We start from the raw sequence: 115,343 nt of genomic DNA on the forward strand, positions 1-115,343 counted from the left end.
TCAAGAACTTTTTTCTGACCCGCTCCTGAAGAAGTTTTCAACTCCCTCAGCAGCGTTTATTATCTTACTAAACCTTCCTGCTCTTGTCAAGCTCTTTTGCTTAGTTTCTTTCGCCGCCTTGCTCTCAAGCCTTTCGCTCTCTTGCCCGACGACAGTTATTAATACTACCAACTTGTCTCCTCTTTTGCAAGCTTTTTTGACTACTTTTTTCAAAAATAATATCAACCCTTGATATACCAACGTTTTTCATCCAAAAAACTTTTGCTTAAATCAGGATTCCTGCACAATGATCCACCTCATGTTGGATAGTTTCCGCGATAAAATCGGTAAAACTTTGCTTCTGTATCTCAAAATTTAAATTCTGATACTCAACCGTTATTGCCCGATAGCGCTCTGTCTTGCGCAAGCCAAATAAGGAAAGACAGCCTTCTTCTGTCGAATACTGACCACTTTGGGCAATTATCTGCGGATTAATCATCACAATCGGTAAATCTCCCATATAAAAGGCAATAATTTTTTTATTAACGCCAATCATATTAGCTGCAAGTCCAGCAGCTGATTCACGTTCAGCAATTAATGTATCCCGCAAATCAATTGCGGTTTGGTAATCTTCTTTAGTTGCTTCTTGAGCTTTTTGCTTTAAAAATAAGGTATCACGGATAATTTTCTTTGCTGTCATTTTATTTTTCTTCCATATATAACTAAAATTAATTCCTATAACGTAAATTGGTTGTCAATTCTATCAAAAGCAATATTGTTAAACAATTTTAATAGTTTTGCACACGTTTATTAACACAATCGTTCTATAATACAACTATATCTTCGAGAGGAGCAAATTTAAATTTTGAAGCATAAAATTATTACATTAGCGGCAGCTCTAACTTTGGGCTTAACCGCACCATTAGCTACTAGTGCTGTGCAAACTGAAGCAGCTTCTAGTACCAGCAATCAAAATGATATGTACACTTTTGTGAGAAACACGCTGCAGCAGCATCACATGCGCGGTAGTGTTGCCGTCATCAAAAACGGTCAGGTACAACCAATTAGCTACGGTTATGCTTGGTATGGCAAGCGAATTGGTAATGGCGACGATAGTGTTGTTTATCCAACCGCATCCTTGCAAAAAGTAATCACAGGCGCAATGATCATTCAGTTAATCAACGAAAATTTACATACTGACAAAGCTTTTTCACAATATACCAAAATTTCTCGCTGGTACCCTAATCTTAAAAACGCCGATCAAATTTCTGTTGGCAACCTGTTAACTCATACTTCCGGAATTACCGTCACCAATACCGAAATTAATCGTGGTTATAATTATTCCGAAAACAACGCAGTCAATTGGATAGTTAATAAGGTTAATAATTCCGCTTCGGCCCCAGTTGGAACTTACAAGTACAACAACAGCAACTATATCTTGCTGGTCGGCATTATCCGCCAACTAACCGGTCAATCTTACGAAACAAACTTCCAGAATCGAATTGTTAACAAGTTAGGTCTTAAACATACTTACTTGTACCAAAATATTCCCCATGGCATGACAGATCCAATTTCGTATTATTCCAATGGTGGGAAAAATTACCAAAATTCTTCCTATGTTAAACGTTCCCTCGCTTCTCAAATTCCCGGCGCCGGCAATTTATTCTCAACTCCAGAAGAATATTATAAAATTCAAGTTGGCTTAACCAACGGTACGATCCTTAACAAGGACGACTTCAATTACCTTACTCACTTAAATAGTAAGATAACTGATTATTCTGGCGGCATGTACCTCAAAAATAATGATTCACTAAAATTAGCTTACGGCAGTCTTAGCGGCAACCACTTTGGCACCTGGGTACAACTAACAACCGATAATCAAAACGGAATTGTTATGTTTCTCAACCAAACTGACGATAATGAAAATGATGAAAAAGACGTTGGTTACGCCATTTTGCAGCATCTTAAATCAAACACATTTGTTTCCAGATAAATTAACTAAACTAAAAAAGCTTCCATATACATGGAAGCTTTTTTTATTCCGCAAATAATAATTCATACATTCTGGCGGCAAGCGGATGCTTTAATAGTAGATTCATCCCCACTGCTGCCTTCTTTTTCGGCCCCAGCAATTCCTCTTTCACTGTTTCCTTTTGAATATCGGCTTCACCCAAATAGAAAAACTGCTTACCAATTGCATCGCTCTTTTTGACAAACAAGTGCAATTTCATCTGTGGGGAATTAAGTAATCGCTGCACTTCATCTGAATCAAGGTGGCGCGGTGAACGAGTGTACCAACGCAAGCTCTGACCATCTTCTAGCGTATTATCATAAACCGCGTTACGCTTGTCGTCTGAATCTTTTTGGTAAGTGATAAAAATGGGCGTTTCTTTCTCATCGACTCGATAACCATACATTGGCGCTGACACATCTTTAGGCCAGTTAAGCAGACGACAAACATCCTTGCGATCATACTGCTGATAAAGCGTAAATTGCTGTTGGTTATCATATTGTTTGTTAAGGGCTAAGCCAGTCTTAACCACATCAACGAACAATTTTTTAAACAGCACATTTGCTTCTAGTGCCTGCTGCAACTGCGGCGACAAGCAATAATCCAGCAAATTGGGGTGCATAATTAACGCTTGGTCACCATATTGCGCTTTTTTGGTGGTTTTACCTTGTTTAATATCAAAAAAGGACAGCGACAAAATTGCCTCAACTGAAGTTAACACCGCACTATCGACATAAACATGATTTTGGCGCAATTCCTGCTCATATTCTTCCTGACTAACCTGTCCTTTTGCCAGCAGTAATTGTAATAAATAGAGTTCATGCGGTCTTTTGCCGTTTAACAATTCCTTAGTCACAAATGATAAGACTGCATTTTCATACTTATTAAGTTCGACTGGCTCGCCCATTTTACTTAAAAATTGCCCGTAGTGCTGCAAACTATGATTATTCGCAAAGACCAGTGGTGAAGTTGAACCATACTGATAAAAATCAAACAATAACGGCGGCCGGCCAATTTTTTCTTGTAAATCATTGTAGGACTGTCGTAATTCTTTTAGTCCATCAAGTTTAACTTGGTCAAGTGATGCCAAAATCTTAGCTGACGCAATCCGGCTAAAGTTAATCGTTGACACATCAATTAGTCCCGGCAATGTACTCTCTTCTCGTGCCTTATCTTGACTGCGGCTAGCATCTTGATTCAGCGCAATTGGAATCAGATAATTATTTTTATAATTACCAATAAAATCAATCACTGTAACGTAATCTTTTCCCGGATACTGCCGCAGTCCTCGTCCAAGCTGCTGAATAAAGACAATGCTCGATTGGGTGTTACGTAGCATCACAATCTGGTTAAGTGACGGAATATCAATTCCCTCGTTAAACAAGTCAACAGTTACAATATATTCGATTTGACCACTTTCAAGCTGATCGACCACTTGCGCCCGCCTAAATTCGCTGTCCTCATTAGTCAACGCCACTGCTGAATGACCGCGAGCAGTAAACAATCGGGCTAATTCCCGCGCTTCTTCTTGACGGCTGCAAAAGACTAAGCCGCGTGCTTTTTCCCCACAATAGCCATAATAATTAAGCTGCTCTAACACATAGTCAACCCGTTTAGGTGCTACCAAATTACGCAAATTAGTCGTTTCGTCAATGCTTTCACCATCAACTTCATAGTCTTCAACCCCAACATAATGAAAGGGTGCCAGCATTTTTTCTTCTAAAGCATCCCGCAACCTAATCTCATAGGCTAAATTATAATCAAACAGTTGATAAACATCCTGATCGTCCATTCGCTCAGGCGTTGCCGTCATCCCTAACCAAAATCGCGGCGTGAAATAATCAAGTACGTGCTGATAACTAGGCGCGGCAGCTCGGTGAGCTTCATCAATTAAAATATAATCAAATTCATCCTTAGATAGCCTAGCCAGCATATCCGGCTGGCTCAAGGTTTGCACCGTCGCGAAAACATACTGGCAATTAAGCTGATGCTTGTGCCCAGTTAATAAGCCATAATTACTGCGCTTGCCGCCAATTACTTGGTAAAAACTTTCTAAGGCCTTTTTAACAATCTGCTCGCGATGCACAACATATAAAAACTTGTGCGGTGCAAAATCCTTCACGGCAAAGGCACCAAGATAGGTTTTCCCGGTTCCTGTTGCCGAAACAACCAGCCCGCGCTTTTGCCCAGCATCAACTAACGCCTTTAGTTCTTTTAAGGCTGCAGTCTGCATTTGGTTAGGGGTAATTGGGGATGCCGCCTTTAGTTGTGGTACTGCGCGACTTACAGGTTTAACCCAATTCGCCTCATATTCTTGAAGCCATTCTGCAGTTAACGGCACACTCGTTTCTTCTAGTTGCTGAATTTGTACTGCCAATTGCTTGGTTAAGGCGGCATTTTCACGTGAACTAACTTTTAAAGCCCACTCATAATTACTAAGTAAGGCTGCTCTAGTAAAGTTAGCACTGCCAATTACCAATGTCTGCCATTCATCATGTTCAAACAGGTAGCCCTTGGCATGAAAGCCATTATTTGCAGCAACTTTAACTGTTAAATTGGGAATTTTCATTAATTCATGGAATACTTGCGGATTATTAAATGCTAAATAGTCACCCGTAATAATTGTCCCGCTAACTCCTTTAACAGCTAAGTCAGCCATCACGACCTTAAACGGCACCAGCATATCTTGAGTAACAAAAGCGACAGCCCAGGTAAAATTACGGCACGTCAACAATTCTTGGCGTAAAGTCAGCCAAATTTTATCGGTTTTTGTATTTCTCAACAATTTTGGACTAAGTAATTCATGACCCGGATAATTTGAATCATATAAGCCATTTAAAATTGCATTTTGCAGTGGTTTGTTCATTCATATCGCCTCAAGTTAATTTTACACAAAAGAAAAGTTGAAACCTACCTTTTAAATCTGGTATTAGCTAATGCCAACAAAAAACAACCAACTGCTTGTAGTTGGTTGTTTTTAACATAGTATATAATTACGTGTTCTATATATCTACATCAATTATGATTGGGCAATGGTCTGCTCGCGCACCTGTGTCCAGCATTTCTGATTGTTGTACCTTGTCAGCAATTCGGTTGCTTGCAAGCCAATAGTCAATGCGCCAGCCAGAATTATTAGCCTTGGCTGTGCGCACACGTTGAGCCCACCATGAATATACGCCTTTAACATCACCGTTGACTTTTCTAAAAGTATCAGTGAAGCCAGCATCAAGTAATTTAGTAAAATCAGTCCGTTCTTCATCAGTGAAGCCGGCAGAATGATGATTATTGTCGGGATGCTTCAAGTCGATTTCTGTATGGGCAACATTATAGTCACCACTTGCCAAAACCGGCTTCTTCTTATCTAATTCTTGTAAGTAAGCAACGTATTTTTCATCCCAAATTTGTCGCTCCCCTAGACGCTTCAAGCCACTACCAGAATTAGGTGTATACACCTGCGTAACAAAGACTTCCGGAAACTCCAAGGTAATAATTCGACCTTCATGATCCATTGGCTCAGGCGCGCCAATTTCTGGATAAGTCACCTTAGGCGTTAAATCCTTTTTGTATAAATACATTGTACCAGCATAACCTTTACGCGCAGGTTCTTCAGATGAGCGCCACACATACTCATATTCAGGAAATTGTGCCGCCAAAACTTCCTGATGCTTTTTGGTGGGACCAGTTGCCCGCAATTTAGTTTCTTGAATTGCAATCACATCTGGCTTTTCGTCATGAATTTTAGCCAAAACTTTCCGCGTTTCTTCAGCTCGCGCGGAAGTTCCTGTCAGAGCTGCATTTAGTGAGTCAATATTCCACGAAATTAAGATCATTTTATTCTCCTTATTTTATCTGTCTCATTCATTATAATGTTTTTTAAAAATGACTCAATATTTCATCAACTGCCCTGCCATAACTTTCACCAAATAAGCAAAGATGCATGCATAAATAATAGAAACGATACCAATTTAGCCGCTGTGCAAGTTCTCCATCAAACAGATATTCTTCATAATAAGCACGGTAAAACTGATTGCTAAAACCGCCAAAGACGGTCGTCATTGCTAGGTCAAACTCACGATCGCCATAGATCACATCTGGATCAATTAAGTACGGCATGCCGCGCGCAAACAAGACATTGCCAAACCATAAATCGCCATGACACAAACTCGGCGTTACTTTATGGCAATCATAATAAGCCGTAAATTGCGCCACCATCCGCCGATAATGTTCTTCACGCTCATCATTCCAGTAACCCAATTTTCGCGCACTTGCCACTTCTGGCTCCAGCCGCTGCCTAATATAAAACTCTGCCCAGCTCTGATTCCACTGATTGTTCTTAATCATTACGCGATTTTGCGTTTGATCGCCGAAGCCAAACTTTGCACTATGAAAGTGATGAAGTTTGGCAACTTGCCTGCCTAAATCGGCTTGACTGCCGACATCAGTCTCAAGCCAATTCAAAATCAAATAGGCAGTACCATTTATTTGTCCCTGAAAAAGTGGCGTTAACGTATTAACTCCTGCTTTTGCGATTTCCTTTAATCCAGAAACTTCATGATCAAAATAAGCAACTGAACTATTCGGCTGAACCTTCATAAAATAAGCTTTAGTTGCTGTCTTAATTTGGTAAGCCTTGTTTGTATCACCTCCGTGAATAGTTTTACAATATTTGATATTTTTAACTGGTAATTGGCTAAGCCACTCTTTTGTCATCATCATTTTATTTGCTCCATTATGCTTTATATTTCAACGATTATTAATAAAATTAATTTTTTCACAAGTTTATTATTCCATTGTTCTGATACAAGTGTATAATAACACAAGAGACAATAATATTAATTTTATGGAGGTTAGGATTTATGACTAAGATTTTTGCTTATGCGATTCGAAAAGATGAAGAACCATACGTTACCGAATGGAAAAACGCACACAAGGATGTTGACGTTGATTTTACCGATCAATTATTGACTCCTGAAACTGCCAAATTGGCCAAAGGTGCCGATGGTGTCGTTACTTATCAACAATTAGACTATAAAGCAGACACAATTGAAGCCTTAGATGAATTAGGTATTCATAACTGGTCACTGCGTAATGTCGGAATTGATAACATTGACTTGCCAAAGGCTAAATCATTAGGCTTTAAATTAACGAATGTTCCTGTTTACTCCCCAGATGCAATCGCTGAACACGCTGCTGTTCAAGCCGCAAGAATTTTGCGTCAAGATAAGCGCATGGACGACAAGATTGCTCGCCATGATTTCCGTTGGGCACCAACAATTGGACGTGAAGTTCGTGACCAAACTGTCGGTGTTATCGGTACTGGTCATATTGGTCAAGTATTTATGAAGATTATGGAAGGCTTTGGCGCTAAAGTCATCGCTTACGATATTTACAGGAACCCTGAACTGGAAAAGCAAGGCTACTATGTTGATTCCCTTGACGACATCTATGCTCAAGCAGATGTTATTTCGTTGCACGTTCCCGATACTCCAGAGAATGTCCACATGATTAATGATGACTCAATCAAAAAGATGAAAGATGACGTTGTGATTATTAACGTCTCCCGTGGTCCGCTAGTTGATACCGACGCTGTTATTCGCGGCTTAGATTCAGGTAAAATCTTCGGCTTCGTCATGGATACTTATGAAAGTGAAGTTGGTATTTTTAATAATGACTTCAGCGACAAAGAATTGCCTGACAAACGTTTGGCAGATCTGATTGCACGGCCAAATGTTTTGGTAACCCCACATACTGCTTTCTACACGACTCATGCAGTTCGCAACATGGTTGTTAAAGCATTCGACAACAACTTGAAATTAATTAAAGGCGAGACTCCTGACACTCCTGTTGATTTGGACAAAGAATTTTAATTAATCTCAATTCCTTTCTTACATGTAACTAAAAATAGACATTGGGTAGAATCACTCAATGTCTATTTTGTTTTCCCATCAAAAAAAGCGAAATGTTTCATATGAAACATTTCGTCTTTTTAATTAGTTAGCTGATGCGTTGATCGCTTGAATTAAAGCATTTCTAAAACTAGTTTCTTCCAATTTAACAACGCCCTTAATAGTCGTACCACCTGGAGTTGTTACCTCGTCTTTTAATTCTTCAGGTAACTTTTTAGTAGTCAATGCTAACTTAGCCGTTCCCAAAATCATCTTTTCAATGATTGGATAAGATTCAGCACGTTTAACACCATTTTGAACAGCAGCATCACTCAATGCTTCAATCATTAGGTCAACATAAGCAGGTGCACAGCCAGCAACCGTCCCGTATATTCCTAAAAGATTTTCGGGAACAACATAAACATCACCAAGCTTGCCCAAAATCTCTTGAACTGTCTTAATAACTGCTTGGTCTTCATTAGTAACAAAGCTGACAACTGTAATGCCCTCGCCAATTTGAACAGGAGTATTAGGCACAACTTTGGCAAACGATGTGTCAGAAGCTGCTTCTTGATTAACTTTTACTAAATCGCCGCCACCAGTTGACAGCATAATACCGTGATAAACTTGACCCAAGTTCGACAAAATTGTATTAATCACTGGTCCGCCAACTGCAACAATTACCGCGGTACAGTCATTAAATTCCGCATAATTATTAATTAAGTGTAGACCTTTTTCAGCGGCAATTTTTTGGGCAGACTTGTGTCCCCCATCAAAGACATAAATATCTGCTCCCGCAATATCTGCTTGTAATAAGCCTAAAATAATTGATGAACCAATTTTACCAGTACCAATAAAGCCAATCTTCATTCGATATTACTCTTTTCTTATATAATTAAAAGTCTGTCTTATCTGGATCCTTAGCAACTTGCGCAGCACCATGTAATCCATCTAATTGCGACATGTCTTGGTCGCTAATTGCAAAATCAAAAATTTGCGTATTAGCAGCGATATACTTTGGATGAACCGACTTAGGCAGTGGCAAGAAGTTATGCTGGATTGACCAACGCAACAATAATTGGGCTGGACTTTTACCATAATGATTAGCAATTTCAGAAACTAGCCCATTAGTAAGTAAACCACCTGTACCCAATGGACTATAAGCTTCATTTAAGATCCCTAATTCATTGTTATATGCTATCACGTCTTCTTGCATATCACTTGGATTTAAATAAATCTGGTTAACAGCTGGTCGAAAGTCCGCGGTCTTTAACAGCTCATCAAGATGGTGCTTTCTAAAATTAGAAACCCCGATTGCGCGAATTTTGCCAGCTTTCAGGGCATCTTCCATTGCCCGCCAGCTTTCAGCGTTTAATTCAGCCCAATGATCACGTACAGCAACCGGATTAGGCCAATGTATTAAGTACAAATCAAGATAGTCTAAACCTAATTTTTCTAGACTAGTATCAATTGCGGCTGCAGTCCGCTGATAGCCATGATCGGTATTCCACAATTTAGTCGCAACAAATACATCATAACGACTAATGCCGCTCTTGCTAATACCCTTACCCACACTTTCTTCATTACCATACGCTGCCGCGGTATCAATCAACCGATAACCAGAATTAATTGCGGTCATCACAGAATTTTGCGCAACTTCACCATCAGGAGTCTGCCACGTGCCAAAGCCAACAGCAGGAATCTTGACGCCATTATTCAATTCATAGGTATCGGTTAGTGAATTCATGTCATTCATAAGCTTGTCCTCTCTTTCACTTTTATTATACCGAAACCTAAGCTCTTAGTTTGTTAAAAATGTATTAAAGTTATTTTGCAATAATTTAGCAAATTTTTGGTAACTATCGACTTCCAAAAGCGAGTAAAAATTAAGGTTATTTGAGCGATGACGATGATTATACCAAATACTATCAAAGCCATATTTATCAGCGCCTAAGATGTCCGACTGCAAACCATCACCAAAGAAAATTGTCTTCTCAGGAGGAATCTTTGTCCGAGCAAAAAAGTAATCAAAAATTCGTTTATCTGGCTTAGAAAATCCAGCTTCTTGTGAAGTAACAATCAAGCTAAAATAATCTTTAATCCCAGCAAGTTCCAAGCGCTGATTTTGAATTAGTTGTTCGCCATTACTCAAAATAGTTAACTGATAGCCAAGGTTACTAGCAAGCTTGAGCGTATTTTCAACTCCCGGCAAAAGCTGGTGTGCCTTACTAAAATATGACCGATACTCCGTCATGATTTTTAAGCCATCAACTTCTAAGCCCAAATTATCCTTAAGAAAATTCTGAAAAGTAATCCTACTCAATTTTTCATAAGTAATTTCACCTAATTCAAGTTGGCGCCACAACTCTTAATTATAACGATGATAATTTTGCTGCAAAGCTGGCGTCAATTGCCAATGATGCGCAGCAAAAAGCTGGTGAAGTGAGAAGTTTTCCGTAGCAGCTGAATCAATTAATGTGTCATCTACATCAAAAATTATTTGTTGATATTTCAAATGCCACAATCCTTTCATATTATTTCCTGGGGAATAACAATTAAGCCAAAATGTCTAAAAGAATATTATAACAATCTTCAAGTCAAAAAGTAGTTAGTTAACTATTTTTAAAGTTAATCCTTTTTCTGCACTCTTTTATGCAAACCAGCTATAATAATTCTTAATTTAATTGGAGGAATTACTGATGCTGACACTTTTACTAATTTGTTTAATAACCTGGCTTTTACTAAAACTTGGTGCTGGAGTATTTAAAGTTTGTTTCTTCCTGTTAGCCTGTGGAATTATCTTTGTTTTCTTCATTCATTTGTTACTGCCATTAGTTATTTTAGCGGCAGTTATCAGTCTTGTTTTGGCAATTATCTAAAAAAAGCAGCTTACTATAAGCTGCTTTTTTATTTATCCCAACTGATTATCAAGTAATAATCGCAATCGTGAAACTACTTCACGTGGTCCCGCCATAATTAAGTGATCACCAAGCTGCAATCGCAGATCATCACGTGGATCAACGAATTTTCCATGACGAACAATTTTACTAATTACGACTTCATTAATTTCAGGTAAATCTGATATTAGACCACCATTAAAACGACTATTAGTCATTGTTACTTCAAATAAACTTGACGTTGACGAAGTAATAAAGCGTAAAACTTCCGGTGATTCAATCGCGGTGCGAAAGACACCAACACCAGTATCAAAGGTATTAAAGTATTCAATCTTTAAATTACTTAATTCCTTCTCCATCGAATCAGCTTCATCAGGATTAGGATCATCCATTCTAACTAAAACGCGCTCAACACCATACTTTTTAGCAGCTAACGCCAAATCATAATTAATTTTGGAATGGATATCCGTAATCACCAAAATATCGGTATCAAAAATCCCCTGTTTAATTAAGTCTGCTGGTTCCAATGTACCAAGCAGCGTCACTGGTGCTGAATTTTTATAAGTTTCATAACTTTCTTGATGTTGCGTATATAAACTCGTGTCATACCAATCATGTGGTAATTGGTGGCAGGTGGCAACAGAAGTAACAGTGGTACCAATAATATGAACCGTCGTTTTAGGCAGCTGCTCGTCTTTGGGCTGGTACAACTTTTTAAAGAGCATTGGTCCGATTAAGCAAGTTAATACAGCTGCCAAAGTTAAGGCACCACCTTGCTGGCTATTTAGCGCATGAATATTTTGCGCAATCGCTACACCAGAAATAACCAAGGTCATTGTTGTTTCAACTAAAAAAGTACCTGCTAGTGCGTTTTGCTTAGAAAATAATCTCTTAAAGCTATAATAAGCTGGCATTTTAGCTAATAAGAATGCCAATAATAGCAAAGGAATTAATGTTAAAGTTGCCCTTGAGCTAAGCAGCGTAATCAAATTCAACTTCACACCCGTTAAGATAAAGAAAAATGGAATTAAGAAACCATAACCAATCGCGTTCAACTTTTCTTCAGTTGCTTCTTCAGGTTCCAGCAGCTTGATGACAATCCCTGCTAAAAATGCTCCCAAAATATTTTCGGCACCGACCGATGTTGCTAGAACAACCAAAATAACAATTACCAAAAAGGCAAACCGCATATCGAGTTGCGTAGTTGACTTAGTTAATCTGCCAAACACATTAAAGAAATTACGAAACCGTGCTAATAAGTAAGCCGCAGCCAAAAAGACAAGCGAAATTAGCCATAAAGTGCCGCCATTACCACTTTTAATTGCGGAATAAATAGTTAAGCCGAGCAGCGGAATAATTTCACCTAACACCCCAAATAGCAGCAGAGTTTGCCCGTATGATTGCCCCAGCAAATTATTTTCTTTTAAAATGCTAATCATGACGCCAAGTGAAACCGTCGCAAACAGGATTACTGACAAAAACACGTCTGAAAATAGTCCACAAACTTTAAATAATATTCCCAAAACAACGGATACGACAATTGTTAGTGAATAAGCGATAATCGCAATCTTTAACGGTGTTTCTTTGGTTTTATTTTGTGCTTTTTTAGTAGCCAATTCCGTCGTTGGCTTGCTCTTTTTAAATAGTGAAAAGTCGATTTCCATCCCACTTAAAAACAGCAACATAATCGTACCCAGCGTACTCAAAGTATTCAAAACCGAATTAATATGAATGATGTTAAAGCAGCTTTTACCTAAAATTACACCGACAATAATTTCCGCAACAGTTGTTGGTATCAGCGATACTTTAAACCGCGCTAACAGTGTCGGCGTCAAAAAAGCAGCCACCGACACAATAACAAGCGATAAATCCATTAATTTACTCCTCTAATAAAATTTGTTTAACTTATTTATTTTACCAAAATAAGTACTGCATAACGCAAAAAAATATATACATTTATGAAAAGCTGTATAAAAAAAGAACTCAACTTGAGTTCTTTAGTACCTTAATCTAAATCAAGCGGTATCTTGTGCGTAGGCCGCGGATATTGTTCATCAATTGCTGCTAAGTCAGCACTTGTTAATTCCAAATTAGCAGCCGCGATGTTATCTCTCATGTGGTCTGCATTAGCCGTTTGCGGAATTGCAATCGTTATTCCATCACGAATTGTCCAGCTAAGTAATACTTGATAAACTGAAGCGTTATGCTCATGAGCAATTTGTTCAATTACTGGATTAGTAAGCATATCGGTATGTAAATTATTATTTAAACCGCCAACTGGACTATAAGCAAGCAGCGGTATGTCACGTTCTTTTTGCCACGGAATCAAATCAAAATCCAAGCCGCGAGCATTCAAATTATAAAGGTCTTCGTTTGCCGCCAAATTTTGACCAGCAGGAAGGGTCTCGACTTCTTCTAAATCTGCCACGTCAAAATTAGAAACGCCCCAAGACTTAATCTTGCCCTTTTCACGCATCCGATCCAATTCGGCAATTGACTCTTCTAATGGCACCTGATCGCGCCAATGAAGCAAATACATATCTAAATAATCTGTCTTAAGACGATCTAAACTAGCATCTAAGTGTTGTTCCAAGTCCTTCTTCGTCGCATTCTCCGGCCAAACTTTTGAAACGACGAACAGTTCTTCCCGTTTATACGGCTTAATTGCTTGACCAACTAAGGTTTCAGATGCACCCTTACCGTAAATCTCCGCAGTGTCAATTAACTTGGCCCCTGCTGCAATTCCAGCTTGAATTGCAGCCGTTTCTACTTGCTGTTTAGCCGAATCACTACCCATGTGCCAAGTACCAATGCCAATTGCCGGCACCATGCGGCCATTAATTTTTACTTGCTTCATCGAATTCTCCTAGTTTACTCCCACCATAGTTTAATTAGTCCTTGCGTGCCTAAATCACCCAAGTCTTTTTCATCAACCAAGATTTCATACAATTCCTTAGCTTTCTCCGTTGCCGGCAGCTCAACGTCCATCTCTTGAGCGGTATCTAACGCAATCCGCAAATCTTTTAAGAAATGCTTGCTAAAAAATCCGGGAGTATAATCGCCTTTTAAAACTCGGGGTGCATAATTACTTAAGCTCCAATTAGCAGCACTGCCGCCGCCAACAGTTTTAACTACTGCCGGCAAGTCTAGTCCCGCCTTTTGCGCGTAAACCAGCATTTCGGTCATCCCCGTCATTGTCCCGGCAATCATGATTTGGTTAGCCATCTTAGTATTCTGACCAGCACCCGCTGGACCAAAATATTGCACCATACTGCTGATAGCTTCAAAAACCGGCTTTAAGGTCGTAAAAGCTGCCTTATCGCCACCAACCATGACAGTCAAAGTACCATTTTTAGCACCTAAATCGCCACCGGAAACTGGTGCGTCCAAAACTTGCGCGCCTTTTTCTTCACCTGCAGCGTAAATCTTTTCTGCTAACTTAGGCTTAGAAGTTGTCATATCAACGATTATCTTGCCCTTAACATCAGTCGTTAAAATACCGTCAGCGCCAAAATAAATTTGCTCAACATCACGTGGAAAACCAACCATCGTGAAAATCACATCGGTCGCATCCGTAACCGCCTTAGGATTAGCACACCAAGTAGCACCTTCAGCCACCAAATTATCTGTCTTGGACTTAGTGCGATTATAGACCCACAATTTATAACCCGCTTTTAACAAATTAAGACAAATCGCGTTGCCCATCACGCCTGTTCCGATAAAGCCAATTTTCATGATAATTCCTTCCTTAAAAGCATCAAAATAATCAATAGTTTCACTCTATAATAGCACTTTATATTTGATTTTTGACTATACGAATTAATATAAAATTTATTTTGTTTAATAATTATCTATTATGAATCAGAACTAAAAAAGGTACTTCCCTTGAAGAAGTACCCATCAATCTTATTTAATAATTACTTTGTACAAAAATGCGGCTAGGCAATATAGCAAGGCAATATGTGCCGGATAGAAAATATAAAAGAAGTATTTCATGCCCGGACCCTTTTGACCGTTATAAAACCAAATCGGAATAATTGCAAAAATCATCATCCACTGAGTTGAACCAGTTAAACCATAAAGTAACGCGGTTACTGCAATCAGCAGACATTGGATTTTTTTGTTATTTCTAAATAGATATAATAGCGGAATTAACAAAACCATAATATTATTTTCAGCTAAGAGAATTGCTGGAAAAATGCCCAGAGCAATTTGCTTAATTATTAACGGCAAGCCAGCTGCACCAACAAGAAATGTCGTAATCCCTGAAAAAATAAACGGTAAGGCAAACCATAAAATTCCTAAACTAATATGTTTTGCCTTGTTGCCATCTTTAGCAGCCGCAAATTGATCAATACCAGTCATAAACATTGTCCCGATAAACAAATCACGGAAAATGTTGTTGATTAACACTACTTGCTCAAAGTGGACCGTTTTTTCCAAAATTGCTGTAAACAGCGCCATCAAAACCATTGAAATATACAGCCGTTCCATATATTTCTTCTTATCGTGCGTGTGGCTAAAGCCAACTACACTAGTAAAAAAGAAAATAGTGGCTACTGGTCGACCGAACCAGTCCAGCCAACTCGGTGCGCCCAGCGGATAAAACATCTGGTGAAAATGGTCGACTACCATTAAAATAATTCCGATTATTTTTAAGTCAAAAGTAGTTAAACCTCGTACTTTTTTAGCAATCTGCATATTGTTCTCCTTTTTCCTAATACATAGCTGCTAAAGTTTACCACAGAGAGCAATATGACCCAAATATCAGGCTTGGAATGTGAATTAATAAAAAAACTATTAATAATTGATTATCATGGGCGCTATTTCTTTAATTCTAGGTTTGCTGATTATTGAAATTACCAACCTAGTTAATGCTTGGTACTGAGCTAAAGGTGGCATGGTAGCCTTGATTTTCTACTCTTAAATATATTTCTTAACCAAAAAGCAACTTAGAAAATCCAAGCTGCTTTATACTGATAATACTTGATATTTTAAATACTAGAACAGGTAATTTTATTTAATAATTTATCTGATATAATTGATTAGAACTCTCAGTAAACAAAGTTTTGGCAAGCCCTCAGTCGCAACCTCAGTCAAAATTGTACTATGATCGTCGTACAAAATGATAACAATACTTACGCTACTCTAAATTTCACCGGTTCCAAAATACCACTTCTATGGTTAACATAGCCTAATATCATAATTTAATTATTTGGATATTAACGCCAAACCAAAAATACAAATAATTAGCAGTATATCGGAAATATGGACTTTTTCTTTTAATGCAAAGCTCCCAAAAATCACGCTATACAAATTAGTCATATTGAGAAATATCCAGGCAATTCCCGAATTAGGTGATGATGTTGCTAATGTATATGTCGCTTGTGCCAATATTGTCAAAACCGCACGGGCACCATAAATCCAAAAGATTTGTTTATTGATTTTTACGCCCTTAATGCGCAAACTATGATGCTTAACCCAAAAAGTAATAATTGTGATGATACAACGAATATAAATTGTAGCAATCGTGAAGTATACTAGATCAACTAGTCTAATAACTCCTTTAGTTAATAATGGTGACAGGGCTGCTTGTATAATCAACAGCGGACCAATAACCATAAATATTCTTAACAAAGTTGCCACGTTCATCTGACTGTGTCTCTGCTTAAAAATAATGTAACAAACTACAATAACTGTAGATACAATTGAGATTAAGTATGACGACTTGTTAAAATAGCCCATGGTTAAAAAGATAGCTAAGGGAATAAACAAATCAGTCATTTTGCTTAAAACAATTGATTGCATGATCGTTACTCTTTTAAAAACATAGCTGTAACCATACGCAACTAGCTGCGCTAATAAACCGTAAATAATAATTCTGTTAACGTAACTTCCCGTTATTTTGGGTGCGGGAAACTTATTCAACAAGCCAATTAAAAATACAGTTACTAACGCTGTACTGCAAAGATTATTCAAAAAATTCACGTTAATTGAACTTTGATGGCGGTATCCCATCTGATAGCGGTCAATTACTGAGATTATCCCTCTGGATAAGGACGAGATTATTGCAAATGCAATTAATAAAAAATTGCTGATTACCATATTATTAATCTACCAACTTTTCGCTTGAAAATGATTGCTTCAACTTATTTCTACCTGTTCCCTCAGCCTTAGTAAGGTCTAGAAATTTGAAAAAAGATGTGCTTAACATGCTAATAGTATCAATCAAAAGCACAAATAATATTAAAGCTTGCTAATTTTACCTCTTTATTTTCATCGTGTAAAGCGCTAACACAAAATCAAAAAGGCAGCTTATAACGCGCGGTGGCGATCCCAATAAATCGCTTTTTTATCGGAGCCAAAAAAGCGGGCTTAAAGCCCGCTATATCAACATATATCCTAACCCAAAAAACTATTCTTGGAACCAAGTTAATCACTTGGTTCCATTTTTGGTTCCAAAATAACTTTTATTAATAAAAAATAACCTCAACTTACCTGCGCTAAACGTTGATAAATCAAGGTTAATTCTAAAAAAACTGCATTAAAAAATGCTGACTAGAGGATTCGAACCTCCGACCTCATCATTACTAATGACGTGCTCTGCCAACTGAGCTAAGTCAGCATTGTCTTACTTGACAACGATATTAATTAAACCATATTTAGAGCAATTACGCAAGTAATTTTCAACTTTTTTTCGATTTTTATTATAACTATTCTTTAATCGATATTTTCACAATATTAAGCGGAAAGAGTATAATTAGAAATTATAGTTTAAGAACGGAGTGATATGATGGCTAACCTAACACCGATTAATTCGCAATTACCATGGCTAATGCGGGTCATTGTGGCATCATTATGCGGAGCTTTAATCGGTTACGAACGAGCAATTCAACGAAAGAGTGCTGGGGTCAGAACCCACATTGTCGTCGCTTTTTCGTCGGCATTATTTATGATTATTTCCAAATATGGATTTTACGATTTACTAAGACTTAATGATGTGGCAGTCGACCCATCACGGGTCGCAGCGCAAATTGTTTCTGGGATTTCCTTTATTGGTGCCGGAACAATTTTAATTAAAAAACAGCAGGTTTCTGGTCTGACAACCGCTGCTGGAATATGGGCAACTGCCGCAATCGGAATGGCGATTGGTTCAGGGTTATACTTCTTAGGCATCACCCTGACGGCATTTCTATTCATCATTCAAATGCTATTCCATGATGACAGCCTAATTGACAAAATCATCATGCATATTCGCTTCAATATTCAGATTGAAGCCGTCAACAAACACAACATTTTGAAAACCATTGAAGCTGAATTAAAGGCCAGCCACGTTGAAAATGTTTCTGTTAAAATCCTGTCTGTCAACGATGAGCGAATTGTCTTTTTCGTTGACGGCATTATCAATAACAACATTGATGAGAATGATATCATCATGGCCTTGCGCAAATATCCTGATATCAAGCAGATCAGTTACTCGAGTATGGGTAAATAAAAGTTATAAGCAATAGTTAAGCTATTGCCTTTTTTATGCCGTTATTTTGCTATTAATGGTCTAAATTCATTACAATGGTAATTACTACTTATTAGAAAGGAAGAATTTTATGGCTGGATCACTCGATTATTTACGTTGGCGTGGTGATCTTTTATTCAAAGAAAAACCATTTAACAGTGTTGATGCATCACTGCTTTCATCAATTGTGTATCTTCCCGCTGACGCGTCGGCTGTGGGACATACCTTGGGAGAAGTTGCGGAAAAGCTGCATCACTTACCATCGTTTCAGCACCAGATGCACTCTGAAACTGGTGCCGAAGTGCTATTATTGCCGGAAAGTCCACGCATTGGCAATATGAAAATCCTTGATTGGACCAATCGTTTGGAAAAAGAACCCCACCCCTTACAGTTTACCGCTGCTACTTTTGCCATTGACGACCAGACAATGGTGATTGCCTATCGCGGTACTGATGGGTCAATGATTGGCTGGAACGAAGACATGCGGATGAATTATCTGCCAGAAATTTACGGTCAGAACGTGGCAGCGGAATATCTTGAACAGATTGCTCAAAAATTTCCTGAGCGCCACATCTATCTTGTTGGTCATTCTAAAGGCGGTAACTTTGCCCAATACGCTTTAAGTGCGGTTGAACCGGCTATCCAAGACCGAATTATTAAAGCTATCAGTTTCGACGGGCTGGGATTCTTCCGCGAGGTCTACACCAGTCCCGGCTTTGTTCGTGCAATGCCGAAGATGAAAACTTATCTCCCACAGGCATCAATCTTCGGTGCCATGCTGGATCATCCCGAGCATACATTAGTCGTTAAAAGCGAGGTCGCCATGCGCAACCAACACGATCCGAGGCGTTGGTCAGTTGGTCGGGACAGTTTCACTCTTGCCGATGGGTTAACTCCCGGCAGTCGTGTCATTCGCCATGCTCTAATCACTTTTAACCATTCAATCCCTAAAGACAAGCGTGATGATTCGTTTTCTGCATTGTTTGAAGCTTTTGAAAATGCCGACATTAATGAATTACACCAATTAACCAACAACAAGTTGGTCGGGACCTATCGTTTAGGACGAATTTTAATGTCACTTGAACCCGAGGAGCGTAAGTTGATTACCAAGATTTTTAGCAATATTTGGGATTCTTACAAAAACAACATGACTTTACCATTAATGGCCAATAATTACGAGCTTTACCCAAAAAGTAATGACTCAAACAAGGGACCAATCTTTTACGAATTTTATGATTCGAAGCATCCCGACTTAAAATTACCGCCTAATATCGAACAAAAATTACGGTGAGTTTCACTGTTTCATGTGTAACAAAAAAATAGCTCAGGAACAATTAAGTTCCTGAGCTATTTTACTAGTAATTATTATTTTTTGATTTTATCCTTGACGTCATCGAACTTATCTTTGGCATCATCTGCAACCTTAGCAGCCTTATCCTTAACATCACCAGCTGCTTGTTGAGCTTTACCTTCAACTTCTTTTGCTTTGCCGACAATCTTGTCTTTAAAATCTTTTTTAGCCATAATCTTAAGTCCTTTCTAAAATTATTAACCTGTATCTTTATACCTTCATGGTACATTGATAACTAAATAATGTCATTTAAAAAGTCTTATTTTTATAATTAAAGTTAATAAATCAACAAAAGTCATGAAATTAACTATCTAAATTCCATGACTTATAGTATTTCTTATTCATTCGGTTGATCGTGACTATAATCGAGATTAGAAAAACGATTATATGGTTTAGAAAACATTAACTTAATCGTTCCCCGGCTGCCTGAACGGTTCTTTTCAATAATAACCTCAACCTCACCATTATCATCTTCAGCCTCAACTTCGCCTTGATTATCATCGTCATCCTGTTCATCTCGATAATAATCATCCCGATATAGAAACGAAACAATATCAGCATCCTGCTCAATTGACCCAGATTCCCGAATATCAGAAAGCACTGGTCGTTTATCCTGACGCTGCTCAACAGAACGTGATAATTGCGATAGGGCAATTACCGGCACATGCAGTTCCTTAGCCAGTTTCTTCAACTGTCGCGAAATTGCCGAAACTTCTTGCTGGCGAGATTCACTGCGGGGACCTTCGATTAACTGCAAGTAATCAATTACAATTAACCCCAAATTGCCCTTTTCCTTGGCTAAACGTCGCGCTTGCGCGCGAATTTCGCTCATCTTAATCCCTGGCGTATCATCAATATAGACATTGGCTGTGGCAAGCGACCCCGAGGCTACAATTAATTTGCGCCATTCTTCCTCGTCCAGCTGCCCTGTCCGTAAATGCTGGGAATTAATCAGCCCTTCAGACGCTAACATTCTTTGAACCAGCTGCTCGCCGCTCATTTCTAGCGAGAACATTGCAACAGATTTATCCGTGTGCAAGCCGACATGCTGGGCAACATTTAGAGCAAACGACGTTTTTCCGACACCGGGACGGGCTGCGACAATAATCAATTCATCATCATGAAATCCGGTTGTCATCTTATCCAGCTCCGCAAACCCAGTCGGCAGTCCCGTGACCATGTTGCCGTCTTCAGGAATATTGTTAATCTCCTCAATTGTTGAGTTAACAATCTCTTTGATTCCGCGAAAGCCACTTGCGCTATTTTCCGAGGAGACATTCATAATCTCGCTCTCGGCATTATCCAGAATATCAGTCACATCATCGGAATCTTGGATTGCATTAGTGATGATTTTTTGACTAGCAGAAATCAGCCGCCGCAATAACGCCTTACGGTGAACAATCTTCGCATAATAAGTAACGTGGGCTGCTGTTGGTGTTGCCAAAGCCAGTTCCGAAACATAGGCGATGCCGCCAATATCATCCAGTTGCTTCTTTTTGGTTAGTTCATCCTGCAGCGTTAACGGATCAATCGCATCCTCGCGATCCGCCAAGTCAAGCATTGCTTGAAAAACTAGCTGATTAGCCCGCTTATAAAAATCATCAGGCTGCAATACAGCACTCGCATCCGCAATTGCCTCTGGATCAATAAAGATTGCTCCTAAAACTGCTTGTTCCGCCTCATCATCATGCGGTATTTGTTGCGAAACAATATTATCCATTAATTATGACCACTTTTTTATTAAAATCTAAACCGGACACTAATCTTGCTCGGTGATGTGGACGCGAATTTTCGCTTCTACGCCCTTAAATAACTTAACAGGTACATTTGTGTAGCCTAAAGATTTAATCGGTTCAGGCAGGTTTAATTTGCGCTTGTCGATTTTAATGCCAAATTGCTTTTCCAAGCCTTCAACAATTTTCTTACCCGAAATGGAGCCAAATAAACGAGCATCAGTTCCAGCTTTTGACTTAAAATTAACAACTGTTTCATCTTTTTCTAGCTCTGCCTTGACTTTTTCTGCTTCGGCTTTGTCAGCTTCATAAGCAGCTTGTTCATTGGCTTCAACCCGTTCTAGCGTGTGCATGTTAGCCTTAGTAGCAGCCTTAGCCAAACCACGCTTAATTAAAAAGTTTTGTGCGTAGCCATCAGGAACATTCTTAACTTCGCCACGTTTACCGCGGCCTCTTACATCTTGAGTAAAAATAACCTTCATTTGAAATCTCCTTTATTCGTTTTCTTTCTCATAAGTATCAACCGCATCCGTCAATTTTGCAAGAGCTTCTTCAACGGTCACACCCTTAATTTGTGTTGCTGCATTGGACAAATGACCGCCGCCGCCCAGCTTTTCCATAATTACTTGAACGTTAATACTGCCCATTGAGCGTGCGGAAATCCCAACGATATCCTTAGCACGTCTTGTAATCGCAAAACTAGCTTCAATATTTTCCAGATCAAGTGCAGTATCAGCTGCCTGTGCCGTTACAATTGGGTCAATAATTTTTTTATCTGGACCGCACATAACGGCCATATTAGAATTAATAATCTTTAAGCTGGCAACTAAACTTGTCCGCTCCAAAAAGCTGCCAATATCTTCTTTAAGTAGTTCGCTAACTCCAGTTGAACTTGCGCCAATCGAGCGCAAATAACTTGCCGCATCAAAAGTTCTGGTCCCCGTTCTAAGTGAAAATTCCTTAGAATCAACTGTAATCCCCGCAAGCATTGCTGTTGCTTCAAGGTCAGTCAAAACCCGCTTACCAGAACTTGGCTGTTGGTACTCAATCATTTCTGTTACCAATTCACAAGCAGACGAAGCATACGGTTCAACGTACGTTAACATTGGATTCTCAGGGAATTCTTCACCACGCCGGTGGTGGTCAATTACAATAATGCGGTTCTTCAACCGGTCATACAATTCCTTAGAATAAGTAATCGAATACTTAGAATGATCCACCATGACCAGCATTGACTTATCCGTTACTTTTTCCAAAGCATCCTTAGGCGCAATAAACAGGTCCGCATCTTCATTTGCCTGCTGCATGTTGACAACTAACCGGCCAACATCATAATTGGTCTTGTTAACATCCAGAACAAAATTAGCCTTGACGTTATGCAATTGGGCAATCTTAACAACACCAATTCCGCTACCAACTGAGTCCATATCAGGATTGGCATGGCCAACAACAAACACCCGGTCAGCCTCCTTAAACAATTCACTAATTGCCTGTGAAACCATCCGTGCTCGAACTCGGGTCCGCTTTTCCATAGGATTGGACTTGCCGCCATAGAAGCGAACATCCTTGCCCGGCTGACACAAGACGACTTGATCGCCGCCGCGCCCTAAAGCCAGGTCAAGATTGGACTGCGCTTGGTCGGCTAATTCCGTAATTGAACTACTGCCAAAGGAAATCCCAATCGACAGTGTTAACGGTGTATTATTTCGGCTAGTCTCCTGCCGGATCTTATCCAAGACGGAAAACTTATCTTCTTCCATTTTAGCTAAGTCCTGCATGTGCACTAATAGTAAAAAATGATCCTCATCAATTCGCTTAAGATAGGCATTAAAGTTCTTAGCATAATCACTCAAGGTATTCTGCACATATGAACTCATGCTGGTCAATTCTTGATCATGCATTGCTTCGCTGAGCTCATCGTAATTATCAATAAAAATTTGTCCAATTGCTAATAATTCATTATTGTACTTGTCTTCAATCTGCGCATAACGCGTAATATCAAGCAAATAGATTACGCCTAAATTATCTTGAACAACCATCTCAAACTGATGGTTATCCCAATTTACCGTTTGATTCTCGGCAGTTTTGGCCGCCAGTGACTCATCAATTAACTTATTTAAATCTGGATCAACTGCCTTAATGGTCCGCCCAATTAAGTCATCGTCTTTTAGATAAAGCTGCAAGTACGGATTAACCCACTGAATTTGCCTGTCTTCGTCATAGAGCAAAATTCCCAGCGGCATCTTAATCATTGCTTCTTGTTCGCTGCGCTTAATGCGATACGACAAGCTCACCACAAAGCTATTAGCATTACCAGCTAACACGTAGATACCATAAACGGTAAAGGCAACAGTTAAAATAAAAATCAAAACCATTGCCAAACCAAATAACGGATTCATAATCATGGCAACGATACTGCCTAAAAGTGACAACGCCAAAATAATAATTACCGAAGCTGTCAATCGTGAATCCTTAATAAAAGCAGGAAATCCATTACGCAAAAAATCTTTCATGCAAGATCCTTCCTAAATTAATGTAAAATACATTACTGTTATTATACCTTGGATTCAACTGATAAGAAACTCCCTAATATCCAGCTTAAAATAGCGTACAAAAAATGCGGAAATAACTTTCCGCATTTTTATTTTTATTCAACTGATTAGTCTTCAGTAACGAATGGCAACAAGCCCATAATGCGAGCTCTTTCGATTGCCTTAGCTACCTTACGTTGATTCTTAGCGCTGGTGCCAGTGACACGACGTGGTAAGATTTTACCTCTTTCTGAGATAAAACGTTTCAACAGATCAACGTCCTTGTAGTCAACGTAATCAATATGGTTGGCTGCGATAAAGTCAACCTTACGACGACGATGGCCGCCTCTTCTTTGTTGAGCCATATCCTAGGTCCTTTCTATAAGTTTAGAATGGAAGATCATCATCAGAAATATCAATGGTATCGCCTGATCCAGCAAATGGATCTGTCGGCATACTTGATTGATTATTATTTTGGTTATTCTGATTAGAAGGTCCCATATTTTGAGAATTATTGACATTCGGATTACCGAAGTTGCCATTAAAATTCCCATTATTGTTTGGTGTGTAACCACCATTTTGACTACGGGATTCACGGTCTTTGCGTGATTCAAGTAATGCAAAGTTGTCAACAACAACTTCTGTTACATATACTCTTTGCCCGTCTTTATTATCGTAAGTTCTGGTTTGAATCCGGCCGTCAATACCAACCAATGATCCTTTAGACGTAAAATTACAGAAGTTTTCTGCTGATTTGCGCCAAATGACACAGCTAATAAAATCCGCACCTCTCTCGCCTTGAGCGTTAGTATACTGACGGTCAACAGCAAGAGTAAACGTAGCAACCGAGATTCCACTCCCAGTAGTACGTAATTCAGGATCACGTGTTAAACGGCCAACAAGTACAACTCGATTAATCATACTCCAAGGTCCTTCCTTTCCTAAATCACGATAAACGATAACGTAAAATTATTTGTCTAACTTAACAGTCATTGAACGTAAAACTGCGTTGTCAATCTTTGACAAACGGTCAAATTCGTTAACTGCATCTGCGTTATCAGCAGTGAAAGTCATGATGTGGTAAGTACCTTCACGATACTTCTCGATTTCATATGCAAAATGACGCTTTTCCCAGTCTTTAGATTCAACCATTGTACCACCGTTGTCTGCGATAACCTTATCGTAGTTTTCAACGAGTGCCTTCTTTGATTCTTCATCAATATCAGGTTTAATAATGTAAGTTATTTCGTACTTAGTAGTTGTCATTCTAGTGCACCTCCTTTTGGTCTAAATGGTTCTTGCTAAAATCAAGAACAAGGAGTAATCAATTTTATTACTCGCAATCTCTAATTCTAGCACACAAACAAAAAAATTACCAAACTATATTCACGTGATCTAAAGAGAATTTTATTTCTCTAACTAATAGATACGCCTAAAAGTCTGATAATTTTTTAACTTAAATTAATTTTGTTCTCCCTCAGTCTCAGATTCAACAGCTACTTCCTGATCTTCCTCAGCAGGAACAACTGTTAAACTGGCAACCTTATTGTGCTCGCCCACTTTAATCAAGCGAACACCCATTGTGCTTCGGCTGGTCTGGGAAACATCTGTAATCTTGAAGCGAATCATGATCCCGTCATTGGTAATGACCATAATATCTTGGGTGCCGTCAACTACCGTCACACCAGATAGCGGTCCATTCTTCTGCGTGATATTAGCGGTCTTAATTCCTTTACCGCCACGACCCTTAACTGGATACTCAGTAGCTGAAGTCCGCTTGCCGTAACCTTTTTCAGAAATTACTAGAACTTCATCATGATCACTAATCACGCCTGAACCAACAACATAATCGCCATCGCGCAAGTTAATCCCGCGAACACCAGCAGCTGTTCGACCCATTGCCCGAACGGTCTGCTCATTGAAGCGAACAGCATAGCCGAGATGGGTGCCAATCAGAATATCTTTACTGCCGTCAGTAGTTAAGACGTTGATTAACTCATCGCCATCGCGCAAAGTTAATGCAATCAAGCCACTGTTTCTAATATTGGCAAATTCACTAACGAGCGTTCTCTTAACAGTTCCCATCTTCGTGATAAAGAACAGGTACTGATCATCAGCATTTTCAGGGATATTGATAATTGTCTGAATCTTCTCACCTTTTTCCAGCTGCAAGAGGTTAACAATTGGTAACCCGCGAGCAGTCCGGCTAAATTCAGGAATCTCATAAGCCTTCTTAGAATAGATTTTGCCCTTATTGGTAAAGAATAATAACAAGTCATGCGTACTTGAGTAGATCAACTTCTCAATGAAATCGCCTGACTTCACACCCATGCCTTTAATTCCTTTACCACCACGGTTTTGCGTCTTAAATTCACTAATCAGCATCCGTTTAATATAGCCACTGTGAGTTAAAGTCAATAAAGTATCCTGCTTTTCAATTAAATCTTCGTCTTCAATTGAAACAACTTCACTGGCGCCAATTTCAGTCCGGCGCTTATCACCAAACCGCTTTTGAATATCAAGCAACTCGTTATAAATAATTTCGTTGATTCGTTCAGGTTTTGCCAAAATATCTTTATAATCGGCAATTTTTTCTTGCAAATCCTTATATTCAGCTTCGACCTTATCACGTTCCAAACCTGTCAGCCGAACAAGGCGCATGTCCAAAATGGCCTGTGATTGCTTATCATCTAGCCCAAAGCGACTAATTAAGGCAGCTTTGGCAATATCACTAGAATTACTTTGACGAATAATTTTAACAATTTCGTCAATATGATCCAAAGCAATCTTCAAACCTTCAAGAATATGAGCTCTCGCTTCAGCCTTGGCTAACTCAAATTTTGTTCTACGTGTAACAACGTCTTCTTGATGCTCCAAGTAGTACGACAGCATCTGCTTAATGCTTAAAAAATGCGGTGCACCGTCAACAATGGCCACCATGTTCATCCCAAAGTTAGCCTGCATTTGCGTTAATTTGAATAAATTATTCAAAACCACGCTGGCACTTGAATCACGGCGAATATCAATCGTCATCCGCATCCCAGTCTGGTCGGATTCGTCACGAACACCGGTAATGCCGTCAATTGTTTTGGACCGTGCTAAATCCGCGATTTTTTTAACTAATTCAGCCTTGTTAACCAGGTATGGTAATTCCGTGACAACAATTCGCTCACGACCATTTTTCTCAGTTTCAATATTTGTCTTAGCCCGCACAACGATATTGCCGCGGCCACTTTCGTATGCCCGATAAATACCGCCGCGGCCCATAATAATTCCACCAGTCGGGAAGTCCGGACCAGGAATTGCCTTCATCAAGTCTTTAGTCGTAACGTCTGGATTACTCATCAGCATATGCAAACCACTGATAACTTCAGACAAATTATGCGGCGGAATATTAGTCGTCATCCCGACTGCAATCCCACTGGTTCCGTTAACAAGCAGGTTAGGAATCCGTGCTGGTAACACTACTGGTTCATTTTCAGAATCATCGTAGTTACGCTGCCAGTCAACCGTATTTTTATTAATATCCCGCAACATTTCAACGGCGATTTTACTCATCCGCGCCTCGGTATACCGCATTGCGGCTGGCTCATCACCATCAACAGACCCAAAGTTACCATGGCCGTCAACGAGCATATAACGATAGCTAAAGTCCTGCGCCATGTGTGCCATTGCCAAATAAATTGACGAATCACCGTGGGGGTGGAATTTACCCATAACTTCCCCAACAATTCTGGCAGACTTTTTATATGGCTTATCAGGAGTAACCCCTAATTCACTCATTCCGTAAAGAATTCGTCTTTGGACCGGCTTTAAACCATCACGCACATCAGGTAAAGCCCGCGCAACAATAACTGACATTGCATAGTCCAAAAATGAACTATTCATTACGCTAGTTAGATCGACATTTCTAATTCTGTGATCTTGACCTTGATTGTCGTTATCCATTTAAAACCTCCTAAGCATCCAAATTTTCAACGTATTTAGCATTAGTCTCAATGAATTTTCGCCGCGGCGCAACTTCATTACCCATTAATAACTCAAAGACCTCATCGGCATCCTTGGCATATTCCGGACTAACGCGATCAAGTCGGCGGTTTTCTGGATTCATTGTTGTTTCCCACAATTGCTCTGGATCCATCTCACCTAGTCCCTTATAGCGCTGAACAAGCGGCTTAGGGCTAGGCTGCAGCGCACCCAAATAATCATGTAATTCCTCATCGGTATCAAGGTACTTAACAACTTTACCTTGACGAACCTGATATAGAGGCGGACGTGCGATATACACATATCCTTTTTCAATCATTGGTCGCATGTAGTTGTAAAAGAGGGTAAGCAGTAGTGTTCGAATATGAGCACCATCGACATCGGCATCCGTCATAATAATTAATTTATGATAACGCGCTTTAGAAACATCAAAGTCAGCACCAAAACCTGTTCCTAGAGCCGTAAATAGTGATCTGATTTCTTGATTAGCCAATATTCTGTCCATCGAAGCTTTTTCAACGTTCAAAATTTTCCCACGAATCGGCAAAATTGCCTGCGTTAAACGTGATCGCCCTTGCTTAGCTGAACCACCAGCTGAGTTACCTTCAACGATAAATAGCTCTGAAATACTTGGATCATTACTAGTATTATCAGCTAATTTACCTGGCAAATTAGCAATCTCAAGTCCCGACTTTTTCCGCGTTACTTCACGCGCGCGTTTGGCAGCAGTCCGCGCCCGTTCAGCTAACTGTGCTTTTTCAACGATTTTACGTCCAACTTGCGGATTTTCCATCAAAAAATTGGTAAAAGTTTCCGAAAATGCCCTATCTACTGCTGTTCTGGCATCGGAATTACCCAACTTGGTCTTCGTCTGACCTTCAAATTGCGGATTCGGGTGCTTAACTGAAACAACGGCCGTCATACCTTCACGGATATCTTCACCAGAAAGGTTATCATCCTTATCCTTTAAGATCTTAGCCTTGTGGGCATAGTCATTGACAACCCGCGTTAAAGCAGTCTTAAAGCCAGCTTCATGCATCCCACCTTCATAAGTGTGAATGTTATTAGCGAAGGTCATTAACGTTGTCTTATAACCATTTGTATATTGCAAAGATACTTCAACATTAATTTCGTTGTAGTCCCCTTCAACATAAATCGGTTCATCAAACAAAACTTCCGTACCATGATTTAAAAAGGCAACGTATTCCTTAATTCCACCTTCATAATGATAAACATCAGTCTCGGCTGTTTCTTTTCGCTTATCGGTAAAGGTTAACTTCAAGCCCTTATTTAAGAAAGCTAATTCTCGAATTCGGTTTTTCAAAACCTTATCATCAAAGGTAGTAGTTTCAGTAAAAATATCTGGATCGGGATAAAAGTGAACAATCGTTCCGTGTTCAGTCAATGGCACCGTACCGGTCATTTTCATTTCTGTCTTAACCCGGCCACGATTGAAGTCAATGTAGTACTTCTTGCCGTCACGCATCGTAGTAACATCAAGTTCAGTTGATAAAGCGTTAACTACTGATGCCCCAACACCATGAAGTCCACCAGAAACTTTATAGCCGCCACCGCCAAATTTACCACCGGCGTGTAAAACAGTAAATACAGTTTCTAAAGCTGGACGCCCAGTCTTCTTTTGAATATCAACAGGAATGCCCCGACCATCATCTTGAATAGTTACACTGCCATCGGCATTAACCGTAATTTCAATTTTGGTCGCAAACCCAGCTAGGCTTTCATCGATACTGTTATCAATTACTTCCCAAACTAGATGGTGTAAACCTTGAGAGCTAGTCGAACCAATATACATTCCCGGTCGTTTACGGACAGCTTCAAGTCCACCCAGAACCTGAATTTGACTGGCATTATACTTATCAGCTTCTTTTTCGTATTGCTTGATTTGATCAAGCTCTTCTTCATTATGATCAGCCATTCAATTCTCCTTTTTCCAAATAAATTTTTCCAGATTTAATCCGATAAATCTGAGGCCTTTTAATTATTTCCCAGGAAATACCAGTTAGATCTGTTGTTGTAATAAACGTTTGTGTTTTGCCATGAATATAATTAAGCAGGGCGCTCTGGCGACTATGGTCAAGTTCACTCATTACATCATCAAGTAATAATAAGGGATACTCATTAGTCAACTGGTGCACCAACTGAATCTCTGCTAATTTAACGCTTAGTGCAATAGTGCGTTGCTGACCCTGTGAGCCATAAAGATGAGCATCCTTACCATCCAGAGCAAACTCAATATCATCACGATGCGGACCAGCTAAGGTTGTCCCTTTGCGCATTTCTGCAGCCTTATTTTTATTAAAGTTTGCCAGCAGCTTTTGATAGATTACCTCTGCACTGTCCTTAGCCATAATTTCAGGAACTGACGGCCTATAAGTTAGCGTCAATTCCTCGCCACCAGTACTGATATGGGCATACGCATCGCGCGCATACGTCCGCAAATAATTGAGAAACTTAAACCGCCGCACAATTACTTCAGCCGCAATTCCAGCCAGTTGATCGGCTAATACATCAAGAAACAGTTGGTCATGTGCTTGACCCTTAGATAGTTGCTTCAAGTAATTATTCTTCTGCTGTAAGACCTGCCGATACTTGCTGGCAAAATACAAGTATTCCGGATTAATTTGACCAAATTCTTGATCCATAAACCGCCGTCTTAAAGCTGGCGCACCCTTGATCAAGTCTAAATCCTCAGGTGAAAACAAAATTGCATTTAATTGACCGACATATTTAGACAATTTTGCCTGCTCAACACGATTAACCCAAACCTTTTTGCCCTTTTTGGTGATTAAAACACGCAAAGATAAATCAAGCTGACTTTTGTAAATATGACCAGATATATTGGCATATTCTTGGTTAAAAGCAATCAATTCCTTGTCACTACTAGTTCGATGTGAACGTGTCAATGCCAAAAAATAGATTGCTTCCAGCAGATTGGTTTTCCCCTGCGCATTTTGCCCAATAAAAATGTTGACGTTAGGATCAAACTCAACGTCTAATTGCTGCAGATTACGGTAATTTTGTGCCACAAAATGCTTCAAATACATTAAAGATTACCGAAAAAGATATACTTCATGACCAATTTCAACTCGATCACCTGAACGCAACTTTTTACCGCGCCGATCTTCCTTACTCCCATTTAATAAAACAGGATTATCCTGCAAATACCATTTTGCTTGACCGCCAGAAGAAATGATACTTTCTTCTTTTAAAAATTGACTTAAGGTAATGTACTCACCTTTTACTGTAAATTCTTTGATAATACTCACCTTCATCGCGCTAGTTTCCTATGTTTAAGTATATTCGTTTTGAGGCTAAAAGACAACTTAAAAAGCTAATATAACGCCATATAAACGGTTTTTTATAAAATAAACATTTTATAGCAAATGGGTCTTTAAACTAAATAACGTGCTTATTTTGTCTATTAACAAAAAGCGGAAACAAAAAAGCCCATCGGATTGATGGACCTTTAACTCATAATTTAATTTTGCCTTAAAAAGTTCTAACTGGCGTTATCAATTGAACAAAGTCAATATCGGTTTGCTCAGGATTAACTGTAAATGGTCGTAGTGGCTGGGTGAATTCCATGACAACTGAGTCGGTTACGGAAGCTTTTAAAGCATCACGTAAGTAGTCTGGATTAAACGAAATTTTTAAATTTTTGCCAGTTAAATTTTTAAAACTGACATCTTCTTCAACGTTACCAATTTCAGCGGACTCACCAGATAATTTGGCTGTTTGATTTTCAACATCAAGTGTTAAGTCAACGACATTATTTCTGCCAGCATGGGTCAAAAGACTGGCCCGATCGAGTGCACTTGATAATTCTGTTAGATCAAATTCAACACTGGTTGTACTTTCAGTTGGAATCAAGCGTTCAGTGTCGGGATAACTACCCTCAAGCAGCCGTGAATAAAATAAAATATCGCCAATTTCGAACAAGACTTGACTATCTCCAGGACAAACCCGCACTTTTGGATTGGTTTCACCAATAATACGTGCAAGTTCAAGTAAACTTTTCCCAGGAATGATTAAATCAGTTTCAGTTTGGGGACCATTTTCTAAAGTTAATGCCCGACTGGACAAACGATGTGAATCAGTAGCAACAGCGTGAATTTGATCAGGACTAAAGGTGAAATGTACTCCTGTCAAAACAAGTCGACTTTCTTGGGTCGCAACAGCAAATTGTGTTTCCGTAATAATTTCTCTAAAAGTTTTCCCCGAAATAACAAAAGCGGACTCGTCAGAAATTTCCGGTAATCTTGGATAGTTATTGGCATCCAAGCCGTTAATGGTAAATTCACTGTTCTCTGAAATAATTTGTGTTTGAAAACTTTCTTTTACTTCTAAAGAAAATTCTTTTCCTGGTAAACGACGGATAATTTCACTAAAGAAACGAGCTGGTAAAACAATTGCTCCAGTTGATGCCACAGTTAAATCTTCACTAACCGGAATTTTTAATTCAATGGAGATATCCGTATCGCTTCCTGTTAAGATTAATTCGTTGTCCGTTAAGTTAAGCTTGATACCACTTAAGATGGGAATGGTTGCTCTTGAGGAAATGGCATGCATCACGTTATTTAAATTATCGACAAAAAGATTTCTGTTAATTGTAAATTTCATAAGTGTCTCCTATATAAGGTTTAGTTATTTAGTTAATTATATAATTTAGTTAGTAGTATTAGTAGGTCTTGTGATTTCTGTTAAGAAGTATAACCAGGCCTAAAATAACGTAATTAGTTCGGTTTACAAATTGTGGATATTATTAAAAGTTGTCCACAATTTGTAAACTTTTAGCGGTCAAGCATTTGTTTGAGATCAAAGACAGCAGTTTTAATATCTGAGTCTGTTTTAATTGCCTTACTAATTTTTTCGTAAGCGTGCATGACGGTTGTGTGGTCTTTGCCACCAAACTCCTGACCAATTTTAGGTAGGCTTGAATCGGTTAGTTCACGTGAAAGATACATGGCAATTTGCCGAGGTACAACAATCTGGCGGACCCGCTTTTTACCCTTTAACTCATAGGTTGAAGTCTGAAAGTAGTTTGCGACAACTTCCTGAATTTTAGAAATTTGCAAGCCGCGATTTTTCTGTACTAATTTTAGGTCAGCAAGAGCCTCACGGGCAAGATTGACGTTAATATCTTCGCGCTCAATTGTTGCGTGTGCCTGAACCTTGACTAGCGCACCTTCCAGTTCTCTGATGTTGGTATCAACTTGTGAAGCAATATAGTCCAAAGTGTCATCATCAATTGTTAGGTCTTCTGCTTCAGCTTTTTTACGTAAAATAGCAATTCGGGTTTCAAGATCTGGTGGGGTAATTTCAACTTGCAGACCCCAAGTGAATCGCGAAACTAAGCGTTCAGATAAATCCGGAATTTCGGTTGGCAACCGATCACTGGTCATTACGATTTGTTTTTGGTCATTATAGAGAGTTTCAAAAGTATGGAAGAACTCTTCTTGAATGCCCTCTTTTTTCGCAAAAAACTGGATATCATCAACTAATAATAAGTCACAGGTGCGGTATTTTTCGCGGAATTGATCCTGAGTCTTATTTTTAATTGAATTAATAAAGTCATTAACGAATGTTTCACTTTGAATGTAAACGACTTTCGCATTTGGACGTTCAGCCAGCATTTGGTGACCGATAGCCTGCATTAAGTGCGTTTTACCAAGACCAACACCACCAAAAATAAATAGCGGATTGTAAAAACTCCCGGGACTGTCAGCAACGGCAAGAGCAGCACCAGCAGCTAATTTATTGCCTTCACCCTGAACAAAGTTATCAAAGGTGTATTTTTCATTTAACTTGAGATTGCGGACAAAGGCATTGTGTGTGTGCTTGACTTGCTGCTGCTGTGAAATTTGTGTTTGCGGTTTGGGCGTTACAATTCGTTCAGTACTGCGGTCACCTTCAATTTGAAAAACCGGCGTAATTTCAATATTGGCATAACCATATGCCGATTGAATTAATTGCGCCGCTAAATTTTTTTCCCAATATCCTTTGGTTACCGGATTTTGCACGGCAATTTTTAATTCATGTGTCTCCTTATTGTAGGAAAGTGGTTTAGTATTTTTGAACCAAGCGTTATAGGCAACTTCATTAAAATGCTCACGCATTTCATTATTAAAATGTTGCCAAAATTTATTAATATCAAACAAAGTATCTCCTCCAATAATTTTTAACCCAAGTTATTTTACCATCTAAGCTAAATGTTTTCCACAAGCGAATAAAAGAAATTAAGAATTAACAAGATGTGGAAAAAATTACTTAGATAAATGACAGGTTTGTCGATAATTTAACTGTGGAGAAACTAAATTGTATCTTACTTGTGGATAAAATTTGCTGGCTGATCAATAAATTTTGGCACTTGTGGAAATATATCTACATGATGTGGATATATTTATCAACAGGATGTAGATTGTGGATAAACTTTGAAAATTAGTTGTGCATTATTAAATTGTGGAAAAATAATTTAGTAAAAATTACACAGATAGAAGAGTAGCGGCTAAAAAATTTATCTGACTAATCCAAAATTAATTAGCATTTTTACTTGGTTTTTTACTTTAATCATGCTATTCTAGATATTAAATTGTGCAGTTAGCATATAAAAATGGAGGTGTAGTTTAATGACAACTAAGAGAACTTACCAACCTAAAAAGCGTCACCGTTCACGAGTTCATGGCTTTATGAAACGGATGAGTACATCTAATGGCCGCAAGGTTTTAGCTAGACGCCGTGCAAAGGGTAGAAAAGTCTTATCTGCTTAAACCACTGAATCCCAGTGGTTTTTTTAGTATACAAGAGTGGAATGAAACGTTTTGAGAAAGTCTTATCGAGTTAAAACTGAAAGTGATTTTCAGCGAGTTTTTAAATCTGGTAATTCAGTGGCAAACCGTGCTTTTGTCATCTATAAAATAGAAAAAACAGAAAATAGACACTTCCGGGTGGGAATTTCTGTTGGCAAAAAGGTGGGGCATACCGCGGTTGTTCGCAATCGGCTCAAACGTTACATTCGTGCAGTTCTAACTGAATACAAGCCTGCAATTGAAGCGCAAATTGATTTTTTAGTGATTGCTAGACCGTATACGCGCAATTTTGATATGGCTGAAGTCAAGAAGAACTTGCTGCATGCACTCTTTTTGGCCAATATTATTGAAGAAATACCTGATGAAGTTGAGGAAGATTAGAGTGAAAGACATTTTAACTAAGAGAAATGTCAAACGTCTACTTGCACTGCTGGCAGTTGTTGCACTCGCCGTTGTTTTAACGGGGTGTGCCGCGCAAACTAATGCTAAAGTGGCACCAGTTTCGCATACTAGTGGTAGTTGGTGGAATCGCTGGATCATTTATTATATGTCAGCCTTTATTTTATGGTTGGCTAAAATTATGAGCAATAGTTATGGTTGGGCAATCATTGTCTTTACTGTCATTGTGCGTTTAATTTTGTATCCACTTAGTGCGATTTCTATTAAAAGTACGACAAAGATGCAGGCGATTCAACCGGAATTAAATGAGTTACGCAAGAAATATCCGGGTAATGATACGGAATCGCGGACATTATTGTCTCAAGAAACTAATAAGCTTTATAAAGAAGCTGGGATTAACCCGTATGCAGGCTGTTTACCGCTGATTATTCAGTTGCCGGTAATGTATGCCTTATATGGTGCGATCTGGCAGACACCACAACTTCAGACAGGTCATTTTTTATGGATGGATTTAGGTAAACCAGATCCTTACTTCATTATGCCGATTTTGTCGATGATTTTGACGTTCTTGTCAACTTACATTAGTCAGTTATCAACACCAAAGGAATCACAGACAGGATCAACTAAGTTAATGTCTTATGGAATGGCAATTATGGTCGGCGTAATGGGAATCTATTTCCAGTCTGCGATTGTTTTGTACTGGGTAGTTTCTAACCTCTTCCAGGTTGGTCAAACCTTCATTTTGCAAAATCCGATCAAATATCGCAAGGAGCAAGAAGCTAAGGCTGAAGCTGAGCGTGAACGTAAACGTCAACTTAGAAGAACCTACAAACGTTTAAAGCGTAAAAAGTAAATATTTAGTCTAAAGTGATTTTTAGATAAAGTAGTCAAAGTGCTTTATACATCACGAATTTTTCGTGGTGCTATAATGCGCTTTTTTTATTGAAATTTATTTGAAAAGGAGAAATTATGGCACAAACGTTAACTGAATTTGATACAATTGCAGCTATTTCAACGCCAATTGGTGAAGGTGGAATTTCGATTGTCCGCATGTCAGGCGAAGATGCCGTCAAGATTGCTAATCGGGTTTTTAGAGGTGCTAATTTAGCTAAGGTACCTAGTCATACAATTCATTATGGTCACGTAATTGAGCCGGAAACTAAGCAGGTAATTGATGAAGCGATGGTTTCTGTCATGCTGGCACCGAAGACGTTTACCCGCGAGGATATTGTTGAAATCAACTGTCATGGCGGGATTGTCGTCACTAACCGAATTTTGCAATTACTCTTAAAAGAGGGCGCACGGATGGCAGAGGCTGGTGAATTTACTAAAAGAGCCTTTGTTAACGGTCGAATTGACTTAACTCAAGCCGAAAGCGTCATGGATATCGTGCGTGCCAAGACTGATAAGGCGCGTCAAGTTGCCGAAAAACAGCTTGAGGGTGGCTTACTTGAAAAAATTCGGGCAATGCGCCAGGAAATCTTAGATACTTTGGCAAATGTTGAAGTTAACATTGATTATCCCGAATATGATGCCGATACCATTACTGCTAACCAGATGGCAACCGTTTCTCGCTCAGTTAGTGAGCAAATCACGCAGCTGCTCGATACTGCCGCTGAAGGAACGGCTTTGCGTAATGGGTTAGCGACAGCGATTATTGGTCAGCCTAATGTTGGTAAGTCATCGCTGCTTAATTATTTAACTAAAAGCGATAAAGCAATTGTTACTGATATTGCGGGAACAACTCGCGATACGCTGGAGGAATACGTTTCAATTAAAGGCGTGCCGTTAAAGTTAATTGATACAGCTGGGATTCGGGATACTGATAATAAGGTTGAAAAAATCGGTGTTGAACGGTCGAAAAAAGCCTTGGCGCAAGCAGATTTAGTTTTACTCTTGCTCGATTCAAGTCAAGATTTGTCTTCAGAGGATAGGGAACTAATTACCGCAACTGATGCTAAGAAGCGGATTGTGATTTTAAATAAGACCGACCTGGGTCAAAAACTAACGGTTGCGGAAATTAAAAAATTAACTGGCAGTGAAGTAATTGCCACGTCGATTTTACAAGAAAAGAACCTTACAGAATTAGAGGAAGCAATCAGAAAATTGTTCTTTAGCGGGATTGAAAATTCTAATGATCAGGTAATGGTTACTAATCAGCGCCAAGTGGGACTTTTAGAAAAGGCCAAAAAACAGCTGCAAGACGTTATTCAAGCAGTTAACGATGAAGTGCCAGTAGACATTGCCCAGATTGATTTTAACGGTGCCTGGGATACTTTAGGTGAGATTACAGGTGAAAGTAGTCCGGATGAGCTGGTTAACGAATTATTCAGTCAATTTTGTTTAGGAAAATAGGAGTAGAAGTAGAAATGATTAAGAGTTACGACTCAAATGATTATGATGTCATAGTTGTTGGTGCTGGTCATGCCGGCAGTGAAGCCGCCTTGGCTAGTGCCAGAATGGGCCAGAAAACTTTATTATTGACAATTAGCCTTGATATGGTTGCCTTTATGCCATGTAATCCGTCAGTTGGTGGTCCAGCTAAGGGGACAGTTGTACGTGAAATTGATGCTTTGGGCGGCCAAATGGGTAAAAATATTGATGCTACCTATATTCAGATGAGGATGCTAAATACGGGTAAGGGTCCAGCTGTGCGCGCTTTGCGGGCTCAAGCTGACAAGTGGCAATATCATGATCAAATGAAGGATGTCATTGAAAATACCCCTAACTTGACTTTGCGGCAGGCAACAGTTGATGAATTAATTGTTGAAGATGGGGTATGTACGGGGGTAATTACGAATACTGGTGCGCGCTACCATGCTAAGAGTGTTGTGTTGACAACAGGAACAGCTGCTCGTGGCCGGATTTTTATTGGTGAGTTGAATTATTCTTCGGGTCCTAATAATACGGTACCGGCAATTAAATTGTCCGAAAATTTGGAAAAATTAGGCTTTAAATTGCGCCGCTTTAAGACGGGAACTCCACCCCGCGTCAACGGCAATACCATTGACTATTCTAAGACTGAAGAGGAACCAGGTGACCAGGAGCCGCGGCATTTTTCATTTACCAGTAGGGATGAAGACTACTTAAAAGAGCAAGTTTCTTGTTGGATGACCTATACCAACCAAGACACACATAAGATTATTAACGAAAATCTGACGCGTTCACCGATGTTTTCTGGTCAAATCAAGGGTGTTGGCCCACGTTACTGTCCCTCAATTGAAACCAAGGTTGTCCGTTTTGCTGATAAGCCACGTCACCAAATTTTTCTTGAGCCAGAAGGTAAAAACACTAAAGAAGTCTATGTTGGCGACTTTTCGACCTCAATGCCAGAAGAAATTCAGCTGCAAATGCTGCATACAGTTGCCGGGTTAGAGCATGCCGAAATGATGCGCCCAGGTTATGCAATTGAATATGATGTTGTTGATCCATGGCAGTTAAAGCATACTTTAGAAACTAAAAATATTAAGAATCTGTTTACGGCTGGTCAAATGAACGGCACTTCAGGCTATGAAGAGGCCGCTGGTCAAGGATTAATTGCCGGTATTAATGCGGCTTTGCGTGCTGCTGATAAGCCTGGCTTTACTTTGGGTAGGGATGAAGCCTACATTGGGGTATTAATTGATGATTTGGTGACTAAGGGAACTGAAGAACCATATCGTTTACTTACCTCAAGAGCTGAATATCGGCTAATTTTGCGTCATGATAACGCAGATTTACGGTTAACTGATTATGGTTATAAGCTCGGCTTAATTTCAGATGAACGCTACGCTGAGTTTGAAGATAAGAAAAAACAAATTGCAATTGTTAAGGCAAAATTGGCTAGTTTAACCATTCATCCGAATTTCGAAATTCAACAATATTTGAGTGGAATTGGCGAAAATGCAATGAGCGCTGGTGTTAAAGCAGATATCTTTTTAAGACGTCCTAAAGTAACAATTGATGACATTGAACGGCTCACTGGAGTGAAAATTTCGCCAGATCGCTATGTTAAAGAGCAAGTTGAAATCAATATTAAATATGCTGGATATATTAAAAAAGAACAAGTTCAGATTGATCGTCTTCATCGTCAAGAGGCTAAAAAGATTCCAGCAGGCATTGATTATAATGCAATCGATGGTTTGGCGACTGAGGCAAGGCAAAAATTCACTAAGATTCGCCCTGAGACAATAGCTCAGGCAGAAAGAATCTCGGGCGTTAATCCAGCTGATTTGGCTATTTTGAGTGTTTATATTCAAAACGGTCGTTATGAAAAAATTGAAAAGTAAAAAAATATTTTAAATTTTTTATGTTTAAAATTTGCCCATTATGCTTAGAGAATGATCAACTAATAACAAGTATAAATATTGCTGTAAAAGCGTTATCAATGATAGTGCTATCAAAATTGTGAAAATATTTCTTGTTATCGCCTGAAATACCAGTACTTTATTAACGTAAGTGCATACTTGAAATTGTAAAATTATATGTTTTAATACATTATGTAAGTAAACATGTATTTAAGGAGATGCACTTTAAAATGGCAAAAATTAATGGCGCAAATGCTATGCTCCAAGTTTTGTTGGACTGGCATATTGATCATATTTATGGTTTCCCAGGTGGTTCATTTGACTCAACAATGAACGCTATTCACGACTTCAAAGGTAAGTTAAAATACATTGAAGTTCGTCACGAAGAAGCTGGTGCTTTGGCAGCAGCTGCTGAATACAAATTCACTGGCAAAGTTGGTGTATGTTTTGGTTCAGCTGGACCTGGTGCTGTTCACTTGATGAACGGTTTGTATGATGCAAAATACGACAAGGTACCAATGGTAGCTATCGTTGCTAACGTACCAACTAGTCGTCAAGATATTGACTTCTTCCAAGCTTTTGATGAAAAGCCTTGGTTTGATTCCGTAGCAGTTTGGAATCACCAAATTAAAACAGCTGACCAAGTTCCTGGCATGATGGACGAAGCTCTTCGTCAAGCATATGCTAAGAAGGGTCCTGCAGTTCTAATCCTTCCTAAGGACTTTGGTTGGGACAAGATTAACGATAACTTCCGTGTAACTTATAACTCATTAGAAGCTATTCCTAACTATGCAGCTCCTAAGAAGACTGATGTTGAAAAGGCTCTTAAAGTTCTTAAAGAAGCTAAGAATCCAGTAGTATACTATGGTATGGGTATGAAGGGTCATGGCGATGTATTAAAGGCATTTGCTGACAAATTTAAGACTCCGATTATGTCATCAGTTATTGCCAAAGGTATTGTTGAAGATGTATTTCCAGCATACATGGGCTCAATTGGTCGTGTTGCTCCAAAAGCTAGTGATGATATTCAAACCCATGCTGACGTAGTTGTTTGGGTTGGTAACAATTCACCATTCTCAGTATTCTTCTTTAACCCTAAGGCTAAGGTTATCCAAATTGATGTTGACTCAGAAAAATTGGGTAAACGTCATGCTGTTGATGTTCCAATTTTGGCTGATGGCGCTAAGACTTTGCAAGCAATGATTGATGCTGGTGAAGATCGTGAAGAATCTCCACTTTACAAGGCTGCTCTTGCAGATCGTAAGAACTGGGATGAATGGCAAGCAAGTTTTGTTGATTCAGATGAGATGCCTGTACGTCGTGAACCAATCTTTGATATTATTAACAAATATGCTGCAGATGATGCCATGTTTGCTATTGATGTTGGTAACATCAACATTGACTTCCAACGTTTAGTTAACTTACATGATAACCAAACTTGGGCAACTTCAGGTTTGTACGCAACTATGGGCTTTGGTACCCCAGCATCACTTGCTGCTGCTACTACTCATCCAGAACGTGAAGTTTGGAATCTTGGCGGTGACGGTGGTTTCGCAATGATGAACCAAGAGTTATTAACCCAAGCTCGTTACAACATGCACGTTTTGAACGTTGTCTTCACTAATGAAACTCTTGGTTTCATTCAAGCTGAACAAGAAGATGAATCACATCAACCATTATCTGGTGTTATTCTCCCTAACAATGACTGGGCTAAGGTTGCTGAAGGTATGAATGTTAAGGGCGTAACTGTACGTACTAAGCAAGAATTTGAAGATGCAGTTAAGGAATGGAAGCAAATGGATGGACCAATGTTAATTGACGTTAAGTTCACTCATGAAATGCCTTACTCAACTGAATTGAATACTCTTGATGACCCAGCATTTGTTGAGAAGTACCAAGCACAAGGTTTGAAGCCATTCAGCTACTTTGCTGAAAAGTACGGTCTTGTAGAAGACGCTGCTTCAGGCGCTTCTGAAGAAGAAGAACCAGAACCAGAACCAGAAGAAACTGACACTACTTCAAGTGCCTCAGAACACTAATACTTAATAAACAATATTAATTATTTTTAGAGAAACGAAATCAATTTATTTTGATTTCGTTTTTTTATTTATACAAATATATAATAACAGTGTTATTGTTTGATAAAAGCAAAATATATCTATAAAATATCACAAATAAAGCGATTTCTAACTTATATAATCAACTTAACGTTAAATTGACAACTTTATAATTTATGATTATGTTACTTTTTGTATTTTGTTAGTTATCTTCTGAAGCTTAATTTATTTGCAATTCAGTTACTTGTAATTATGAAATTATATGTTTTAATACTGTATGTAAGTGATTTATTTGAAGGAGATACGCTCAAATGACAAAAATTAATGGCTCAGATGCAATGCTTCAAGTATTAGTTGATTGGGATATTGACCACATCTTTGGTTATCCAGGTGGTTCATTCGATTCAACTATGAATGCTATTCTTAATTTCAAAGATAAGCTTAAGTTTATCGAAGTTCGTCACGAAGAAGCTGGTGCTTTAGCTGCTTCAGCTGAATACAAGCTAACTGGTAAAGTTGGTGTATGTTTCGGTTCAGCTGGACCTGGTGCTGTTCACTTGATGAACGGTTTATACGACGCTAAATACGACAAGACTCCAATGGTAGCTATCGTAGCTAACGTTCCTGTTAGCCGTCAAGACATGAACTTCTTCCAAGCTTTTGATGAAAAGCCTTGGTTTGACAACGTTGCTGTTTGGAACCACCAAGTTAAAGCAGCTGATCAAATTCCACGGATGATGGATGAAGCTCTTCGTCAAGCATATGCTAAGAAGGGTCCTGCTGTTTTAATCTTGCCAAAAGACTTTGGTTGGGAAAAGATCAGCGACAACTTCCGTGTTACTGCTAACTCATTAACTGCTATGCCTAACTACGCTGCACCAACTAAGGAATCAATTGATGCCGCAGTTAAGATGATTGCAGAAGCAACTAACCCAGTAGTTTACTTCGGTATGGGACTTAAGGGTCACGGCGATGTATTGAAGGCTTTCTCAGACAAGTTCAAGATGCCAATTATGTCATCAGTTCTTGGTAAGGGTATTGTTGAAGATGCATTCCCAGCATACTTGGGTTCAATTGGTCGTTGTGCTCCTAAGGCCAGTGACGACATCCAAACTCATGCTGACTTGGTTGTTTGGGTTGGTAACGACTCACCATTCTCAAGCTACTTCTTTAACCCTAAGGCTAAGATGATCCAAATCGACATCGATTCAGAAAAATTAGGTAAGCGTCACGCTGTTGATCTTCCAATTTTGGCTGACGGTGCTAAGAGTTTACAAGCGATCATCGATGCTGGTGAAGCTCGTGAAGAATCACCACTTTACAAAGCTGGTGTTGAAGACCGTAAGAACTGGGAAGAATGGCAACACAGCTTTGACGATGCAGATGAAATGCCAATTCGTCGTGAACCAATCTTTGACATTATTAATAAGTACGCTGCAGACGATGCTATGTTTGGTATCGATGTTGGTAACATCAACATTGACTTCCAACGTTTGATGAACTTGCACGATAACCAAGTTTGGGCAACTTCAGGCTTGTACGCAACTATGGGCTTTGGTTCACCAGCTGCTGTAGCTGCTGCAACTGCTTGCCCAGACCGTGAAGTTTGGAACCTCGGCGGTGACGGTGGTTTTGCAATGATGAGTCAAGAATTATTGACCCAAGCTCGTTACAACATGCACATCATGAACGTTGTCTTCACTAACGAAACTCTTGGTTTCATCCAAGCTGAACAAGAAGACCAATCACACCAACCATTATCAGGTGTTATCCTTCCAGATAACGACTGGGCTAAGGTTGCTGAAGGTATGAACGTTAAGGGTGTAACTGTACGTACTAAGCAAGAATTTGAAGATGCAGTTAAGGAATGGAAGAGTTCTGATAAGCCAATGTTAGTAGACGTTAAGCTTACTCACGACATGCCATACTCAACTGAATTGAATACTCTTGATGACCCAGCATTTGTTGAGAAGTACCAAGCACAAGGTTTGAAGCCATTCAGCTACTTTGCTGAAAAATACGGCGTTAACGATGATGCTTTTGGTATTTCAGATGATGAAGATGCTGCTTCAGGTGCTTCAGAAGCTTAATGTTAATTAATCGTTAATATTACAAATAAAAAAGCGGAACTAATAAAAAGGTTTCGCTTTTTTGCATACTTATAAGTATAATAATAGAGGATAAATTTAATAGTGGAGGATAAAATATGCAACAATTTGGAATAATTGGCTTATCTGTAATGGGTAAGAATCTTGCTTTAAACGTCAGAAATAGTGGCTTTTCTGTTTCTGGTTATAGTATTGACAAGCCGGAAGTTGATGCTTTTGCGAAATATGAAGACGATAAGTTAAAACCTACTTATTCTTGGGAAGAATTCGTCAATTCATTAGAGAAACCCCGCAAAATTTTAATTCAAATCGCCGCTGGTCGTCCAGTTGACGAAACTTTACATACTTTATTGCCTTTGCTTGATCAGGGCGATATTTTAATTGATGGTGGTAATTCTAACTTTAATGATACTAACCGTCGGTTCAACGAAATGAAGAAGCATGGTATTCACTTTATCGGAATGGGTGTTTCCGGTGGTGAAGAAGGGGCTTTGAATGGTCCAGCATTGATGCCGGGCGGCGATGAAGAAGCTTATAAGCAAGTTGCGCCTATTTTAGAAGCAATTGCTGCTAAAAATACTGAAGGTCGCCCATGTGTTAGCTTTATTGGTCCTGAAGGTAGCGGTCACTACGTTAAGATGGTTCATAACGGAATTGAATACGGCATTATGCAGGAATTCTCTGAAGTTTATGATATCTTACGTAAAATCGCGGGCAAGACTAATGACGAAATGTCGCAAATCTTTGCTGATTGGAACCAAGGAGTTGTTGAGGCTTACCTTAGTGAAATTACAGCGGAAGTTTTGAAGCAAAAAGATGACTTAACTCCTGATTACGTGATTGACCATATTTTAAATGTGGCTTCATACAAGGGAACTGGTAACTGGATGCTTGAGGATGCTATTCGCTTAGGCACACCGATTAGTGTAATTGCAGAAGCTGTTTTGGCGCGGTTTATGTCTAAGGCATCAACACGTTCAGGCAAGGAAATTACTTGGAATGGTGAAGTACCAGCTGATTTGGTAGATAATTTAGGCAAGGCTTTGCAATTGGGTCAAGCTGTTGCTTATGCTCAAGGCTTCCAACAATTGAAGATGGCTGCAGATGCTTATAACTGGGATTTGCGTTACCCAGCAATTGCTCAAGTTTGGGAAGCTGGCTGTATTATTCGCTCATCAATGTTGAAAGATATTGAAAACGCCTATGATAATGGTAAAAAGCTGGATAATTTGTTCCAAGATAGTTACTTTAATGATTTAATGACGCAAAATATTGGTGCTTTGCGGCAAGTAGTCGAATTGGCAACTAAAGCTGGGATTCCAACACCAACCTTGAGTGCAGCACTTAATTACTTGGAATCAATTTTTAACCCAAGTTTACCTGCGAACCTAATTCAAGGACAACGTGATTACTTTGGTGCACACACTTACAATAGGAATGATCGACCAGGTGTCTTCCATACACAATGGTATGAAGAAAAATAATTGTGTTACACGTGTAACACAAAAAAACAGCTAAATTTATTTAGCTGTTTTTTAGGTATTAAATCTAATACTAAAAAGATTGCCATCAGGGCAGTCTTTTTATTTTTTTATAAATTGGGGTGAGGTTTCTGGCGCCCAGAAAAGACAGAGTAGGGAATCTGCCAGTAACACGACGGCACAAACTAGCATGGCTAATTTAACGCCACCGATATTGGTTAAGATTGGTAATAAGAAAGTGCCTGCTGCCGCACCGATACGGCTAATTGTAATACAGGTACCAACTCCTGTTCCCCGGATGCTAACATCAAATAATTCTGTGGGATAAGGGTAATCTAATACCAAACCTGCAGACAGAATAATTGCAAATAAGCTAAAAATAACCAATTTAGCAGCATTTGGAGCCTTGGTCATAAATGCCAAAAACCCAATTAATAAACCAGATATTGAAAAGTTACTAATTAAAAATGCTCGCCGACTAATTTTATCAAAAATTAGCGTTCCCAGAAAAACACCAATAATCATTCCAAGGTTGTAAATAATCCCTGATACAGCTTCGTTAGTAACGCCCATTCCCTGCAGAAGGATTGGTAAAAAAATGCTAATACCAAAAAATGAAAATGCTTGTAAAGCATAAAAACAACCGCCAACAAGCGTTCGTCGTAAATATTTTTTACTAAAGAGAATGGTCCATGAGATATTTTGGGATACTTTATGCTGGTGCTTGAAATGGGGAATGCCCCATTTGCGTCCAAGTAAAAAGCCAATTAAGAAGTTTGCTTGTTTAACTTTGCCTTTGCTTGCCAGCCAACTTGGTGATGGCGGCAAAGGAAAGCAGCTGCGAAAGACGGCAGCGATTAGTGCTGGGATGGATCCTGTTGCTAGGATAATTCGCCAAGTGAACGCGCCAAAACCAGTTAACGATGAGCCTGTTAAGTAAGCTGCAATAAAGCCAATCGACCAAAAAATAAGTAGATGACTTTGTTGCTTGCTGTCTTCTCCCTTAGGCAGCCACTCGGTCAATAATGAATTGCCAACAGTATAATCGACCGCCATCATTAACCCTATCCCAATTCTAATTAAGAAGGTTAGAAAGAAATTAGCCGTTAACAAATGTAACAGTGTTAAGACTGCTAAAAGATACATGTTAATCATTAACATGCGGCTGCGGCCAATCTTATCTGATAAACGACCGATTAGCATTGAGCTAGACAGACCCAATAAGGCACCAGCGCCAATTAATCCCGTCCACAAGGCATTAATTGGGATATATTTACTGGCATTTGTTAGTGCAGTTCCGCTAATCCCCAGTGAAAAGCCACATGCAATTTGACCTAAAATAATAGCTATTAAGACACGCAAATGAACTTTTGATAATGGTGCCTTTTTATAATTTTGTTTATCTGTTTTTATATTATTCATAATGATGACCAGTAAGTAAACTTACTAGTCATGCAATTATCATCTCCTTATTCAAATATATCTAGTTTAACAATTATTAAAAAATCATGCAAAAAAGCTACCTTTTAGGTAGCTTTTTATTTTACTTAATTACATGTTTGTAACTAAGAAGAAAACAACGAAAACAACAAACAGAATATACATCATTGGTGAAACTTTTTTTGACTGTTTAGAAGCAATCATTGTAATTGGGTAGGCAATCATACCTAAGGCTAATCCATCAGAAATACTGTAGGTCAGCGGCATACCAACAACTGTTAAAAAGGCAGGTAAGGCAATTTCAAATTTTTCCCAATGGATTTTTTTTAAATTGCCAGCCATTAAGACGCCGACAATAATTAGTGCTGGTGCAGTAACCGTTGTTGGAATAACTGCTAGTAGTGGACTGAAAATCATACTAATTAAGAATAGAATACCAACAAAAATTGCGGTTAATCCTGTGCGACCGCCCATTGCGATTCCGGCACTAGATTCAACTGAAGTTCCTAGAGGGGCTGTTCCAAGAATAGCTCCTTCAACCATCGCGGCAGAATCTGATAAAAATGCGCGGCCAATCCGTGGAATTTTACCATTTTTATCAACCATGCCTGCTTGTTCAGTCATTCCAATTAAGGTACCAGCAGTGTCAAAGAAGGTAACTAGCAGGAAGGTTAGAACAACCATGAATAGTTGCGGTGTATTAATATCTTTTAAATGAAAAATTGCTTGACCAAAGGTTGGCGCAATGCTTGGTGCACTGGCGATAATCCCTTTAGGCAGGGCAATTTGCCCGATCATGATACCGAACACGGCAGTTACAACCATGCCGATAAAGATAGAACCGGGAATATTCATTGCCATTAAGACAACGGTTAGGGTTAACCCGAATAAGGTGATCCAGACAGCGGGTGAATTAAATTTGCCTAAAGTTACAAGATTAGAATCACTGTTAACGATCAGCTTGCCGTTCTGCAAGCCAATAAAGGCAATAAACAGACCGATTCCGGCAGAAATTGCGTATTTTAAGTCTTGCGGAATGGCATCAACTACTTTTTCGCGCAATTTAAGGATAGTAATTAGAACAAACAAAACCGAAGCAACTAAAACGGCAGCTAAGGCAGTTTGCCAGTTAATGTGCATCCCGCCACAGACGTTATAAGCAAAAAAAGCAGCACTGCCAAGTGTTGGTGCTAAGGCAACTGGATAGTTAGCAACTAACCCCATGATAAAGCAGCCAATTGCGATCGAAATCGCGGTAACCGTAAAGGCAGCACCTTTATCAATGCCAGCTGCGTGCAGAATGTTCGGGTTAACAAAAAGGATGTAGGAGAGGCTGACAAAAGTGGTTAATGCAGCGATTAATTCACGTTTGACAGTGGTATGAGCATCGTTTAAATGAAAGACTTTTTCTAGTGTCGTCATTTTTTCCTCCAAAATATTAAATTAAAAAGAACTAATGTAAATAGTATATAACTAAACTGCTAACTTTTACACGTTTAGAAAACAAAAAAGAACAAATCATGTGATTCGTTCTTTTCAAAGTTGAAGTATTTATTTAGAAATTTAATACCCAAAGGAAGAAGATAAAGACGAAGAATAGTAGCCACATCATTGGTGTTACTTCCTTACCACGTTTAGCGGCAACCATACAGATTGGGTAAGTAATTAGACCTAGGGCAAGTCCATCAGAAATTGAATAAGTTAGCGGCATACCAATTAAAATTAGGAAGGCAGGTACCGCAATTTCCATTTTATTCCAATGGATGTGAGCCGTATTTTGCGCCATTAGGACGCCGACAATAATTAATGCTGGTGCTGTTACGTGAGTGGTAAATAAGCCAAGCAGCGGGCTAAAAATCATTGAAATCAAGAAGAAAATAGCAACAAAGACAGCAGTTAAACCAGTTCTACCACCGACCGCAATTCCGGCGCTTGATTCAACAAATGCACCGATAGGTGAGGTACCCAAGACAGAACCAACCATCATCGCGGTTGAGTCAGAAGCTAAAGCCTTACCAACTCGTGGCATCTTGTTGTCCTTCATAAAGCCAGCCTGTTGAGCTAAGCCAATTAAAGTTCCGGCAGTATCAAAGAAGGTAACTAGTAAGAACGTTAAGACGACAACCCACATTTGCAATGAATTGATGTCTTTCACGTGAAAGACGGCTTGACCGAAGGTTGGTGCAATGCTTGGTGCCATAGAAATTATTTTAGTAGGTAGTGAAATTTGACCGGTAACAACGCCAAAGATAGCTGCTAATACCATCCCGATAAAAATTGCACCGGGAACATTCAAAATCATCAAAATAACAGTAACAATTAAGCCGAAGATGGTAATCCAGACAGCTGGATCATGAAGCGAGCCTAAGCCGACTAAAGTAGACTTGTTGCCGACGATTAGACCACCGTCTTGCATTCCCAAGAAGGCAATGAATAGACCAATACCAGAAGAAATAGCGAATTTTAAGTCAGCTGGAATAGCATTGATAATTTTTTCGCGTAATTTAAACAAAGTAATTAAAATGAAGATGATTGATGCTACAAACACTGCAGCCAGTGCGGTTTCCCATGAAACATGCATGCCCACACAAACCGTATAAGCAAAGAAAGCGTTAATTCCAAGAGCTGGTGCTTCACCAATTGGATAATTAGCGACAATCCCCATAATTGCGGTTCCTAGTGCGCTGGCTAGAGCGGTTGATGTGAAGACCGCCCCAGTATTCATGCCACTTGCACCTAAGACGCTTGGATTAACAAACAGGATGTATGACATACTGATAAAAGTAGTTAGGCCAGCAAGAAATTCAACTTTAATGCTAGTGTTATATTTGTCGAGTTGAAAATAACTCTTGATAAAATTCATTATCTCTCTCCCACAGATTAATGTTCGTGTTTAAAATTTAACTTTCGACTATTTAAGTCTATCACTCTGAAAAATAATTGCAAACACGAATTATCTGAGCGAATATTTTGCTAAAGGGTAATTATCGCTTGCTAATCATGATTGACCTGAACTAGTGATAATCGTTAAAATATAGTCAATTATTAGTAACTAAAGAAATGGTTAAGGAGAAATTATGGCAAAACTACTTTTTTCGGATATTGACGGCACCTTGCTCAACTCGGAACTGCAAGTAACACCTAAAACTCGAGATGCAATTCGTAGACAAGTAATTAAAGGCAATATTTTTGTGCCAGTATCTGGTCGCATGCCGCAAGCGATTATGACTGCGGCGGGACAAATTATGAACAGTTGTCCGCTGGTTGCCTACAATGGTGCTTTAGTTTTAGATGAAATGGGGCGACCGCTAAATTCGCAGTTCATGACTGCCGATCAAGCTGTCGAGATCTGTCGGTATGTTGAAGAGAAGAACAATGGCACTGTTTGGAATGTTTACAGCGGCTATAATTGGTACTATTTCCCGGGAAATAATCATGAATTAGTTGAACAAGAGGAGAGAAAAGTTGGTGTTAAAGCAATGCCGAGTTCAATAACTCAAGTTGAAAAGCTTCAAGGAGTACACAAAGTATTGATTATGGGCGTGCCACAATTATTGGACGAAGAGCAAGTAGAATTAAAAGTAAAATACCCAGAATTATATATTGTTAAATCTGCACCTAATTTGTTGGAAGTAATGATTAAGGGTGTTTCAAAAGGTAAGGGTATTGAAATTTTGGCGCAGGAGTTTAATGTTAAACTGGTTGATTGCTGGGCTTTTGGTGATAATTATAATGATGAAACGATGTTAGAAACGGTTGGCCATCCAATATTATTAGGTAATGCACCGGAAGATTTAAAGACAAAATTTGAAGTAATTACCCAAGATAATAATCATGATGGTATTGCTACAGTTTTGGCTCAATTAGATTAATTATTTCTTCAATAACGGCGTATCAGCAGCCGAGCCAAACCATTTGCGATTAATTTTAGCTAGGGTGCCATTTTGAGCCAACTTATCTAAACCAGCGTTAATTTTGTTTCGTAAAGTTGTGTCGCTTTTTCTCATGCCGACACCAAAGGCATCTTTAGGAAATGGTCCGTGAATGACAGTAAAGTCATCTGGGTGCTTTTGCCGAGAAATATAGTAGTTAGCGTAGGTACTATCGATTAATAATCCCTGAATTCGGCCGGCATTTAAGTCAATAAAGGCATTGGTAAAGGAATCATACAGGACAGGATCATGATTTTTGATGCGATTTTTAAGTAATTGAGGTTGTTTCATAATGTCGTTATAGCCAGAAGAACCTGTTTGTGCGCCCAATGTTTTTCCAGTCATATCGGCATAAGAATTAATATGGCTTTTACGTTTGGTTACTAGCAGCTGCTCGCTATATAAGTAAGTTTTGCTAAAGCCAACCTTTGCTTGTCGTTCAGGTGTCTTACTAAAGCCATTCCAAATTAAGTCAATGGTTCCATTTTTTAGTTCAGTGGTATTCATTGACCAGTCAATTGTCTGGAAGCTAACTCGCATATTGTACAATTTGAAAACTGCTTTGGCTAGATCAACATCATAACCGATTAATTGTCCGTTTTTTTGGCGAAAACCCATTGGTACAAAGGTGTCATCAACGCCAACAGTTACGTAACCGCGTTTCTCTAATCTTTGCCAATTATCGGTTTGGCTGGCTCTTTTACCAACCGAAACATCGCTGCAACCAGTAAGGAAAATGCCACAACAAAAAATTATTATGAGAGTGAAAAGATTTTTACGTTTCACTTAATTTGACCTCCTTTGGCTGAGATCAGTAACAGTAAATGTTGTATCTGCAACATCCTTGGCAAAATCCATGTCGTGAGTAACGATAATTTGCGTCATGTTTTCTTCACGCTTTAATTTTAGGATTATTTCGGCAACAGTACCACGCAAAGCGGGGTCAAGGGCTGAAGTTGGTTCATCATAACAAAGAATTTGCGGCTTCATGGCTAGAGCGCGAGCAATTGCCACTCGTTGCTGCTGACCACCAGAAAGCTGCGCAGGATAGAGTTGTTCTTTACCAGCTAAATTTAGCCGCTCAAGTAATTTTTGGGCTTGTTCTTCAGCGGCTTTTTTGGCTTTTTTAAGGGCTAGAATTGGCGCCAATGTAATGTTATCTAGGACGGTTAAATTAGGGAATAATTGGTAATCCTGAAAGACAACGCCAATTATTTGACTGCTATCAGCTGGTTTTGCCGGATTGAATTCTTGCCCGTCCCATAAGAATTTACCGGAATCAATATTTTCTAGTCCGCTTAAACACCGCAATAAGGTCGTTTTACCAGCTCCTGATGGTCCGACAATCGCTAAAATTTGCCCACTGGGTATGGATAAATTGACTTTGTCTAAAATTGTTCGTTGACCAAACTTTTTGGTAATATTTTTGAGTTCTAACATCTAATTACCTCCAATTATTTCCATTTGGAATAATTATTTTCAATTTTCTTTAAAAGATAAGATGCAATTCCTGTCATTGCAAGATAGATAACGCCAACTAAAACTAATGGAACTAGGGTAACATCGCGTGCAGTAGCTACATTTCCAGCCCGCAGGAGGTCGCCAAGTCCAATAACATAGACTAATGAAGTATCTTTGATTAAGTTGATAACCTCATTGCCAATCGACGGAATAACAATTTTGACAACTTGGGGAATGACAATACGTCTTAAAGTTTGCATTTTAGTTAATCGCAGAACCTTAGCACTTTCGTATTGACCCTTGGGGATTGCTTGAAACCCGCCCCGGAAAATTTCAGCAAAGTAGGCGGCGTAGTTAAGAATGAAGGCAAATAAAGCCGCATCGTAGCGCTGAAAAATGACACCGATAATAGGTAAGCCGTAAAAAACAAAAATTAATTGCAGTAGTAGCGGCGTTCCCCGCATAATCCAAACGTAAAATTTTAAAAATAGTTGCAAAGGCTTAATATGTGAGATTAGGCCTAGGCTAATAATAATTCCCAACGGAATAGAAATAATAAGTGTCCAACAAAACAGTGATAAGGTCATTTGCGCTCCCTGAATTAGGGAAGGCAAGATGGCATTGATATAATTCATGGCATTTCTCCTTATATAATAAAAACGTCCCCTTAGACTTCAGTCTAAGAGGACGTTTAATCGTGGTTCCACCTCAATTTGCTATTTGCTCACGCAAATAGTCTCAGTCAGTTCAATCTTATACGCAAGATTGAACTGTAGTGATAACGGGACTGCCGGAATTTCTTATTTGTAAGAAGAAAAAAGCCGCCTTCTTAGACAATTTGTCTAAGAGGACGACTTAACGCGATTCCACCTCAATTTGCTATTTACTCACGTGAATAGCCTCAGTCAGTTTAACAATAAAATGGAAAACTGAGGTGATAACGGTACCGCCGGAATTTCTTACATTATTTAGAAAAACGGTTCGCAGGTGTGATTCGTATTAGGCACTTTATGTCTTCACAGCAACTGACACTCTCTGGTAAGTCCTAAATATTACTAGTCTGCTCATAACCTTTTTAATTTTCTTTTAATTATAACTGCTTAATTCGATAAGTCAAGCAGTTATAATTAAAGCTACTTGGAAATTTTGATATCTGTTGGCTTATCCCATGACTCAGGTAATTTACCAACTTCCTTTAATTTGGCTACGATTTGGTCTAAGACAGTTTTACGTGCATTTTCATCGGTCATAAAGTCAAGACTATCGCCATCAATCTCCATTTTAGGTGAGTAGTCGTACTTTTCATACCATGGCTTGTAATAGCGCAAAAGACGTTTGTAATAGTCTTCAAGAGTTGCATCATAGCTAAGCTGTTCATAAGGACGACCACGTTTTTGAATTCGGTTGATCATCGTTTCGTAAGAAACATTGATATGAACTAACAGATCAGGGTTCTTTTTCGGCATATGAGTAAGCTCACGCATCATATTATTTAATAGTTCATAATATGTGTCCACTTCTTCTGGAGTTGCCCGCCCAATATCAGCGTTCATTTGGAAGAAGAGGGCATCTTCATAAATTGACCGATCTAGAACATTGTTGTCTTCTGTTAAAGCATTTTTAATACTGCGAAAACGTGTATTTAAGAAAAACACCTGCAATAGAAAAGCATATTTTTTAGGATCAGCGTAAAAAAGCGGTAAAACAGGGTTGTCATCAACGCTTTCGTAAAAAGGCTTGGTACCTAAATAATCTGCTAAAATACTGGTTAGACTGGATTTACCGGCTCCAATTGGCCCGCTTAAAACAATAACTGTCATCACGTTCCTTCTTTATTTTAAATTACCTATTTCGCGCAATTTGTCATCAATTTGCCGCAAAACTTTTTGTTTAGCATCTTCATCGATAATGAAATCGAATTTATCGCCATCAATTGCCATTTTAGGGGAAGCATTGTAATTTTTATACCACGGCTCATAATAGCGAATAAGGCGTGCGTAATAGTCTTTTAGACTAGGGTCTGTACTGATTTGTTCATAAGAGCGACCGCGCTTTTTAATGCGTTTGAGCATTGTTTCCAGCGATACATGAATGTAAATGAGTAAATCCGGTTTTTTACTTGGATTGCCAGGAGTATCTTCCATCATGTTTTCGAGCAGACCGTCGTAAATTTGAAATTCTGTAGGATCAGCGACGTTACTGTCCGCGTTCATTTTGAAAAAGAGGGCATCTTCATAAATTGACCGGTCTGAAACACTATTTTTTTCTTTAACTGCTTGATTGATCTGTGCTATCCGGTGGTTGAGCAAGTAGATATTGAGCAAAAACGTATATCGCTTCATGTCCTTGTAATACAGAGGAAGAACAGGGTTGCTGTCGACTCCCTCATAGAAGGCTTGAGTACCTAAATGTTCAGCTAAAATACTGGTTAAACTGGATTTACCGGCTCCAATTGGCCCGCTTAAAACAATAACTTGAATCACGCTCTTTCTTAAATACAACATATTGATACTTAATAAGTTTAATACGAGATGTAGGGGTAAAACAAGGGAAAAGTTAATTAAACTGGTTACATAAATGTCAAGTGATTTTGTATATTGCAGAGCAAAAAAATATTTGTTTTGCTAATATTATATATTTGTATATAATATATTGAAGCGTGAGTGTTACACATGAAACACAAAAAACGAGTGAGAATATAATTCTTACTCGTCTCTTTTTATAAAAATAATATTATTTTAGATTAATATCTGAATAAATCATGTCAGTAAATTTAGTTGCAGAATATTTATTGGCTAAGTCTTTGCTCGTGAAGTATTGGTTGATTACCTTACCATTATCTGGGATTGCTTCAAAAACAACTCTGATAGTTTCACCATCAATCTTTTCATCTTTAACAGTATAAGCAAATCCAACACTAATTGATTTTTCGTCGGCTGGACTAAGAATAGTCCATTTAGTCTGATTAATCGTCTTATATGAACCGCGCATTACGTTAGCAAAGGCTTTGGCATGTTTTGACTTCCAGCTGCCACTCATTTGCCACGTGTACTTGTTAGTTCCCTTAACTTTGCCGATAACTATGGCCTTAGCTTTTTTACCAGTATATGGCAGAACTAATGATGATTTACCTATTTCGAGAGGATCAGGAGTTAAATTGTTGTTGCTGTACCATTTACCTTGTAATTCTTTGGAAAATACAAAAGCCTTTTTAAAGCCATATTTAGTACCCTTAGCCGTCTTTTTAACGTCCTTTTTGCCAGTAATATGTGTGGTAGTAGTTTTAGCACTAACCTCGTTTGTAGTGAAGCAGTTGCCTGCTAAACTTAACGCTGCAACTGATAAACCTAAAATTTTTGCAGTTTTGTTCATGGGGTATCCTTTCAGTGTAAAAGTTAATTCTTGATGAAATCATTGTATCGTATAAGCATCAGCTTTACAATATAAATTGTTATTAATTTTGTTTCAATTTATAGTGAATTAATCTTTTTTAAGCAGGGAAAATCAATGAAAAGTAAAGTACTTGTAATCAGTGGCGTAACCGCGAGTGGGAAAACTACATTAATTAATCAACTAAGCAAGTTATATTCATCTAGCAAAGTTATTTCATTTGATGATTATGATATCGATCAATTACCCAACGCACCAGAACTAACATTACCATTAAAAGATGCTATAAATCAGTACGATATTAGTGAATTGATGAGGGACTTTAGAAAAATATATAATAATGTACCGCTAATTTTGCTTGATTTTCCGTTTGGTTATTGTCATAAGGTTTTAAAGCCGTATATAAATTGGGTAGTTTATATCAAAACACCACTAGACGTTGCCTTTGCAAGGCAGATAATTCGTGATGACCAAAATAAAACTGCAGCAGAAATAATTGCTTGGGCTAAGATATATTTGTCAAAGGCTAGACCATTATATGTTGATAATCAAGAGTATATTGCAAAGAGTGCAGACTTAGTACTAGACGGTATGCACTCTTTGGAAAAGGAAATTAGTGAAGTTAAGCAACTAATTGAATAGCTGCTGTTTCACATGTAACATAACCAAGGAACTTTACTAAAGAAAAAGCAAAAAATCCGACAAGCAAATAACTCGTCGGATTTTTTATTAAAAGCATTGTTGATAGAATTTAGTAATAAATAAAGCAAAAAATAACGAATGTGATATTACTCCTGTAACATAACCGATTAAATATGCCGTGTCAGGAATGCTAAAGTTAATTGTACGAATGCGTGAAATAGTAATTCCAGTCAAAATAATGGCAATACCTATCATCATTATTCGATTAAATGTTAAGTGAATATCAAAATATTTTTGCCAATGATACCGCAAGCCGAGGCAACTAGATTGGTCAAATTCGTTTAAGCGTGTCAGGGCAGAAATAACAAAAAATGTTATGGCGAATAGTAATAGATTGAATAGATGGAGGTGAGTTAAGCCATTAAATTCAAGCAGCCAAAAGATTGCTAAAGCAAACGCAGTAAGTGTTAAGTAGCGTTTAATCGGCCTTAGTTTTGAGATAACATCTTGCTTTTCTAAATATTCGCGCAGGCCTGAATCTTCTTTTAATAAGGTATCAAGAGAAATTTGATAATAGTCACTTAATTTGATTAGACTAGCCATGTCCGGATAGGTTTTTTCGTTTTCCCAACTGGAAATAGTCTGTCTGCTAACAAAAAAGTCTTCAGCAACTTCTTCTTGAGTTAAATTTTTTGCAAGTCTAACTTGTTTTAAATGCTCACCAAATCTCATATTTTTAACCTCATAAAGTCATAATTTTCTACATCTTAAATTATACTCAATTGTATCTTTTCGTGAGCCGGAAATTAAAAAGTAAGCAAAAATAATATCAATGAATGCTAATAGAATAGTTTCTTGCCAGTCAAAAGCGGAAGGTGAAGTCATTGTTAGTGAACCTGCTGTGATTGCCATTGCAGTATCGTATAGGGCGTGATACCCCATACTGATTAAAATCGAGTCAGAGTATAAATAGATTGCCGCGAAAACAAAGCCGGCACAACAAGCGCCTAGCATTTGCTGCAAGGTGGCAGAAGCAGACTGTGCAACTAAATTTGTTGAATGTAATAAGCCAAAAATTAACCCATCACTTAAAACGGACCAGAGAATTTGATTGTGATAGTTTTTAAAATATCGTAGTAATAAATTTAAAACACAAAAGCGCATTAGCCATTCTTCGGCAAACCCGGCTTTAATAGAATCGAAAATAGGAATTGTTATCGACTTTGCTAGGTGGAAGTTCCAAGAGGTTAAAATACTTGTCCAGGATTCACTAGCATTGAAGCCATTAAATAGACACTTAACAATGATGAATAACAGAATAATTCCAATAATTGCTTTAGAGGCTCGTTTACTAATGCGCCAATTTGGCAGCTGAAATCCCCAATCGTGCATCGCGATTAACATAATGATGACAAAAATTATTCCGCCGCTGAATCCGGAAGTATTAAGAATTATTAACCAATCTGCAATTTTTTTAGTATATGTAAAGGTATCTGGTGCAGAAAGCAAAAGTGAAAACATGATAAAAGCAATAAAAATTCTGCCCCAAGTACTTTTGATTTTGCTTAGTGCTAGTTTAGCCATTGGAATATACATGATAAGTGAATACAGGGTAGCCAATGCAATCCAAAAAGTATTAGTTAGGATATGGTATTTATTTAAGATTATGATTATTACGTACAATGTGAGCTGGAGCGATAATGTAATACTGAAGCTTTCCCAATAATAATTAAATTGGACTAGTCGACTATGGGGATTTTGTTTCTTTTTTAATAATGTAAATTGTAGGCAGCTAAGAATTGCTAAAATTAGGATGAGTATCCATGATGTCAAGGCTTTGTTTGATAAGAAAAAATGCTGCTTGACTAGTCTTAAAATAAGAACTGCTAATAAAATAATTGATTGTGCTAAAGTTTGGCAAAAATGCCATTTTTTAATAGTTGATTCTGAAAACATGATTAATCTCGCTTCTAAATATTAATAATTGTGCTTTTTGTTGAATATGTAAGCAAACAACCAAAGTATCAGTATCTCTATAATTGCACCAATGATGTCCATTAGATGGTCTGATTGGGGATCGTGTAATAAGTTAGCACATAATTGCATCAGAGGTATTATTATAAAAATAAGATATTCTAGCCAACCATGTTTTTTAAAGAATTGGTGATACTTTGATTCGATCCCTAAATTGTTTAAGTTATTAAAATCATTGATATGTCTAATAGCCTTTACTAAAGGAATTTGAATTAATATTAGCAGCAAGAAAAAGCCGTGAAGTTTAATAATATCAAGCATCTCAGCTAAGCAAACAATTAATATTATTGAGTCGATCAACTCTAAATATTTTTTGATATTTTTTAATTCTTGGGCAACATTCTTTTTTTCTAGATATTCACGCATGCCTGAATCCTCCTTTAATAGGGTATCAAGAGAAATTTGGTAGTAGTCACTTAACTTAATCAGACTAGACATGTCAGGATAAGTCTTTTCGTTTTCCCAACTAGAAATTGTCTGTCTGCTGACGAAGAAGTCTTCAGCGACTTCTTCTTGAGTTAGATGCCGCGTAATTCGCGCCTGTTTTAAGTGTTCACCAAATTTCATTTTTCTTTCCTCCATATTTGATAAATAAATTATGGTGAAATTATTTTAAAAGGGCAAGCAGAGAATTGTTGCATTATCATAATTGAGTAGATATTTCCTGGGAAATAAAAATAGCAGTGATCAGCTCACTGCTATTTTTATTTGAAAGGTAAGGGGAATTATTTTACTCTGTCTTTTTTGTCGTTGTCTTCTGTTTTTTGTCTGTCTTTTTGATTATCAAGTTTGTCTTTGGTTGTCTTGGTCGCACCAGTAATGCGATCTTGCAGACTAACGGAATCTTTTTGATGTTGCTCCTGCGTTTTAATGTCAACAACAGTGACGTTAACTTCGACAGTATCAAGACCAGTCATTTCTTTGACTTTGTTATAAATTCTTTCTTTAATTTGGTCGTATAATTTAGTGATTTGTACGCCATACTCTGCAACAATATCAATATCAACGGCAACTTGCGTCTTGCCAACTTCGACATTGACACCAGTTGTAACATCGTTATTATTAACAATTTTATCAGTTAAATTTGAGAAGAAGCCGCCATCAACAGTTAATAGTCCCTTGATGCCTGATAATGCAATACCGATGATTTTTTGAATCACTTTAGAATCATATTTTAGTTCGCCTTTAATTTCTTGATTTGACTTTGCTTGTGCCATATTAAAAATCTCCTTGATAAATTACTTATTCATTAACTTTTTTAGTAGCGGCCAAAAATGCCCAACTATTAGACCACAGACTAACATTACAATTACAAAAATCGTCTTAAAAAAGCCTAGCCACAAAAAGCAAAATGCTAACAGCAGTCCAATGATAGCGCCACTTATTTCTGGAAGATGATTCTGCAAATTTTCTTTCATTTTAGCCTCCTTTACTGAACGCGCTTATCAGGCACTTCACCGTTATGATAGTTAGTAAACTTAATTATAATTTTTGGCTTTTGCTCAATTCCTAATAGTTGTTTAAGATCAACTTTTACTTTTTGAAGATAATCTTCAAGTAAATTAGCTACGTCTTCACCAGCTCCAAGATCGCCACGCACATTGATTTTAATGCGCCGCTTAGTTAATTTGGAATCAACTTTAGCATTGTTTAAGTAGGGAAGGTCGTTTAATGAGCTTAAGATAAAGCCGTTGACAGCCTTGCTAGTAATTTTTACCTGACCGCTTTGTTTGGGAATTAAATTAAAACTACGTTGCGTTGGCCAAAAAAGCAAAATTAATAAACTAATAATTAAACTAACAACCATAACGGCACTAACGGCAATTAAGTACCAAGTGAATATTGGACTAACGGCACTAATTGATGGTAACTTTAGCTGTAAATATTTTTGCCAAAAGCCACTGGTTTGCCATAAAAGATAAGTTGGCAAGGGTAAAACAATTATTAGGCATAATATTAATAGCCATTTTTTACTACGCTTCAATTGATCACATCCTTTGTGTATTTAAACTTATCATAAACCTTGATTATTTTGTTAGTTAATAATATGCACCAATAAGTATGTTATTTTGTCTTTATATAGATAAGTACATAAAAAAGCGCTGGATTAATTACAGCGCTTCTTTAAAATTGGGTTATTTAGTTAGTTCACTTGCAGCAGCGTGATCAACAATCACGGTGACATTAGGATGCCGTTGTAAAATTGATGCCGGTACATCTTCCGTGACAGGTCCCATAATCGTTGCTTTGATTGCCTTGGCTTTGCTAGTACCAAAGGCCATGAGTATAATCTTTTTGGCTGACATAATGTTGGCAATGCCCATGCAAATAGCGGATTTGGGAACATCATCAATATTATTGAAAAAGCGAGAATTTGCCTTGATTGTGTTAGTGGTTAATTTTACTTCATGAGTAATTGAGTCGAACGGAGTTCCAGGCTCATTAAAGGCGATATGACCATTTTGACCAATTCCCAAAAGTTGGACGTCGATTGGATTTTCCGCAATAATCTTATTGTAATCAGCTGCGGCGCCTTTTGGATCATTGATTGCCTTAATTCCATCAGGCAGGTAAGTTTTTTTAAACGGCTTCTTATCAAAAAGATGTTTTTGCATAAAATAGTGGTAACTTTGATCGTTATCAGGAGTTAGACCGACATATTCGTCTAAGTTAATACTGATTAAATTACTGGTATCCAGGCTGCTTGCAGTCCATTTCTGATATAAAGTTACTGGAGTAGAACCAGTAGCAAGACCGAGTACTTTAGCACCGCTTGCAATTTCGTGCTTAAAAATTTTGAACGCTTCAACACTACCTTGGATATTGCTTTCAGTTGTAATTATTTTCATAGTTGCTCCTCCTATACTGATAAACTAATTATAAATTGGTATATGCCAATTCGTCAATCTAAAAAGGAGCAAAAATTAATTTTATTTCTCTGATTTAAAATAACTACTGCAATCATCTGTTCGTTCTAAAAGATGTGCTTCAATCAAGTCACGTCTGCGAGTGACATAGTCATCGACATATTTACGAAGAATTAGATTAACGTCGGGTTCTGAATATTTATGGTTAACTTTAAATTTGCTGGCTAAATATTTTAAAATTAAGTGACGTTTATTAGCTTTTCCAGGCCAAATCTTAACGAAACCCATTTGATCTAAATAGCGTTGCAGTTGTGCTTTTTCTTGTTCGTTCATTGTTTTCACCTGTTAGTTAAAATTGTCTAGCAAAAAAGCTCTGCTCAATGTTACACATGAAACAGAACTTTTAATTGCTAAAATTATTCACTTCTTAATGCAATAGCTGCATCTTTCTTAGCTGCCATTCGTGCAGGGAGATGACCACCAAGCAAAGTTAAAATCGTTGAAATAATGATTAAAATTAATGCATGCACTGGATTAAGTTGTGCTACATTTGATAGATCAGTGATGTTGTAGAGAATGCTGTTAATTGGGAAGGTAAGCAGGTAGGCAATAACAATTCCTAAAACGCCTGAAAAAATCCCCAAAATAAATGTTTCCGCATCAAATACACGTGTAATATCTTTTTTACGGGCTCCTAAAGCCTTAAGAACACCAATTTCTTTAGTTCGCTCAAGAACGGAAGTATAGGTTAAAATTCCGATCATAATCATTGATGTAATTAATGAAATTGCGGCAAAGGCAACAAGAACTGTGGTAATTCCGTTAAGTAGACCGCCAGTCATTGAAGTAACGGCACTAGACATGTCAGTATAAATAATCTTATTCTTTTTACTTTTACCCTTGTTCCATTTGTCGAGGTAATCTAAAACCTTATCTTTAGAATCAAAATTATTTGGATAAATCATGATTCCCATTGGTAAAGTAGAGCCGCCGATAGTTTGCATCATTTGCTTCTTTTCAGCTGAACTCATATTTTGTCCAGTCATCACGTTTTGGTTAGACTTCTTTTGCGCTTTAACAATCGCAGAATTTTCATTTGCCTTGATAATATCTTGTGTTAACTGGTCGCTATATGTGATCCCAGGAGAAAGCAGGGAAAGTGAGTCCTTATTTTTCGGTCGAATAATCCCGACAACTCGCAATGTGGTTTTACTCTTGTTGTACATTGAAGCGTCAGCTTTTTGTGGAATGAACATTCCTGTTGGCAACTTTTGGTAGTAATCGTCGTTATTAATAATTTTGTATTTTTGACCAAGAAGCTTATTAAATGGCAGTTTATCGCCATTTTTAATTTTGAAGCCTAAGTTCTTAAAGACATTGATATTAACGGTATCTTTATTATCTGTCACTAAGATTAGGTCAGTTGCCTTTTTTGGCCAAGAACCGTTAAGCAATTGGTAATTGTCCTTCAAGAATGAGGTTTTACCTGATTTAAGAGTTGTGGGGAAGACTGCTGAACCAAAGCCGCTGCTCTCCTGAACTTCCGCTAATGCAGTTTCTTGTGCGCTAGTAGCGCTAGTGGCAATTGTTGAGAATTTAACGCGCTTGATTTTACTACCATCTTTAGCTAATAAATTCAGATTAACACCACGTTGGTAGGAAATATTGTTAGCGTAGTCCGGATTTATTTTTTTGACGTAATTAATATATTGGGGCGTAATTTTATTCTGATGTGTGGATGATTGCAGTTCACTTTCTTTGGCCGTAATATAGCCTCGGTTCTTAACGTTTTTGTCAGAATCATCATCTTTAGTGCTTGATACATTGGTTGCTGTTTGACTAATTGAAACGGGATATTTGGCCAGTGCCTTGCTCATTGTGGTATCGATTTGCTTTTGAAAACCATTCGACAGCGCCAAAACAATCGCAATTGAAATGATACCGATACTTGATGCAAAGGCAGTCAATGTAGTCCGACCTTTTTTAGTCATAATATTGGTAAAACTCAATTTAATTGCATTCCAATACGACATTTTAGTCCGTTTAAGCTTGAACGTGTCCTTCTCATCTTGAGGCTGATAAGGATCAGAATCATCAAGAATTTTACCGTCTTGGAAGTTAACAATTCTGGAAGCATATTCCTTAGCAAGTTCTGGGTTGTGAGTAACCATGATAACTAAACGATCTTTTGAAACGCGCTTAATTAACTGCATGATTTGTTCAGAAGTTTCAGTATCAAGGGCGCCAGTTGGCTCATCACAGAGTAAAATGTCGGGATCATTAGCTAAGGCTCGGGCAATTGCTACACGTTGCATTTGACCGCCGGATAATTGGTTAGGCTTCTTATTAATATGTTCCTTTAGACCAACTTCTGTTAAAGCCTCAATTGCTCGTTTGTGGCGTTCGTTAGTCGGCACACCTGATAAATTCATCCCCAATTCAACGTTGGCAATGATTGATAAGTGTGAAATTAAGTTATAATTTTGAAAAACGAACCCAACAGAGTTGTTACGGTATGCATCCCAGTCTGTTTCTTTAAAATTCTTGGTTGATTTGCCGTTAATAATCAAGTCACCTGAGTCATAGCGGTCAAGACCGCCGATGACGTTTAACATGGTTGTTTTACCAGAACCACTTGGACCTAAAATGGCAACAAATTCTTGATCGCGAAATGAAATCGAAACGTCATCAAGTGCATGTGTGACAGTATCGCCCACATGGTAGGATTTACGTAAATCTTTTAATTGCAGCATACTACTATCCTTTTCTTTAATAAAGTAATAACAAAAACTAGTTTAACATTGATAAAAAGATGAATCTAGGTTAAAAGCTTATTTTTAATATATGTCTTAAAAAATAATGTTACTAAATATAACGATAATATTTAAATTTTAACAAGTCCCATGGCAGTAAGAAACGCTAGTAGAATAAATGCTAACAAAATCAATGTGATAATAATCAAATGTCGCTTTTTATTCATTACGAGTACCCCGGCGAATTCACGGACAATGGCATTAGGCAAGAAATAAAATCTAGTATATGAACCTACACCGTTAGCATTAAGTCCTGCTGCGCGAGCAAAAAGAGCAGCCCGAAAAATATGGTAATTATTACTGAAGAATTTAGCCCGATAATTGTTATTGCCATAATCTTTAGCCGCTATTTTACCTGAAAAGAGCATGTTCTGATATGTATTTTTGGACTGATCCTCACAGAGAATGTCATTTGGTGCAATGCCACGGGCAAGGGCATACTCTTTCATTGCCTGGGCTTCGGGAATTTTTTCATCTTTGCCTTGGCCACCAGACATAATCAATTTGGGCATTTTATGTCCTTTAGCTACCTGCTTTTGCGCATATTGAATAGCTCGATTGATGCGGCTGGCAAGCAGCGGGCTAACTGTTTCACCATTATATAAGCCAGCGCCTAAAACAATTAAGTAGTCTTGGTTATATTGCCGTGGTACCAGCTGATAAAGGGCTAAGTTAACTAGAAAGTTGTAAGCAACTAGTAGCAGATACAAGACAACGGCAGGTGTGGCGTATAGTAAGGCTTTTAGCCAATCTGGCGCGCATTTAAATGGTCCGAGTATAGCAATTACCCAAACGACGATTAGAGCAAGACCAATAAAAAGGGTCAACAAGTTAGACAGTGTGTGACTTTCGCGCCGCCAAACAAAATAAGCATTCCATAAAAAGAAAAGCCAAGAAAAGGCGACCATTAAAACAATGCCAGTTACCAAAAATGCCAGCACGACAATATAAATATTAATTAGAATTTGTAAATTAGTTGCGAGAATTAACACGGTAAACCAAATGCCAAACGTTAAAATGAAGATGGTAAATAAAACACCATTAAATAGCCGCCTTGGTTCTTTTAGCCATGCTGTTAAAAAGATGATGAATGTGAGCAGTAATAAAATTGTTAAATAAGTAAATGGCTGATTTGAACTGAAAATTTGAAAAAAGTGCATCATATTTCTCCATTTTAGATTTTATGAGTTAAATCTATTATAATGAATACATTTAGAAAAGTCATAGAGAATAAAGGCTGAGGATTATGAAAAAATTGTTTAATTGGTTAGGAAATATTGCTGGCATTATTTTAGCATTTGCTAGTTATCAAATTTTGGAGTGCTTTTACTTTTTACCACACCAATTAGAAAAAATGTTGCATATTAATTATGAAATACTCATTGCTTTGACGATAATTGCAACCATTTTGGTAGTGGCTTTTATTTTTTATTTGTACCAAAGTCAGTTGAAAACGGAGAATGAGTGGCAGTTTAATCAATCACCGCACTGGGATGTTCGTCGCCTGTTAATTATGTTGTTAGGACTGATTTTAACTGTGGTGTGTGCTTATTCATTACAAATATTATTAGGGATGACGCAAAGTACTTCAGCTAATCAGGCAACATTGAACAAAATATCACTGCAGGCAGGAGGTTTATTCATTCCGATGGTTTGCATAATTGCGCCAATCTGTGAGGAAACAATTTTTCGGGGCTTATTTTTCAACACCTTTTTTATGAAAGAAACTAAGGTAAATAAGTGGCTGGGGATTGTTTGCAGCGGCTTTGTGTTTGCCTATATGCATGACCCAAATATCACCAAATTTATTATTATCTATTGGGTTTTAGGCTGCATCTTAGCATGGGTTTATATGACAACCAAAGATTTACGCTATTCGATATTAACGCATATGCTATATAACTCATTGCCTTATCTGTTAGGTGGTTTGTCATTTTATATAAAGTGAAGATTAGGATAAACAAAAAACTTTCAAGCAAAATCTTGAAAGTTTTTATTTTGAGATTTATTTATCTGCAATTAAACCTGTTTGTTTTGGGTTTTTCGGTTTAGTCTTGGCCAGTAAGGCTAAACTAATAGAAATCATGTCAACACATTCTTGCAAAATAGCGCCCCAGAATGCAGGAATTACACCGGTGAAGGCAATCAATTCAATAATGATGACAATACTGATAGCTGTCAAAACGTCAACATTGGCTACTTTCATTGTGTGTTTAGAAATGGCAACAGCATCGTTAACCTTGGATAAATCGTTGACCATGATGACTGCATCAGCGCTTTCACTGGCAGCTGATGCGCCTTTGGCGCCCATGGCAATCCCGACGTCGGCAGCAGTTAGACTAGGAGCATCATTAACACCATCACCGGTCATTACAACTGGGCGATTTTCTTGAGGTACTTCTTTAATTGCTTGGATTTTTTGTGCCGGCAAAAGTTCGGAGCGAATATCGTCAACACCTACTTCGTTACCAATCTTATCGGCAACGTCTTTGTGGTCACCGGTCAGCATCATAATGTGCTTACCACCTTGTCGCTTTAAGCGAGCAATTGTTGTAGCACTTTCTGGTCGTAATTGATCCTTGAAAGTAATGTAGCCAGCATATTGATTATCAATCGAAACATAAACAGCAGTGGAATTGACAGCACTAATTTTTTCATTAGGGGCGACATAATGTAATTTACCTACCTTAATAATATGATTATCAACCTTGCCGCTAATTCCTTCACTAGTTGTTTCTTTAATATTAGTAGCAGGCTTTAGGAGTTTCTTGTTCGTCACGCTAACTAAAGAATTAGCAATAATGTGGCTTGATTGTTGTTCGACACTGGCAGCATAGCTTTGAAGAGTTTCCTCATTGAAATTACTATTAGAAGAAGGAACAATTGCATCAATAACTAATTGGTTTTCTGTTAAAGTACCGGTTTTATCGAAGGCAAAGGTCTTAGCAGTAGCTAATTTTTCTAGGGTTGGACCTGACTTAACAATAATATGATTCTTTGACATTGAGCTCATGCCAGAAACTAGGGCAACTGGCGCCGCGATTAATAATGGACATGGAGAAGCCACAACCATAACTTCAGCGAAGTTAACCGGATTACCTGAGTGAACCCAAGCTGCTATCCCAATAACTAAGGAAATAACGGTAAATGGCACGGCGTAACGATCTGCCATTTTAACAAATTTTGCTGGTTGGGCTTGCGAGGATTTGACTAAGGAAACAATTGTTTGGTATTCAGAATCGCTAGCCTTTTTGGTTACAATCATTTCGACGGCATCACTACCATTAATTGATCCTGACATTAATTCGTCGCCAGGCTGTTTATCAACTGGTACAGATTCTCCGGTTAATGAGGATTGATCAAAACTAGATGTTCCTTTAATAACTTTACCGTCAACGGGAACTTGCTCACCAGGTTTGATTAACACATGGTCATCAAGTTTTAATTGGTCAACATCAATTGAAACAAGTTTATTGTTGACAATTTTGTTAGCGATACTTGGAGAATTGCTTAATAGTGAACGCAATTCCTTATCTGCTTGACCAGTAGCATAATCTTCAAGAGTTTCACCACCAGTCATCATAACTAAAATCATCCATTCGGCCCATTGGTCACCAATTAAAATAGTTGAGATAACTGCAATTACCGCTAGAATATCGACACCATAACGTCCCGTTTTGAAATCACCAACGATTTCTGTTAATAAGGAAATTGCCATCATGATACCAATAATATCAATTAAAATTGTTTGGATAGGAAAGTGTAAACTACCAATTTGAAATAAACTTTTGGCTTTTAAAACGAATTGACAGATAAGACCAATTACACCAGCAACTAGTACGAGGATAAATTTCCATTGTCGTTTTAAGTCCATTAATATAATGCCTCCACTAATTAAAATATTTGTATGAATATTATTCTAACACTAATTAAATCATCACTATAACTAATTGAAGATTAAAAAATATTTCCCGGGAAATAAAAAAGCAGGAGATATTTATCTCCTGCTTAGTCTAATAATCGCTTAACCTAATAATTTTATTACTTTGTTCCTTTGTATTGGTGCATTTTGGGGCACGATGAATATGTGTCTCTTGTTTATGCGGGGATATTCGAGAAGTAGACTTTAAGTATCCTGATTTAGCACGTTTAATTGCATCAATCACGTCTAATGATGACATCGTAATATAATCAGAATTATTACCATAATCATTTGTTTCAGCAAAATAGTGATTGATTTTTTCAATACCTTTAGCTGAAAAGTTTTCCTGCTTAGCCAAATCTAGCAAAAGGGCATGAAGTCTAGTAGCTGAAACCACTTCATGTTGCAACATTTCAAAAATCAAGGAAGAATTAACGTCAATTGATTTTAATCGCCGTGCAATTCTGTCTTTATAAAAAGCATTGATGATTCGTAAAATTTCATCAAAGTTATCGGAAGTATTGTTTAATTTTTTAAGCTTGATAATTAATGCTTCTTTTTCTTGTACTGATAATTCAGTGCCGCGAGGATATGAATTCTCCCTAATAATTGCATTGATTAAACTAGTTAGGTTGTTTGTGTCCGTTTTATATGGCATCGTAAACATCGTCCTATTCTATTTTATATTAGCTGTTATTTAATTTACTTCTTATAATGCAGCAATCTAAATGCAACCTGTAACGTTAATAAACAACAGTTTAAAATTATTAATAAATTAATATACAATCTACTAAAACGCTTATATATAGCGAAAATATGAATTTATCTTGCTTAAATTCATTATAGTACAATTCAGCTGAAAGTGAATATAAAAAGTAAATATCCGTAAAATAATTTTAATTATTTTACGGATATTTACTGAATTTTAGCAATTTATTTTTGGGTTATGTTATATTTTTCTTCGAAATTGTGAACAATGTAATTAAATGTTTTGATCCATTCACGTCTTGTTAATAGTCCTTGGAAAACGTCATAATCGTCAACAACAGGTAAAAATGCATTATCGACCAATAAATGTAGCTGCACTTCTAGGGCAGTTTGTGTAAAGCTTATTTTGTCAAAATCAGTCTGCATTACATCTCGAACTTTTAATTCGGATAGTGGCTCAAGCGATATTTCGTCGGTCTTCATCATTTTATCGGTAATCATTGCTAAGCTAAGAAGTCCAACAACGTGATTATGACTGTCTAAAACAGGAATTTTAGAATATTTAACTCGTGTTAAAATTAAGAACGCATGATAGAGCGGATTGTCATCTAAGACAACGGCGACTCTTGATGCAGGAATGAGGAATGCACCGGACTTTTCCTGAATCAGTTGCTTGATTGCGGGTGAGAACATAAATATGCCTTTCTCTATATAAGGGAAAAGGCTCGCAAATTGCGAGCCTGTTAGTTTTCATCTACTTTGAAGGAGTAAGAATGAATGAAATAAAAAAGTGGGAGTATGTAGCAAGTTCTTTTACTTGCTACAATATGCATGATAAACATAAATTATGAAGTTAGCGTGGAAAAACTATTATGAAATAGTAAAGAATTTCTTTAGAACTTTTAAAGACAAAAGAAAAACTCACGCAACACACGTGAGTCGAAAGGGATAGATATGAAATTGACTTATAAGTCATTTCGGTTTGTTCATTATTTATACTTGGAGGAGTATGAATGAAAAACAAAAAAGTTGAGTTGTAATATACGAGGTTTTTTAAGCCTTGTTTATTACCCTTTTAGTATAACTTGTAAATATGAAAAAAGTGTGACGAATTTAAAAAATAGAACATTTTTTTAATTATTAAAAAATTGTTTGCTAGCCTAATGCTTGTTATAATTAGACTGATTCTAATGTTAGATACTGCCTGATGGGCAATTAAGGAAAGAAATGGAACAAGAGAATTATCATAAAAAAATCATTTTTTGGTTACGTTTTGCAGGCTGGCTGTGTTTATTGCCAGCTTCAGCGTGGCTTTACTTATGGCAGCTCGCCAACAATTTTAGATTAGGAAGTTATTCTGGCTTAATTTTAGCAGAATTAATCATTACTGTTGTATTTGCGATATTTTTGTTAATAACGGCAAACAGCTCAAAATGGGAAAAATTACGTAATGTATTATTTTTACTGGTATTTGCTCTGTTATTTATTTCGTTAATCATCTTGATTCCGCTATATTTTGCTTATCGGAATTGTCGTAAACTGAATAAGTGATCGATATCCGGCTAAAAATGTTTAAATTTAGTAAAATCTACTAGGCTAGTATGGGGTTGCCTGTCAAATGTAGTAATATGGTTGTTAGTATATTTATTGTTATTGAGGGAGATATATGGATAAAAAAGAGAAAATTGATTCTCGGGGCAAACGAATAGGGAAATTTGTCCTGACAACAATTATTTATTGCGTTATTTTATTGGCGCTAATCTATTTGTATCAATATAGCGGCCTTACTTCGGTTCACTTTATTTACGACGAATTTTAAGGTGGTGTTACTAATATGATTAAAGACATAATTAAGAAAATTGACGAGATTGCGGCAGCTGATCCAGACCGAATTGCTTATGACTATCTTGGTCAAACTAATACTTATGGTGATCTTATGCGCCGCTCTAATGCTTGGGCACACAAGATTGCCAGCTTGAATATCCCAGAACATAGCCCAATTATGATTTGGGGCGGACAAACATTTGAAATGGTTGCCAGCTTTTTAGGCTGTGTTAAGTCGGGACATGCTTATATTCCGATAGCCAGCTATTCTAATGCAGAACGATTAGTGATGATTCAGGAAGTATCAGAAGCGCAAGTTGTCTTGGCAATTGACGATTTGCCAACAATTGATATAGCTCAATTACAAGTTATTCATCCAAGCGATATTGAAGATGGTGATTTTGCTGTTGATCCAGCTAATTTTGTTGGAGGTAATGATAATTTCTACATTATCTTTACTTCCGGAACCAGCGGTAAACCAAAGGGAGTTCAAATTAGTCATGATAACTTGTTGAGCTTTGTTAATTGGGAAATGGCTGATTTTGCGTTGCCTGAGCATCCAAGCTTCTTGGTTCAAGCACCATACTCATTCGATCTTTCTGTCATGAGTCTGTATCCAGCGCTTGTTGGTGCAGGTAAACTGGTTGTCTTGCCGCACGATGTAACCCAAAATTTTGCTCAATTATTTATGACAATGCCTAAATTGCAATTTAACGTTTGGGTATCAACTCCTTCATTTGCGCAAATGTGTTTCTTAGATAAGACATTTGATGGCGCGCACCATCCAGATTTAACGCACTTCCTATTTTGCGGCGAGGAATTGCCACATACTGAAGTAGCGATGCTGCGTAAGAAGTTTCCAAATAGTAAAATTTTCAATACATATGGTCCGACCGAAGCAACGGTTGCTGTTACGCAAGTTGAGATTACTGACGATGTGCTGGCTAAGTATGATCGTTTGCCAATTGGCAAGGTTAAGGAAGATACTCGAATTACGATTGATAAGTCTAAGGGTGATGAACCCAATGAAGGCGAGATTGTGATTGAAGGGCCGAGTGTTTCTAAGGGATATATGAATAATCCTGAAAAAACGGCTAAGGGCTTTTTCAAGGATCCTGCTGATCAGTACATGAGTCATCGTTCAGGAGACGAAGGTTTCTTTGATGGAGACATGCTGTTTTATCGTGGACGAATTGATTTTCAAATCAAATTTAACGGTTACAGAATTGAACTTGAAGAAATCAACCACTATCTTGGCAAAAATAAGTTTGTTGATCACGGTGTTGCTGCACCAAAATATAATAAGGATCACACGGTTAAGCAGATTGTCGCTGAAATTGAATTAAAAGATGGCGTTAAAGAGCAATATTCTGAAGCAGAAATCACCAAGGCAATTAGAGCTGATTTAGCGGATGGCTTAATGCCATACATGATTCCCCAACGCTTTGTTTACCGGGAAAAATTGCCGGTTTCACAAAACGGTAAGGTAGACATTAAAGCTGTAATTAAGGAGGTTAATGAGTAGTGAACTTCATTAACTTACAGCCTTATGGGAACCCACAGTACTTTATTTATCTGATTATTGGTTTATTACCGATGATTGTCAGCTTGTATTATGGGCACCGACTGAAAACTTATGAGGTTATCTTCTCGTTAGTTTTTCTGTTCCTGATTTTTGATGGTACTAAGTGGCAACAAGGTGTTAGCCTACTGATTTATTTGGTATTTGAATTACTGCTGACTTACGGTTATTTGCATTATCGCAAGGTTGGTAAAAATAAGACGTGGGTCTTTTATCTAGCAGTAATTCTAGCAATTATTCCACTAGCACTAGTTAAAATTCAAACGGCGTTTCCGAAGGCTAAAATTCCAGGTGTGCTTGCTTTCTTAGGTATTTCTTATATTACCTTTAAGACCGTGCAAGTCATTATGGAAATTCGCGATGGTGCAATTAAAGAAGTCAAGTTTGGGACATACCTGCGTTTTCTGTTGTTCTTCCCGACGATTTCGTCAGGTCCAATCGATCGTTACCGCAGGTTTGCTAAAGAATGTGATGTTGCACCAAAGCGCGAGCAATATGTCGATGATTTAGCACATGCTGTGCGTTATTTGTTCCAAGGATTTCTTTATAAGTTTGTTTTAGGCTGGCTTTTTGGGACATATTGGCTGCCGATTATTAGTAAATCGGCGTTAATTGCCGGTACTGCTGCTGGTGGGTTGAAGCTTTCCTGGTGGCTAGTTGCTTATATGTACTGTTACAGTATGTATTTGTTCTTTGACTTTGCCGGCTATTCATTGTTTGCTGTTGCGATTTCCTACTTTATGGGAATCCACACACCAATGAACTTTAATAAGCCGTTTATTTCGCAAAATATTAAAGAATTCTGGAATCGCTGGCACATGACGCTATCGTTCTGGTTCCGTGATTACATTTATATGCGGTTTACTTTCTTTGCAATGAAGAAAAAATTGTTTAAAAATCGTATTAGATTATCACAAGTGTCATATTTCTTACTATTCTTAATTATGGGATTTTGGCACGGCTTAACGTGGTATTACATTGTTTATGGCGCATTCCACGCAACAGCAATTATTATTAATGATTATTGGATTAGATTTAAAAAGAAACATAAAGAGCAAATTCCATCGAACAAATTTACAAAATGGTTTGCGATTTTTCTAACATTTAATGTTGTTTGTTTTAGTTTCTTGATTTTCTCCGGCTTCCTTAGTCAATTATGGTTTGGCTGGAAGTAACGGATAGTTTTATAAGAGGTTTTAAAAATGGATACTACAAAAGAAGTTTTAGCAATTTTACAAGATTTAACTGGTGAAGATTTGTCAGACAGAATGGACGAAGACATTTTTTCTAATGGCTTGATGGATTCAATGGCCAGCGTGCAAATGCTGCTCAGTCTGCAAGAAAAATTTGATATTGATGTTCCTGTTTCAGAATTTGATAGAACTGAATGGGATACGCCAGCTAAGATTGTGGCAAAGGTGGAAAATTTAGAAAATGAATAACAAACGCCGACTGTGGCAGATTTTTGGCCCGGTTCTCTGCGCTATAATCTTGCTTTTGGTGATTTTGTTACTGCCATGGGAACGAACTTTTTCAAAAGGTTCGATTTATCAGGCAGCTAATTCACAGACGACAACCATTTTTAAGGGCTCGCGAATGAAGCAAAATGCCTTTGATGAGGGTTATGTTCCGTTTTACGGTTCAAGTGAATTGTCGCGAATGGATCCACTGCATCCAAGTGTTTTAGCTGAAAAGTATCACCGCAATTATCGACCGTTCCTGCTTGGTGGACCTGGTAGCCAATCTTTAGCCCAGTTTTTAGGGATGCAGGGAACAGCGGAGCAGTTAAAGAATAAAAAAGCAGTGGTGATTATTTCGCCGCAATGGTTTACGAAAAAGGGTCAAGACCCAAATGCGTTTACCCTGTATTATTCGCCGCTACAAGCTTGCAATTTCTTACTAGGAGTAAAGAAAAACACCATTGCTAATCGGTATGCGGCTAGACGATTTTTGCAGATGCCGGAAGTAAAAGGCGAAATTAAGTCAGGGATGCGTAAGGTTGCGCAAGGTCAGCAATTAAGCGGAACCCAGCGGTTCATTTTGGAAAATCAAAGGCGAATGTTAAATACAGAAGATAAATTCTTCAGTACCTTCCAACTGCGTGATCGTATCCAGAAAATTAACGAACGTGCTAAGCTGCTTCCTGAACAATATTCAGTTAAAGGTCTTGAGCAAGTTGCTGATGAGCAAGCAGCCAAACATACTAATTCCAATCCGTTTGGGATTAATAACAGCTTCTTTAGGGCACGCTTAGATAAAAAGAATTTGCGTAAGTTGAAAAACAGTCAACGTAAATTTGATTATACTAAATCAGCTGAATACAGTGATTTTGAATTGATGCTGCAGCAGTTTGCTAAACAACATACCAACGTGCTGTTTATCATACCGCCAATTAATCATAAGTGGTCAAACTATACTGGTCTATCGCAAAAGATGTACCAGAAGTCAGTATCTAAAATTAAGTACCAACTTGCCAGTCAGGGTTTTACTAACGTCGAAGACTTATCAAGACGTGGCGGGCAAAAGTACTTTATGGAAGATACAATTCACCTTGGTTGGCGCGGCTGGGTTGCAGTCGATCAAGCGGTTAAGCCGTTCATGGCGAAAACTAACTTGCCTTATAACTATAATATTCATAACTATTTTTACACCAAAAAATGGCAAAACAAGCCATATGCGGTTAGTGTAACGGATAGAACGCCTCTAGATACAAGTCAGAAGGAAAGTTTAAAAGACAATTAGTGCGCCAGAAAATTGATGCTCTGGGAATAAAAGGCTCTGTTTTAGTAATTAAAAATGGTAAAACTTTGCTGGACTATGCCACAGAAAACACGACTGACACTAGTTATTTAATTAATTCTGTCCAAAAGTCGATGACCGCGGCAATGGTAATGCACGAGGTGCAAGAGGGTAATTTAAGTTTACACGATCATCTTAGTAAGTTTTATCCGGAAATTCCGGGAGCTAAAAAGATAACAATCAAAAATCTGCTGTCAATGACAGCTGGTCTTGACTTAAAGCCTGGAGCCAATTTGGGACAAAAACATTTTATTTCTGATAATAGTAATATTAATCATGATATTGCTAAAACAATGTTTACCGCAAAAATGTTAGGGAAATGGCATTATAGCTCACTTAACTATATTTATTTATGCGGCATTATGACACAGATTACTGGTAAAAGTTATGAGCAATTGTTTCGAGAAAGCTATGTTAAACCGCTGCAATTAAAGCATACGGCATTCTTATGGTCGAAATCAGAAAAAATTATTACTAGTGGTTTAGTACCAGGAATGTTTTATCGTGATGGACGCTACCTTGTAGTTAAGCATAAAACGGCTTTGCGTGATGCTCGTAATGAACTTGGTGCTGGGTCTGTTGTAATGTCAAATGAAGATATTGCTAAAGTAATGCATTATATTTTAGCTGGAAATATTTTGACAAATAAAAGTCGTAAGTTATTGTATGCAGCGGGACCACCGGCATACTATAATGGCGGGCTGTACAATAATGTTAAGTACAATCTTAAAACTGCTAACGGTGCTGGCGATGGCTATTATACCTTTGTGCGCAGCACTGATAATGGTCGAACGATGATGATTATTCAGTCTAACCAAACTAATAGTGGTCAGTTCGTTATTTTGAAAGCAGAAATTAATCAAATCATGGCACAGTTGCTGGGTTTGAAGTCTGGTAGTGAAAATATAACAGGTTAAGTCTTGTCTTTTGCTAGATTGCATGCTAAAATCTTGTTGTGTCGTTATAGGAAAGTATTCATTTTCTCCGGTAGCGAAAATGCTAACTTCTATATGTGGTCAGTAATAGCGACACAAAACTGTGTGAGCTTAGTTCTAATGTTGGTGGAACTAGGCTTTTTTGATACTTAAAATTCTGCCGTCTTGGCTAAGGATAGTGTATAATGTGCTTATATTAATAAAAAATAAGAAGGGGTACAATCATGACCAGAGCAGAATTAAAAGCAGAGGCAAAAAAGAAATTGCATGGTAATTGGCGTTGGGCAATTACGGTAGCTTTGATTATCTCGTTAATTAATGTAATTATTGCTAGTCCCAGCTATGCTCAATTTGCTGTTCATGGCAATCTTGCGGGATTTGATTACAAGTCTCAATCACACTGGTTTCTTCAAATATGTTTATCAATTTTGATTAGCTTTTTTGCATTAAGTTATGCAGTAACCTTTTTGAATTTATGTGATGGTCGCAAGGAAAATGCTGTCAAATCGGCTTTTTCAGCCTTTTATGATAATCTCTTTATTCCCGAATTTTTTAATTATTTGCTGCAAAATGTTTTTGAGTTTTTATGGGCATTATTGTTGATTATCCCTGGCATAATTAAAAGCTATTCGTATGCACTGACACCGTATATTGTTAAAGACATGGTGGATAGTGGTCAGCAAGTTAGTTTTACTGCTGGTGTTACGGCCAGCAAGCACCTAATGGCTGGGCATAAGTGGCAGCTATTTGTCCTTGATTTAAGTTTTATCGGCTGGTATTTTTTGCTTTGTGGAATAGGAATTCTGCTAGGTGTTGGTTTTTCTTTCTTGATTAAGGCAACAGGGCTTTTTCGGATTTTTGCTAATACGGCAATGGTTAGTCTATGCGTTGGGCTTGGTTCATTAGTTTTGATACCGTATGTTCAAGCAACCAAGGCAGAATTTTATCGTAATTTAGCGGGTAATCAATTTAAATAATAAAAAAAGCAGAAGTTTAACTTCTGCTTTTTTAGTTATTCAATTTTTAAAATCTATTTAAGTCGTCGATGCTATTTTGGAATAAGTGTTCAGAATATGCAGTACTTGCTCCGCTGACACCATCTACTTCTTGTAAAGCTTCCTTAACTTGGCTGGTGCTAAGATGATCAACAAGAAAAGACTCCAGTGCATTATTGGTCAACTCGTTAATATCAGATTCATTAATATCAAGATATTTTTCTACCAATTTTTCTGTTTTTTCGTTTAACTCAATTCTTTTTTTACTCATTTTTTCACCTTTCACAATCACGTTTATTATAGCATTTTTTAAAATTTACTGTTAAAAAAACACAAATTGGTTGAAGCTGGTAGACTTAAAATAGATAGATATTTAAGTGCTAGTTTATTTTGTTTAGTATAAAAGTAAAGGCGTAAATAATGATTGATTTTTCTGCAAAAATTGTGGCATGGCTACGGCAACGGTCCTTTTTTCAAGCGGCGCAAAAAACACTGGTAATGTTAATGCCGATCGCTGTTTTGGGCTCATATTTTCAACTGTTATTTGATCTTGTATTTTCGCCGAATGGTTTAATTTACAATATTTTTGGCTTGGACAAAATTTTAACAGATCATTGGTGGTATGCCGGTTCTTTTGTAACTCGTGGGATGGTGCAGATAACTTTTGGCGTCTTTGGGGTCTATGCTGCCTATTTTATGGCACGTTATACTGCGCAAATTTATCATCGAGATTCAACTATGGCGGGAATGGCCGCTGTTTTAGTTATTTTGTTTTGCTCATATTCTTCAAGCACCGGGCGAGATAATCGTCTGTCCTTTACAATGGGCTTATTGCAAGTGGATGGTGTTTTTATTGCGTTAATTGTTGGTTATTGCGTAGGGCAAGTGTTCCATCTTCTGGACAAACAGTATGTGATTGTCAAAAGTGAAAATACCGCAAGAATTCGGCACCGGGCGTGGATAAGTATGCTGCCAATGGCTGTGTCACTAATGTTAGGGATTGTTTTTGGTGTCATTATTTATGAACTGCAGATAAAAACGTTAAATTCTGCCAGCTTTAATGAACTTATCAGCCGGGTACAAACAACTAATAATTTGGCTGAGGTGATGTTACTATCGGTAGTAATTACACTGTTAAGCTGGCTGGGCATTGGTTATCCACTGCGCTCGATTTCGGGGACGATTAATAATGCTTATACGGCTGAGAACCTAACTTATGCACTGCATCATGGTAATTCGTGGAATGTGCCGTATAAGTTCTTGGGTAGCTCGCTAATTAATAGTTATGGAATGATGGGAGGTGCTAGTATTGTGCTGACAATTATCGTGGTAATTCTTCTTAGACGCAAAAATCGTGAGATTGAGACGCTTGCCTTGTTTAGCCTGTTACCGGCAGCCTTTAGTTCAACGTTAGGTTTTGCCATCGGGATGCCGCTGATTTTAAACCCATTATTTATTTTGCCGGAATTATTATTGCCGCTGATTAATATGCTGCTTGCAGCTAGTGCAATCAGCCTTCATATTTTGCCAGTGTGTGTCTATCCAATTTTAAAAGGCACCCCAGGAATTTTAATTCCGTTTTTTGGGACTAATGGTGATTGGGTAGCGTTAATTTTCCCAATAATTTTATTTATATTGGACATCTGTCTACTAATTCCAGTAATTAAAATTGGTGAAAAAATCGAACTGCGGCTAAATCTTGAGTAAGAAGGTGCAATAATGCGTAAAAATAAGAATCTTAAATGGTTGCTCTTATTAGTAGTCATTTTAATTTTACTGGCGATGCCAGGATATAGCTGGATGAAAAAGTCTAACAATGCTCGTGCCGAACGTAGTAAGTCATTATTGTCACCAGTTATCATGGTTCCGGGGTCAAGTGCGACGACTGAACGATTTAACCAGTTGATTGACCAATTAAATAAAACAACACTGCATCGTCATAGTGTCTTAAAAGTCAATGTTTCACGTGAAGGGAGATTGTCTTACAGCGGTTCAATTAATAAAAATGATCTGGAACCCTTTATTATCATTGGTTTTGATAATAACAAGGATGGTTACGCTAATATTAAAAAGCAAGCCAAGTGGCTGGATATCGCCTTTGATTCGTTAATGAGCAATTATAAGTTTAATAATTTTAAGGCGTTTGGTCATTCTAATGGTGGATTAATCTGGACGTATTGGTTGGAGCATTACTATGCTGATTATTCCGGTGAAACCAAGATGACGTGCTTAATGACTTTGGGAACACCGTATAATTTTACGGAAAACAATATCGATAACCACACGCAAATGCTAGCTGATTTTATTAAGAGTCGGTCAAAATTACCTAAAAACTTGCGGGTATATTCGTTATCTGGCGGCAAAAATTATGAGTCTGACGGGATTGTCCCTGAATCAAGTGTTGCAGCAGCTAAGTTTATTTTTCAAAATCAAGTGAAATCTTATACGGCAATGACAGTGACAGGTAAAGAAGCTGATCATTCAGATTTACCGCAGAACAAGCAGGTTGTTCAACTAATTAGACAATATTTGTTAAAGACCGAGCGCCAGCCAAGCCCAAATAAGTAAAGGAGAATAGATATGAAGTACCAAGAGCAGCCAACCCAAATTGAAGTACGCGGTGGCCGCGTGAACAACTTGAAGAATATCAATGTCAATATTCCTCTGCATCAGTTTGTTGCTATTTCAGGACTTAGCGGCTCCGGAAAATCAAGTTTGGCGATGGGAATTTTGTATTCTGAAGGTGCAAGACGCTATCTTGATTCACTTGCAACCTATACCAGACGCCGAATTAGCCAAGTGGGGCGAGCTACTGTTGATGAAGTAAAGCATATTCCCTCGGCTTTGGCGTTAAGACAACGCCCAACAATTCCGGGTGTACGATCAACGGTTGGGACAGTGACCGAAATTTTTAATATTTTACGGCTGATTTTTTCACGGTTAGGCTCGCCGGTTTGTCCTAATGGGCATCGCGTGGCACCAACAATTAAAATTGCCCAAGCAATGGACTTAACAGGAGAGGCAATGGGGCAGATAACTTGTCCCACTTGCGGCGTTAAATTTTGTGCTTTTAGCGCCGAAGACTTCGCCTTTAACTCAGATGGTGCTTGTAAGCAATGTCAGGGGCTAGGAACGGTCGAACAGATTGATGATAGTAAGATTATCGCTGATAAAAATTTATCGCTAGAACAGGGCGCTGTGGCGACGTGGCAAATACCAGGACGTAACTGGATGTGGCGGATTGCTCATGAACTGGGTGTTCGCACAGATATTCCTTATCGTGAATTGACTGCTGAAGAAAAAGATATTGTCTTACATGGTGAAGAACGTAAAATTCCAATTGACGTTCCAACTTCAACTGGACGGGTGTACCATTTAGATGCCTTGTATGAGAATGCCTATAACGCTGTTGCAAATTCGCGCAAAACAACTAAGTCGGAACGTGGCTTAGAGCGGATTAATGCTTTTTATCGTTTTAGTACTTGTCCACGTTGTCATGGCTCGCGGATTGATCCTAGTCGCTGGACACAACTAGTTGCTGGTAAAAATATTGTAACGGCAGAGCAGTTAACTTTAGGTCAGCTGGATAGCTATATGCAGGAAATTTTGGCCGAATTGCCAGAAGATATGCAGGAATTGGCAAAGAACTTAACTGGTGAATTGCTGCATCAGGTTAAACCGCTATTAAAGTTGGGGTTGGATTATTTAAGTTTATCGCGGCAAGCCAACACTTTATCAACAGGCGAATTGCAGCGAATCCAGTTAGGACGAACTTTAAGAACGGAAACAACGGGAGTACTGTATGTTTTGGATGAGCCATCAGTTGGTCTGCATCCGGATAATGTAGCGGGATTGATAGATGTCTTTCATGAATTAGTTAATCAAGGCAATTCTCTAGTGGTTGTTGACCATGAAACATCAATTATTAATGCCGCCGATTGGATTATTGAGATTGGTCCAGGTTCTGGCAGTCAGGGCGGACAAATTATCGCTCAAGGTACACCTAGTCAGATTAAGCAAAATAAAAATTCACATATTAGTCCTTATTTAACGGGAAGTGCAGCTTTGCAAGTTAGACCGCAGGTACAAGCAGCCACCTTATTTGCCCAAGGCAAAATTGCGTTTACGGTTACTGACCGGTTTAATTTGCATGACGTTCACGCACAGATTCCGGTCGGACGGCTGACTTCAATTACTGGTTTTTCTGGTGCTGGTAAGACAACGATGATCCTTGATTCACTTTTACCAGCACTCAAGGCACAAAAAAATCATGAAACTTTGCCGACATGGGTTAAAGATCTGACAGCTAGTGGCATTACTAATGTGGTTAGTGTCGATTCTGCTCCGGTTGGTAAAAATCAGCGGTCGACGGTTGCGACGTATACCGATATCATGACGAGTTTACGCAAATTATTCGCCAAGCAGCCATTGGCAAAGGAGTTAAAATATAAGGCCACGCATTTTTCTTATAATAATAAAGAAGGCGCGTGCCCAGCTTGTGGTGGTACTGGGGTAATTGCACTTGATATACAATATTTACCTGATATGGTGGAAACCTGTTCTGTCTGCGGCGGTCGTCGGTATAATTCTAAGGTCCTGCAAGTTAAATGGCAGGGTTTGAATATTGCTGATGTTCTCGCCCTTTCGGTTGATGATGCACTCGAAGACGGATTGTTTGCGGAAGTGCCGGCAATTAAAAAAACAGTCACGACTCTGCATGATATGGGTTTGGGTTATCTGCATTTAGGTGAGTCAACTCCAACCTTGTCTGGTGGTGAGGCGCAGCGGCTTAAATTGACTAGTCACTTGCATCATAAGCAAAAAGGCAGTTTATTTGTCTTTGATGAACCAACTGTGGGTTTACATCCGTCTGATGTGCGGACACTATTAAATATTTTGCAAAAATTGTTAACCCAGCAGGCAACGATTATAACGATTACACATGACCTGGATGTGATTGCCAATAGTGATTATATGATTGACATGGGACCACGTGGCGGTCAGCAAGGTGGTCGGATTGTTATTAGCGGCCGACCTGTGGATATTTATCAAACTGGAACCAGTTTAACTGCCAAATATTTGCGTAAGCATTATGATTTGTATCAAAATAAAAATAATTAATCTATACAAAATGCTGATAAATCAGCATTTTTTAATTTGTTTAAAGTGAGGGTTAAGAAAATTAATGAATTGTGGAAAAGTGAGCTAAATAATTTGCTATTTGTGGATAACCTGTTATAATTTGGGATGTAAAGAAATTAGCACTCGGATATAAAGAGTGCTAATTTAAAAAACAAAAACTACAATAAGGGGTGTTAATAAATGGCATACTTTGATAATGATTTTGATAATTTATTTAACGAATTAAATGATTCTTTCTTTGGTAATCTGAATGATTCAAATAATGGTTCAATTCCGATCCATTATTCAGGTAATATGAACTTGTCACCGCAGAATTTCAATGGTCAAGGACAGGTAGCAGGTCCAGAGCAAAAGCAAGAAAAGCCAATCGGTGTTGATTTAGTTGAACAAGCTAAAGAACATAAATATGATCCAGTAATTGGTCGAGATGAGCAGATTAAAGAAGTAATTGAAATTCTGAGTCGGCGGAAAAAGAATAATCCGGTATTGGTTGGTCCTGCTGGTGTTGGTAAGACCGCGATTGTTGAAGGTCTAGCACAAAAGATTGCGAGCGGCGATGTTCCAGACAAGATGAAGGACAAACATATTATTGACGTTAATATTAATGATATGGTTGCCGGCTCTAGCTTACGGGGCAGCTTTGAAGAGCGCTTGAAGAAGGTTATTGATCAGGCTAAGAAGGATCCAAATATTATCTTGTTCATTGATGAATTGCACAACATTGTTGGTGCTGGATCAACTGACTCCGAAAATAACAGCGGCGATGCCGCAAACATCCTGAAGCCTGCTTTGGCAAGTGGTGACTTGAACTTAATTGGGGCTACAACCACTGGTGAATACCGTAGAATTGAAAATGATGCAGCTTTGGCACGGCGGTTCCAACCAGTACAGGTACCGGAACCATCAGCTGACGTTACCGTTAAAATCTTGGAAGGACTAAAGAAGAAGTACGAAGATTACCACCACGTTAAGTATGATGATAGTGCTTTGCGCTTAGCTGTTGAATTGTCGCAGCGTTATATTCAAGGTCGGCACTTACCAGATAAGGCAATTGACTTAATGGACGAAGCTGGTGCTAAAAAGGGTCTAGATACAGTTCCAGAAGATGAAGCTAGTCTGCAGGAACGGATTGAGCACCTTGAACATGAAAAGAAAGAGGCTGCTGAAAAGGAAGATTATGCTAAGGCTAGTGATTTAAAGAAGCAAATTCAAGAATTGACCGATAAAAAGGATCATGTTCATGATGTTGCAACCCCAAGGGTTACGGATCAAGATATTTATGCCTTAATTGAAGCAAGAACCAAGATCCCGATGAGTGAATTGCATGCAAGTGAGGGACAGCATAATCTTGACTTAGCTAAACGACTTAAGAAAGCGGTAATCGATCAAGATAATGCCATTGATATTATTACTGATGCGATTGCACGTAAGCAGGTATTCAAAGATAATGATCGTCCAACTGGCTCATTCCTGCTCACAGGACCTACCGGTGTTGGTAAGACAGAATTAGCTAAACAATTGGCAATTCAGTTGTTTGGTGGTGAAAATCACCTAATTAGACTTGATATGTCAGAATACCAAGACCAAATGGCAGTTAATAAGTTGATCGGTTCTGCCCCAGGTTATGTTGGTTATGGTGAAGGCGGTCAATTAACTGAAAAAGTTCGTCACCAACCATACAGTTTGATTTTATTTGATGAAATTGAAAAGGCTAATCCACAAGTCTTTAACGCACTTTTGCAAATTATGGACGATGGTCGTTTAACCGATGCGCAAGGAAGAACGGTTTCCTTTAAGGATACAATCTTGATTATGACTTCTAATGCCGGCTTTTCTGACAATCTGCTTAAAGATGGCAAGGTCGATCATGATAAGATGATTAAGGCACTGGAAGCTTACTTCAGACCAGAATTTTTGAACCGACTTGATGCAATTGTGCCATTTAACTCATTGAGTGAAGAAGATATGACTAAGATTATCGACATTTATCTCAAAAAGATGGATAAGGTCCTTGCTAAGAGAAAAATCAAGGTTGATGTTTCACATGAAACGAAAGCTTATCTTGCAGAGAAGGGCTATGACAAGAAGTTTGGTGCACGGCCATTGCGTCGGGTAGTTGAACAGGATCTGGAAACACCAATTGCCAAATTATTGATGAAGGAACCAGACACTAAAGAAGTTAAGTTTACTGCTGATGATCAGCATGTATACTTGAACGGTGAGGCGATATTGGACATTAATCCCAAAGTAGAAGCTGAAGCCGAAAAAGTCGAAAAAGAAGAGAAATAATTTAATATGGAAAACGTCACTTTTTTGGAAGTGACGTTTTTTAGTATATATGTAGTAAAGCTTCGATCTGCTATTGACATCTGTAACTTTATGGTTTAAATTAGTTAACAATTAAATAATTATGAAAATAATCTGGTTTAAATTTTCATATCTATCCCAAGGATTAAAAATTGGAGGCACTCTGATGAAACAAAAGGTAGAAGATCTTGATTGGAATAATCTCGGTTTTGAATATCGTGATCTGCCATATCGTTACGAAGCTAAGTATAAAGATGGTGAATGGCAAGAAGGGAAGTTAGTTGAAGATTCAACTGTGACCCTTTCTGAAGGAGCAGAAGTTTTGCACTATGGGCAGGAAATTTTTGAAGGATTAAAGGCTTATCGGAGAAAAGATGGCAAGATTAATCTTTTTCGCCCAGACCAAAATGCCCATCGGTTTTCGTTGTCAGCTGAACGCTTAGCAATGCCTCCTTATCCCGAAGATAAGTTCGTTGAGGCCGTTAAGCAAGTTGTTTTGGCTAATAAAGAATACGTTCCACCATATGACAGTGGTGCAACGCTGTATGTTCGGCCATTTATGATTGGAACTTCGCAGGCTTTGGGGGTTGCAGCAGCAACAGAATATACTTTGCGGATTTTTGCCACCCCAGTAGGGGCATATATTAAGGGCCTAAATCCAGCAGCTTATAAAGTTAGTCCATACGATCGTGCCGCTTATGCTGGTACCGGTCAAGCTAAGACATCAGGTAATTATGCCAGCAGCTTGCTGCCATCAGTTGAAGCCCATAAGAAAGGCTTTGCTGATTGCTTGTATCTTGACCCACGTGAGCACAAGTATGTTGATGAGTTTGGTGGTGCTAACTTCTTTGGCATTACTCAAGAAGGTCAATTTGTAACGCCAAAATCTGAATCAATTTTGATTTCCATCACTAAAAAGTCGCTGCTTGAAGTAGCTAAACGTCAAGGCTTGAATCCTGTTGAACGGCAAATCACTTTGGAAGAAGCCTTTAACATGAAAGAAGCTGGGGCAATGGGCACGGCAGCTGTAATTTCGCCAGTTGGTTCGATTACGTATAATGGTCAAAAGCATGTTATCTACAGTGAAGAAAAGACCGGTCCAGTTACGACTAAGTTGTATAATGAGCTGATTGCTATCCAATATGGTGATAAGACTGGCCCTGAAGGCTGGGTACAGACAATCGATTAGAATTTTGATAATTAATAAAAGGGCACGGAAATTTCCGTGTCCTTTTTGAATAATTTGATTTTAAAGCACCTCAAGTTTTAAAACTTGAGGTGCTTTTTTTGTTGGTTAGATTTTGATCTGACTTAGCTATTTGGCAATATACAGTATGGAGTTTGGCACATTTATTTCATATAATAGTATAGTTGTTTAATTTTACAAACCACGTATGGAAGATGGGTTAGAAATGAAAAATAAAAAAGCAGGCGATAAATTAGGCTTCAGTGCCATGGTTTTTCTTGCAATTAACATGATAATTGGCTCCGGTATTTTTTTAACACCTGGAAGTGTAGTTAAACAGGCTGGAAGTAAAACTCTACTGGTTTACCTTGCAGCAGCACTGGTTGCTACGATTTTGGCGATGTCGTTTGCGGCAGCAGCTAAGTACGTTAATAAGGCCGGAGCATCTTATGCGTATTCAAAGGCCGCATTTGGTCCTAAGTTTGGCTTTTATATTGGCACGACGTGTTATTTTGCGACTAGTGCTGTTTGGGGTGTAGCTTCTGTTGGAATTACTAAATCAACGATTTCGATTTGTGGAGGTGATCCAAACAATATAGGTAACGTTACATTGGGGTTGTTGACCTTGATAATATTAGTAACGATTGTTAATTTATTTGGTCAAAAAATCATCAAAAGAGTAATGAATTTGGCAACGATTGGTAAATTAATAACGCTAGTCTTAATAATTGCTGCAGGTGTCATTGTGTTATTGATAACAGGGGTATCGCACCATTTAAATGCAGTGGATCAAGTTACTGTTCATGGACACACTGTTATTCCAACTTTGACAACAAGCGGCATGGTAATGGCGGTAGTTTCCGCTTTTTATGCTTTTACCGGCTTTGAATCTGTTGCTTCTGGTGCAGAAGATATGGAAAATCCTGAGAAAAATCTCCCGCGCGCAATTCCACTAGCAATCTTGGCAGTTGCCATAGTTTATATTGGTGTCTTGACGGTTGCTTTGAAGCTAAATCCTACGGCATTAATTAAGACTAACCAAGTGATTGCTTTGGCGGCAATTTTTAATAATGAAATCTTGCGCGATATAATTTTAGTAGGCGCACTGATTTCAATGTTGGGACTCAACTTTGCTTATAGCTTTAGTACACCGCGAATCTTAGAGGCAATGGCACGAGAGCATCAGGTATCGCCAAAGTTAACGCAGCGGACTAAAAGGAATTTTCCCGTCAGAACGTATGCTATTTCTGCTGTATTGGCAATTTTGATTCCTTTGGCTTTTCAATATAATATGACAAATTTGATTACGTTAAGTGCAATTGTCCGTTTTTTGGAATTTACAGTTGTACCACTATCGGTCATTCGGTTTTATTATGGTAAAAGCAAGGAACAGATTTTGGCTGCTGATAAAAACGTGTGGACTGATCTAATTATTCCGGTGATTGCAGTATTATTGGTCATCTTTTTATTAGTTGAATATAATTGGCGCGAACAATTTGGTATTGTAGTCAATAGCCGTGTTATTGGTATTAATTGGTTAGCAATTGTTGCCATGATTTTTGGCTTCTTTGTTTTGCCTTTTTTGATGTATTTGATTTCGCGGCCACAGCAAAAGAATTAAATAAATATTTCTTAGAATTGAGTTGATACTCAATTCTTTTTTTATAAACAAATATCATACTATCATTGAGTTTTACTATTATAATATGAATAATTATAATGGTGAAAACAGCTATAAGGAGCATACTAATGGGAAAGAGTAAGAATGATAAACTAGGCTTTTGGTCGATTGTTCTTTTAGCAATCAATTCAATTATTGGGTCAGGAATTTTTTTAACCCCAGGCAGTGTGGTTAAGCAAGCTGGTAGTCAGGCATTATTGGTATATTTGATTGCTGCCATTTTTGCCGCAATTTTGGCTGTTTCGTTTGCGGCTGCTGCCAAATATGTTACTAAGTCAGGAGCTTCGTATGCTTATTCTAGAGCTGCATTCGGTAATAAATTTGGCTTTTATATGGGTATTCTGCGTTACTTTTCCGCTAGTGTAGCTTGGGGTGTAATGGCAGTTGGCGTGATTAAAGCAACTATTTCTATTTTTGGTGGTGAACCAGATAATCTACTAAACGTTACAATTGGTTTTATTGTTTTAATGTTACTACTGACCGTTATTAATTTATTTGGTCAACGAATTGTTAAATATGTGATGAATATTGCGACGGTTGGAAAATTAGGAGCACTAGTTTTAATTATTACTGTTGGCTTAATTTTGGTATTAATTGCTGGCAAAACTCAAGGATTAACCAGAGTTGACCAGCTTAATTACGGCGGTCGACCAATTGTATCAAGCTTGACACCTACTGGCTTTGTGATGGCACTTGTTTCTGCGTTTTATGCCTTTACTGGTTTTGAAACAGTTGCCTCTGGTTCCGAAGACATGTATGAACCAGAGAAAAATCTCCCGCGCGCAATTCCGCTGGCAATTTTTATAATTGCAGTAATTTATATTGGTGTTGTTGCAGTTGCAATGCTGCTAAATCCTTTGGCATTGGTGACAACCAAGCAAGTGGTTGCAATTAGTGCGATCTTTGATAATAAAATTTTGCGGGATGTAATCTTGGTAGGAGCCTTAATTTCAATGTTTGGCGTTAATATTGCCGCGAGTTTTAATACACCCAGAATTTTGGAAGCAATGGCGCGTCAAAGACAGCTATCTGTAGTTTTAACTAAAAGAACTAAGAATAATTTTCCAATTCGTACATTCTTAATTTCCGAGCTGCTGGCAATTTTGATTCCACTTTCTTTTCAATATAATATGACGAACTTGATTACGCTAAGTGCAATGGTCAGGTTCTTAGGCTTTATTATTGTACCGCTTGCTGTAATTCAATTTTATCGTGGTAAAAGTAGACAGCCGGTATTATCAGGCAAGAAAAATTTTAAAACAGATGTTGTAATACCGATATTGGCGATAATTCTTGTGCTTTTGCTGCTGGTTGAGTATAACTGGCGGGAACAATTTGGCATTGTCCAAAATGGCAAAGTTATTGGTATCAATTGGTATGCAATCATGATGATAGTATTTGGCTTTGTTATTTTACCGTTAATTATGTTTTGGCTTTCAAGAAAAGAGCCGGGAAACAAATAAAAAATGATAGGTGCTTAGTAAATTAATATTGGCAGCAGCTTAACGCCGCTTGCTGTCAAACAACAGTTGTCATCAGCTGGGCGTGAATTGTATCGGGAATTGTTGGTACCAGAACTTAGCGATCAACAAATAGGCATAGGTATTATACAGATTTTTCATTAGGGGACTATTAATGTTTATAATCTTAATTTTTATTAGTATTATTTGCTTAATTACAGGCGCTATGATGCTATTTAGTGCTAAAAATAAATTTGGCTCAATATTTTTTCTAATAATTGGAATATTGTTTTTAGGAGTACCAGTAGCTATATTTTGGTTTAGAGCCTGTTAGTACTATGCGGTAGGGTGAGATCTATGTCCCATCTTTTTTGTATTGTTTCTAGCAGTGGCATGGATGACTTTTTTATTTTAGTAATCGTTTTCAGATAAGTGGTATTATATATCTATAAATATTTTTGAGAAAGGGATTGAAAATGAAAAAAGTATTTAAACTGATATTGACGGCAGTGTTAATGACTACTACCTTGTCAATTACTGATCTAACAAGTAAAACCACAGTATCGGCACAGTCAATATTGAGTAGTAGTTTATCTAGTAAAGCTTGGACTAAAAAATTAGCTAAGGCTGGGTATGTTTTTGAATTACCAAATAGCAGTAAGGGCGCACTTTATAAAAATACGGCAGCTAAAGGTGGCAAGCCATATACTAAAAAGGTACTTGAAAGAATTCTAAACCAACATACGCTGTTTAAAGTAAAAAAATTAACAAAGGTTAAAAACGGAATATCAGTTGATTTGGTTTCCAAGAATGGTAAATACAAGGGTTATACAACTTATATAAACGGAATTTATAACAAAAATTTATCTAATAAGGATTTACAGCCGCTAATTAATGTCGAACTAAGTGTGATGGAAGCTAAAGACAATAATAAGCCTACGTCAGTTTTATTAGAGCAAGTACAGACACTGGCTAGTGGATTAACCGGCAAGAATAAGCAAATAGCTGATACTTCAATTAAGCAATTAAAACAATTTTTAAAGCATGATGATTTATCTGAAACACCAGTACTTCTAATTGGTAATATCCGAGTAACTTATTAGCAAATTAAATAAAGGGTGAGTAATTATTTTTACTCACTCTTTTTTGTGTTGTAAGTATACAATTAGCCCTAAGAAATAAACAGTTTTAGTTAAGTAACGGTACGGCATTGCCATCAAGTAGCAGCATAACCGCAACTATAATAAATTGATTAGATAATTCATGTAAAAGTTTAGAATACTTATTTTTAGTATTAGTAAGCTTAAATACGCATGCTAATATTAGTAGGATTATGGTCAAGATAATGTCATATAAACTATTATTAAGCAGAAAAGGTTTATTAAAAAATATTATAAATATAAATTGAGTAATAAGAAGTATGGTTAATAACACATAAGTTAAATATTCTGCATATTTTGTATAATTATTATCAGGCATGTGTTTTCTATATACAGAAATAGTTATTCCGATAATTAATAATATATAAAAAATATAACTGTTCATAAATATTTCTCCAAGATAGTTTATATGATATTAATATTATTTTTAATGGGTGCTGCTGACTTAGCTATTAATAATTCCAATAAAGTAAATACAAATAGTACAAAAAAATATTTTACCATTCTTATTAAAAAATAAAACTACACAGTATCAAAGGATATAGAAAATTGGGATACTCACATTTATTTAAAAAGTTATCGCACTTATTTGTTAAATCAAAGCTTTGGATTAAAATGTTTAAACGTAAAAACTATAAAATAATTATTATTTTAGCTTAAGCCTTTAATTAGATTGCAAAAGTTATAGTAGCTAGATAGATGTGGTTGAAGTGAAAAATAGAAGTCTATTGGGCTTCTATTTTTGTGTTGTTTTGTATTTAGTAATATTAAGTAAGTACTTATCGTTATACCTACATTTTTATCTTCTTAATGATGAAAAAATCAGAATACAAAAAAGCAGTCTATAAAGACTGCTCCAGGCGCCTTGCAAGTGGTCAAACTTGCATGCACGCATTGCTTCGTACAGGACGATGCAACATTCATCTAGGATAAGTGTACCACGAAAATAAATTTTGGTAAAATGATACTGCACGCCTTGCGCGCATCCTGAGAAGTCTAGTCAGCTTCTCTTAAGGAGGTGATTATCGTGCAGGATATGTTAACATTCATCATGTTTTACCTTGTCTTAACTAAGACAGAGCAGATATTAAGTGACATTATTGTCATACTTGATAAATTGCTCAAGTAAAACAGCAAAGCAGCCCAAAAAATCTTGGGCTGTTTTTGTATAAAATTTCAAAACAAAAAAGCGATCCCATTAGGACCGCTATCATATGTTGCAAGCGACCAAACTTGCGGCACGTGATGTGAACGTACAGAACATATCACTTTAGTAAGTTAAGTATACTTAATTTGGCAAAACAAAAATTTAGTTGACAGGCATGGTGTCTTCAACACGTCCATTGACAGGTTTTGTAGCGTTTAATAAAGCCTGTTGTTGTGTAGTTAGATACCAAACAGCTTCTTTAACCTCAGTAATGCTTACTGAAGTTGAAGAATTGACAGCTTTAGCCTGTTTTAAAGCTTCATCATATTGAGCTTTATAGGTATTTACGTAGTCTTCATTTTTATAGTTAGAACTAGCTGTAATTGTTTTTTCTTGATCAATTAATTTTTGTAGATCTTGTTTGTCAGCTGCTGTTGCAATTCTAGCGTCTGCTTGAGCTTCTTCCGGAGTATTAGCTGGTGTTAATTGTGGACCTGACAAGTAAATTGTATCAGCTGCTTTAATATAAAACAGTTGATTTTGAATTGCATTTTCGTAATTAATAGATTCTTCAGGAGAGTAATAATTTAAGCGATAAAATAATTCAGCTTTATTGTCCTTAGGTACCCAAACATAAACTTCTCTAATTACGGGAAGATTTTCATTTTTTGTAAGTGTAATGTTTTTATTAGTAATTTCCGGTTTAAGAATCGATGAAATACTATAAGCATTACTATTTTGTTTTAAACCAACATAAGTATGCATCGTGTAAGTAGCTAATTTTTGTCTTAGTTTAATTTTTGCATGTATCATATTTTTGATCGCAGGCATCATGCTTGGTCTGTCCTAGAAAAAATAAATTTGGTGCAGTATTTTTTGATAGTGGTCGGCATATTGCTTGTACTGCCATTTGCGATGTTTTGGTTTAGGGGTTGTTAAAATAGATATATGGAATGTGAAAAAATAGGACTAGTACCGATAAAATATCGGGAGCTAGTCCTAAGTTGAAATTTAATAATCTGCTTTAAGCTTACTATTTAGATTTTGGAGTCTTATTAAAATGATGAAGAATAATGCATATCTGGGAATTTATGATGAGCATATTTCTTACTTAACGATTTTGAAGTAAAATCTTGTCTATTAACTTTTCCAGTATGGTTTGCTCTGAATAATACTAAAATTTTATGACCATCAATATTCTCATAGTGGCAAGTCTGTGCTGAAAAGTTTTTGTCACTTGGCTTGGTATAGGCACCTGTTGTCATCATCCATTTAAATCCATACATATGTTTCCACTTAGCTTGGAGACAATGACTTATAATATTTTCCTCCCCATCAAGAAATTGCTTATCTTGCCAAGTAAGAGATTTTTGCCAAGGGTATTTGTTGGTTCCTTTAACTTTCCCTATTATATAAAATCCACCGTAGGTTATTTCGTTTTGATTATAGGCATACTTTAAGAGTTTAATGCTCTTTTTACCGTTATTAAACCACTGCCTTCTCCAGCTTTTGGGAACAGTAAAGTGTTTAACGATTCCATGCTTATCACCAATTAGCGCGTGTTTCTTAGCTTTAGCGTTTTTCTTTTTCGGCTTTGAGCTAATTGTGGATGGCTTAACGAATTCATCACTTAACTTGCTAGTATCAGAGTTGTTTTTTGTCTTTGAAGATACAAGTTCAACATTAGACATTGGGACGTATTCACCATCACCAATATAGATATAATCTGTACTGTTGATGTTACTGATGCTGAATGCTACAACTTTAATGCCTTTATAGAAAGTATTTCTTTTGCTGATTGGGCTCCCTGATGCATTACAAATTGGAGTGTCATCATTTTTAACAACATAGGTTCCAATTGGAGTTAACTGCACTAAGTCATCTAAGCGTAAAAAATTATTATCTCCAATTTTTAAATACTTATTACCTTTGATGGTAGAAATAGTAAATGCTCCAGAATTATCACTAGCTACAGGATATTCATCGGTTTTTAAAACGTGACCATTTGGGATAGCATTACCATTAGCATCATATACCTGTCCACTAATTGGAGAATAGTAAGTGTATTCCTTTTTAGTGGCTTGAACATTTTGTGTTGTAATTACTGATATAATCCCTACACTACTTGTAGCTAGAGTGATTGCTGTTAGTAATGTTAGTAGTTTTTTTCTTTTCATTTTTATCTCCTCTACGTGATTTGTACAAAGATATTATATTATACTTTTTTGAAAATTCAACAAGGTAGTTACGCATACTATTTGTTGTATTTTTTATCACATTTATTTATCGTATTGGCTGTTGTAAACCAACAGTATCAATAAATATTAACGCTAAATATAAAAATAAACGACAACACAAAATTGAATATCAATAGTGAACATGCTAAAATATAGCTGTGAATAAAAAGAAGTCCTACTACTAATAGGACCTCTTAAACACAAGCTTCCGCCTTCAAAGAGCGGTGGTCGAATTATAGTTTAGCTAAAAGGCTATCCCATAACTGTCCAAAGTTATTAAGTGGGACAGTCTTTTTTGTTGCGCTTATTTGTCGTGGTTGTTGCTGTTGATGTAAGACAATAGTAATAACTTATTTAAAAAGTATTTGCTATGGGATTGGTTTCATAATTTATAATATTAATATGCAAATTTAGCGGTTAACGAATTTAGCATTAATGCTAATATGCTCAGACTTTTTCTCAATAAAATGCTGAAATATTTCTTCACCATATTTTTCTGGATAAGTATCAATTGAGGGAAAACTCATAATTTTACTAATAAGGGTATTATCTTGACCGACAACTAAAGGTGGTTGGAGTCCTTCCTTTTGATAAGCGTGAATAATTCCAGCAGCAATTTCATCACCATTAGCAAAAATACCATTAATTTGCGGAAAATTCATAAAATATTTTCCGGCATTAATACCATCTTGGTAGGTCGCGCAATTTTCAAAAACATGGTTTAATTTCAAGGTTGGGAAATATTGTTTGGTAATTTGAAATAATAGCTTAGTAGTACTGCTCTTGTGTTTATTTTGTGCACTAGTTAGACCGATATGTTTAAGCCCTTTTTGAGTAAAATACTTAAATAATTCTTTGAAAGCTTGACTGCGGTCAATGTAGATACAAGAAATATTATTAAAATCAATTTTTTCGCAAAAAATCACGGAGCCATACCTAATGTAAGGCAAAATGTCGCTCATTTTATTAGCTTTAGAAGTAACAATTAGGCCATCGTACAATTTTGAAGCAAGTTCTTCAAAATAATTCATTTCGGTTTTACTATTGTAGTAAGTTGGCAAGATAGATATTTTGTAATTATGCTTAATAGCATCTTGGCAAATTCCGGCTGTTACTTTTTCAAAATAGGGTTCATCAAGATAGGGAACAATCACACCTAAACTGTTTGTTTTTTTCTTGTTTAGATCTTGAGCTATTCGATTAGGATGATAACCTGTTTTTTGAATCACGGCTTGAATTTTCTGCCGTTTATCTAAGGAGACATAGGGATGATGATTAAGTACCCGGGATACTGTTGAAACAGAGCATCCAGATAATTCGGCTATTTCTTTAATGGTTGTCATTACTTTTCCTTTTATTTTGTGATTTTAACTAAATAATACTATATGGGATCGATACCAGGTCAAAAAATTATTAAATAGAAAGAATTAGTTTTGGAATGAATACAAAAAAACAGATAGATAAGCTCCTTGTGAAGGCTAAAGATTGTTATTTACACGGTAATGCGCTAGAGAAAAATGAAAAAACTTTTTTTAAGGGTGTAAGTATCAATGGGGATCAAGATACTTTAGAAGCAATTTTTAAAGAATTATGTCAACTTGACCCTACTAATATGGATTATCAACTTGATCTTGCTGCAACTTTAATTACTAATAATAAACTTGAAGAATCTTTAGGATTATTGCAGAATATCTTGCAGAAGGCACCAATTGATTATAGTATATTAATGACTTGCTATGTTTATTTATGGTTAATTTCAGGCGAATTTTCTGCTGATCTTCTTAAGGAATTAATGTCTTTAGATAAAAAACGCACAGAAAAATTTATACAAGATTTTGTTAATTTGGAAAAAATAAGGCAAAAAAAGGTAAATACTGAAATTAAAAACTATGAGAATGGACATCTATTTGTTTTACTTGGTTATGATTTACAAAAAGATGGCAGTATTCCCCCAATATTATACCAACGGCTAGAGTTAGCACTACAATTGCTAATTAAAAATCCATATTCTGATATTATTGTTTCAGGCGGTATTCCCGAAAATTATCGAACGGAAGCCGACATGATGGAGAAATGGTTAATTAATCGGGGAATAGCTCCTGAGCGGATTTTTAAGGAAAACAAATCAATTAATACGATTGAAAATGCCTTATTTTCAGTACAGCAAGCTTGTAAAATAACTTTTAGCAAAAAAATAACGTTAATTAGCTCGGTTAGTCATCTTCGCAGAGCGCAAATCTTATTTATGATTGCAGACAGGATAATTAATACCAAAGATAAAATAAAAGTAATTGATATTGTTGGAACTGTAGATGCTCCTGAACTAGTAAGTCATTCTAGTAAAGAAGAGCAGATAGTGATGTATCGCGATGTTTTACGAATAAATGGTCTTTGGCTGTATCCAAATTTAATAAGATAGGTAACAATTAATGCTTTGAATCACATCAAGAGAAATACATAAAATAACAAAAAAGCTAGAAATTACGTAAAACTTTGTAACTTCTAGCTTTTTTAATTGAATTATATTTATGCGCCCTGAAGGATTTGAACCTTCAACCTTCTGATTCGTAGTCAGACACTCTATCCAGTTGCGCTAAGGGCGCGACAACTTCCTAAGTATAGCATAGATATATCATTCTTGGAAAATAAAAAATCTCAGTACTGACTACCTAACAATACTGAGATAATTACCATTCTATCGAAAATATTATGCCATTGCTACTTTAAATTGCTATTTTACTTAGAAAGTTGAATGATAGACTATTTGTCACCACTTAGGATATTACTTTTAACGATTACATAGTCAACTAACTTGATAGAATTGAGCGTTTTACCGCCAGCATAAGAAATTGCGGATTGTAAATCTTCTTGCATCTCAGTTAAAGTATTGCCAATTGAACCACGGAAGGGCACGAGCATTTGCTTGCCTTCAACATTACGGTAGGCTCCTTTTTGAACTTCTGATGCTGATCCCCAATATTGCTTGTAGGTCTTGTCATTAATTTTAATAATATTACCTGGAGATTCTTGGTGCCCAGCTAACATTGATCCAATCATTACCATACTTGCCCCGAAGCGAACGGACTTGGCAATGTCGCCGTTATGACGAATACCGCCATCGGCAATGATTGGTTTACTGGCAACTTTACTGCACATTCTGAGAGCCGCCAATTGCCAACCACCGGTACCAAAGCCGGTCTTAAGTTTAGTAATACATGCACGGCCGGGACCAACACCGACTTTAGTTGCATCGGCGCCAGCATTTTCTAACTCGCGAACAGCTTCGGGAGTGGCAATGTTACCAGCAGTCAAAAATGCATCTGGTATTTTGTCTTTAATGTACTTAATCATTTTGATGACATATATGGAATGACCGTGAGCAACATCAATTGTAATGTATTCGGGAATAACATTTTCTTTAACAAGTAAATCGATAAAATCGTATTCACTATCTTTAATACCAACAGAAATTGAGGCAAAAAGTCCTTGTTCATGCATCATTTTGATGAAATTAATTCTTTTCTCCGGCTGAAAGCGGTGCATGACATAGTAATAGTCATTTTTCGCAAGCCAGATAGCCAATTTTTCATTAATTACGCTTTCCATGTTAGCGGGAACGACTGGTATCTTAAATGTTCGGTTTCCGAACTTAACGCTAGTATCAGCGTCATGCCGGCTTTTAATGATTCCCTTGTTAGGTACAAGTTGAATATCATCGTAGTCAAAGGCTTCCATGCTAAAGTAGTTACTCATAATTCAATCGACTCCTAATTCCTTATCTGTCTGAACGAGAGTAACTATAATCAATTTATTAAAATTTGTCAACATAAAAATCGAACTATTAAAATTAATATCGCAAAAATAATTCGCATTTTAATTTGACTAACAGCTTATAAATTGCTAGACTAAATTTTGTGATATTTGTATATTTTTTATGAGGTGAACGAAATGACAGCAGTGGCAGTTGTTGGTAGTCAATGGGGCGACGAAGGTAAAGGCAAAATTACGGATTTTTTGAGTAAGGAAGCTGCGTATGCAGTCCGCTCAAATGGTGGTAATAATGCTGGTCACACGATTGAAATTGATGGGCAAACATTTAAGATGCGGCTAATTCCATCCGGTATTTTTGCGGCAGATAAGGCTGCTGTAATTGGTAACGGCACGGTAATTAATCCCGAAGTTCTACTAGAAGAATTAAATAATTTGGAGAAGAATGGGATTGATACTAGTAAATTACGGATTTCTAACCGAGCACACATCATTATGCCGTACAACATCAAGCAAGATGAATATCAAGAAGAAGTTAAGGGTGCTAATAAGATTGGTACTACTAAGAATGGGATTGGACCAACTTATATGGATAAGGCTTCTAGAATTGGAATTCGCGTTTGTGATTTACTGGAAAAAGACACCTTTGAAGAAAAGTTGCGCGCCAATTTAGCAGAAAAGAATGCTTTGTTCACTAAGGTTTATGGTAAACCAGCTCTTAAATTTGAAGACATCTTTACTAAATATTATGAATATGGTCAAAAGATCAAAAAGTATGTTACAGATACATCAGTTTTGGTTAACGATGCACTTGATAATCAGGAAAAGGTGCTTTTTGAAGGTGCTCAAGGTGTGATGCTCGACATTGATGAAGGAACTTACCCATTCGTCACTTCATCTAATACGATTTCTGGTGGAATTGCCAGTGGTATTGGGATGGGTGCAAATCGTCTGCACACGGTGATTGGTGTCTGCAAGGCTTATACTACAAGAGTTGGTGCGGGACCATTTCCAACGGAATTACTTGATGCAACTGGTGACCGCATTCGTGACACTGCCCATGAGTATGGTACAGTTACTGGTCGACCGCGACGTGTCGGCTGGTTTGACTCTGTTGCTTTGCGTCATGCTAAACGTGTTGCTGGAATTAACGCTTTAAGCCTGAACTTGCTTGATATTTTCAGTGGGTTTGATACCGTTAAGATCGCTACTGCTTATGAATTAGACGGCAAGAAAATTGATTATTATCCGGCTAGTCTTAAGGAACTTTATCGCTGCAAGCCAGTTTATGAAGAATTACCGGCTTGGCAGGAGGATATTACTAAGGCTAAGACTTGGTCAGATTTACCAGAAAATGCGCAAAAATTCTTAAAGCGTGTTGAAGCAATTGTGGGTATTCCGTTAGTGACAGTTTCTGTTGGTCCTGATCGTGAACAAACAATTGTTTTGCAAAATCCGTGGGAAATGTAAATAATGCTTGAACGTTACACACGCCCAGAAATGGGCAAAATTTGGACAGATGAAAATAAATATGCCGCATGGCTAAAGGTCGAAGTTGCGGTAACTAATGCTTGGAGTGAAGAGGGAGAAGTTCCCGCGGCTGATGCGGCTAAAATTGCTAAAAATGCCAGTTTTACACCAGAGCGTGTTGCTGAGCTTGAACAAGTAACTCACCATGATGTCGTGGCTTTTACCAGAGCAGTTTCTGAGAGTCTTGGTCCTGAGAAAAAGTGGGTTCACTTTGGTTTGACTTCAACTGATGTAGTCGATACAGCTCAAGGCTACCTATTGAAGCAGGCAGATGCAATTATTCGTCAAGACTTGCTTACATTAAAAGAAACAATTGCGGCTAAAGCTCTTAAATATAAGAATACAGTCGAGATGGGGCGGACACATGGTGTCCAGGCTGAGCCGACAACTTTTGGCTTAAAACTTGCCCGCTGGTACGCCGAAATTAACCGGGACATTGATCGCTTTGAACATGCGGCTAAGGGTGTTGAATCTGGTAAAATTTCTGGTGCTGTTGGTACTTTTGCCAACGTGCCGCCGGCTATTGAAGTTAGCGTCATGAAGCAATTAGGCTTAACGCGTCAGCCGATTACTAGTCAAATTTTACCGCGCGACTTGCATGCCGAGTACATTGCTACCTTGGCATTAATAGCGACAAGTATTGAGAATTGGGCAACGGAAATCCGCAGTTTGCAACGTTCGGAAATCCACGAAGTTGAAGAACATTTTCGTGCTGGTCAAAAGGGTTCGTCAGCGATGCCACATAAACGTAATCCGATTGGCTGTGAAAATCTTTGTGGGATGGCGCGGGTTTTACGCGGGAATATTGTGACGGCTTATGAAGATGTTACTCTCTGGCACGAGCGGGATATTTCGCATTCAAGTGCTGAGCGGGTAATTTTGCCTGATACAACGATTGTGATTGATTACATGCTTGACCGTTTTAATCGAATTTTGACTAACCTAGATGTTTTTCCAGAAACAATGCTCAAGAATATGGACAAGACCTATGGTCTAATCTATTCACAAAGGTTGCTGTTGAAATTAATTGATGAGGCAGGTTTATCACGTGAAGCAGCTTATGATATGGTACAAAAGTTGACAACCAAATCGTGGCAAGACGGCATTTCTTTTAGAAAGTTAGTTGAAGATAGCCCGATTATGACTTATTTGTCAGAAGTTGATGTAGCTGATGCCTTTGATTATCACTATCATTTACGTCATGTCGATGAAATCTTTCATCAAGTAGGACTTGAATAATAAAAAAGCAGACTTACTAAGTCTGCTTTTTTAGTTGAGTTAGCTGTAATTGCCACTTACGCATATTAAACGACCACTTGGTTAAAGAGGGTAGATTTTGTTTTTAAATTAGCGTTTAATAAGAATTATGAAAGGCAGGTGAGAATCGTGAAAGTGAAAATTGATCTTGATCCTAAGTTAGCTGAGCCAATAGTGACAATCCAGGCAAATGAATTGTCGCCAGAGGTTGAACGGATTTATCGGCAGCTGCAGGAAGGTAGTGACAATCCTGACCAGCTTGAGTGTTATAAGGATGATGTTTCGTATTACTTAGATTTGACCGACATTTTGTTTTTTGAAACAGAAGATCGGCAGGTGATTGCACATACGAGCCGCGATTCGTTCAGTGTTAACTATAAGTTATATGAATTAGAAAATTTGTTGGGCAGTCAATTTATGCGGGTGTCCAAGTCCACAATTTTGAATTTAAAACAGGTGTATTCATTGACGAGGTCAATCACTAATTGTCAGGTGCACTTTCATGATACTTACAAAACTGTCTACGTGTCACGCCATTATTACCACAGCTTGAGTGATCGATTAAATGAGAGAAGGTCATTATAATGAAAAAGCAAAAGATTAAAGAACTATTCTGGGGAATTGCACTATTAGGAGCAGCAATCTTTCTAATCATGAACCAATTAAATTTGTTTTCATTTCGACTAAATTTTTGGACGATTTTTTGGACAATTGTTTTTGGCGCATGCTTAATTGAAGGACTAGCTAATCGCAGTATTGGCGGCACGATTTTTTCAATTGCCTTCTTATTAATTGTGTATGCGCAGCCGCTTAAAATCACTAAGATTGTGCCGTGGACAGTCTTACTTGCGGCGTGTCTAATTACGGGGGGATTGCATATGATTTTTCATAAAGGTACGCATCACACACACGTTTATGTTAATGGTCACAAAGTCGATGGTAATTGGTCAAAGTTGGGACCAGAAAAGTCATTTCATGCCGACCATGTTTTTGGCAGCAGCAGTAAAAATGTTGACGAACAAGATATTGTGGTTAATCAAAAATTGTCTGATGTTTCGCGGTATGTTCGTTCACAAAGTTTGCGCAGTGTAACGATTAATTCGCTAATGGGGGATGCCAAGGTCTATCTTGATGCGGCTAAAGCAGCTTCTGATACGGTAATTGTGGATATTAATTCATCAATGAGTGATGTTGCGCTGTATATTCCGTTGTCGTGGCAGGTTGATGACCAAATGTCGTCAACTTTCGGTGATGTTGAGATTAGCGGCAGTTCTAATGGCGGCGGTCCAACTCTAGTATTGACTGGTAGCAGCAAGTTCGGCGATATCAAGATTAATTACGTTTAAATTACGAATTACAACTACTAGTTTTATTAAATATATTTTGAAAATTGTTACCAAATAATAACCAGAAGTCAAACTATGTAAAGCTCTAATTATTTTAATTAGAGCTTTTTTGTTTTGTGGATTTATATTTAATTAGTAGTCCTGAAAAATATTTCTCAAAGTGAAACACGTAATTCAAGTCATGGAATGCTTATTCACTTTCTAAGAAAGCGGATACAAATTATGAAAATAATGATATAAATATAATTGTAAGCTAGCTTAGAAGAATGAATAGCTCAAATTGAGCGATAAACTGTTAAGGAGAAAATAATGTCTGAAAATCATAAACAATATTCCGTTGTAATTGCTGGTGGTGGTAGTACTTTTACCCCAGGTTTTGTATTGAGTTTGATTGCTAATCAAGATCGTTTTCCAATTAGAAAATTAAAGTTTTACGATAACGATGCAGAGCGACAAAAGAAAATTGGGGATGCATGTGCCATTATTATGAAGGAACGCGCTCCAGAAATTGAATTCTCATATACAACTGACCCAGAAGAAGCTTTTACAGATGTTGACTTTGTAATGGGATCAATTCGAGTTGGTAAGTATCATATGCGTGATCTTGATGAAAAAATCCCATTAAGATATGGCGTTAATGGTCAAGAAACAACTGGACCCGGAGGAATGGCTTATGGTATGCGTTCCATTCCTGCAATCATTGAAATCATTGACTATATGGAAAAATATTCGCCAGATGCATGGATGATTAATTACTCTAATACAATTGCAATTGTTGCAGAAGCTTGCCGTAGATTTAGACCTAACTCTAAGGTAATCAATATTTGTGATATGCCAATTGAAATTATGACTAGAATGGCACATATTTGCGGCTTAAAAGACTACCATGATCTTGATGTTAATTACTATGGACTTAATCACTTTGGCTGGTGGAAAGAAGTTCGTGATAAAAACACAGGTAAAGATTTATTGCCACAACTTAAAGAACATGCTGCTAAAGAAGGTTATTGGATTGGCGGCGACTTCGACAAAGATTTGGAAAAGAGCTGGGCTGAAACCTTTAAGAAGGCTAAGGATTGCTATGAATTAGATCCAGAAACTTTGCCAAACACTTACATGCAATATTACTATTTCCCACAATATGAAGTTGCTAATGCAGATCCTAAGCATACTAGAACTGACGAAATTCGTGAATATCGGCAAAAGATTGTCTTTGATGAATGTGCAAGAATTGTTAAGGCAGGAACTGCTAAAGGAAATATTTGGGAAGCAAACGCTGAACACTCGAATTATATTGTTGATATTTGTCATGCAATTGCCTTTAATACGCATGAAAAATTCTTTGCCAATACTGCAAACAATGGTGCAATTTCAAATATGGATCCAGATTCAATTGTTGAAGTTCCATGTTTATTTGGTGCTGATGGTATTCAACCGATGGCAACGGGTGAAGCTGGTAGATTCCAACGCGGCATGATGATGGAACAGCAAACCTGTGAAAAATTAGTTGTCGATGCTTATGAACAACACTCTTACACAAAGATGTTGCAGGCTTTTACTCTTAATAAGACAGTTCCTGATGCATCAGTTGCTAAAAAGATTCTTGATGACATGATCCCTGTAAATAAACCATATTGGCCAGAACTGAAATAAGTGTTAGGGGATGATTGCTTATGATGCAGAAGTTTCAAAAATTTGGTGCAGCAATGTTTGTGCCAGTGCTTTTATTCTCTTTTGCTGGAATAGTTGTTGCAATAGGTAGTTTGTTTACTAACCAAGCAGTCTTTGGTTCTTTGGCAAATCCGGGGACAACCTGGAATTCTATTTGGGATACGATTACTGCTGGTGGTTGGACAGTCTTTAAGCAAGAAGCATTGCTATTTGTTGTTGGTTTACCAATCGGACTTGCTAATAAGTCTAAGGGTAGGGCAGCAATGGAAGCCTTAATTACTTATATGACTTATAACTATTTTATTGGCGCTATTTTGACACACTGGGGTGCAAGCTTTGGTATTCCTAATTTTGCTAATATTCAAATAATTGATAATTCTACTAATCATGGATTGACTGAAATTGCCGGAATTAAGACGTTAGACACCAGTATGATTGGTGCACTAGTTGTCGCTGGAATTGTAATATGGCTTCATAATCGTTATTTTGATAAAAAACTGCCAGAATGGTTAGGTACTTTTCAAGGTTCCACATTCGTTTACATACTTGGCTTCTTTGCAATGATACCTTTGGCATTTTTAACTTGCTGGGGCTGGCCTAAAGTACAATTAGGAATTAGTGGACTGCAAAAATTTATTCTTAATAGTGGTGTAATTGGAGTTTGGATTTATAACTTCTTGAATCGGGTTTTAATTCCTACAGGACTACATCATTTAGTTTATATTCCATTTCAATATGGACCTGCAGTAGTTGCAGGAGGACTGCAACCGTTTTGGTTAAAGCACTTAACACAATTTGCTTTAAGTACTCATCCGTTAAAGCAATTGGCTCCACAAATGGGCTTCCAACTATGGGGTAATGAAAAGATTTTCCTTGCACCGATTATTTGTTTGGCTTTTTACGTAACAGCTAAAAAGAGTAAGAAAAAGCAAACTTCAGCGTTATTAATACCTGCTGCACTTACTTCTTTCTTTGCTGGTATTACTGAACCAATTGACTTTACCTATTTGTTTGCTGCTCCCGTTTTGTGGATTGTTTATTCTCTTCTTGCAGCAACAATGAATACTGTAATGTTTAGCCTAGGTGTTGTTGGTAACTTTACACTTGGTGGTATTGACATGGCAGCTGAAAATTGGATTCCGCTATGGCGTAATCACTGGCAAACTTATATGGTACAGTTTGCAGTTGGAATTGTTTTTGCGATTATTACTTTCTTTGTCTTTAAATTTATGATTGAAAAGTTTAATTATGCAACACCAGGTCGTGAAGCAGACGATGAAGATGTTCATTTATTAAATAAGAAAGAATATGAAGCTAAAAAGACTGGTCAAGATCAACAAGTAAATAATAATTCTGTTGAAACTGATCCATATATTACTAGAGCGACTGCTTTTCTCGACTTACTTGGTGGTAGTTCGAATATTAAAGAGTTAAGTTCTTGTGCAACTAGGTTGCGTGTTTCAGTTGAAGATCCTGATAAATTAGGAACAGATGCTCAATTTAAGGCAGCTAAGGCAATCAATGTGGTTCATCATGGTAAAGCTATCCAAGTTATTGTTGGATTAGATGTTGCGCAGGTTCTTGAAGCAATGCAGGAATTAAGAAAAGATGATATTAGTTAAGGTTAGATGTTAATCGGATTATTTTAAATAAAACGCTTTTATGCATTGGAATAAAGTTATAATGTATAAGTAACTATTTAATATGGAGCGTAATATTTATTAATGTCAAAACTAAAATCTTTAATTTATCAAAAAAGCAGCAAATTGAATGATTCTGAAATAAGGATCATTCAATTTGTTCTCAATAATGCTAAATTATGTAAAAATTTAAGTTTATCTGAGTTAGCAAGTAAATTATATGTTTCTAAATCTGCAATCTTTCGTATGTGCAAACATTTAGGATTAAGTGGCTATAGTGAACTTAAATTTTATTTAAATGAGGTTTCTATAGAAGATGAGCAAGCAGCAAACTATGCCGATTCTAAAAATAATTTTGACTATGATTTGGCAAAGGAAACTGAAAATCTGAGTAAATATTTTAAATCACTTGATTTAGATAAATTTTATACCGAATTGAGTAATGCTAATAATATTTATATTTATTCAACAGGTTGGATTCAGCAAATTTTATCAAATTATCTTTCTCATGAATTATTACTTTTTGGTATTTCATCAATTGTATTACCTGCTGCTTTAAGTGAATTGGAAATGGTGGGAAAGATTGCTGAAAAAGGTGATCTGTTATTTATTATTTCCTATACTGGTGATAATCGAGAAATTAATGATGAATTAAGTAAATTTGAGTTAGTTAACAACAAGTTTCGATATGTATCTTTTACTGATTTAAAACAAAGTAAGTTAGCTTCCTTGTCAGATTATAATTTTTACTATCCAACAGTTAAGTTTACCAATAATGATAACAGTGTATCTTTTATCTTAGCTTATTCGTTAGTAGATCTTTTAATTAATAAGTTTGGTATTTGGGTTGATAAACAACATAAGAAAAATGATGAGCAAAATAAATAATTGGGTAACTAAGTTTTTAGATAAAGCACATTTAAATACCAGCAGAATTTTAATTACATATATTTGTGCTTTATTATTGATACCAGTATTTTTTAGCTTCTTTATGATTTTAGAAGTAGCAATTACCAAAAGTAATGTGATAACGATAATGAAATCACCATACGTTGCAGTGGATGTAATAATTATCATTACTGATTTTATTTTGGGTTATTATTTATGGCTGAAAAAGGATAATTTTTTATGTAAAAATCATAATTATCGCTTTTTTATGACTTGTCAGCTTATTGGTCAATTGCTAGTTGGCAATCTGTTTTGTTCCATTTTGGCATTATTCGGATTAATCAGTTTACGCTCAACTAAAAAAGGCTGGCAAGAAAATAGTGAATTGTTAATTAAAGCTATTTCAATTGCATTTATATTTTTATTTGGTATCTGTTCGGTAATAATCATATTGTTGAAAGTTAAGAATAGTAGGTAATGAGAATGTTTAAATTATTTAAAAAGAAGGGCATTTCTGTTAGTGCAGTGGTAGATGGTCAATTAATTCCTATTACCTCTGTCAAAGATGACGTCTTTTCTGAAAAAATGTTAGGTGATGGGTATGCTATTGAGCCAAAAAACGGAGAAATTTATGCTCCAATAGCAGGAACGATTACAACCGTTTTTCCAACTAAGCATGCAATTGGGATTACGACAAAAGATAATTTGGAGATTTTAATTCATTTAGGATTAGATACGGTTAATTTAAAGGGGCAACCGTTTAAGTTAATGGTTAAGGAAGGCGACGTTGTTCAAGAAGGTATGCAGCTTGCTGATATGGATCTTGAAATGGTTAAGACAGCTGGATATGACGATACAATAATTGTTGTCTACACTAATATGGATTTAATTAAAGATGTTTCTGAAATTGCCACAGGTAATGTAATACATAACAGTGAAGTGCAAACAGTTAAGTTGAATGATTAAATTTTTGTTTATAAATAATTGAATTTAAGATGCACGGCGTTATCAAAATAAAAGCCGTGTATTTTTATTTGTGATTAATTTTTATGATTAAAAGAATTAAAAAAATCACGCGCTATGGCGTGATTTTAAACATGTATTTAGAAAATAAGTTAATTTTGCCAAGGTACATCAAGCATTGCCTTAACAGTGCTTTTGATATTACTACTTTGGGCAATCATTGAGATTACGGATGCACCAGATGCACCAGTTTTGGCGATATCAGGTAAGTCGTTTACTGTGATACCACCAATAGCAACGATTGGTCTTTTACTGCTAGTTACTAAATTGGTAAGGCCAGCTAGTCCAATTTCAGGGTCGGCATCAGCTTTGGATTGAGTTGTGAAGATTGGTCCACTACCGTAATAATCAATACCAGCAAGTTGATCGCCAGTTTTAATTTCAGCTAGAGTTGAGCAGGAATAACCAACAATCATTTGGCTGCCAACCTCATTAATTACCTGTTGAATGGCTTCATCACTTTGACCAACATGGATTCCTTCGGCATTAACTGCCTTGGCTAAAGCAACATCATCATCAATGAAGAAGGGTACTTGATATTGTTGACAGAGCTCGTGCAGCCTTTGAGCCATTGGCAATCGTTCACTAGAGCTTAAAGTTGAGCCAGTTCCTTTATCGCGAAATTGAAAGGCGGTGATTCCGGCTTGTAGTGCTTCTTCGACAATTTCTGGCAAGGTTTTACCAGCTGGTAAATCTTGAGTACCACAAATAAAGTAAGCACGAAGCATGTTTGCATTAAACTTTTGCATTATTGTTTCCTATCTATTTAGCCCAGTGGTTGAGTGGTCCGTGACCATGTCCCACTTGGATTGTTTGCTCGATTGTTTTGGTAACGTATTTTTTGGCAAGTTTGATTGCATCGGTTAGGTTGTGACCAAGAGCAAGTTGGGCAGTAATTGCGGCAGCTAGAGTATCACCAGTACCATGTGTACGTTTAGTATGGGCTCTTGGACTGCTGACCCAGAAGCTGGAGCCGTCTTCAAGAAGGGCGAAGTCGCTTACTTCTTCAGCAGTTGAATGGCCACCCTTAATTAGCACGTTCTTAACACCCATATCTTGCAATGAACGAGCAAGGTCGGGATATTGCTCTTCAGAAGTAACGGTCATTCCGGTTAACACTTGTGCTTCTGGTAAATTTGGCGTTACTAGGTTGGCTAGTGGTAACAATTCATTTCTGACAGTGGCAACTGCATCTTCACTTAGTAAGTGGGCGCCACCCTTGGCTACCATGACGGGATCGACGGTAACTGGACCAAAATCATACTTCTGTAAGTTTAGAGCAACTTGATGAACATGAGCAGCATCACCGAGCATCCCGGTTTTTGTCGCCCGGATTTTAAAGTCAGCAGCTAAAGATGCACATTGTGCATCAATCATTTCTAGTGGGAGTAAGTGTGATGATTGAACGCCCAGTGTGTTTTGCGCAGTAATGGCAACTACAACTGCCGTGCCGAAGACTTCTTGCATTTGAAAAGTCTTCAGGTCAGCCATAATCCCAGCACCACCGCCAGAATCTGTACCTGCGATTGTCAGGACTTGAGGGAATGAATTAATTTCTTCTGCCATAAAATACTTCCTTAATCATAATCAGCAATTTTTTCAATATCGGCAACTTGCACTTTTGTTAAATAGTCCATGAGGTACATGCTAAAACTACCGGGACCAACATTGGGATGATCTTGAACGACAAGTTGTCCAATTGAACCAAAAACAAGCGTTGCAGCTTGAGCAGCCTCGAAACGACTGTCAGTTACTGCACAAAAGGCAGCAACGATGCTGGTTAACATATCGCCAGAACCTACATGAGCTTGGAATAGTGGGGTGCCGTTATGAACATGCACAACATTATTGCCATCACTAATTGTATCAGTTGCACCGCTGGTAATAACAGTGCAATGGTACTTTTTGGCTACTTCTTTAGTGATTTCATCAACATTGCCTGATCCCGATCCAGCGTCAATGCCCTTAGCTTGCCAGTCAAATTCACCTAGTGCGGCAATTTCACCAGCGTTACCACGAATAACACCAACGTGAAAGTTCCATAATAGATCTTGGGCAATATTAAGCCGGTAATCTACAGCCCCAACAGCAACAGGATCTAGTACAATCGGTTTATGATAATCTCGAGCTAAATTACCCATTTGTTTCATATGAGCAATTTGTAATTTAGTTAAGCTGCCCATATTGATAGCTACGGCTGAGGCCATGTTGACCATTTCGTCGGTTTCATCAATTTCGCTGCTCATAATGGGTGAAGCCCCAATTGCGTTTAAGCCATTGGCAACGTCTTGAACAGTAACGAAATTAGCGGCGTTTAGAACAACAGGGTTCTCTTTACGTAATTTGTCTAATAATTCTAACTGCATAATCTTTCTCCTAAAAAATTGAAGAAGTCCTCCGAACCGCTACTTTAAACTAATAAAAAAGCTTTGACACATAATTGTGTCAAAGCAATGGGTGGTTGACACGTTCCTCGCGCAAGTATTAGCTTACAGGTTCAAAGGGTCTGAAACGGTGTTTCATCTCAGCCTAAAAGGCCCCCCTCGTGTTATCGCTTCCAATTATAACGGCTTTTAATGAATAATACAATGTTAAAATCAATGTTGTGTTATTTTTAGCAGTAAAAAAAGCCCAGCTGTGTTATCAGAGCTGGGCTTTTTGTAAGTTTTTTAAGTAAGTATTTTTAATTATTAGATAAATTGTAAAATTGTCATCAAAATCGGAACGACGATAATGAAGAGGATTGTACTTTCAACCACAATATTAGTTGCGTATTTAACGTCGCCGTGTGATTCGTTGGCTAAAATTGGTAAGACAGCTAACATTGGCGTTGCTGCTTGGACAACTAAGGTTTGGCGCATTAAGCTTGGCAAGTTGAAGCCGGCATTTGTTCCGATTTTAATTAAAATAATCAAAATGATTGGTGAAACAATAAAGCGACCAATTAATGCCAAGATTGAATCGCGGTCAAACTTAACGTTCTTAATTCCAGCATCGTGCAGGACAATTCCGATATAGATCAGTGACAGTGGAGTTACCAAGTTACCAACGTAAGTTAACGTTGAGTTTAAGAAGGTTGGCACGGGAATCCCTAATAACATCCAGACCAGAGCAACAATAAAACCCACAAGTGGCATCGGTAGTAATTTTTTCCAGTTAATCTTGTGGTTAGTCTTCTTAGCTTTAGCAGTTGGGTCGTCATTTTGAATTAAGAAAACACCAAATGCCCAAGTAGAAACGGTATTGATAATGTAATATACCAAAAAGTAAGACATGGCCTTGTCGCCAAACAGTGCCATGTTTAGAGGCATCCCAATAAAGATGGTATTGGCATTAACCACGGCATTCATAAAAATCCCGCGGCGACCAGGACGGATTTTGAAGACCTTAATGCTCAGCCAAGCAATAAGATAACCAATAATCACGCCCAAAGCTGGGAATAATAATTCGGTTGATAATTGCAATAGACTCCCGCGGCTAAGGTTCTTCATAACAGCAGTAAAAATCGAAGCTGGCAGGGCAATTTTAGTGATAATACTAGAAATTTCACTACCAAACTTATCGTCAATCCAATTAAATTGTTTTAGTAAAAAGCCGAGAGCCATGATTAAGATAATCACAACTACGCTTGATACAGATGTCAAAAAGACTTGCATAAAAAGTTTCCTCTTTCTGTAGGTAATTAATATTTGGGCATCCATGTTGTTTCTTGAACGGCTCTTTTGGCATCGGTTATTCCTTCACCGACTAAACCTTAATCAATTACAGTTTGATGGTAATTATGGTTGAGAAACTAGTGGTAAAAATACAGCACTAATAATTTTATTTATTTGAGAGCTACTTTTGGCTTGCATCATTGGTCATGCAAATACTGGTAGTCTTACTAAAATAAGTTGCGCGCACCTTCTTTAGCAAAACTAGTTTCCTCATATCATAATTGCCCTTCAGATATAATACAATAAGTATTTTTAATAGCAACAATTTTATACTTTAGACGTGTAATAAATTTATTATTAGACTTATAATAAAATAAATTACTGGGCTAATGACGCCCAAATATTAAAAGCAAACTATTAGTCAAGGAGAATAATATGACAAAATTTACGGAGCAGTTACACCAAGCAGCAAGTAGTCTATGGCAAAAGAGCATGGAACATCCATTTGTGCAGGGATTGAAAAGCGGGGAATTGCCGCTGACTAAATTTCGTTTTTATTTATTACAAGACCGGTATTATTTAAATCAGTTTAGTGAATTTCACCGTGCGATTGCGGCTAAAACTGATGACCAACAGACTAAGCAGTTTTTACTTGAAATGGCGCAGGACCTAAAAGATAGCGAGATGGCGGTGCGCGAGAATTTTTTTAAGCAATTGAAGATTAAGCCAGTTGAAATTGCGCAAACACCAGTTGCGCCGACTGCGTATTCATATGTTAATCACTTAAATATGACATTAGCGCAAGATGGCATTGCTCCAGCTGTTGCCGCACTCGTGCCTTGTTATTGGCTGTATCAAGAAATTGGGCAAAAATTAGCGACTGCGGGTTCATCAGTTTCGTATTATCAAGAGTGGATTGATACCTATGATGGCGATTGGTATGCAGTTAATGTGCAGCGAATTTTGCGGTTGACGAACTTGTTAGCTGATTCTAGTTCTGCAGCTGAGCGAGAAAAGATGCAGCTGGCTTTTGTTCGCAGTAGTTATTATGAATTGCAATTTTGGCAGATGGCATACGAGCAAGAAGAATGGGCTTAAAAATAGTAAGCAAAAAGAAGCGTGAGTAATCATGCTTCTTTTTGCTTGCAAGAATTTTTTGATATTATAGGGAAGTTACAATAAAAAAGGAGAGTTAGAAATGATAACAGCTAAGAAGAGACATTTGTGGGCCTTTCTTGCGGGCTTAGCCTGTGTTATGTGGGGGATTTCAGGGTTATTTGCCAAGTCACTATTTAATGTAAGTCCAGAAATTACGCCAATTTGGCTTACGCAAGTGCGAATGGTAGTTTCGGGTGTGATTTTATTAATAGCTGCTGCAATTGTCGGACAAAAGCCGGTAGCGACGATGAAAAATAAGCACGACGCGTGGGTAATTATTGCGTATGGCATTTTTGGCTTACTGCCAGTACAGCTGTTTTATTTTATTACTGTGCAAAAGGCCAACCCAGCAATAGCAACAATTCTGCAGTTTATTGGACCATTCTTTGTGATGGCATATTTAATTCTGCGCCACCAGCAAACACTGCGCATGTTGGATATGCTTGCTGCAGTTACTGCATTTATTGGTGTTATCTTGCTGGCAACTCATGGCGACTTTAGCCATTTTGCGTTGACGCCAGAAGTGCTGCTGTGGGGGTTATTAGCCGCAATTGGTGTGGCAACTAACACGTTAATTCCAATTAATGTGCTGCACCGTGTTTCTAGTTTAGTGGTCACAGGATGGGGACTGCTTTCTGCTGGAATTTGCTTAACGATTATTCATCCAGTATGGCCGCATGTGCATTTAACTGGGCAAGTTTGGCTGGCTGTTAGTGTAGTAATCGTGATTGGCACGCTGATTCCATTTCAATTAATGACCAACTCATTGCGGTTTATTAAGGCATCGACGGCGAGCTTGCTTGATGCCTTTGAGCCACTGTCCGCAACAATTGGGTCAGTTTTGTGCTTTGGCTTAATCATGACGCCGCTTGATTGGCTGGGTGCACTGTTAGTGGTTGCTGCAGCGATGGCACTAAATATTACGCCAAAGAAAAAGCATGAAAATTTTTAATAAGTGATAATTAAGTAATCATAAATTTACAAACTAATGAAAAAAGTATATTCTTCTTTTTAGGGATGCTGCTATGACTGGGATCTTTTACTGTATTCCCCACATGCGTGGGGGTGATCCTAGACATCATCTGTACCTATTTTGATATTACGGATGTATAGTATACAGATAAGAACTAGGTAGTACCTACGAGCACTAACCGTGAAGTGCAACAGAAAAGTTAGACATTTTTTATGTAAAAAAATACCCCTCAGAAGCAAATCTGAGGGGCTATTTTTATTCGAACTTAATAGTTTTCTGGCTTAATAGTTATCGTCGATGTCTTATTATCTAATTGTAAGTCTGAATTTGGCACTTCAGACACAATGAGCTGTTGGCCAACAGCAATATTAGGATATTGTTGTAAGATCAGCTTCAAGCCTTCTGACTGTTTAGGCTTAACCCAGCGATCATCGTCTGGCATAACCATAAGCTCTTGACCAGTATTGCAGGCAACAATCTTAAAATATTTGCTTAGAACTGCAGAAACTTTGATAGGTTCCATAGAGTTATTGGTAAAACTGCCATAAATTCTAAATCCATATTTACTGTATATTGGATTACCAATACCGAATCGCCCTATATTTTTAACGTAGAAAAATTTATCTTCGGGTGAGAAGAAAACATCATATTTTTTAAACTTATTTTTAATGTATTTATTTTTGGCTTTCTTTTCAGCTTTGAGTTGATCATCAATGTAGTCCCATTTATCTTCAAACCAGTTTGCTGTCTTATGAGGATAGCACCAGCTACCATTCATTTCATTAAATGCCCAATAATAGTTCCATTGAGGGTCTGCTAATATCTTTACTTGTTTTCCTTTTTTTAGTTGCTTTTTTTCTGCAAGATATTGATGTCCAACACCTTCTTTACCCCATCTAACTTTTCTGATGGTGATATTCTTAGTTAGAATAACTGTTCTAAATTTGCCGCTACGGTCATCTTTCTTAAACCAGTAAGAATAGGACTTATAGTTTGAAGCTGAAACTGATTGTACCTGAATAACTGCCAAGCTAGAACCTAAAAGGACAATAGAAAGCAAACTTAATAATTTCTTTTTCATGTTACTTACCAGCATACTTTTTTAAATTCTTTTTATTGTAATAAGCTAGCCAATTGCTTGTCGACTTATTGTAAACCCAAAAGTAGCCTTTCCCATGAGACGGACCGACACCAGAGATATGTCCCTCAAATCCCCACGGCCAAGAAGCAAGCTGTGATACGCGAACAACTGAACCTTTTTTAAGCCACTTTTTCTTCATTGGATATTCCTCATATCCGGGTACATTTGCATTGATCTTCCAAATCCTAACTCGCTTAGTGGTAATTACTTTACGAGGATGTAACGGCCTTTGCCAATAGCTAGAATTAAATGATGGCACTGCTTGCACGTTACATACTGGTACAGCTACTGCAGATACTCCCATAATTGCTATAGCTGCTAAATTCAACCACTTCTTCTTCATCATAAATCTCCCATGATACTTATAACTTTGCCAATAATACCTGAGTCTTGACCGTTAGCGGGATACCAGCCCAGAGAGTTATTTTTATAGCTAATTCCTCGAATGTCTTTATGCTTAACGACTGTACCAATTGCACATTTCGTATAAACCATATAGAAGAGGACTTTATTGCCAATTTCAGCAGTTTTCTGAGGACGGATAACCATAATGCTATCTATTGATTACTGGCTTCATATATCTCTATTATGACACTGCAAAGCAAATAAAACACTATTTTTTTCAAGGTTAAATGGATAATAGATTTTCACATAGTCGACAATATTGGATAAGCGGAGGTTATCAACTTCGTACCCATAAGATTTTAGTAAGGAATCATCAGCAGCAAACGACATTAAACTTTGGGATAATTTTTTGTAGTTCAGGTTATCCATAAATTTCCTTCACTGAGTAAAAGTAAGGGCTAGGACTACCAAAGTGAATGCTATTTTCACGACGATATTTGTAAAGTAATTTAATTGCAAATTTGTTAGCTAATGAGTCATCTATTATTAAATCTTCTCTTGCACACGTTGCTTTGCTGATCTCGTGATTAAAGACAGACGACTTATCATTTTAATAAATGATCTATAGAAAATGATATCCTGTAGGAATTATCTTTTTGAACCGTTCAGTTTGGGTATAATTATTAGTAATATTCACATATGTGGGTGTGCTGCCATTTTCGATATGAATACCATTTTTGGTCTAATGTATTACTCATATTTATGAGGGTAATTTTAATATCAGAAGTGTTACTGATTATATAAAATAATATTTTAAATCTGTACTCCAGAAGCTTTGAGTAATAGATTTTCTGTTTTAATATAGCTGCTTGAATATTAATGTTCGTATACTATATTTTACTTTGTAAAACATCTTGCAAAAAATATAGTTTTATTACATAATATGTAGTTATAAACGGTGTGTTAACAAATAAATTTATGCTTATAATAATGTCATGTATGTTTAAACGCATTTTTATGTTAGTAAACAAATTTTACCTAAACTAAATTTACTGGATATACTAATTATTAGTCAATAAATATAGGGATACATGGATTAAGTAAAGTGTAAAACACATAATTTGGCCAATAATACTTAAAAGGAGCAATTGGAATGAGTAATACAAATTTATATCTTGATCTGAACATCTTACAGAAAGTACCGTCTTCTAATATTAATCAAGATGGTACAGGTGCACCAAAAACCGCGTATTATGGTGGCGTTACTCGTGCACGTGTTTCTGCACAAAGCTGGCAAAAGGCAGTGCGTGATTTCTTTAAAGCAGAAAATTCTGCAGTTGGTACAAAAACAAAAGAAATTGCTGAACTGTTAGCACATAAATTGTCAGCTTTAGATGGTTCCCTAGGTGAAAAGGCGGCAATGGATAAAGCTATTGCTACTTTAGGGGCAGCTGGAATTAAATTTAATCGGGATACTGATAGTGGCAAGATTTTAACGTCTACTTTTTTAACAGTTAGTCCTGCTCAACTAGAAAAATTAGCTCAATATGCTTTGACTCATGATAATTTGACCGATCAAACCGCTAAAAATGATGTTACACGTATTTTACAAGCTGATAATTCTCTTGATTTGGCTTTATTTGGTCGGATGGTTCCAGATAATGCTGTACTTAATGTTAATGCCGCAGCTCAAATGGCTAATGCAATTTCAACACATGAAATCAAGCCAGAATATGATTACTTTACAGCAGTTGAAGATTCACGCCCGGAAGATTCAGATAATGTTGATATGTTAGGCGCAGTTGAATACAATGCAGCAATCTTATATCGTTATGCAAATGTGAGTGTTGGTACTTTAGCTAATAACCTTAACAATGAAGATATTGTTAAGAATATTGTTGCTTTTGTGAAGGCTTTTATTCTTTCAATGCCAACTAGTTCGCAAATGACGTTTGCTAACAAGACTTTGCCGAATTACATTATGATTACTTTACGGGAAGATACACCAATTAACTTGGCTTCTGCATTTGAAGAACCAATTTCTTCCAAGAAGGACTGCATTGCAAGATCAATTAAGAAATTGGAAGACGAATATGTTGTAACTAAGAGATTCGTTGAAGAACCTTTGATGAATGTAATTCTTACTAATCATCCTTCAAAATTTAATAACCAAGCTGAAAATCTATCAGAATTGTTGGATAAGGTTACTGAAGCCTTAACAAAAGCAATGAAAGATTA

At 37.5% G+C, this 115,343-nt stretch carries 104 protein-coding genes, 2 tRNA genes, 1 pseudogene, 1 riboswitch and 1 other annotated feature (1 of these 109 running past the window's edge); of the genes and pseudogenes, 46 read left to right on the plus strand and 61 right to left on the minus strand.

The annotated features are described in order from the left end of the window. Window positions 1-232, plus strand: a 232-nt coding sequence (locus PT281_RS00005) for a hypothetical protein (protein WP_277150982.1), incomplete at its 5' end; no start/stop codon positions are given. A 33-nt stretch (window positions 233-265) separates the two neighbouring features. Here the strand turns inward: PT281_RS00005 and PT281_RS00010 are convergent. Beyond that, window positions 266-679 (minus strand): peptide deformylase, encoded by a 414-nt coding sequence (locus PT281_RS00010; RefSeq protein ID WP_277150983.1) that lies wholly within the window; start codon window positions 677-679, stop codon window positions 266-268. A gap of 165 nt (window positions 680-844) precedes the next feature. Between PT281_RS00010 and PT281_RS00015 the strand changes: the two genes are divergently transcribed. Continuing rightward, complete coding sequence (locus tag PT281_RS00015) at window positions 845-1,972, plus strand: serine hydrolase domain-containing protein (protein WP_277150984.1); 1,128 nt, start codon at window positions 845-847, stop codon at window positions 1,970-1,972. A gap of 43 nt (window positions 1,973-2,015) precedes the next feature. On the opposite strand, the gene PT281_RS00020 is transcribed toward PT281_RS00015, so the two are convergent. The 3 genes from PT281_RS00020 to PT281_RS00030 form a co-directional block, all read right to left on the minus strand. Then, window positions 2,016-4,856 (minus strand): DEAD/DEAH box helicase, encoded by a 2,841-nt coding sequence (locus tag PT281_RS00020; protein WP_277150985.1) that lies wholly within the window; start codon window positions 4,854-4,856, stop codon window positions 2,016-2,018. 136 nt (window positions 4,857-4,992) lie between these two features. Beyond that, window positions 4,993-5,820, minus strand: coding sequence for an exodeoxyribonuclease III (locus tag PT281_RS00025; protein ID WP_277150986.1), 828 nt, complete (start codon window positions 5,818-5,820; stop codon window positions 4,993-4,995). Between the two features lie 43 nt (window positions 5,821-5,863). Continuing rightward, window positions 5,864-6,706 (minus strand): fructosamine kinase family protein, encoded by an 843-nt coding sequence (locus PT281_RS00030; RefSeq protein WP_277150987.1) that lies wholly within the window; start codon window positions 6,704-6,706, stop codon window positions 5,864-5,866. 140 nt (window positions 6,707-6,846) lie between these two features. Here PT281_RS00030 and PT281_RS00035 point away from each other — a divergent pair, with 140 nt between their 5' ends. Next, window positions 6,847-7,857, plus strand: coding sequence for a D-2-hydroxyacid dehydrogenase (locus tag PT281_RS00035; protein WP_277150988.1), 1,011 nt, complete (start codon window positions 6,847-6,849; stop codon window positions 7,855-7,857). 123 nt (window positions 7,858-7,980) lie between these two features. Here the strand turns inward: PT281_RS00035 and PT281_RS00040 are convergent, their stop codons facing one another. The 3 genes and pseudogenes from PT281_RS00040 to PT281_RS00050 all read right to left on the minus strand — a co-directional run bounded on the left by PT281_RS00040 (window position 7,981) and on the right by PT281_RS00050 (window position 10,390). Then, window positions 7,981-8,745, minus strand: a complete 765-nt coding sequence (locus tag PT281_RS00040) for a pyrroline-5-carboxylate reductase (RefSeq protein WP_277150989.1) — start codon at window positions 8,743-8,745, stop codon at window positions 7,981-7,983. A gap of 25 nt (window positions 8,746-8,770) precedes the next feature. Beyond that, a complete protein-coding gene (locus tag PT281_RS00045; RefSeq protein WP_277150990.1) occupies window positions 8,771-9,631 on the minus strand; it encodes an aldo/keto reductase in 861 nt (286 codons plus the stop codon). Window positions 9,632-9,676: 45 nt separating this feature from the next. Next, window positions 9,677-10,390, minus strand: a pseudogene (locus PT281_RS00050) (YjjG family noncanonical pyrimidine nucleotidase). A 184-nt stretch (window positions 10,391-10,574) separates the two neighbouring features. Here PT281_RS00050 and PT281_RS00055 point away from each other — a divergent pair. Continuing rightward, entirely contained in the window at window positions 10,575-10,754 is a 180-nt protein-coding gene (locus PT281_RS00055) for a hypothetical protein (protein ID WP_277150991.1), read from the plus strand. Window positions 10,755-10,786: 32 nt separating this feature from the next. Here PT281_RS00055 and PT281_RS00060 read toward each other — a convergent pair whose 3' ends face one another. The 6 genes from PT281_RS00060 to PT281_RS00085 all read right to left on the minus strand — a co-directional run bounded on the left by PT281_RS00060 (window position 10,787) and on the right by PT281_RS00085 (window position 17,397). Next, window positions 10,787-12,646: a cation:proton antiporter gene (locus PT281_RS00060; protein ID WP_277150992.1), complete on the minus strand. Its 1,860-nt coding sequence runs from the start codon at window positions 12,644-12,646 to the stop codon at window positions 10,787-10,789. A 131-nt stretch (window positions 12,647-12,777) separates the two neighbouring features. Then, window positions 12,778-13,629 (minus strand): aldo/keto reductase, encoded by an 852-nt coding sequence (locus PT281_RS00065; protein ID WP_277150993.1) that lies wholly within the window; start codon window positions 13,627-13,629, stop codon window positions 12,778-12,780. Window positions 13,630-13,643: 14 nt separating this feature from the next. After that, window positions 13,644-14,507 carry an NAD(P)-dependent oxidoreductase gene (locus PT281_RS00070; RefSeq protein WP_277150994.1) on the minus strand — a complete coding sequence of 288 codons (864 nt, stop codon included), beginning with the start codon at window positions 14,505-14,507 and terminating at the stop codon, window positions 13,644-13,646. Window positions 14,508-14,678: 171 nt separating this feature from the next. Next, the gene (locus tag PT281_RS00075; RefSeq protein WP_277150995.1) at window positions 14,679-15,473 is read right to left on the minus strand and encodes a TraX family protein; all 795 of its coding nucleotides are present in this window, start codon (window positions 15,471-15,473) and stop codon (window positions 14,679-14,681) included. A 510-nt stretch (window positions 15,474-15,983) separates the two neighbouring features. Beyond that, a complete protein-coding gene (locus PT281_RS00080; protein ID WP_277150996.1) occupies window positions 15,984-16,790 on the minus strand; it encodes a hypothetical protein in 807 nt (268 codons plus the stop codon). A 534-nt stretch (window positions 16,791-17,324) separates the two neighbouring features. Further along, window positions 17,325-17,397 (minus strand) — tRNA-Thr (locus PT281_RS00085). Window positions 17,398-17,565: 168 nt separating this feature from the next. Between PT281_RS00085 and PT281_RS00090 the strand changes: the two genes are divergently transcribed. Continuing rightward, window positions 17,566-18,267 carry an MgtC/SapB family protein gene (locus PT281_RS00090; RefSeq protein WP_277150997.1) on the plus strand — a complete coding sequence of 234 codons (702 nt, stop codon included), beginning with the start codon at window positions 17,566-17,568 and terminating at the stop codon, window positions 18,265-18,267. Window positions 18,268-18,376: 109 nt separating this feature from the next. Further along, the gene (locus PT281_RS00095; protein ID WP_277150998.1) at window positions 18,377-19,576 is read left to right on the plus strand and encodes a DUF2974 domain-containing protein; all 1,200 of its coding nucleotides are present in this window, start codon (window positions 18,377-18,379) and stop codon (window positions 19,574-19,576) included. A 74-nt stretch (window positions 19,577-19,650) separates the two neighbouring features. Here PT281_RS00095 and PT281_RS00100 read toward each other — a convergent pair whose 3' ends face one another. The 13 genes from PT281_RS00100 to dnaA form a co-directional block, all read right to left on the minus strand. Further along, window positions 19,651-19,809 (minus strand): CsbD family protein, encoded by a 159-nt coding sequence (locus PT281_RS00100; RefSeq protein WP_277130006.1) that lies wholly within the window; start codon window positions 19,807-19,809, stop codon window positions 19,651-19,653. A gap of 164 nt (window positions 19,810-19,973) precedes the next feature. Next, complete coding sequence (dnaB, locus tag PT281_RS00105) at window positions 19,974-21,356, minus strand: replicative DNA helicase (RefSeq protein ID WP_277150999.1); 1,383 nt, start codon at window positions 21,354-21,356, stop codon at window positions 19,974-19,976. 39 nt (window positions 21,357-21,395) lie between these two features. Then, window positions 21,396-21,851 carry a 50S ribosomal protein L9 gene (gene rplI / locus PT281_RS00110; RefSeq protein WP_277151000.1) on the minus strand — a complete coding sequence of 152 codons (456 nt, stop codon included), beginning with the start codon at window positions 21,849-21,851 and terminating at the stop codon, window positions 21,396-21,398. Window positions 21,852-21,863: 12 nt separating this feature from the next. Further along, window positions 21,864-23,882 carry a DHH family phosphoesterase gene (locus tag PT281_RS00115; RefSeq protein ID WP_277151001.1) on the minus strand — a complete coding sequence of 673 codons (2,019 nt, stop codon included), beginning with the start codon at window positions 23,880-23,882 and terminating at the stop codon, window positions 21,864-21,866. 146 nt (window positions 23,883-24,028) lie between these two features. Further along, a complete protein-coding gene (gene rpsR / locus PT281_RS00120; protein ID WP_090093298.1) occupies window positions 24,029-24,265 on the minus strand; it encodes a 30S ribosomal protein S18 in 237 nt (78 codons plus the stop codon). A 22-nt stretch (window positions 24,266-24,287) separates the two neighbouring features. Continuing rightward, complete coding sequence (gene ssb / locus PT281_RS00125) at window positions 24,288-24,821, minus strand: single-stranded DNA-binding protein (protein ID WP_277140980.1); 534 nt, start codon at window positions 24,819-24,821, stop codon at window positions 24,288-24,290. A 48-nt stretch (window positions 24,822-24,869) separates the two neighbouring features. After that, window positions 24,870-25,166 (minus strand): 30S ribosomal protein S6, encoded by a 297-nt coding sequence (gene rpsF / locus PT281_RS00130; RefSeq protein ID WP_277151002.1) that lies wholly within the window; start codon window positions 25,164-25,166, stop codon window positions 24,870-24,872. Window positions 25,167-25,361: 195 nt separating this feature from the next. Then, on the minus strand, window positions 25,362-27,848 hold the full coding sequence (gyrA, locus tag PT281_RS00135) for a DNA gyrase subunit A (RefSeq protein ID WP_277151003.1): 2,487 nt from the start codon (window positions 27,846-27,848) through the stop codon (window positions 25,362-25,364). Between the two features lie 10 nt (window positions 27,849-27,858). Beyond that, window positions 27,859-29,823, minus strand: a complete 1,965-nt coding sequence (gyrB, locus tag PT281_RS00140; RefSeq protein WP_277151004.1) for a DNA topoisomerase (ATP-hydrolyzing) subunit B — start codon at window positions 29,821-29,823, stop codon at window positions 27,859-27,861. Beyond that, entirely contained in the window at window positions 29,816-30,952 is a 1,137-nt protein-coding gene (gene recF, locus PT281_RS00145; protein WP_277151005.1) for a DNA replication/repair protein RecF, read from the minus strand. Before recF ends, gyrB begins: the two co-directional genes overlap by 8 nt. A 6-nt stretch (window positions 30,953-30,958) precedes the next feature. Next, a complete protein-coding gene (yaaA, locus tag PT281_RS00150) occupies window positions 30,959-31,180 on the minus strand; it encodes a S4 domain-containing protein YaaA (RefSeq protein ID WP_277151006.1) in 222 nt (73 codons plus the stop codon). A gap of 217 nt (window positions 31,181-31,397) precedes the next feature. After that, window positions 31,398-32,528 carry a DNA polymerase III subunit beta gene (dnaN, locus tag PT281_RS00155; RefSeq protein WP_277151007.1) on the minus strand — a complete coding sequence of 377 codons (1,131 nt, stop codon included), beginning with the start codon at window positions 32,526-32,528 and terminating at the stop codon, window positions 31,398-31,400. Between the two features lie 170 nt (window positions 32,529-32,698). Beyond that, window positions 32,699-34,066 (minus strand): chromosomal replication initiator protein DnaA, encoded by a 1,368-nt coding sequence (dnaA, locus tag PT281_RS00160; RefSeq protein ID WP_277151008.1) that lies wholly within the window; start codon window positions 34,064-34,066, stop codon window positions 32,699-32,701. A gap of 468 nt (window positions 34,067-34,534) precedes the next feature. On the opposite strand from dnaA, the gene rpmH reads away from it, so the two are divergent. The 8 genes from rpmH to gndA all read left to right on the plus strand — a co-directional run bounded on the left by rpmH (window position 34,535) and on the right by gndA (window position 45,048). After that, on the plus strand, window positions 34,535-34,675 hold the full coding sequence (gene rpmH, locus PT281_RS00165) for a 50S ribosomal protein L34 (protein WP_003549412.1): 141 nt from the start codon (window positions 34,535-34,537) through the stop codon (window positions 34,673-34,675). A 51-nt stretch (window positions 34,676-34,726) separates the two neighbouring features. Next, complete coding sequence (gene rnpA / locus PT281_RS00170) at window positions 34,727-35,095, plus strand: ribonuclease P protein component (RefSeq protein WP_277151009.1); 369 nt, start codon at window positions 34,727-34,729, stop codon at window positions 35,093-35,095. A gap of 1 nt (window position 35,096) precedes the next feature. Beyond that, window positions 35,097-35,966, plus strand: coding sequence for a membrane protein insertase YidC (yidC, locus tag PT281_RS00175; protein ID WP_277151010.1), 870 nt, complete (start codon window positions 35,097-35,099; stop codon window positions 35,964-35,966). 116 nt (window positions 35,967-36,082) lie between these two features. Continuing rightward, entirely contained in the window at window positions 36,083-37,468 is a 1,386-nt protein-coding gene (gene mnmE / locus PT281_RS00180; protein ID WP_277151011.1) for a tRNA uridine-5-carboxymethylaminomethyl(34) synthesis GTPase MnmE, read from the plus strand. A gap of 14 nt (window positions 37,469-37,482) precedes the next feature. Then, window positions 37,483-39,381 carry a tRNA uridine-5-carboxymethylaminomethyl(34) synthesis enzyme MnmG gene (gene mnmG, locus PT281_RS00185; protein WP_277151012.1) on the plus strand — a complete coding sequence of 633 codons (1,899 nt, stop codon included), beginning with the start codon at window positions 37,483-37,485 and terminating at the stop codon, window positions 39,379-39,381. A gap of 248 nt (window positions 39,382-39,629) precedes the next feature. Continuing rightward, window positions 39,630-41,438, plus strand: coding sequence for a pyruvate oxidase (gene spxB, locus PT281_RS00190; RefSeq protein WP_277151013.1), 1,809 nt, complete (start codon window positions 39,630-39,632; stop codon window positions 41,436-41,438). A 329-nt stretch (window positions 41,439-41,767) separates the two neighbouring features. Then, on the plus strand, window positions 41,768-43,546 hold the full coding sequence (gene spxB / locus PT281_RS00195) for a pyruvate oxidase (RefSeq protein WP_277151014.1): 1,779 nt from the start codon (window positions 41,768-41,770) through the stop codon (window positions 43,544-43,546). Window positions 43,547-43,662: 116 nt separating this feature from the next. Beyond that, complete coding sequence (gene gndA / locus PT281_RS00200; protein ID WP_277151015.1) at window positions 43,663-45,048, plus strand: NADP-dependent phosphogluconate dehydrogenase; 1,386 nt, start codon at window positions 43,663-43,665, stop codon at window positions 45,046-45,048. A 99-nt stretch (window positions 45,049-45,147) separates the two neighbouring features. Here the strand turns inward: gndA and PT281_RS00205 are convergent, their stop codons facing one another. From PT281_RS00205 to PT281_RS00215, 3 genes are all read right to left on the minus strand, one after another. Next, the gene (locus PT281_RS00205) at window positions 45,148-46,467 is read right to left on the minus strand and encodes an MFS transporter (protein WP_277151017.1); all 1,320 of its coding nucleotides are present in this window, start codon (window positions 46,465-46,467) and stop codon (window positions 45,148-45,150) included. Between the two features lie 129 nt (window positions 46,468-46,596). Next, a complete protein-coding gene (locus PT281_RS00210) occupies window positions 46,597-47,907 on the minus strand; it encodes an NCS2 family permease (RefSeq protein ID WP_277151018.1) in 1,311 nt (436 codons plus the stop codon). Between the two features lie 133 nt (window positions 47,908-48,040). After that, on the minus strand, window positions 48,041-49,348 hold the full coding sequence (locus PT281_RS00215; RefSeq protein WP_277151019.1) for an NCS2 family permease: 1,308 nt from the start codon (window positions 49,346-49,348) through the stop codon (window positions 48,041-48,043). A gap of 211 nt (window positions 49,349-49,559) precedes the next feature. On the opposite strand from PT281_RS00215, the gene PT281_RS00220 reads away from it, so the two are divergent. After that, entirely contained in the window at window positions 49,560-50,357 is a 798-nt protein-coding gene (locus PT281_RS00220; RefSeq protein ID WP_277151372.1) for a Cof-type HAD-IIB family hydrolase, read from the plus strand. Here PT281_RS00220 and PT281_RS00225 read toward each other — a convergent pair whose 3' ends face one another. The 6 genes from PT281_RS00225 to PT281_RS00250 form a co-directional block, all read right to left on the minus strand. After that, window positions 50,358-51,203: an amino acid ABC transporter substrate-binding protein gene (locus PT281_RS00225; RefSeq protein WP_277151020.1), complete on the minus strand. Its 846-nt coding sequence runs from the start codon at window positions 51,201-51,203 to the stop codon at window positions 50,358-50,360. Further along, on the minus strand, window positions 51,204-51,857 hold the full coding sequence (locus PT281_RS00230) for an ATP-binding cassette domain-containing protein (RefSeq protein ID WP_277151021.1): 654 nt from the start codon (window positions 51,855-51,857) through the stop codon (window positions 51,204-51,206). Window positions 51,858-51,871: 14 nt separating this feature from the next. Beyond that, window positions 51,872-52,513: an amino acid ABC transporter permease gene (locus tag PT281_RS00235; RefSeq protein WP_277151022.1), complete on the minus strand. Its 642-nt coding sequence runs from the start codon at window positions 52,511-52,513 to the stop codon at window positions 51,872-51,874. 208 nt (window positions 52,514-52,721) lie between these two features. Beyond that, window positions 52,722-52,955, minus strand: a binding site (T-box leader). 56 nt (window positions 52,956-53,011) lie between these two features. Then, complete coding sequence (locus PT281_RS00240) at window positions 53,012-53,698, minus strand: deoxynucleoside kinase (protein WP_277151023.1); 687 nt, start codon at window positions 53,696-53,698, stop codon at window positions 53,012-53,014. Window positions 53,699-53,710: 12 nt separating this feature from the next. Further along, window positions 53,711-54,361, minus strand: coding sequence for a deoxynucleoside kinase (locus PT281_RS00245; RefSeq protein ID WP_277151024.1), 651 nt, complete (start codon window positions 54,359-54,361; stop codon window positions 53,711-53,713). Between the two features lie 250 nt (window positions 54,362-54,611). Beyond that, a complete protein-coding gene (locus tag PT281_RS00250; protein ID WP_277151025.1) occupies window positions 54,612-55,250 on the minus strand; it encodes a hypothetical protein in 639 nt (212 codons plus the stop codon). Window positions 55,251-55,385: 135 nt separating this feature from the next. On the opposite strand from PT281_RS00250, the gene PT281_RS00255 reads away from it, so the two are divergent. Next, window positions 55,386-55,910, plus strand: coding sequence for an adenylylsulfate kinase (locus tag PT281_RS00255; RefSeq protein WP_277151026.1), 525 nt, complete (start codon window positions 55,386-55,388; stop codon window positions 55,908-55,910). Between the two features lie 87 nt (window positions 55,911-55,997). Here the strand turns inward: PT281_RS00255 and PT281_RS00260 are convergent, their stop codons facing one another. The 10 genes from PT281_RS00260 to PT281_RS00305 all read right to left on the minus strand — a co-directional run bounded on the left by PT281_RS00260 (window position 55,998) and on the right by PT281_RS00305 (window position 64,784). Beyond that, a complete protein-coding gene (locus PT281_RS00260) occupies window positions 55,998-56,642 on the minus strand; it encodes a helix-turn-helix transcriptional regulator (protein WP_277151027.1) in 645 nt (214 codons plus the stop codon). Window positions 56,643-56,660: 18 nt separating this feature from the next. Further along, window positions 56,661-57,494 carry a CPBP family intramembrane glutamic endopeptidase gene (locus PT281_RS00265; protein WP_277151028.1) on the minus strand — a complete coding sequence of 278 codons (834 nt, stop codon included), beginning with the start codon at window positions 57,492-57,494 and terminating at the stop codon, window positions 56,661-56,663. A gap of 393 nt (window positions 57,495-57,887) precedes the next feature. After that, window positions 57,888-58,511 (minus strand): helix-turn-helix transcriptional regulator, encoded by a 624-nt coding sequence (locus PT281_RS00270; protein WP_277151029.1) that lies wholly within the window; start codon window positions 58,509-58,511, stop codon window positions 57,888-57,890. Between the two features lie 158 nt (window positions 58,512-58,669). Further along, complete coding sequence (locus tag PT281_RS00275) at window positions 58,670-59,161, minus strand: Asp23/Gls24 family envelope stress response protein (protein ID WP_277151030.1); 492 nt, start codon at window positions 59,159-59,161, stop codon at window positions 58,670-58,672. A gap of 21 nt (window positions 59,162-59,182) precedes the next feature. Further along, window positions 59,183-59,362 (minus strand): DUF2273 domain-containing protein, encoded by a 180-nt coding sequence (locus tag PT281_RS00280; RefSeq protein WP_277151031.1) that lies wholly within the window; start codon window positions 59,360-59,362, stop codon window positions 59,183-59,185. Between the two features lie 11 nt (window positions 59,363-59,373). Continuing rightward, on the minus strand, window positions 59,374-59,928 hold the full coding sequence (gene amaP, locus PT281_RS00285) for an alkaline shock response membrane anchor protein AmaP (RefSeq protein WP_277151032.1): 555 nt from the start codon (window positions 59,926-59,928) through the stop codon (window positions 59,374-59,376). Between the two features lie 151 nt (window positions 59,929-60,079). Further along, window positions 60,080-60,793: a glucosamine-6-phosphate deaminase gene (locus PT281_RS00290; RefSeq protein ID WP_277151033.1), complete on the minus strand. Its 714-nt coding sequence runs from the start codon at window positions 60,791-60,793 to the stop codon at window positions 60,080-60,082. 81 nt (window positions 60,794-60,874) lie between these two features. Beyond that, window positions 60,875-61,144 (minus strand): DUF2087 domain-containing protein, encoded by a 270-nt coding sequence (locus PT281_RS00295; protein ID WP_277151034.1) that lies wholly within the window; start codon window positions 61,142-61,144, stop codon window positions 60,875-60,877. Between the two features lie 83 nt (window positions 61,145-61,227). Next, complete coding sequence (locus PT281_RS00300; protein ID WP_277151035.1) at window positions 61,228-63,564, minus strand: ABC transporter ATP-binding protein/permease; 2,337 nt, start codon at window positions 63,562-63,564, stop codon at window positions 61,228-61,230. A gap of 131 nt (window positions 63,565-63,695) precedes the next feature. Beyond that, window positions 63,696-64,784, minus strand: a complete 1,089-nt coding sequence (locus tag PT281_RS00305) for an ElyC/SanA/YdcF family protein (RefSeq protein WP_277151036.1) — start codon at window positions 64,782-64,784, stop codon at window positions 63,696-63,698. Window positions 64,785-64,870: 86 nt separating this feature from the next. On the opposite strand from PT281_RS00305, the gene PT281_RS00310 reads away from it, so the two are divergent. Next, window positions 64,871-65,572, plus strand: a complete 702-nt coding sequence (locus PT281_RS00310) for a CPBP family intramembrane glutamic endopeptidase (protein WP_277151037.1) — start codon at window positions 64,871-64,873, stop codon at window positions 65,570-65,572. A gap of 57 nt (window positions 65,573-65,629) precedes the next feature. Here the strand turns inward: PT281_RS00310 and PT281_RS00315 are convergent, their stop codons facing one another. From PT281_RS00315 to cbpB, 3 genes are all read right to left on the minus strand, one after another. Further along, entirely contained in the window at window positions 65,630-67,498 is a 1,869-nt protein-coding gene (locus PT281_RS00315) for a heavy metal translocating P-type ATPase (RefSeq protein WP_277151038.1), read from the minus strand. 139 nt (window positions 67,499-67,637) lie between these two features. Next, on the minus strand, window positions 67,638-68,204 hold the full coding sequence (locus PT281_RS00320; protein WP_277151039.1) for a hypothetical protein: 567 nt from the start codon (window positions 68,202-68,204) through the stop codon (window positions 67,638-67,640). Between the two features lie 275 nt (window positions 68,205-68,479). After that, on the minus strand, window positions 68,480-68,947 hold the full coding sequence (gene cbpB, locus PT281_RS00325) for a cyclic-di-AMP-binding protein CbpB (RefSeq protein WP_277151040.1): 468 nt from the start codon (window positions 68,945-68,947) through the stop codon (window positions 68,480-68,482). A gap of 534 nt (window positions 68,948-69,481) precedes the next feature. Here cbpB and PT281_RS00330 point away from each other — a divergent pair. From PT281_RS00330 to PT281_RS00365, 8 genes are all read left to right on the plus strand, one after another. Beyond that, window positions 69,482-69,805, plus strand: a complete 324-nt coding sequence (locus PT281_RS00330) for a hypothetical protein (RefSeq protein ID WP_277151041.1) — start codon at window positions 69,482-69,484, stop codon at window positions 69,803-69,805. Between the two features lie 115 nt (window positions 69,806-69,920). Next, on the plus strand, window positions 69,921-70,073 hold the full coding sequence (locus tag PT281_RS00335) for a teichoic acid D-Ala incorporation-associated protein DltX (protein ID WP_277132355.1): 153 nt from the start codon (window positions 69,921-69,923) through the stop codon (window positions 70,071-70,073). 15 nt (window positions 70,074-70,088) lie between these two features. Further along, entirely contained in the window at window positions 70,089-71,603 is a 1,515-nt protein-coding gene (gene dltA / locus PT281_RS00340; protein WP_277151042.1) for a D-alanine--poly(phosphoribitol) ligase subunit DltA, read from the plus strand. Further along, entirely contained in the window at window positions 71,603-72,835 is a 1,233-nt protein-coding gene (gene dltB, locus PT281_RS00345) for a D-alanyl-lipoteichoic acid biosynthesis protein DltB (RefSeq protein WP_277151043.1), read from the plus strand. The genes dltA and dltB overlap by 1 nt, the downstream gene beginning before the upstream one ends. A gap of 27 nt (window positions 72,836-72,862) precedes the next feature. Beyond that, on the plus strand, window positions 72,863-73,102 hold the full coding sequence (gene dltC / locus PT281_RS00350; protein ID WP_277130103.1) for a D-alanine--poly(phosphoribitol) ligase subunit DltC: 240 nt from the start codon (window positions 72,863-72,865) through the stop codon (window positions 73,100-73,102). Then, a complete protein-coding gene (gene dltD, locus PT281_RS00355; RefSeq protein ID WP_277151044.1) occupies window positions 73,095-74,402 on the plus strand; it encodes a D-alanyl-lipoteichoic acid biosynthesis protein DltD in 1,308 nt (435 codons plus the stop codon). The genes dltC and dltD overlap by 8 nt, the downstream gene beginning before the upstream one ends. After that, window positions 74,402-75,376 (plus strand): serine hydrolase, encoded by a 975-nt coding sequence (locus tag PT281_RS00360; RefSeq protein WP_277151045.1) that lies wholly within the window; start codon window positions 74,402-74,404, stop codon window positions 75,374-75,376. Before dltD ends, PT281_RS00360 begins: the two co-directional genes overlap by 1 nt. A 242-nt stretch (window positions 75,377-75,618) precedes the next feature. Beyond that, window positions 75,619-76,371, plus strand: coding sequence for a DUF975 family protein (locus PT281_RS00365; protein ID WP_277151046.1), 753 nt, complete (start codon window positions 75,619-75,621; stop codon window positions 76,369-76,371). Window positions 76,372-76,417: 46 nt separating this feature from the next. On the opposite strand, the gene PT281_RS00370 is transcribed toward PT281_RS00365, so the two are convergent. Next, a complete protein-coding gene (locus PT281_RS00370) occupies window positions 76,418-76,660 on the minus strand; it encodes a hypothetical protein (protein WP_277151047.1) in 243 nt (80 codons plus the stop codon). Between the two features lie 149 nt (window positions 76,661-76,809). Between PT281_RS00370 and PT281_RS00375 the strand changes: the two genes are divergently transcribed. From PT281_RS00375 to PT281_RS00410, 8 genes are all read left to right on the plus strand, one after another. Further along, window positions 76,810-78,096, plus strand: a complete 1,287-nt coding sequence (locus PT281_RS00375) for a PTS sugar transporter subunit IIC (RefSeq protein WP_277151048.1) — start codon at window positions 76,810-76,812, stop codon at window positions 78,094-78,096. Window positions 78,097-78,108: 12 nt separating this feature from the next. Further along, complete coding sequence (locus tag PT281_RS00380) at window positions 78,109-78,957, plus strand: alpha/beta hydrolase (protein ID WP_277151049.1); 849 nt, start codon at window positions 78,109-78,111, stop codon at window positions 78,955-78,957. Window positions 78,958-78,969: 12 nt separating this feature from the next. After that, a complete protein-coding gene (locus PT281_RS00385; RefSeq protein ID WP_277151050.1) occupies window positions 78,970-81,510 on the plus strand; it encodes an AAA family ATPase in 2,541 nt (846 codons plus the stop codon). A gap of 201 nt (window positions 81,511-81,711) precedes the next feature. Then, window positions 81,712-83,820, plus strand: coding sequence for an ATP-dependent Clp protease ATP-binding subunit (locus PT281_RS00390; protein WP_277151051.1), 2,109 nt, complete (start codon window positions 81,712-81,714; stop codon window positions 83,818-83,820). Between the two features lie 181 nt (window positions 83,821-84,001). After that, window positions 84,002-85,027, plus strand: a complete 1,026-nt coding sequence (locus PT281_RS00395; protein ID WP_277151374.1) for a branched-chain amino acid aminotransferase — start codon at window positions 84,002-84,004, stop codon at window positions 85,025-85,027. 223 nt (window positions 85,028-85,250) lie between these two features. After that, entirely contained in the window at window positions 85,251-86,645 is a 1,395-nt protein-coding gene (locus tag PT281_RS00400) for an APC family permease (RefSeq protein ID WP_277151052.1), read from the plus strand. A gap of 128 nt (window positions 86,646-86,773) precedes the next feature. Further along, window positions 86,774-88,168 carry an APC family permease gene (locus PT281_RS00405; RefSeq protein WP_277151053.1) on the plus strand — a complete coding sequence of 465 codons (1,395 nt, stop codon included), beginning with the start codon at window positions 86,774-86,776 and terminating at the stop codon, window positions 88,166-88,168. Between the two features lie 473 nt (window positions 88,169-88,641). Beyond that, on the plus strand, window positions 88,642-89,268 hold the full coding sequence (locus PT281_RS00410; protein ID WP_277151054.1) for a hypothetical protein: 627 nt from the start codon (window positions 88,642-88,644) through the stop codon (window positions 89,266-89,268). Between the two features lie 1,366 nt (window positions 89,269-90,634). On the opposite strand, the gene PT281_RS00415 is transcribed toward PT281_RS00410, so the two are convergent. The 3 genes from PT281_RS00415 to PT281_RS00425 all read right to left on the minus strand — a co-directional run bounded on the left by PT281_RS00415 (window position 90,635) and on the right by PT281_RS00425 (window position 94,052). Continuing rightward, window positions 90,635-91,306: a hypothetical protein gene (locus tag PT281_RS00415; RefSeq protein WP_277151055.1), complete on the minus strand. Its 672-nt coding sequence runs from the start codon at window positions 91,304-91,306 to the stop codon at window positions 90,635-90,637. Between the two features lie 221 nt (window positions 91,307-91,527). Further along, the gene (locus PT281_RS00420) at window positions 91,528-92,649 is read right to left on the minus strand and encodes a carboxypeptidase-like regulatory domain-containing protein (RefSeq protein WP_277151057.1); all 1,122 of its coding nucleotides are present in this window, start codon (window positions 92,647-92,649) and stop codon (window positions 91,528-91,530) included. Window positions 92,650-93,119: 470 nt separating this feature from the next. Further along, window positions 93,120-94,052 (minus strand): LacI family DNA-binding transcriptional regulator, encoded by a 933-nt coding sequence (locus PT281_RS00425; protein ID WP_277151059.1) that lies wholly within the window; start codon window positions 94,050-94,052, stop codon window positions 93,120-93,122. A 95-nt stretch (window positions 94,053-94,147) separates the two neighbouring features. Here PT281_RS00425 and PT281_RS00430 point away from each other — a divergent pair, with 95 nt between their 5' ends. Beyond that, window positions 94,148-95,128 carry a YdcF family protein gene (locus PT281_RS00430; protein WP_277151061.1) on the plus strand — a complete coding sequence of 327 codons (981 nt, stop codon included), beginning with the start codon at window positions 94,148-94,150 and terminating at the stop codon, window positions 95,126-95,128. 110 nt (window positions 95,129-95,238) lie between these two features. Here PT281_RS00430 and PT281_RS00435 read toward each other — a convergent pair. Together PT281_RS00435 and PT281_RS00440 are read right to left on the minus strand one after the other, a co-directional pair. Continuing rightward, a tRNA-Arg gene (locus PT281_RS00435) sits at window positions 95,239-95,312 on the minus strand. A 157-nt stretch (window positions 95,313-95,469) separates the two neighbouring features. After that, on the minus strand, window positions 95,470-96,462 hold the full coding sequence (locus tag PT281_RS00440; protein ID WP_277151063.1) for a GMP reductase: 993 nt from the start codon (window positions 96,460-96,462) through the stop codon (window positions 95,470-95,472). 195 nt (window positions 96,463-96,657) lie between these two features. Between PT281_RS00440 and PT281_RS00445 the strand changes: the two genes are divergently transcribed. The 9 genes from PT281_RS00445 (at window position 96,658) to PT281_RS00485 (ending at window position 105,775) form a co-directional block, all read left to right on the plus strand. Continuing rightward, window positions 96,658-97,947 carry an adenylosuccinate synthase gene (locus PT281_RS00445; protein ID WP_277151064.1) on the plus strand — a complete coding sequence of 430 codons (1,290 nt, stop codon included), beginning with the start codon at window positions 96,658-96,660 and terminating at the stop codon, window positions 97,945-97,947. Between the two features lie 3 nt (window positions 97,948-97,950). Then, window positions 97,951-99,246, plus strand: a complete 1,296-nt coding sequence (purB, locus tag PT281_RS00450; protein ID WP_277151065.1) for an adenylosuccinate lyase — start codon at window positions 97,951-97,953, stop codon at window positions 99,244-99,246. A 147-nt stretch (window positions 99,247-99,393) separates the two neighbouring features. Beyond that, a complete protein-coding gene (locus PT281_RS00455; protein ID WP_277151066.1) occupies window positions 99,394-99,849 on the plus strand; it encodes a LytTR family DNA-binding domain-containing protein in 456 nt (151 codons plus the stop codon). Further along, complete coding sequence (locus PT281_RS00460; RefSeq protein WP_277151067.1) at window positions 99,849-100,610, plus strand: LiaF domain-containing protein; 762 nt, start codon at window positions 99,849-99,851, stop codon at window positions 100,608-100,610. The genes PT281_RS00455 and PT281_RS00460 overlap by 1 nt, the downstream gene beginning before the upstream one ends. 309 nt (window positions 100,611-100,919) lie before the next feature. Further along, entirely contained in the window at window positions 100,920-102,263 is a 1,344-nt protein-coding gene (locus tag PT281_RS00465; protein ID WP_277151068.1) for a 6-phospho-alpha-glucosidase, read from the plus strand. A 20-nt stretch (window positions 102,264-102,283) separates the two neighbouring features. After that, a complete protein-coding gene (locus PT281_RS00470; protein ID WP_277151069.1) occupies window positions 102,284-103,903 on the plus strand; it encodes an alpha-glucoside-specific PTS transporter subunit IIBC in 1,620 nt (539 codons plus the stop codon). 102 nt (window positions 103,904-104,005) lie between these two features. Beyond that, window positions 104,006-104,809: a MurR/RpiR family transcriptional regulator gene (locus tag PT281_RS00475; protein ID WP_277151070.1), complete on the plus strand. Its 804-nt coding sequence runs from the start codon at window positions 104,006-104,008 to the stop codon at window positions 104,807-104,809. Next, window positions 104,793-105,287, plus strand: coding sequence for a hypothetical protein (locus tag PT281_RS00480; protein ID WP_277151071.1), 495 nt, complete (start codon window positions 104,793-104,795; stop codon window positions 105,285-105,287). Before PT281_RS00475 ends, PT281_RS00480 begins: the two co-directional genes overlap by 17 nt. A 5-nt stretch (window positions 105,288-105,292) precedes the next feature. Next, window positions 105,293-105,775, plus strand: coding sequence for a PTS glucose transporter subunit IIA (locus PT281_RS00485; RefSeq protein WP_277151072.1), 483 nt, complete (start codon window positions 105,293-105,295; stop codon window positions 105,773-105,775). Between the two features lie 149 nt (window positions 105,776-105,924). On the opposite strand, the gene thiE is transcribed toward PT281_RS00485, so the two are convergent. The 4 genes from thiE to PT281_RS00505 all read right to left on the minus strand — a co-directional run bounded on the left by thiE (window position 105,925) and on the right by PT281_RS00505 (window position 109,488). Next, on the minus strand, window positions 105,925-106,581 hold the full coding sequence (gene thiE, locus PT281_RS00490; protein WP_277151073.1) for a thiamine phosphate synthase: 657 nt from the start codon (window positions 106,579-106,581) through the stop codon (window positions 105,925-105,927). Between the two features lie 13 nt (window positions 106,582-106,594). Continuing rightward, entirely contained in the window at window positions 106,595-107,398 is an 804-nt protein-coding gene (gene thiD, locus PT281_RS00495) for a bifunctional hydroxymethylpyrimidine kinase/phosphomethylpyrimidine kinase (RefSeq protein WP_277151074.1), read from the minus strand. Between the two features lie 11 nt (window positions 107,399-107,409). Further along, a complete protein-coding gene (gene thiM, locus PT281_RS00500; RefSeq protein WP_277151075.1) occupies window positions 107,410-108,198 on the minus strand; it encodes a hydroxyethylthiazole kinase in 789 nt (262 codons plus the stop codon). Window positions 108,199-108,284: 86 nt separating this feature from the next. Then, window positions 108,285-108,386: riboswitch (TPP riboswitch) on the minus strand. 136 nt (window positions 108,387-108,522) lie between these two features. Next, window positions 108,523-109,488, minus strand: coding sequence for an AEC family transporter (locus tag PT281_RS00505; protein ID WP_277151076.1), 966 nt, complete (start codon window positions 109,486-109,488; stop codon window positions 108,523-108,525). 435 nt (window positions 109,489-109,923) lie between these two features. On the opposite strand from PT281_RS00505, the gene tenA reads away from it, so the two are divergent. Together tenA and PT281_RS00515 are read left to right on the plus strand one after the other, a co-directional pair. Then, complete coding sequence (gene tenA, locus PT281_RS00510) at window positions 109,924-110,586, plus strand: thiaminase II (RefSeq protein ID WP_277151077.1); 663 nt, start codon at window positions 109,924-109,926, stop codon at window positions 110,584-110,586. Window positions 110,587-110,686: 100 nt separating this feature from the next. Then, window positions 110,687-111,598 carry an EamA family transporter gene (locus PT281_RS00515; protein ID WP_277151078.1) on the plus strand — a complete coding sequence of 304 codons (912 nt, stop codon included), beginning with the start codon at window positions 110,687-110,689 and terminating at the stop codon, window positions 111,596-111,598. Window positions 111,599-111,884: 286 nt separating this feature from the next. Here PT281_RS00515 and PT281_RS00520 read toward each other — a convergent pair whose 3' ends face one another. The 3 genes from PT281_RS00520 to PT281_RS00530 are packed head-to-tail and all read right to left on the minus strand — an operon-like array spanning window position 111,885 to window position 113,255. Then, entirely contained in the window at window positions 111,885-112,700 is an 816-nt protein-coding gene (locus PT281_RS00520; protein ID WP_277151079.1) for a hypothetical protein, read from the minus strand. Between the two features lies 1 nt (window position 112,701). Further along, window positions 112,702-113,103: a hypothetical protein gene (locus PT281_RS00525; protein ID WP_277151080.1), complete on the minus strand. Its 402-nt coding sequence runs from the start codon at window positions 113,101-113,103 to the stop codon at window positions 112,702-112,704. Then, a complete protein-coding gene (locus tag PT281_RS00530) occupies window positions 113,103-113,255 on the minus strand; it encodes a hypothetical protein (RefSeq protein ID WP_277151081.1) in 153 nt (50 codons plus the stop codon). Before PT281_RS00530 ends, PT281_RS00525 begins: the two co-directional genes overlap by 1 nt. Window positions 113,256-114,258: 1,003 nt before the next feature. Here PT281_RS00530 and cas7e point away from each other — a divergent pair. After that, window positions 114,259-115,343, plus strand: partial view of a type I-E CRISPR-associated protein Cas7/Cse4/CasC gene (gene cas7e, locus PT281_RS00535; RefSeq protein ID WP_277151082.1) — the 5' portion only. It continues 1 nt past the right edge of the window; the window shows 1,085 of its 1,086 coding nt (coding positions 1-1,085); the start codon lies at window positions 114,259-114,261; the stop codon is cut by the window's right edge — 2 of its three bases fall inside, at window positions 115,342-115,343.

The organism is Lactobacillus sp. ESL0701 (assembly GCF_029433445.1).
Taxonomy (GTDB): Bacteria; Bacillota; Bacilli; order Lactobacillales; family Lactobacillaceae; genus Lactobacillus.

Bases quoted from the DNA above. Each gene is read 5' to 3' on its own strand.
- PT281_RS00010 (WP_277150983.1), bottom strand. From the start codon at position 679: ATGACAGCAAAGAAAATTATCCGTGATACCTTATTTTTAAAGCAAAAA.
- PT281_RS00020 (WP_277150985.1), bottom strand. From the start codon at position 4,856: ATGAACAAACCACTGCAAAATGCAATTTTAAATGGCTTATATGATTCA.
- PT281_RS00025 (WP_277150986.1), bottom strand. From the start codon at position 5,820: ATGATCTTAATTTCGTGGAATATTGACTCACTAAATGCAGCTCTGACA.
- PT281_RS00030 (WP_277150987.1), bottom strand. From the start codon at position 6,706: ATGATGATGACAAAAGAGTGGCTTAGCCAATTACCAGTTAAAAATATC.
- PT281_RS00035 (WP_277150988.1), top strand. From the start codon at position 6,847: ATGACTAAGATTTTTGCTTATGCGATTCGAAAAGATGAAGAACCATAC.
- PT281_RS00040 (WP_277150989.1), bottom strand. From the start codon at position 8,745: ATGAAGATTGGCTTTATTGGTACTGGTAAAATTGGTTCATCAATTATT.
- PT281_RS00045 (WP_277150990.1), bottom strand. From the start codon at position 9,631: ATGAATGACATGAATTCACTAACCGATACCTATGAATTGAATAATGGC.
- PT281_RS00055 (WP_277150991.1), top strand. From the start codon at position 10,575: ATGCTGACACTTTTACTAATTTGTTTAATAACCTGGCTTTTACTAAAA.
- PT281_RS00060 (WP_277150992.1), bottom strand. From the start codon at position 12,646: ATGGATTTATCGCTTGTTATTGTGTCGGTGGCTGCTTTTTTGACGCCG.
- PT281_RS00065 (WP_277150993.1), bottom strand. From the start codon at position 13,629: ATGAAGCAAGTAAAAATTAATGGCCGCATGGTGCCGGCAATTGGCATT.
- PT281_RS00070 (WP_277150994.1), bottom strand. From the start codon at position 14,507: ATGAAAATTGGCTTTATCGGAACAGGCGTGATGGGCAACGCGATTTGT.
- PT281_RS00075 (WP_277150995.1), bottom strand. From the start codon at position 15,473: ATGCAGATTGCTAAAAAAGTACGAGGTTTAACTACTTTTGACTTAAAA.
- PT281_RS00080 (WP_277150996.1), bottom strand. From the start codon at position 16,790: ATGGGATACCGCCATCAAAGTTCAATTAACGTGAATTTTTTGAATAAT.
- PT281_RS00090 (WP_277150997.1), top strand. From the start codon at position 17,566: ATGGCTAACCTAACACCGATTAATTCGCAATTACCATGGCTAATGCGG.
- PT281_RS00095 (WP_277150998.1), top strand. From the start codon at position 18,377: ATGGCTGGATCACTCGATTATTTACGTTGGCGTGGTGATCTTTTATTC.
- PT281_RS00100 (WP_277130006.1), bottom strand. From the start codon at position 19,809: ATGGCTAAAAAAGATTTTAAAGACAAGATTGTCGGCAAAGCAAAAGAA.
- dnaB (WP_277150999.1), bottom strand. From the start codon at position 21,356: ATGGATAATATTGTTTCGCAACAAATACCGCATGATGATGAGGCGGAA.
- rplI (WP_277151000.1), bottom strand. From the start codon at position 21,851: ATGAAGGTTATTTTTACTCAAGATGTAAGAGGCCGCGGTAAACGTGGC.
- PT281_RS00115 (WP_277151001.1), bottom strand. From the start codon at position 23,882: ATGAAAGATTTTTTGCGTAATGGATTTCCTGCTTTTATTAAGGATTCA.
- rpsR (WP_090093298.1), bottom strand. From the start codon at position 24,265: ATGGCTCAACAAAGAAGAGGCGGCCATCGTCGTCGTAAGGTTGACTTT.
- ssb (WP_277140980.1), bottom strand. From the start codon at position 24,821: ATGATTAATCGAGTTGTACTTGTTGGCCGTTTAACACGTGATCCTGAA.
- rpsF (WP_277151002.1), bottom strand. From the start codon at position 25,166: ATGACAACTACTAAGTACGAAATAACTTACATTATTAAACCTGATATT.
- gyrA (WP_277151003.1), bottom strand. From the start codon at position 27,848: ATGGATAACGACAATCAAGGTCAAGATCACAGAATTAGAAATGTCGAT.
- gyrB (WP_277151004.1), bottom strand. From the start codon at position 29,823: ATGGCTGATCATAATGAAGAAGAGCTTGATCAAATCAAGCAATACGAA.
- recF (WP_277151005.1), bottom strand. From the start codon at position 30,952: ATGTATTTGAAGCATTTTGTGGCACAAAATTACCGTAATCTGCAGCAA.
- yaaA (WP_277151006.1), bottom strand. From the start codon at position 31,180: ATGAAGGTGAGTATTATCAAAGAATTTACAGTAAAAGGTGAGTACATT.
- dnaN (WP_277151007.1), bottom strand. From the start codon at position 32,528: ATGAAATTTACAATTAACAGAAATCTTTTTGTCGATAATTTAAATAAC.
- rpmH (WP_003549412.1), top strand. From the start codon at position 34,535: ATGACAACTAAGAGAACTTACCAACCTAAAAAGCGTCACCGTTCACGA.
- mnmE (WP_277151011.1), top strand. From the start codon at position 36,083: ATGGCACAAACGTTAACTGAATTTGATACAATTGCAGCTATTTCAACG.
- mnmG (WP_277151012.1), top strand. From the start codon at position 37,483: ATGATTAAGAGTTACGACTCAAATGATTATGATGTCATAGTTGTTGGT.
- spxB (WP_277151013.1), top strand. From the start codon at position 39,630: ATGGCAAAAATTAATGGCGCAAATGCTATGCTCCAAGTTTTGTTGGAC.
- spxB (WP_277151014.1), top strand. From the start codon at position 41,768: ATGACAAAAATTAATGGCTCAGATGCAATGCTTCAAGTATTAGTTGAT.
- gndA (WP_277151015.1), top strand. From the start codon at position 43,663: ATGCAACAATTTGGAATAATTGGCTTATCTGTAATGGGTAAGAATCTT.
- PT281_RS00205 (WP_277151017.1), bottom strand. From the start codon at position 46,467: ATGAATAATATAAAAACAGATAAACAAAATTATAAAAAGGCACCATTA.
- PT281_RS00210 (WP_277151018.1), bottom strand. From the start codon at position 47,907: ATGACGACACTAGAAAAAGTCTTTCATTTAAACGATGCTCATACCACT.
- PT281_RS00215 (WP_277151019.1), bottom strand. From the start codon at position 49,348: ATGAATTTTATCAAGAGTTATTTTCAACTCGACAAATATAACACTAGC.
- PT281_RS00230 (WP_277151021.1), bottom strand. From the start codon at position 51,857: ATGTTAGAACTCAAAAATATTACCAAAAAGTTTGGTCAACGAACAATT.
- PT281_RS00235 (WP_277151022.1), bottom strand. From the start codon at position 52,513: ATGAATTATATCAATGCCATCTTGCCTTCCCTAATTCAGGGAGCGCAA.
- PT281_RS00240 (WP_277151023.1), bottom strand. From the start codon at position 53,698: ATGACAGTTATTGTTTTAAGCGGGCCAATTGGAGCCGGTAAATCCAGT.
- PT281_RS00250 (WP_277151025.1), bottom strand. From the start codon at position 55,250: ATGAACAAAACTGCAAAAATTTTAGGTTTATCAGTTGCAGCGTTAAGT.
- PT281_RS00255 (WP_277151026.1), top strand. From the start codon at position 55,386: ATGAAAAGTAAAGTACTTGTAATCAGTGGCGTAACCGCGAGTGGGAAA.
- PT281_RS00260 (WP_277151027.1), bottom strand. From the start codon at position 56,642: ATGAGATTTGGTGAGCATTTAAAACAAGTTAGACTTGCAAAAAATTTA.
- PT281_RS00265 (WP_277151028.1), bottom strand. From the start codon at position 57,494: ATGGCTAAACTAGCACTAAGCAAAATCAAAAGTACTTGGGGCAGAATT.
- PT281_RS00270 (WP_277151029.1), bottom strand. From the start codon at position 58,511: ATGAAATTTGGTGAACACTTAAAACAGGCGCGAATTACGCGGCATCTA.
- PT281_RS00275 (WP_277151030.1), bottom strand. From the start codon at position 59,161: ATGGCACAAGCAAAGTCAAATCAAGAAATTAAAGGCGAACTAAAATAT.
- PT281_RS00280 (WP_277151031.1), bottom strand. From the start codon at position 59,362: ATGAAAGAAAATTTGCAGAATCATCTTCCAGAAATAAGTGGCGCTATC.
- PT281_RS00290 (WP_277151033.1), bottom strand. From the start codon at position 60,793: ATGAAAATAATTACAACTGAAAGCAATATCCAAGGTAGTGTTGAAGCG.
- PT281_RS00295 (WP_277151034.1), bottom strand. From the start codon at position 61,144: ATGAACGAACAAGAAAAAGCACAACTGCAACGCTATTTAGATCAAATG.
- PT281_RS00300 (WP_277151035.1), bottom strand. From the start codon at position 63,564: ATGCTGCAATTAAAAGATTTACGTAAATCCTACCATGTGGGCGATACT.
- PT281_RS00305 (WP_277151036.1), bottom strand. From the start codon at position 64,784: ATGCACTTTTTTCAAATTTTCAGTTCAAATCAGCCATTTACTTATTTA.
- PT281_RS00310 (WP_277151037.1), top strand. From the start codon at position 64,871: ATGAAAAAATTGTTTAATTGGTTAGGAAATATTGCTGGCATTATTTTA.
- PT281_RS00315 (WP_277151038.1), bottom strand. From the start codon at position 67,498: ATGGACTTAAAACGACAATGGAAATTTATCCTCGTACTAGTTGCTGGT.
- PT281_RS00320 (WP_277151039.1), bottom strand. From the start codon at position 68,204: ATGCCATATAAAACGGACACAAACAACCTAACTAGTTTAATCAATGCA.
- cbpB (WP_277151040.1), bottom strand. From the start codon at position 68,947: ATGTTCTCACCCGCAATCAAGCAACTGATTCAGGAAAAGTCCGGTGCA.
- PT281_RS00330 (WP_277151041.1), top strand. From the start codon at position 69,482: ATGGAACAAGAGAATTATCATAAAAAAATCATTTTTTGGTTACGTTTT.
- PT281_RS00335 (WP_277132355.1), top strand. From the start codon at position 69,921: ATGGATAAAAAAGAGAAAATTGATTCTCGGGGCAAACGAATAGGGAAA.
- dltA (WP_277151042.1), top strand. From the start codon at position 70,089: ATGATTAAAGACATAATTAAGAAAATTGACGAGATTGCGGCAGCTGAT.
- dltC (WP_277130103.1), top strand. From the start codon at position 72,863: ATGGATACTACAAAAGAAGTTTTAGCAATTTTACAAGATTTAACTGGT.
- dltD (WP_277151044.1), top strand. From the start codon at position 73,095: ATGAATAACAAACGCCGACTGTGGCAGATTTTTGGCCCGGTTCTCTGC.
- PT281_RS00365 (WP_277151046.1), top strand. From the start codon at position 75,619: ATGACCAGAGCAGAATTAAAAGCAGAGGCAAAAAAGAAATTGCATGGT.
- PT281_RS00370 (WP_277151047.1), bottom strand. From the start codon at position 76,660: ATGAGTAAAAAAAGAATTGAGTTAAACGAAAAAACAGAAAAATTGGTA.
- PT281_RS00375 (WP_277151048.1), top strand. From the start codon at position 76,810: ATGATTGATTTTTCTGCAAAAATTGTGGCATGGCTACGGCAACGGTCC.
- PT281_RS00380 (WP_277151049.1), top strand. From the start codon at position 78,109: ATGCGTAAAAATAAGAATCTTAAATGGTTGCTCTTATTAGTAGTCATT.
- PT281_RS00385 (WP_277151050.1), top strand. From the start codon at position 78,970: ATGAAGTACCAAGAGCAGCCAACCCAAATTGAAGTACGCGGTGGCCGC.
- PT281_RS00390 (WP_277151051.1), top strand. From the start codon at position 81,712: ATGGCATACTTTGATAATGATTTTGATAATTTATTTAACGAATTAAAT.
- PT281_RS00400 (WP_277151052.1), top strand. From the start codon at position 85,251: ATGAAAAATAAAAAAGCAGGCGATAAATTAGGCTTCAGTGCCATGGTT.
- PT281_RS00405 (WP_277151053.1), top strand. From the start codon at position 86,774: ATGGGAAAGAGTAAGAATGATAAACTAGGCTTTTGGTCGATTGTTCTT.
- PT281_RS00410 (WP_277151054.1), top strand. From the start codon at position 88,642: ATGAAAAAAGTATTTAAACTGATATTGACGGCAGTGTTAATGACTACT.
- PT281_RS00415 (WP_277151055.1), bottom strand. From the start codon at position 91,306: ATGATGCCTGCGATCAAAAATATGATACATGCAAAAATTAAACTAAGA.
- PT281_RS00420 (WP_277151057.1), bottom strand. From the start codon at position 92,649: ATGAAAAGAAAAAAACTACTAACATTACTAACAGCAATCACTCTAGCT.
- PT281_RS00425 (WP_277151059.1), bottom strand. From the start codon at position 94,052: ATGACAACCATTAAAGAAATAGCCGAATTATCTGGATGCTCTGTTTCA.
- PT281_RS00430 (WP_277151061.1), top strand. From the start codon at position 94,148: ATGAATACAAAAAAACAGATAGATAAGCTCCTTGTGAAGGCTAAAGAT.
- PT281_RS00440 (WP_277151063.1), bottom strand. From the start codon at position 96,462: ATGAGTAACTACTTTAGCATGGAAGCCTTTGACTACGATGATATTCAA.
- PT281_RS00445 (WP_277151064.1), top strand. From the start codon at position 96,658: ATGACAGCAGTGGCAGTTGTTGGTAGTCAATGGGGCGACGAAGGTAAA.
- purB (WP_277151065.1), top strand. From the start codon at position 97,951: ATGCTTGAACGTTACACACGCCCAGAAATGGGCAAAATTTGGACAGAT.
- PT281_RS00460 (WP_277151067.1), top strand. From the start codon at position 99,849: ATGAAAAAGCAAAAGATTAAAGAACTATTCTGGGGAATTGCACTATTA.
- PT281_RS00465 (WP_277151068.1), top strand. From the start codon at position 100,920: ATGTCTGAAAATCATAAACAATATTCCGTTGTAATTGCTGGTGGTGGT.
- PT281_RS00470 (WP_277151069.1), top strand. From the start codon at position 102,284: ATGATGCAGAAGTTTCAAAAATTTGGTGCAGCAATGTTTGTGCCAGTG.
- PT281_RS00475 (WP_277151070.1), top strand. From the start codon at position 104,006: ATGTCAAAACTAAAATCTTTAATTTATCAAAAAAGCAGCAAATTGAAT.
- PT281_RS00480 (WP_277151071.1), top strand. From the start codon at position 104,793: ATGAGCAAAATAAATAATTGGGTAACTAAGTTTTTAGATAAAGCACAT.
- PT281_RS00485 (WP_277151072.1), top strand. From the start codon at position 105,293: ATGTTTAAATTATTTAAAAAGAAGGGCATTTCTGTTAGTGCAGTGGTA.
- thiE (WP_277151073.1), bottom strand. From the start codon at position 106,581: ATGCAAAAGTTTAATGCAAACATGCTTCGTGCTTACTTTATTTGTGGT.
- thiD (WP_277151074.1), bottom strand. From the start codon at position 107,398: ATGGCAGAAGAAATTAATTCATTCCCTCAAGTCCTGACAATCGCAGGT.
- thiM (WP_277151075.1), bottom strand. From the start codon at position 108,198: ATGCAGTTAGAATTATTAGACAAATTACGTAAAGAGAACCCTGTTGTT.
- PT281_RS00505 (WP_277151076.1), bottom strand. From the start codon at position 109,488: ATGCAAGTCTTTTTGACATCTGTATCAAGCGTAGTTGTGATTATCTTA.
- tenA (WP_277151077.1), top strand. From the start codon at position 109,924: ATGACAAAATTTACGGAGCAGTTACACCAAGCAGCAAGTAGTCTATGG.
- PT281_RS00515 (WP_277151078.1), top strand. From the start codon at position 110,687: ATGATAACAGCTAAGAAGAGACATTTGTGGGCCTTTCTTGCGGGCTTA.
- PT281_RS00520 (WP_277151079.1), bottom strand. From the start codon at position 112,700: ATGAAAAAGAAATTATTAAGTTTGCTTTCTATTGTCCTTTTAGGTTCT.
- PT281_RS00525 (WP_277151080.1), bottom strand. From the start codon at position 113,103: ATGAAGAAGAAGTGGTTGAATTTAGCAGCTATAGCAATTATGGGAGTA.
- PT281_RS00530 (WP_277151081.1), bottom strand. From the start codon at position 113,255: ATGGTTTATACGAAATGTGCAATTGGTACAGTCGTTAAGCATAAAGAC.